Source organism: Pseudomonas anguilliseptica, assembly GCF_021375795.1.
Lineage (GTDB): Bacteria > Pseudomonadota > Gammaproteobacteria > Pseudomonadales > Pseudomonadaceae > Aquipseudomonas > Aquipseudomonas anguilliseptica_A.
Genome location: NZ_JAEIOI010000003.1, coordinates 391,411 through 504,326, shown reverse-complemented (window position 1 = coordinate 504,326; position 112,916 = coordinate 391,411). Strand labels below are relative to the sequence as shown.

General features: G+C 60.3%; 105 protein-coding genes and 2 pseudogenes (2 of these 107 only partly in view). 59 read left to right on the top strand and 48 right to left on the bottom strand.

The window, feature by feature from the left end:
* Positions 1-1,637, top strand: partial view of a DNA polymerase I gene (gene polA / locus IOD17_RS13875; RefSeq protein ID WP_233685652.1) — the 3' portion only. It extends 1,210 nt beyond the left edge of the window; 1,637 of the gene's 2,847 nt are visible here — the last part of the coding sequence; the start codon falls outside the window, past its left edge; the stop codon is at positions 1,635-1,637.
* 313 nt (positions 1,638-1,950) lie between these two features.
* Here polA and yihA read toward each other — a convergent pair whose 3' ends face one another.
* Positions 1,951-2,604 carry a ribosome biogenesis GTP-binding protein YihA/YsxC gene (gene yihA / locus IOD17_RS13870; protein ID WP_233685651.1) on the bottom strand — a complete coding sequence of 218 codons (654 nt, stop codon included), beginning with the start codon at positions 2,602-2,604 and terminating at the stop codon, positions 1,951-1,953.
* Positions 2,605-2,851: 247 nt separating this feature from the next.
* Between yihA and IOD17_RS13865 the strand changes: the two genes are divergently transcribed.
* From IOD17_RS13865 to IOD17_RS13845, 5 genes are all read left to right on the top strand, one after another.
* Entirely contained in the window at positions 2,852-3,142 is a 291-nt protein-coding gene (locus tag IOD17_RS13865; protein WP_233685650.1) for a c-type cytochrome, read from the top strand.
* Between the two features lie 46 nt (positions 3,143-3,188).
* Positions 3,189-3,794 (top strand): c-type cytochrome, encoded by a 606-nt coding sequence (locus IOD17_RS13860; protein WP_233685649.1) that lies wholly within the window; start codon positions 3,189-3,191, stop codon positions 3,792-3,794.
* 171 nt (positions 3,795-3,965) lie between these two features.
* Positions 3,966-4,595, top strand: a complete 630-nt coding sequence (locus IOD17_RS13855) for a thiol:disulfide interchange protein DsbA/DsbL (RefSeq protein ID WP_233685648.1) — start codon at positions 3,966-3,968, stop codon at positions 4,593-4,595.
* Between the two features lie 23 nt (positions 4,596-4,618).
* Complete coding sequence (locus tag IOD17_RS13850) at positions 4,619-5,482, top strand: endonuclease/exonuclease/phosphatase family protein (RefSeq protein WP_233685647.1); 864 nt, start codon at positions 4,619-4,621, stop codon at positions 5,480-5,482.
* A 71-nt stretch (positions 5,483-5,553) separates the two neighbouring features.
* A complete protein-coding gene (locus tag IOD17_RS13845; RefSeq protein WP_325175669.1) occupies positions 5,554-7,461 on the top strand; it encodes a diguanylate cyclase in 1,908 nt (635 codons plus the stop codon).
* Positions 7,462-7,504: 43 nt separating this feature from the next.
* Here IOD17_RS13845 and IOD17_RS13840 read toward each other — a convergent pair whose 3' ends face one another.
* Positions 7,505-8,923 (bottom strand): DASH family cryptochrome, encoded by a 1,419-nt coding sequence (locus IOD17_RS13840; RefSeq protein WP_233685646.1) that lies wholly within the window; start codon positions 8,921-8,923, stop codon positions 7,505-7,507.
* Positions 8,924-9,104: 181 nt separating this feature from the next.
* Between IOD17_RS13840 and IOD17_RS13835 the strand changes: the two genes are divergently transcribed.
* From IOD17_RS13835 to IOD17_RS13825, 3 genes are all read left to right on the top strand, one after another.
* The gene (locus IOD17_RS13835) at positions 9,105-9,698 is read left to right on the top strand and encodes a MarC family protein (protein WP_233685645.1); all 594 of its coding nucleotides are present in this window, start codon (positions 9,105-9,107) and stop codon (positions 9,696-9,698) included.
* Entirely contained in the window at positions 9,695-10,471 is a 777-nt protein-coding gene (locus tag IOD17_RS13830; protein ID WP_233685644.1) for an N-acetylmuramoyl-L-alanine amidase, read from the top strand. Before IOD17_RS13835 ends, IOD17_RS13830 begins: the two co-directional genes overlap by 4 nt.
* A gap of 208 nt (positions 10,472-10,679) precedes the next feature.
* Entirely contained in the window at positions 10,680-12,164 is a 1,485-nt protein-coding gene (locus IOD17_RS13825) for a nucleobase:cation symporter-2 family protein (RefSeq protein ID WP_233685643.1), read from the top strand.
* Here the strand turns inward: IOD17_RS13825 and IOD17_RS13820 are convergent.
* From IOD17_RS13820 to algB, 3 genes are all read right to left on the bottom strand, one after another.
* Positions 12,161-12,586, bottom strand: a complete 426-nt coding sequence (locus tag IOD17_RS13820; RefSeq protein ID WP_233685642.1) for a DUF1330 domain-containing protein — start codon at positions 12,584-12,586, stop codon at positions 12,161-12,163. The two genes, IOD17_RS13825 and IOD17_RS13820, sit on opposite strands and share 4 nt — an antisense overlap.
* Before the next feature lie 89 nt (positions 12,587-12,675).
* Positions 12,676-14,451, bottom strand: a complete 1,776-nt coding sequence (locus IOD17_RS13815) for a KinB sensor domain-containing domain (RefSeq protein ID WP_233685641.1) — start codon at positions 14,449-14,451, stop codon at positions 12,676-12,678.
* Positions 14,448-15,800, bottom strand: coding sequence for a sigma-54-dependent response regulator transcription factor AlgB (gene algB / locus IOD17_RS13810; RefSeq protein ID WP_233685640.1), 1,353 nt, complete (start codon positions 15,798-15,800; stop codon positions 14,448-14,450). The genes IOD17_RS13815 and algB overlap by 4 nt, the downstream gene beginning before the upstream one ends.
* Positions 15,801-16,043: 243 nt before the next feature.
* On the opposite strand from algB, the gene IOD17_RS13805 reads away from it, so the two are divergent.
* From IOD17_RS13805 to IOD17_RS13785, 5 genes are all read left to right on the top strand, one after another.
* Positions 16,044-16,880, top strand: coding sequence for a BON domain-containing protein (locus IOD17_RS13805; RefSeq protein ID WP_233685639.1), 837 nt, complete (start codon positions 16,044-16,046; stop codon positions 16,878-16,880).
* A 73-nt stretch (positions 16,881-16,953) separates the two neighbouring features.
* Positions 16,954-17,388 carry a ferritin-like domain-containing protein gene (locus IOD17_RS13800; protein ID WP_233685638.1) on the top strand — a complete coding sequence of 145 codons (435 nt, stop codon included), beginning with the start codon at positions 16,954-16,956 and terminating at the stop codon, positions 17,386-17,388.
* A 75-nt stretch (positions 17,389-17,463) separates the two neighbouring features.
* The gene (locus IOD17_RS13795; RefSeq protein WP_233685637.1) at positions 17,464-17,628 is read left to right on the top strand and encodes a DUF1328 domain-containing protein; all 165 of its coding nucleotides are present in this window, start codon (positions 17,464-17,466) and stop codon (positions 17,626-17,628) included.
* Positions 17,629-17,781: 153 nt separating this feature from the next.
* Complete coding sequence (locus tag IOD17_RS13790) at positions 17,782-18,240, top strand: inhibitor of vertebrate lysozyme family protein (RefSeq protein ID WP_233685636.1); 459 nt, start codon at positions 17,782-17,784, stop codon at positions 18,238-18,240.
* A 224-nt stretch (positions 18,241-18,464) separates the two neighbouring features.
* Positions 18,465-19,694, top strand: coding sequence for a nucleoside recognition domain-containing protein (locus IOD17_RS13785; protein ID WP_233685635.1), 1,230 nt, complete (start codon positions 18,465-18,467; stop codon positions 19,692-19,694).
* A 121-nt stretch (positions 19,695-19,815) separates the two neighbouring features.
* On the opposite strand, the gene IOD17_RS13780 is transcribed toward IOD17_RS13785, so the two are convergent.
* The gene (locus IOD17_RS13780) at positions 19,816-20,829 is read right to left on the bottom strand and encodes a DUF5924 family protein (RefSeq protein WP_233685634.1); all 1,014 of its coding nucleotides are present in this window, start codon (positions 20,827-20,829) and stop codon (positions 19,816-19,818) included.
* Positions 20,830-20,840: 11 nt separating this feature from the next.
* Positions 20,841-21,188: a VOC family protein gene (locus IOD17_RS13775; RefSeq protein WP_233685633.1), complete on the bottom strand. Its 348-nt coding sequence runs from the start codon at positions 21,186-21,188 to the stop codon at positions 20,841-20,843.
* A 205-nt stretch (positions 21,189-21,393) separates the two neighbouring features.
* On the opposite strand from IOD17_RS13775, the gene IOD17_RS13770 reads away from it, so the two are divergent.
* On the top strand, positions 21,394-22,344 hold the full coding sequence (locus IOD17_RS13770) for an SDR family oxidoreductase (protein ID WP_233685632.1): 951 nt from the start codon (positions 21,394-21,396) through the stop codon (positions 22,342-22,344).
* Positions 22,345-22,348: 4 nt separating this feature from the next.
* Here the strand turns inward: IOD17_RS13770 and IOD17_RS13765 are convergent, their stop codons facing one another.
* A complete protein-coding gene (locus IOD17_RS13765; RefSeq protein WP_233685631.1) occupies positions 22,349-23,374 on the bottom strand; it encodes an AraC family transcriptional regulator in 1,026 nt (341 codons plus the stop codon).
* Positions 23,375-23,480: 106 nt separating this feature from the next.
* Here IOD17_RS13765 and IOD17_RS13760 point away from each other — a divergent pair, with 106 nt between their 5' ends.
* Entirely contained in the window at positions 23,481-24,452 is a 972-nt protein-coding gene (locus IOD17_RS13760) for a TAXI family TRAP transporter solute-binding subunit (RefSeq protein ID WP_233685630.1), read from the top strand.
* A gap of 12 nt (positions 24,453-24,464) precedes the next feature.
* Here the strand turns inward: IOD17_RS13760 and IOD17_RS13755 are convergent, their stop codons facing one another.
* From IOD17_RS13755 to IOD17_RS13740, 4 genes are all read right to left on the bottom strand, one after another.
* The gene (locus IOD17_RS13755) at positions 24,465-25,052 is read right to left on the bottom strand and encodes a hypothetical protein (protein WP_233685629.1); all 588 of its coding nucleotides are present in this window, start codon (positions 25,050-25,052) and stop codon (positions 24,465-24,467) included.
* Complete coding sequence (locus IOD17_RS13750) at positions 25,049-26,299, bottom strand: peptidyl-prolyl cis-trans isomerase (protein ID WP_233685628.1); 1,251 nt, start codon at positions 26,297-26,299, stop codon at positions 25,049-25,051. Before IOD17_RS13750 ends, IOD17_RS13755 begins: the two co-directional genes overlap by 4 nt.
* Before the next feature lies 1 nt (position 26,300).
* The gene (locus tag IOD17_RS13745; protein WP_233685627.1) at positions 26,301-27,290 is read right to left on the bottom strand and encodes a hypothetical protein; all 990 of its coding nucleotides are present in this window, start codon (positions 27,288-27,290) and stop codon (positions 26,301-26,303) included.
* Positions 27,291-27,442: 152 nt separating this feature from the next.
* On the bottom strand, positions 27,443-29,089 hold the full coding sequence (locus tag IOD17_RS13740; protein ID WP_233685626.1) for a Na/Pi cotransporter family protein: 1,647 nt from the start codon (positions 29,087-29,089) through the stop codon (positions 27,443-27,445).
* Positions 29,090-29,281: 192 nt separating this feature from the next.
* Here IOD17_RS13740 and recC point away from each other — a divergent pair, with 192 nt between their 5' ends.
* The 4 genes from recC (at position 29,282) to IOD17_RS13720 (ending at position 38,796) form a co-directional block, all read left to right on the top strand.
* A complete protein-coding gene (recC, locus tag IOD17_RS13735) occupies positions 29,282-32,536 on the top strand; it encodes an exodeoxyribonuclease V subunit gamma (RefSeq protein WP_233685625.1) in 3,255 nt (1,084 codons plus the stop codon).
* Complete coding sequence (gene recB, locus IOD17_RS13730; RefSeq protein ID WP_233685624.1) at positions 32,533-36,093, top strand: exodeoxyribonuclease V subunit beta; 3,561 nt, start codon at positions 32,533-32,535, stop codon at positions 36,091-36,093. Before recC ends, recB begins: the two co-directional genes overlap by 4 nt.
* The gene (recD, locus tag IOD17_RS13725) at positions 36,090-37,952 is read left to right on the top strand and encodes an exodeoxyribonuclease V subunit alpha (RefSeq protein WP_233685623.1); all 1,863 of its coding nucleotides are present in this window, start codon (positions 36,090-36,092) and stop codon (positions 37,950-37,952) included. Before recB ends, recD begins: the two co-directional genes overlap by 4 nt.
* A gap of 79 nt (positions 37,953-38,031) precedes the next feature.
* Positions 38,032-38,796 carry a substrate-binding periplasmic protein gene (locus tag IOD17_RS13720; protein WP_233685622.1) on the top strand — a complete coding sequence of 255 codons (765 nt, stop codon included), beginning with the start codon at positions 38,032-38,034 and terminating at the stop codon, positions 38,794-38,796.
* Here the strand turns inward: IOD17_RS13720 and IOD17_RS13715 are convergent.
* From IOD17_RS13715 to prlC, 3 genes are read right to left on the bottom strand one after another with little or no spacing between them, the layout of a single operon-like run.
* Positions 38,786-39,562, bottom strand: a complete 777-nt coding sequence (locus IOD17_RS13715; RefSeq protein WP_233685621.1) for a DUF1835 domain-containing protein — start codon at positions 39,560-39,562, stop codon at positions 38,786-38,788. The two genes, IOD17_RS13720 and IOD17_RS13715, sit on opposite strands and share 11 nt — an antisense overlap.
* A 58-nt stretch (positions 39,563-39,620) precedes the next feature.
* The gene (locus IOD17_RS13710; protein WP_233685620.1) at positions 39,621-39,887 is read right to left on the bottom strand and encodes a YheV family putative zinc ribbon protein; all 267 of its coding nucleotides are present in this window, start codon (positions 39,885-39,887) and stop codon (positions 39,621-39,623) included.
* Positions 39,884-41,962, bottom strand: coding sequence for an oligopeptidase A (gene prlC / locus IOD17_RS13705; protein WP_233685619.1), 2,079 nt, complete (start codon positions 41,960-41,962; stop codon positions 39,884-39,886). The genes IOD17_RS13710 and prlC overlap by 4 nt, the downstream gene beginning before the upstream one ends.
* Before the next feature lie 95 nt (positions 41,963-42,057).
* Here prlC and IOD17_RS13700 point away from each other — a divergent pair, with 95 nt between their 5' ends.
* Both IOD17_RS13700 and IOD17_RS13695 read left to right on the top strand, forming a co-directional pair.
* The gene (locus IOD17_RS13700; RefSeq protein WP_233685618.1) at positions 42,058-42,600 is read left to right on the top strand and encodes a gamma carbonic anhydrase family protein; all 543 of its coding nucleotides are present in this window, start codon (positions 42,058-42,060) and stop codon (positions 42,598-42,600) included.
* A gap of 14 nt (positions 42,601-42,614) precedes the next feature.
* A complete protein-coding gene (locus IOD17_RS13695; protein ID WP_233685803.1) occupies positions 42,615-43,262 on the top strand; it encodes an HAD family hydrolase in 648 nt (215 codons plus the stop codon).
* Between the two features lie 39 nt (positions 43,263-43,301).
* On the opposite strand, the gene IOD17_RS13690 is transcribed toward IOD17_RS13695, so the two are convergent.
* Complete coding sequence (locus IOD17_RS13690; RefSeq protein WP_233685617.1) at positions 43,302-43,532, bottom strand: DUF1161 domain-containing protein; 231 nt, start codon at positions 43,530-43,532, stop codon at positions 43,302-43,304.
* A gap of 64 nt (positions 43,533-43,596) precedes the next feature.
* A complete protein-coding gene (locus tag IOD17_RS13685) occupies positions 43,597-44,649 on the bottom strand; it encodes an aminopeptidase (protein ID WP_233685616.1) in 1,053 nt (350 codons plus the stop codon).
* 375 nt (positions 44,650-45,024) lie between these two features.
* On the opposite strand from IOD17_RS13685, the gene IOD17_RS13680 reads away from it, so the two are divergent.
* Positions 45,025-45,444 carry a hypothetical protein gene (locus IOD17_RS13680; RefSeq protein ID WP_233685615.1) on the top strand — a complete coding sequence of 140 codons (420 nt, stop codon included), beginning with the start codon at positions 45,025-45,027 and terminating at the stop codon, positions 45,442-45,444.
* A 9-nt stretch (positions 45,445-45,453) separates the two neighbouring features.
* Here the strand turns inward: IOD17_RS13680 and IOD17_RS13675 are convergent, their stop codons facing one another.
* From IOD17_RS13675 to IOD17_RS13665, 3 genes are all read right to left on the bottom strand, one after another.
* Positions 45,454-46,452, bottom strand: a complete 999-nt coding sequence (locus IOD17_RS13675; RefSeq protein ID WP_233685614.1) for an LLM class flavin-dependent oxidoreductase — start codon at positions 46,450-46,452, stop codon at positions 45,454-45,456.
* A 152-nt stretch (positions 46,453-46,604) separates the two neighbouring features.
* Complete coding sequence (locus IOD17_RS13670; RefSeq protein WP_233685613.1) at positions 46,605-46,820, bottom strand: dodecin; 216 nt, start codon at positions 46,818-46,820, stop codon at positions 46,605-46,607.
* A 65-nt stretch (positions 46,821-46,885) separates the two neighbouring features.
* Positions 46,886-47,773: a LysR family transcriptional regulator gene (locus IOD17_RS13665; protein ID WP_233685612.1), complete on the bottom strand. Its 888-nt coding sequence runs from the start codon at positions 47,771-47,773 to the stop codon at positions 46,886-46,888.
* A gap of 135 nt (positions 47,774-47,908) precedes the next feature.
* Between IOD17_RS13665 and trpB the strand changes: the two genes are divergently transcribed.
* From trpB to IOD17_RS13650, 3 genes are all read left to right on the top strand, one after another.
* Positions 47,909-49,123 (top strand): tryptophan synthase subunit beta, encoded by a 1,215-nt coding sequence (trpB, locus tag IOD17_RS13660; RefSeq protein ID WP_233685611.1) that lies wholly within the window; start codon positions 47,909-47,911, stop codon positions 49,121-49,123.
* Positions 49,123-49,932, top strand: coding sequence for a tryptophan synthase subunit alpha (trpA, locus tag IOD17_RS13655; protein WP_233685610.1), 810 nt, complete (start codon positions 49,123-49,125; stop codon positions 49,930-49,932). Before trpB ends, trpA begins: the two co-directional genes overlap by 1 nt.
* A 117-nt stretch (positions 49,933-50,049) precedes the next feature.
* Positions 50,050-50,682: a TetR/AcrR family transcriptional regulator gene (locus IOD17_RS13650; RefSeq protein WP_233685609.1), complete on the top strand. Its 633-nt coding sequence runs from the start codon at positions 50,050-50,052 to the stop codon at positions 50,680-50,682.
* Between the two features lie 67 nt (positions 50,683-50,749).
* On the opposite strand, the gene argA is transcribed toward IOD17_RS13650, so the two are convergent.
* The 4 genes from argA to IOD17_RS13630 form a co-directional block, all read right to left on the bottom strand.
* The gene (gene argA / locus IOD17_RS13645; protein WP_233685608.1) at positions 50,750-52,048 is read right to left on the bottom strand and encodes an amino-acid N-acetyltransferase; all 1,299 of its coding nucleotides are present in this window, start codon (positions 52,046-52,048) and stop codon (positions 50,750-50,752) included.
* Positions 52,049-52,325: 277 nt separating this feature from the next.
* Positions 52,326-53,471, bottom strand: coding sequence for an acetylornithine deacetylase (gene argE, locus IOD17_RS13640; protein WP_233685607.1), 1,146 nt, complete (start codon positions 53,469-53,471; stop codon positions 52,326-52,328).
* A gap of 99 nt (positions 53,472-53,570) precedes the next feature.
* Positions 53,571-54,836: an inorganic phosphate transporter gene (locus IOD17_RS13635; protein WP_233685606.1), complete on the bottom strand. Its 1,266-nt coding sequence runs from the start codon at positions 54,834-54,836 to the stop codon at positions 53,571-53,573.
* Positions 54,837-54,875: 39 nt separating this feature from the next.
* A complete protein-coding gene (locus tag IOD17_RS13630; protein WP_233685605.1) occupies positions 54,876-55,553 on the bottom strand; it encodes a TIGR00153 family protein in 678 nt (225 codons plus the stop codon).
* Positions 55,554-55,664: 111 nt separating this feature from the next.
* Between IOD17_RS13630 and IOD17_RS13625 the strand changes: the two genes are divergently transcribed.
* Positions 55,665-57,029, top strand: a complete 1,365-nt coding sequence (locus IOD17_RS13625; RefSeq protein WP_233685604.1) for an inorganic triphosphatase — start codon at positions 55,665-55,667, stop codon at positions 57,027-57,029.
* Positions 57,030-57,092: 63 nt separating this feature from the next.
* Here IOD17_RS13625 and IOD17_RS13620 read toward each other — a convergent pair whose 3' ends face one another.
* Positions 57,093-58,151 (bottom strand): extracellular solute-binding protein, encoded by a 1,059-nt coding sequence (locus IOD17_RS13620; protein ID WP_233685603.1) that lies wholly within the window; start codon positions 58,149-58,151, stop codon positions 57,093-57,095.
* A gap of 165 nt (positions 58,152-58,316) precedes the next feature.
* A complete protein-coding gene (locus IOD17_RS13615; RefSeq protein WP_233685602.1) occupies positions 58,317-59,693 on the bottom strand; it encodes a glutamine synthetase family protein in 1,377 nt (458 codons plus the stop codon).
* 276 nt (positions 59,694-59,969) lie between these two features.
* On the opposite strand from IOD17_RS13615, the gene IOD17_RS13610 reads away from it, so the two are divergent.
* The 9 genes from IOD17_RS13610 (at position 59,970) to IOD17_RS13570 (ending at position 70,078) form a co-directional block, all read left to right on the top strand.
* Entirely contained in the window at positions 59,970-60,722 is a 753-nt protein-coding gene (locus IOD17_RS13610; protein ID WP_233685601.1) for a gamma-glutamyl-gamma-aminobutyrate hydrolase family protein, read from the top strand.
* 43 nt (positions 60,723-60,765) lie between these two features.
* Positions 60,766-62,124, top strand: a complete 1,359-nt coding sequence (locus IOD17_RS13605) for a glutamine synthetase family protein (protein ID WP_233685600.1) — start codon at positions 60,766-60,768, stop codon at positions 62,122-62,124.
* Positions 62,125-62,240: 116 nt separating this feature from the next.
* The gene (locus IOD17_RS13600; RefSeq protein ID WP_233685599.1) at positions 62,241-63,614 is read left to right on the top strand and encodes an aspartate aminotransferase family protein; all 1,374 of its coding nucleotides are present in this window, start codon (positions 62,241-62,243) and stop codon (positions 63,612-63,614) included.
* A 156-nt stretch (positions 63,615-63,770) separates the two neighbouring features.
* Positions 63,771-64,865 (top strand): polyamine ABC transporter substrate-binding protein, encoded by a 1,095-nt coding sequence (locus tag IOD17_RS13595; RefSeq protein WP_233685598.1) that lies wholly within the window; start codon positions 63,771-63,773, stop codon positions 64,863-64,865.
* A 67-nt stretch (positions 64,866-64,932) separates the two neighbouring features.
* Complete coding sequence (locus IOD17_RS13590) at positions 64,933-66,024, top strand: polyamine ABC transporter substrate-binding protein (RefSeq protein ID WP_233685597.1); 1,092 nt, start codon at positions 64,933-64,935, stop codon at positions 66,022-66,024.
* A 54-nt stretch (positions 66,025-66,078) separates the two neighbouring features.
* Complete coding sequence (gene potA, locus IOD17_RS13585; RefSeq protein ID WP_233685596.1) at positions 66,079-67,233, top strand: polyamine ABC transporter ATP-binding protein; 1,155 nt, start codon at positions 66,079-66,081, stop codon at positions 67,231-67,233.
* A 26-nt stretch (positions 67,234-67,259) separates the two neighbouring features.
* The gene (locus IOD17_RS13580; protein WP_233685802.1) at positions 67,260-68,141 is read left to right on the top strand and encodes an ABC transporter permease subunit; all 882 of its coding nucleotides are present in this window, start codon (positions 67,260-67,262) and stop codon (positions 68,139-68,141) included.
* The gene (locus tag IOD17_RS13575) at positions 68,138-68,995 is read left to right on the top strand and encodes an ABC transporter permease subunit (RefSeq protein ID WP_233685595.1); all 858 of its coding nucleotides are present in this window, start codon (positions 68,138-68,140) and stop codon (positions 68,993-68,995) included. The genes IOD17_RS13580 and IOD17_RS13575 overlap by 4 nt, the downstream gene beginning before the upstream one ends.
* 144 nt (positions 68,996-69,139) lie before the next feature.
* Positions 69,140-70,078, top strand: a complete 939-nt coding sequence (locus tag IOD17_RS13570) for a sensor domain-containing diguanylate cyclase (RefSeq protein ID WP_233685594.1) — start codon at positions 69,140-69,142, stop codon at positions 70,076-70,078.
* Between the two features lie 2 nt (positions 70,079-70,080).
* Here the strand turns inward: IOD17_RS13570 and IOD17_RS13565 are convergent, their stop codons facing one another.
* The 9 genes from IOD17_RS13565 to IOD17_RS13525 all read right to left on the bottom strand — a co-directional run bounded on the left by IOD17_RS13565 (position 70,081) and on the right by IOD17_RS13525 (position 77,519).
* Positions 70,081-70,509 (bottom strand): hypothetical protein, encoded by a 429-nt coding sequence (locus tag IOD17_RS13565; RefSeq protein WP_233685593.1) that lies wholly within the window; start codon positions 70,507-70,509, stop codon positions 70,081-70,083.
* Positions 70,510-70,563: 54 nt separating this feature from the next.
* Positions 70,564-70,950, bottom strand: a complete 387-nt coding sequence (locus IOD17_RS13560) for a hypothetical protein (RefSeq protein ID WP_233685592.1) — start codon at positions 70,948-70,950, stop codon at positions 70,564-70,566.
* A 157-nt stretch (positions 70,951-71,107) separates the two neighbouring features.
* Positions 71,108-73,306: an OsmC domain/YcaO domain-containing protein gene (locus tag IOD17_RS13555; RefSeq protein ID WP_233685591.1), complete on the bottom strand. Its 2,199-nt coding sequence runs from the start codon at positions 73,304-73,306 to the stop codon at positions 71,108-71,110.
* A gap of 193 nt (positions 73,307-73,499) precedes the next feature.
* Complete coding sequence (locus IOD17_RS13550) at positions 73,500-73,949, bottom strand: DUF2846 domain-containing protein (RefSeq protein WP_233685590.1); 450 nt, start codon at positions 73,947-73,949, stop codon at positions 73,500-73,502.
* A gap of 93 nt (positions 73,950-74,042) precedes the next feature.
* A complete protein-coding gene (locus tag IOD17_RS13545) occupies positions 74,043-74,366 on the bottom strand; it encodes a hypothetical protein (protein WP_233685589.1) in 324 nt (107 codons plus the stop codon).
* A gap of 98 nt (positions 74,367-74,464) precedes the next feature.
* Positions 74,465-75,268, bottom strand: a complete 804-nt coding sequence (locus tag IOD17_RS13540) for a DUF1413 domain-containing protein (RefSeq protein ID WP_233685588.1) — start codon at positions 75,266-75,268, stop codon at positions 74,465-74,467.
* A 120-nt stretch (positions 75,269-75,388) separates the two neighbouring features.
* Positions 75,389-75,937 carry a hypothetical protein gene (locus tag IOD17_RS13535; protein ID WP_233685587.1) on the bottom strand — a complete coding sequence of 183 codons (549 nt, stop codon included), beginning with the start codon at positions 75,935-75,937 and terminating at the stop codon, positions 75,389-75,391.
* 109 nt (positions 75,938-76,046) lie between these two features.
* Positions 76,047-76,397, bottom strand: coding sequence for a hypothetical protein (locus IOD17_RS13530; protein ID WP_233685586.1), 351 nt, complete (start codon positions 76,395-76,397; stop codon positions 76,047-76,049).
* A gap of 156 nt (positions 76,398-76,553) precedes the next feature.
* Complete coding sequence (locus IOD17_RS13525) at positions 76,554-77,519, bottom strand: LysR family transcriptional regulator (protein WP_233685585.1); 966 nt, start codon at positions 77,517-77,519, stop codon at positions 76,554-76,556.
* A 159-nt stretch (positions 77,520-77,678) separates the two neighbouring features.
* Here IOD17_RS13525 and IOD17_RS13520 point away from each other — a divergent pair, with 159 nt between their 5' ends.
* From IOD17_RS13520 to IOD17_RS13505, 4 genes are all read left to right on the top strand, one after another.
* Positions 77,679-78,842 (top strand): MFS transporter, encoded by a 1,164-nt coding sequence (locus IOD17_RS13520; RefSeq protein WP_233685584.1) that lies wholly within the window; start codon positions 77,679-77,681, stop codon positions 78,840-78,842.
* Positions 78,843-78,926: 84 nt separating this feature from the next.
* Positions 78,927-79,496, top strand: a complete 570-nt coding sequence (locus IOD17_RS13515; RefSeq protein WP_233685583.1) for a hypothetical protein — start codon at positions 78,927-78,929, stop codon at positions 79,494-79,496.
* Complete coding sequence (locus IOD17_RS13510; protein ID WP_233685582.1) at positions 79,489-79,890, top strand: hypothetical protein; 402 nt, start codon at positions 79,489-79,491, stop codon at positions 79,888-79,890. The genes IOD17_RS13515 and IOD17_RS13510 overlap by 8 nt, the downstream gene beginning before the upstream one ends.
* Entirely contained in the window at positions 79,883-80,476 is a 594-nt protein-coding gene (locus IOD17_RS13505; protein ID WP_233685581.1) for an SCO family protein, read from the top strand. The genes IOD17_RS13510 and IOD17_RS13505 overlap by 8 nt, the downstream gene beginning before the upstream one ends.
* 99 nt (positions 80,477-80,575) lie before the next feature.
* On the opposite strand, the gene IOD17_RS13500 is transcribed toward IOD17_RS13505, so the two are convergent.
* Entirely contained in the window at positions 80,576-82,060 is a 1,485-nt protein-coding gene (locus IOD17_RS13500; protein ID WP_233685580.1) for a M20 family peptidase, read from the bottom strand.
* 16 nt (positions 82,061-82,076) lie between these two features.
* Positions 82,077-84,452, bottom strand: a complete 2,376-nt coding sequence (locus IOD17_RS13495) for a penicillin acylase family protein (protein ID WP_233685579.1) — start codon at positions 84,450-84,452, stop codon at positions 82,077-82,079.
* Between the two features lie 115 nt (positions 84,453-84,567).
* Here IOD17_RS13495 and IOD17_RS13490 point away from each other — a divergent pair, with 115 nt between their 5' ends.
* Both IOD17_RS13490 and IOD17_RS13485 read left to right on the top strand, forming a co-directional pair.
* The gene (locus tag IOD17_RS13490; protein WP_233685578.1) at positions 84,568-85,620 is read left to right on the top strand and encodes an AraC family transcriptional regulator; all 1,053 of its coding nucleotides are present in this window, start codon (positions 84,568-84,570) and stop codon (positions 85,618-85,620) included.
* 34 nt (positions 85,621-85,654) lie between these two features.
* Positions 85,655-86,440 carry a substrate-binding periplasmic protein gene (locus IOD17_RS13485; protein WP_233685577.1) on the top strand — a complete coding sequence of 262 codons (786 nt, stop codon included), beginning with the start codon at positions 85,655-85,657 and terminating at the stop codon, positions 86,438-86,440.
* Here IOD17_RS13485 and IOD17_RS13480 read toward each other — a convergent pair whose 3' ends face one another.
* Positions 86,441-87,049 carry a DUF6436 domain-containing protein gene (locus tag IOD17_RS13480; RefSeq protein ID WP_233685576.1) on the bottom strand — a complete coding sequence of 203 codons (609 nt, stop codon included), beginning with the start codon at positions 87,047-87,049 and terminating at the stop codon, positions 86,441-86,443.
* Between the two features lie 84 nt (positions 87,050-87,133).
* Here IOD17_RS13480 and IOD17_RS13475 point away from each other — a divergent pair, with 84 nt between their 5' ends.
* Complete coding sequence (locus tag IOD17_RS13475) at positions 87,134-88,066, top strand: alpha/beta hydrolase (protein ID WP_233685575.1); 933 nt, start codon at positions 87,134-87,136, stop codon at positions 88,064-88,066.
* On the opposite strand, the gene IOD17_RS13470 is transcribed toward IOD17_RS13475, so the two are convergent.
* Entirely contained in the window at positions 88,067-88,834 is a 768-nt protein-coding gene (locus IOD17_RS13470) for a hypothetical protein (protein ID WP_233685574.1), read from the bottom strand.
* An 83-nt stretch (positions 88,835-88,917) separates the two neighbouring features.
* Between IOD17_RS13470 and IOD17_RS13465 the strand changes: the two genes are divergently transcribed.
* Positions 88,918-89,541 carry a 2OG-Fe(II) oxygenase gene (locus IOD17_RS13465; RefSeq protein WP_233685573.1) on the top strand — a complete coding sequence of 208 codons (624 nt, stop codon included), beginning with the start codon at positions 88,918-88,920 and terminating at the stop codon, positions 89,539-89,541.
* A gap of 6 nt (positions 89,542-89,547) precedes the next feature.
* Here the strand turns inward: IOD17_RS13465 and IOD17_RS13460 are convergent, their stop codons facing one another.
* Positions 89,548-90,105: a DUF6160 family protein gene (locus tag IOD17_RS13460; protein WP_325175668.1), complete on the bottom strand. Its 558-nt coding sequence runs from the start codon at positions 90,103-90,105 to the stop codon at positions 89,548-89,550.
* Between the two features lie 221 nt (positions 90,106-90,326).
* On the opposite strand from IOD17_RS13460, the gene IOD17_RS13455 reads away from it, so the two are divergent.
* A complete protein-coding gene (locus IOD17_RS13455; protein WP_233685572.1) occupies positions 90,327-90,815 on the top strand; it encodes a DUF523 domain-containing protein in 489 nt (162 codons plus the stop codon).
* A gap of 175 nt (positions 90,816-90,990) precedes the next feature.
* Here IOD17_RS13455 and serA read toward each other — a convergent pair whose 3' ends face one another.
* Positions 90,991-92,220: a phosphoglycerate dehydrogenase gene (serA, locus tag IOD17_RS13450; protein WP_233685571.1), complete on the bottom strand. Its 1,230-nt coding sequence runs from the start codon at positions 92,218-92,220 to the stop codon at positions 90,991-90,993.
* A 185-nt stretch (positions 92,221-92,405) separates the two neighbouring features.
* On the opposite strand from serA, the gene IOD17_RS13445 reads away from it, so the two are divergent.
* From IOD17_RS13445 to IOD17_RS13425, 5 genes are all read left to right on the top strand, one after another.
* On the top strand, positions 92,406-93,800 hold the full coding sequence (locus IOD17_RS13445; protein ID WP_233685570.1) for an FAD-binding oxidoreductase: 1,395 nt from the start codon (positions 92,406-92,408) through the stop codon (positions 93,798-93,800).
* 160 nt (positions 93,801-93,960) lie between these two features.
* Positions 93,961-94,626, top strand: coding sequence for a fumarylacetoacetate hydrolase family protein (locus IOD17_RS13440; protein ID WP_233685569.1), 666 nt, complete (start codon positions 93,961-93,963; stop codon positions 94,624-94,626).
* 112 nt (positions 94,627-94,738) lie between these two features.
* Positions 94,739-95,659, top strand: coding sequence for an SdiA-regulated domain-containing protein (locus IOD17_RS13435; RefSeq protein ID WP_233685568.1), 921 nt, complete (start codon positions 94,739-94,741; stop codon positions 95,657-95,659).
* A gap of 83 nt (positions 95,660-95,742) precedes the next feature.
* The gene (locus IOD17_RS13430; RefSeq protein ID WP_233685567.1) at positions 95,743-96,090 is read left to right on the top strand and encodes a NirD/YgiW/YdeI family stress tolerance protein; all 348 of its coding nucleotides are present in this window, start codon (positions 95,743-95,745) and stop codon (positions 96,088-96,090) included.
* Between the two features lie 89 nt (positions 96,091-96,179).
* On the top strand, positions 96,180-97,112 hold the full coding sequence (locus IOD17_RS13425; protein WP_233685566.1) for an SdiA-regulated domain-containing protein: 933 nt from the start codon (positions 96,180-96,182) through the stop codon (positions 97,110-97,112).
* Here IOD17_RS13425 and IOD17_RS13420 read toward each other — a convergent pair.
* Complete coding sequence (locus IOD17_RS13420; protein WP_233685565.1) at positions 97,081-98,472, bottom strand: NorM family multidrug efflux MATE transporter; 1,392 nt, start codon at positions 98,470-98,472, stop codon at positions 97,081-97,083. The two genes, IOD17_RS13425 and IOD17_RS13420, sit on opposite strands and share 32 nt — an antisense overlap.
* A 138-nt stretch (positions 98,473-98,610) precedes the next feature.
* Here IOD17_RS13420 and IOD17_RS13415 point away from each other — a divergent pair, with 138 nt between their 5' ends.
* Together IOD17_RS13415 and IOD17_RS13410 are read left to right on the top strand one after the other, a co-directional pair.
* The gene (locus tag IOD17_RS13415; protein ID WP_233685564.1) at positions 98,611-99,540 is read left to right on the top strand and encodes a LysR substrate-binding domain-containing protein; all 930 of its coding nucleotides are present in this window, start codon (positions 98,611-98,613) and stop codon (positions 99,538-99,540) included.
* Between the two features lie 340 nt (positions 99,541-99,880).
* Positions 99,881-100,669, top strand: coding sequence for a gamma-glutamyl-gamma-aminobutyrate hydrolase family protein (locus IOD17_RS13410; protein ID WP_233685563.1), 789 nt, complete (start codon positions 99,881-99,883; stop codon positions 100,667-100,669).
* 200 nt (positions 100,670-100,869) lie between these two features.
* Here the strand turns inward: IOD17_RS13410 and IOD17_RS13405 are convergent.
* Positions 100,870-101,736: pseudogene (locus tag IOD17_RS13405) on the bottom strand (YifB family Mg chelatase-like AAA ATPase); the annotation flags it as partial.
* Between the two features lie 36 nt (positions 101,737-101,772).
* Here IOD17_RS13405 and IOD17_RS13400 point away from each other — a divergent pair.
* The 3 genes from IOD17_RS13400 (at position 101,773) to mobV (ending at position 105,001) form a co-directional block, all read left to right on the top strand.
* A complete protein-coding gene (locus tag IOD17_RS13400; RefSeq protein WP_233685562.1) occupies positions 101,773-103,440 on the top strand; it encodes a recombinase family protein in 1,668 nt (555 codons plus the stop codon).
* 149 nt (positions 103,441-103,589) lie between these two features.
* Positions 103,590-104,012: a hypothetical protein gene (locus IOD17_RS13395; protein ID WP_233685561.1), complete on the top strand. Its 423-nt coding sequence runs from the start codon at positions 103,590-103,592 to the stop codon at positions 104,010-104,012.
* 2 nt (positions 104,013-104,014) lie between these two features.
* Entirely contained in the window at positions 104,015-105,001 is a 987-nt protein-coding gene (mobV, locus tag IOD17_RS13390) for a MobV family relaxase (protein WP_233685560.1), read from the top strand.
* Positions 105,002-105,008: 7 nt separating this feature from the next.
* Here mobV and IOD17_RS13385 read toward each other — a convergent pair whose 3' ends face one another.
* On the bottom strand, positions 105,009-106,385 hold the full coding sequence (locus IOD17_RS13385) for a replication endonuclease (protein ID WP_233685559.1): 1,377 nt from the start codon (positions 106,383-106,385) through the stop codon (positions 105,009-105,011).
* Between the two features lie 335 nt (positions 106,386-106,720).
* Here IOD17_RS13385 and IOD17_RS13380 point away from each other — a divergent pair, with 335 nt between their 5' ends.
* Positions 106,721-107,287, top strand: coding sequence for a recombinase family protein (locus IOD17_RS13380; protein WP_233685558.1), 567 nt, complete (start codon positions 106,721-106,723; stop codon positions 107,285-107,287).
* Positions 107,288-107,298: 11 nt separating this feature from the next.
* Here IOD17_RS13380 and IOD17_RS13375 read toward each other — a convergent pair whose 3' ends face one another.
* The 4 genes and pseudogenes from IOD17_RS13375 to IOD17_RS13360 form a co-directional block, all read right to left on the bottom strand.
* Complete coding sequence (locus IOD17_RS13375; RefSeq protein WP_233685557.1) at positions 107,299-108,219, bottom strand: DNA-methyltransferase; 921 nt, start codon at positions 108,217-108,219, stop codon at positions 107,299-107,301.
* Positions 108,220-109,134: a HindIII family type II restriction endonuclease gene (locus tag IOD17_RS13370; RefSeq protein WP_233685556.1), complete on the bottom strand. Its 915-nt coding sequence runs from the start codon at positions 109,132-109,134 to the stop codon at positions 108,220-108,222.
* 154 nt (positions 109,135-109,288) lie between these two features.
* Positions 109,289-109,936, bottom strand: a pseudogene (locus IOD17_RS13365) (magnesium chelatase domain-containing protein); the annotation flags it as partial.
* Positions 109,937-109,975: 39 nt separating this feature from the next.
* Complete coding sequence (locus tag IOD17_RS13360) at positions 109,976-110,245, bottom strand: accessory factor UbiK family protein (RefSeq protein WP_233685555.1); 270 nt, start codon at positions 110,243-110,245, stop codon at positions 109,976-109,978.
* A gap of 428 nt (positions 110,246-110,673) precedes the next feature.
* Between IOD17_RS13360 and glnK the strand changes: the two genes are divergently transcribed.
* The 3 genes from glnK to IOD17_RS13345 form a co-directional block, all read left to right on the top strand.
* Positions 110,674-111,012: a P-II family nitrogen regulator gene (gene glnK / locus IOD17_RS13355; protein ID WP_021700071.1), complete on the top strand. Its 339-nt coding sequence runs from the start codon at positions 110,674-110,676 to the stop codon at positions 111,010-111,012.
* Between the two features lie 33 nt (positions 111,013-111,045).
* Positions 111,046-112,362 carry an ammonium transporter gene (locus IOD17_RS13350; RefSeq protein WP_233685554.1) on the top strand — a complete coding sequence of 439 codons (1,317 nt, stop codon included), beginning with the start codon at positions 111,046-111,048 and terminating at the stop codon, positions 112,360-112,362.
* Positions 112,363-112,441: 79 nt separating this feature from the next.
* A protein-coding gene (locus IOD17_RS13345; RefSeq protein WP_233685553.1) for an ammonium transporter crosses the window boundary here: on the top strand, positions 112,442-112,916 show its beginning. Its footprint extends 776 nt past the window's final position; 475 of the gene's 1,251 nt are visible here — the first part of the coding sequence; it begins with the start codon at positions 112,442-112,444; its stop codon lies beyond the right edge, outside the window.

The window sequence follows — 112,916 nt, the reverse complement described above, 5'->3', positions numbered from 1 at the left end:
ATAGCTACATGGGCGTGCCGACCCAGCTTGACCGCGATGCGGTGCTCAAGGCGCTGAAACCGATTCTGGAAGACCCGAATAAGGCCAAGGTCGGTCAGCACGCCAAATACGATATGAATATCCTCGCCAATGCCTCGACGCCGATTGCGGTGCAGGGCGTGGCGTTCGACACCATGCTCGAATCCTACGTGCTGGACTCCACCGCCACCCGTCACGACATGGACAGCCTGGCGCTCAAGTACCTGGATCACAGCAACATCCGCTTCGAGGACATCGCCGGTAAAGGCGCCAAGCAGTTGACCTTCGACCAGATTGACCTGGCCCAGGCCGCGCCTTATGCCGCTGAAGATGCTGACGTAACCCTGCGTTTACACCAGCACCTGTGGGCCAAGCTCGACGCTGAGCCGAGCCTGGCCAAGGTGCTGCATGAGATCGAGATGCCGCTGGTGCCAGTACTGGCGCGCATCGAACGCCAGGGCGCGCTGGTGGATGCCAACTTGCTGGGTCTGCAAAGCAATGAGCTGGGTGAAAAGCTGGTGGCGCTGGAGCGCCAGGCCTTCGAGATTGCTGGTGAGGAGTTCAACCTGGCTTCACCCAAGCAGCTGGGCGTGATTCTTTACGAGAAACTTGGCCTGCCGGTCATCAGCAAAACCGCCAAGGGCCAGGCCTCCACCGCCGAAGCGGTGCTCGCCGAACTGGCCGAGCAGGATTTCGAGCTGCCCAAGGTGCTCATGCAGTATCGCTCCTTGAGCAAGCTGAAAAGCACCTACACCGACCGCCTGCCAGAGCAGATCAACCCACGCACCGGGCGCATCCACACCAGCTATCACCAGGCGGTGGCCGCCACCGGACGCTTGTCGTCCACCGACCCGAACCTGCAGAACATCCCGATCCGCACCGCTGAAGGTCGACGTATTCGCCAGGCCTTTGTCGCGCCCAAGGGTTACAAACTGCTGGCGGCGGACTATTCGCAAATCGAGCTGCGCATCATGGCCCACCTGGCCAAGGATGAAAGCCTGCTGGAAGCCTTCCGCCATGGTCGTGATGTACACAAGGCCACTGCGGCCGAGGTGTTCGGTGTGCCTTTGGAAGAGGTCACCAGTGATCAGCGCCGCAGCGCCAAGGCGATCAACTTCGGCCTGATCTATGGCATGAGCGCTTTTGGCCTGGCCAAGCAGATCGGCTGCGATCGCAAGCAGGCGCAGGCCTATATCGATGTGTATTTCGCCCGTTACCCCGGTGTGCTGGCCTATATGGAGCGTACCCGCGAACAGGCGTCCGAGCAGGGCTTTGTCGAGACGCTGTTCGGCCGTCGGCTGTACCTGCCGGATATCCATGCGAAGAACCAGGCGCTGCGCAAAGGCGCCGAGCGCACTGCGATCAACGCGCCGATGCAGGGCACGGCAGCGGACATCATCAAGCGTGCCATGGTCCGGGTCGACAACTGGCTGAATGAGTCCGGCCTGGATGCCAAGGTCATCCTGCAGGTACACGATGAACTGGTGCTGGAAGTGCGTGAGGATCTGGTCGCGCAGGTCAGTGAGCAGATCAAGCCGCTGATGGGCGATGCTGCCGCGCTGGATGTGCCGCTGCTGGTGGAGGTTGGCGTGGGTGATAACTGGGATGAGGCGCACTGACGCCGGCGTGGTGCGGCTAAGCGCCTGCTATGGCGGGCGTTTTAGGTTTTTGGGTATCGATATTGCCGTTTTTATAGCTAATCGATTCAAAAGCTCGGCTGAACTTTATTCTTGCCCGGCCAGTCAGAGTTCACGAATGGCCCGCAAAGCCCTTCGATGCTCCTTGTTGTGTTAAGTGTTGGCAGATTCTGGACCCCGCCCTAGCGGTTCAGACGTTAAACCCCGAACTTCCCTCCCCCATAAGAAGTTTCGGGGTTTTTTTTGTGCTCAACCCACCTATGGTGACCACCCTTCGGATCGCTACAGGACTGGATCAGGTCTCGGTGTCTTCGTCATCCGGCAGGGCAAACTCACCCAGCTGCATCCATTCGGCCAGTACTTCCTGAGCTTCTTCGACGCCAATGCGTTTGGGCGCGGAGAACAGCTGGATACTGACGCGATCACCCCAGCGCTTGCGAATGTCCTGCTGCACCTTGAGCAGAGCATTCTTTGCTGCGCCAAAAGCCAGCTTGTCGGCCTTGGTCAGCAGGATGTGCATGGGCATTTCGCTGGCCACGGACCAGTCGAGCATAAGTATGTCGAACTCAGTCAGCGGTTTGCGGATGTCCATCATCAGCATCAGGCCGCGCAGGCATTCGCGGCTGCCGAGGTAGGCCTCCAGGTGCTTCTGCCAGTGCAATTTCAGCGGGATTGGCACCTTGGCGTAGCCATAACCCGGCAGGTCGACCAGGCGGCGCTCTTCATCCAGCTTGAAGAAGTTGAGCAGCTGGGTGCGCCCTGGCGTCTTCGAGGTACGTGCCAGGCTGGCGTGGGTCAGGGTATTCAGGGCGCTGGATTTACCGGCGTTGGAGCGGCCGGCAAAGGCCACTTCATGGCCGAAATCCTCCGGGCATTGGTCGACCTTGGCTGCGCTGATAAGGAACGTAGCCTGTTGGCACAGACCGATAATGGGGTTCTTGGCTTGCATCTGGGTATCCGTGAGGGCGGGCATAGAAGGCATTGCAGGCGCGATGCCCTTGCGACATTTGCGCGCAGCCTGCCTGTCGGCGCGTAGCGCGGCAAGCTGCGTCGTTTCCGTTTCAATGACGCCAGTATATAATGGCGCAGATTTTGTGTGCGCTTTCTCCCTGCTGTTGGATAAGTGTTCACGGGAACGATTTAGATCATCTGCCCATAGAAAGCAGTACGTTCCCCTCCCTGATGAGGTTGATCTGATGAAAAAATTGCTGATTGCAGCCAGTGCATTGATGCTGTCGTTGAGTGCTCAGGCTGCACAGGATCCGGAAGCCGTCTACGCTCGCGCGTGTGGTGTGTGCCATAACGGGCAGATTCCGACCGCTCCCAAGCGTGGTGACAAGGTTGCCTGGGAACCGCGTCTGGCCAAGGGCAACGATGCCCTGGTACAGAGTGTCACCAATGGTCTGAATGCCATGCCACCCCGCGGGTTGTGTATGGACTGCACCGCCGAGGATTACCAAGCCGTCATCAAGTTGATGACCAAGTAAGTCCGGCGCATAAACTCTTTCTCTTAGCCGTAAATTGGATTAGCTGATGAACAAAGTACTCGTGAGTCTGCTGTTGACCCTGGGCCTCACTGGCTTCGCACATGCTGCAGGCAATGCTGAAGCTGGCCAGGGTAAGGTGGTTGTGTGTGGTGCGTGCCATGGTGCCGATGGCAACAGTGCTGCACCGAACTTCCCGAAACTGGCTGGGCAAGGCGAGCGCTATTTGCTCAAGCAGCTGAAAGACATCAAATCCGGTGCCCGTCCAATCGTGGAAATGACCGGTTTGCTGGATAACCTCAGCGACCAGGACCTGCAGGACATCGCCGCTTACTTTGCCAGCCAGCAGATGAGTGTTGGCGCCGCTGACCCGAAACTGGTTGTACGTGGTGGCGAGCTGTTCCGTGGCGGCAAACTGGCTGAAGGCATGCCGGCCTGCACCGGCTGCCATTCGCCGAATGGCGCTGGCCTGGACGCTGCCGGTTACCCGCAACTGGGTGGCCAGCACGCAACCTACATCGCCAAGCAGCTGACTGACTTCCGCGAAGGCAACCGCACCAACGATGGTGACAGCATGATCATGCGTTCCATCGCGGCCAAGCTGAGCAACAAGGATATCGAAGCAGTTTCCAGCTTTATCCAGGGTCTGCACTGATCCACGCTGGGCGACATGCAGTAATGAAAAAGGGTGGCTCAGGCCGCCCTTTTTCGTTCTGTGCATCGCTACCTCGGGGCAACAGCCCCTACAATGTGCGGAACCCCAGATTGCCTCGCGGGTCGAACCTCGGTTCGTCATCACGCACCGTCCATAGCCAAGGAGTAACGCATGCGTAACCTGATCCTCAGTGCCACTCTCGTCGCCACCAGCCTGTTTGGCCTGAGCGCCCATGCCGAGCCGATTGAAGCGGGCAAACAGTATGTAGAACTGAACAACCCGGTGGCCGTGTCCAAGCCGGGCAAGATCGAAGTGGTCGAACTGTTCTGGTACGGCTGTGGCCACTGCTACAAGTTCGAAGCCACCATTAACCCGTGGATCGACACCCTGCCGGAAGATGTCAACTTCGTGCGCATCCCGGCCATGTTTGGCGGTATGTGGAACGTGCATGGCCAGATGTTCATCACCCTTGAAGCGATGAAGGCCGAGCACAAGGTGCATGCGGCGATCTTCGATGCCATCCACGTGCAGGGCAAGAAGCTGGCCACCCCGGAAGAAATGGCCGACTTCCTCGCTGGTGAAGGCGTCGACAAGGACGCTTTCCTCAAGACCTACAACTCCTTCGGCGTGAAGAGCCAGCTGGAAAAGGCCAAGAAACTGGCCATGGCCTACCAGATCACTGGTGTACCGGTGATGATCGTCAACGGCAAATACCGTTTCGACATCAGCAGCTCGGGCGGCCCGCAGCAAGCCCTGCAAGTGGCTGATCACCTGATTGCCAAAGAACGCGCCGCGCAGTAATCGGCGTGCGCGGATAACGCGTCATGCTCAGGCGCTGGCCGGCCAGGCGGGCGATTGATCTGTGTGATCCACAGGTCAATTCCCGTTGTGCGCCGGCTGCAGACTGGCCCATCAGTGGCAGCCTGCGGCTGCTCAGTTTCAATATCCAGGTGGGCATCAGCACTCAGCGTTATCACCATTACCTGACGCGCAGCTGGCAGCATCTGTTGCCGCATGCCGGGCGCAGCGGCAATCTGCAACGGATTGGCGAGCTGCTCGGTGATTTCGATCTGGTGGCTTTGCAGGAAGTCGATGGCGGCAGCCTGCGTTCCGGCTACGTCAATCAGGTCGAGCACCTGGCCCATCTCGCTGCCTTTCCCTACTGGTACCAGCAACTCAACCGTAACCTCGGCCGTTTGGCCCAGCACAGCAATGGCCTACTCAGTCGCTTGCGCCCCAGCCTGCTGGAAGATCACCCGTTGCCCGGCCCGCCAGGGCGAGGTGCAATGTTGCTGCGCCTTGGTGAGGGGCCTGACGCGATTGCCGTGGTGATGATGCACCTGGCCCTGGGCGCGCGCGCCCGCACTCGGCAGTTAGCCTATATCCGCGAGCTGCTCAGCGATTACCGGCATCGGGTGCTGATGGGCGATATGAACACCCATGCCAACGACCTGCTGGAGCATTCGCCCCTGCGCGACCTGGGCTTGTGGGCGCCGCAGGTCGAGGCCACCTTTCCCAGCTGGCAGCCGCAGCGCTGCCTGGATCACATCCTGCTCAGCGCAGAACTGTCCCTGGAGCGCTGTGAGGTGTTGCCATTGCCGATCTCCGATCATCTGCCAGTGGCGGTGCAAATTCGTTTGCCCACTTCACTCTGTGGGCCTGCACCACCTATGCTGGTTGAGCTGTAGGTGATGGGCAGGTTATCGCCCGCTTGCAGTGTGATGACCCGGCAACAGACCTCGAACACTGGATGGCGATGATGACCGACGATGCCCAGCGCTGGAAAAGCAAGTACCTGGAAAGCCTGGAACAGCAGGAAAAACTTGAACGCCGCTGGGAGGCACGTCTGGACTTGCTGCGTCGCGGCCTGGTGCGCAGCTCGCTGGCAGCGGAAGGCAGCGACAAGTCGGTCGATCAATGCATGCAGGAGCTGCGCGATACCCTGCGCCGCGATGACATCGACAGCGGCCTTGCTGCACTGATCCCACGCCTGGAAAAGGCCGTACTGGATTCGGAAAAACGCCGCCAGGACCGCATCGAACAGAACATTTCCGGCGTCACCAACCTGACCAGCCAACTGTTGGCCCTGGAGCCGCCGCGTGAAGTGCGCAAGGCCCTCAAACAATTCGCCAAACGCATCGAGGAACGTGCCAGCCAGCCGCGCGAATTGCCGGCATTGCTTAGCGAACTGAGCAGTCTGCAGCAGCAGGCGCTGGCAGCCTTTGATCGCGACGCCGCGACGGCCCGCCCCGGTTTGTTGCAACGTCTGTTTGGTGCCAAGGAAGCCGACGCCGCGTCAACCGTGGCCGAGCAGCCCTCGGATGCTCCCGCTCCGCTGCCAACCGCCGCAGCCGCCGAGCCTGCACAAATGTCTGCATCTGAAGCGCTGGCCAGCCCGGCAGCCGCGCCTGCTGTACCGGCACTTGTGGAGCCTGCTGAGGCTCTGGTCATGGAGGCAGCTGCCGCAGAGCCTGTATCGCCATCGCCATCGCCATCGCCATCGCCATCGCCATCGCCATCGCTAGCGGCTCCTGTCACCCCGCCCGCCGTTGCCGAAACGCCCACTGCGCCGCTTGCCGAGGGTGACCCTGCCTATGCCTTGCCGGAGATTCCCGAACCCGGCTACAGCGCGGTAGCGCCGCATATCGGCGAAAGCCTGACCAGCCTGCTCGACGAACTGGAACTGCCGGAGCGCCATAAGCCTCAGGGTGAGGCCCTGCGCCAACGGGTACTGGGTGGCTTGAACTGGTATGAGCTGGTGGCCGTACTGGATGATCTGGCGGTGCTGATTCTGGCCGTGACCGACAGTGGCCAGCGCGAATTTGCCAGCTACCTGAAACAGCTCAACGAGCGCCTGGCGTCGTTTCTCGGCACCCTCACCGAAGCCCATGAGGGCTACAGCGAATCGGTGGAAAGTGCGCGTACCTTCAATCAGGAGCTGCGTGAGCAGGTCAGCGGCCTGCAAGCCAGCGTGCAGGAAGCGGTGGATCTGCACAGCCTCAAGCAATCACTGGAAGCGCGCCTGGATGGTTTGCTCAACACCGTCAGTGAGCATCAGAAGCACCGCGATGGCCGCGAAGAAGAGGTGGCGCAGCGCCTGCAAAGCCTGACCCAGAAAGTCGCTGAGATGGAGCAAGAGGCGCAGAGTTTCCGTGATCACCTGGAAGAGCAGCGGCAGAAAGCGTTGATCGACCCGCTGACCGGCTTGCCCAATCGTGCCGGTTGGGGCGAGCGCCTGGAGTTGGAGATGGCGCGCTGGAAGCGTTACGGCGGCGAACTGGCGCTGGCTGTGCTGGATATCGACCACTTCAAGCGGATCAACGATGGTTATGGCCACCTGGCCGGCGACAAGGTGCTGAAAATCATTGCCGGTGAACTGGCCAAGCGCCTGCGCAAGACCGACTTCATTGCCCGCTTTGGCGGTGAGGAATTTGTGTTGCTGATCCCATCAACCCCGCTGGAGGGCGGGCGGCAGCTGTTGCAGACCCTGCTTGATGGCGTTGAGCAGTGTCCTTTTCACTTCCGGGGCGAGCGGGTGACCATCACCCTGTCTGCCGGGCTGACGAGTTTTGCCAGTGGTGAAAGCAGCGAGAAGGTCTTCGAACGCGCCGACCAGGCCTTGTACCGGGCCAAGAGCGGCGGACGCAACCGCGTCGAGCTGGGTTGATCTGGCCCCGCGCGTGGCATGGCAGGGCGCGCTGCTGGCGGGTTCAGGCGACTGCGTGCAGGTAGGGTTTCCAGCTCTCCGGAATAGTGCCCAGCTGTGGGTAGCCGAGGCTGCGCAGGTGGCCGCCGGCGAGCAGAAAGGGCGTGTGCCGCAGCGCCTGCGGTACATCACGCAGCTCCGGTAGCCAGAGGTTCACATAGTGCGCGTCCGGGTCGTATTCACGGGCTTGGCGCAGGGCATTGAACACGCGGTTATGCCGTGGATCGTTGCCCACTCCGGCGAGGTAGGCCCAGTTGCCCCAGTTGCTGGCCGGGTCGTAGTCGATCAGGTGTTCCTCGAACCAGGCCGCACCATGGCGCCAGTCCTGTTGCAGGTCATTGATCAGGTAGCTGGCCACCACCTGGCGGCCACGGTTGGACATAAAACCGGTGGCGGCCAGCTCGCGCATATTTGCGTCGATCAGCGGCATGCCGGTGCGCCCGCGCGACCAGTCCTGAAAACGCTGGTCCAGCTGTTGCGGTGCCCGTGCGGTGGCCTTCAGCCCGCCAGCCTTGAACAGCGCGCTGCCATGCCGCGCCAGGGTCCAGCGGAAGAAATCGCGCCAGAGCATCTCGATCCACAGCCAGTGGGTCGAGTCATTGCGCTTGTACTGCGCTTCATGGCGGCGCAGTTCGGCGATAACCCGGCGTGCCGAGAGGCTGCCATTGGCCAGCCAGGGCGAGAACTTCGAGGAGTACTCGCTGCCGACCATGCCGTTGCGGGTGTCCTTGTACTGCCGCACGCCCTGGGTTTTCCACAGGTAGTCACGCAGGCGGCCGAGGGCTGCCGGCTCGCCACCGGAGAAGGGAAAGGCGCTGGCGGCAACACTCAGCGGCTCACCCAGGCCCAGCTGCGACAGCGTGGGCAGCGGCTGCATCAGCGCCAGCGCGCCATCGGGTAGAAGTGGCAGGCGATCCGGCGCATGACGTGGCTGGAATACCTGCAGGCGCTCTTCGATCAGACTGCGAAAGCGGCTGAAGACATGCGGCAGCTGCTCAAGGGCGAAGGGCAGCTCTTCGCTGCGCAGCAGGTTATTGGCAGGTGCCTGTTGCACCGGCACCTGGCCCAGGTGTTTTGCGACACGAGCCACCAAGGCGCGTTCATCCGGAGCAATCTCCTCCAGGGTCAGCACCTGATCCAGGTTGAACTGCGCGACCAGCTGGGGGATGGCTTGTTCCGCGCTGCCAATTACCAGCAGCAGGTGTGAGCCGCGTTGGCGCAGTTCGCCCTCCAGCGCCACCAGGCTTTCCAGCAAGAAGCGCGCACGGTGTACACCCATGCGGCGCATGCCAAACTCGTTGAGTTGCAGCTGCTCAGGATCCAGCACATACACCGGCAGCAGGCATTCAGCGCTCAGGCCGGCTTGCAGCGCGGGATGGTCGTCAAGGCGTAGATCCTGTTTGAACCAGAGCAAGGCGCGCATGGTGCTGATCTCCTAATCAATACAAAGCCTGTACATAATTTCCTTATTTGTACAGTTTTTAGTCTAGCAGCGTCCGCCATGGCTTGCCCAGGCAATAGACCAGCGTGGCGCTTCCACCTGATCAAAGGCGTTTTCTGCTGGCATAAGCACTAAACTCTGCCGATCTGTAGAGGAGTGCTTCATGGAAATTTTCGGCATCGCCGCGTTGATCTTTCTGGTCACCGACCCGTTCGGCAACATCGCCATCTTTATCGCTGCACTGAAGAACGTGCCGGCCAACCGCCGCCTCTGGGTGGCTGGGCGCGAGCTGTTGTTCGCCCTGGCCCTGTTGCTGCTGTTCCTTACCTTTGGCGACAAGGTGCTCAGCGCTCTGGGCCTGTCGCGTGAAGCCACGGCGATTGCCGGGGGGATCATCCTGTTTGTGATCGCCATGCGCCTGATCTTCCCCAGCCCGCAAGGCGTATTGGGGGATGTGCCGGATGGCGAACCGATGCTGGTGCCGCTGGCCACTCCGGCGGTGGCCGGGCCATCGGCCCTGGCGGTGCTGATGACCCTGCGCAATACCCACGAAGGACCGCTGTGGGAGCTCTACGCCGCCGTGTTGCTGGCCTGGGCGGCGACCGCCTTTATTCTCTTGCAGGCGTCGTTTCTGCAGCGTTTCCTTGGCCCTCGCGGGTTGACCGCAGTGGAACGACTGATGGGCATGCTGTTGATCATGCTCAGCGTCGACATGCTGCTGGATAACCTGCAAAGCGTGTTGCACATCGCCCCATGAGAACGATCTTTCTGAGTGCTCTGTTGTTGCTGCTGGCCGGCTGCGGTCACGGTTTGCGCATTGATGACAGTCATATCGCCGCTGGGCAGAACAGCCGTGTGCAATACATCGTGCTGCATTACACCTCGGCTGACCTGAACCGCTCGCTGCAACTGCTGACCGAGACCGAGGTGAGCAGTCACTACCTGATTGGTGAGGCGCCACCGACCATCTACCGCCTGGTCGATGAAAATCGCCGTGCCTGGCACGCCGGCGACAGTCAGTGGCAAGGGCGTACCTGGCTCAATGGCACCACGATTGGCATCGAACTGGTTAACCAGGGCTTCTATGACACCCCCGCAGGCCGCTACTGGCAGCCGTTTGCCCCGGCGCAGATTGAGGCGCTGATCGCGCTGCTCAAGGACATCATGCAACGCCACCAGCTGTCGCCCGGCAGCATCCTGGCGCACAGTGATATTGCCCCGCAGCGCAAGGTCGACCCCGGTCCGCTGTTCCCCTGGAAGCGCCTGGCCGAGGCCGGCCTGATGCCGTGGCCGGATGACAGTGCCGTGGCACATCAGCAGGCGCTGTTCAGTGCCAGCCTGCCAAGCGTGCAGTGGTTCCAGGAGCAGTTGATGCGACAGGGCTACGCCGTGCCACTGCATGGCGAGCTGGATCAGGCCACGCGCAATGTCATCGCGGCTTTTCAGATGAAATACCGCCCGGCACGCTATGACGGCGAACCAGATGCCCAGACGGCGGCGCTGCTGGTGGTACTGGCCGCAATGCTCTAAACCGAGGCCTGCAGCGTTGGTAATAAACAACCGCCGAAACAGCGTATGTTTCGGCGGTTTTTTATGTGCGCATGTTCTTTTCTAGACTGTGTATTCGAGAATCGTTCTGGCGATGCTCTTTTGTCTGAAAATGTATACAAAGTTGTAGCCAAGACGATTTATGTTTGTCTACATTGCTCGCACAAGAACAAACAGCGAGTACCCCAGCATGACGACTTCACCTGTTACGCCGTCTTCCGCACAGCGCCCGGAAGACGAAAACCTTGGTATCGGTGCCAACCTCGCCTATGGCCTGCAGCATGTATTGACCATGTATGGCGGCATCGTTGCGGTGCCCCTGATCATTGGTCAGGCCGCCGGTCTGTCACCCGCGGATATCGGCTTGCTGATTGCCGCCTCGCTGTTTGCCGGCGGCCTGGCGACCTTGCTGCAAACCCTCGGGTTGCCGTTCTTCGGCTCACAGCTACCGCTGGTACAAGGTGTGTCCTTTGCCGGGGTGGCGACCATGATTGCGATCCTCGGCAGTGACGGTGCCGGCGGTCTCCCTGCGGTGTTCGGCGCGGTGATCGCGGCCTCGATTATCGGGCTGTTGATCACCCCGGTATTCTCTCGCATCACCAAATTCTTCCCGCCACTGGTCAATGGCATCGTCATCACCGTCATCGGCCTGACGCTGATGCCAGTGGCGGCGCGCTGGGCCATGGGCGGTAATAGTGCCGCAGCGGATTTCGGCAGCATGGCCAATATCGGCCTGGCCGCGTTGACCCTGGTCACCGTGCTGCTGCTGAGCAAGTTGGGCAGTTCGAGCATCTCGCGCCTGTCGATCCTGCTGGCCATGGTCATTGGCACCCTGGTAGCCGTGGCCCTGGGCATGGCGGATTTCTCCAAGGTGACTGAAGGGCCGATGGTGACAATGCCCAGCCCGTTCCATTTCGGCATGCCGACCTTCCACGTGGCGGCCATCATCTCGATGCTGATCGTGATCATCGTCACCCTGGTGGAAACTTCGGCGGACATCCTCGCGGTGGGTGACATCATCGAAACCAAGGTCGACTCCAAGCGCCTGGGCAATGGTCTGCGTGCGGACATGATCTCCAGCGTGTTTGCACCGATCTTCGGCTCCTTCACCCAGAGCGCCTTTGCCCAGAACGTCGGCCTGGTGGCCGTGACCGGGGTGAAGAGCCGCTATGTGGTGGCCTCGGCCGGTCTGATTCTGGTGACCCTCGGCCTGTTGCCGGTGATGGGCCGTCTGGTCGCCGCCGTGCCTACGGCAGTGCTCGGTGGTGCTGGTGTGGTGCTGTTCGGCACCGTGGCGGCGAGCGGCATTCGCACCCTGTCCAAGGTGGATTACCGCAACAACATGAACCTGATCATCGTCGCCACCTCCATTGGCTTCGGCATGATCCCGATTGCCGCGCCGACCTTCTATCACCACTTCCCGGCCTGGTTCGAAACCATCTTCCACTCCGGCATCAGCTCGGCGGCGATCATGGCGATTCTGCTCAACCTGGCCTTCAACCACTTCAAGGCCGGCAACTCGGACCAGCAGTCGGTATTCGTCGCCGGCCACGAACGCACCCTGCGTTACCAGGACATTGCCGCACTGAATGATGGTGACTACTTCAAGGGCGGCAAGCTGTTCGACGTCGAAGGCAAGGAAGTGCCCTTGATCAAGGACGCTGCCGGGCACTAGCCCGGCTGAGCTGGCGCCGGGTGTTCGGTGTTGGCGATCAGCCGCGAGTCAGCCAGAGCGGCCGTGCGGTGCTCGGTCGCCGCACGGTACTCCGGGTCGGCGAGCATGCTGAGAAAAGCCGCCTTGGACGGGTAACGCACCAGCAGCAGTTCATCCCATTGCTCGTCAGCGGGCGCGATCAGCGCCGCTTGCGCGCGGGCCATGATCTGCACCTCGCCGCCCACCCCACGAACTTTGCGCAGCGCCGTCTGGCTGTAGCGCGCATAGGCTTCGCGGCCACTGCACGGTGTGTGGCCGCTGCCGCTGGCATAGCTGGCCTGGGCCTGAAAGCGCAGCAGGTTGAGCATCAGCAGCGGTGTGTCATCCGCCACCTTGGCGGTGAATGCAGCCAGTTGCTCAGGACTGGGGTTGATGCTGGGCATGGCGGTGCTCCTCATGTGTGGAGCGCCCAGTCTCGACATGCGCCGGCGTACAGGCAATCGCCATCAGCCAGGCTGATACCCAGAAATGCCTACACCGGCAGTGTCACGTAGAACTGCGCACCTTGCCCTGCCCGTGAGTGCACGCCGATCTGCCCGCCATGCAGCTGGACGATCTCCTTGCATAGGGCCAGACCAAGGCCGGCGCCGCCTTTCTTGCGGCTGACCTGGACGAAGGGCTCGAAGATCCGCGTCTGCTGGCGATATGCAATACCCTCGCCGTTGTCTGCCACGCTGAGCACCACCCGATCATCCTGCTGCCGTGCATGCAGGCGGATCTGCCCGCCGGGGTGGCTGTGGCGCAAGGCGTTGCCGATCAGGTTGTCGAGCACCCGTTCGATCTGCAGCGCATCGATCTGCAGGTCCGGCAGCTCGCCGTGCACCTCGCAAGCCAGGCTGATCTGCAATTCAGCCGCCTGGGCACTGAAGCGCTGCTGGGTTTGCAGCAGCAGCGGTTCGAGGGCGCAGTTGGACAGTTCCAGGGTTTGCAGGCCGTTCTGGTAGCGCGAGAAATTCAGCAGATCGTTGATCAGCCGCAGCAGGCGCTGCATCTCCTCATCCACGGTGCTGAGCAGGTCGGCCTCGCGGGATTCGGTGGCGAACTGCACGCGCTCCTGCAACAGCGAGAACGCCATCAGCATGCCGGTCACCGGGGTGCGCAGCTCGTGTGAGGCACGTAGCACGAACTCACTGCGCAGCCGTTCGAAGGCGCGCTGCTCGGTCACGTCGCGCAACACCATCACCGCGCACATCAGCCGCCCTTCACTGTGGCTGACACCCGACAGGCTGTAGGCGAGCAGGCGACTCTCACCGTCGACCTGCACCTGCACATCGTCCAGCAGCTCATCCAGATTTTCGCCCTGCAACACCTTGTGCAGCTGCTCAGCCAGGTCGGCGCGTTGCAGTGCCACATCCAGGGTCTGGCCCAGTTGTGCCGTGCTCCAGCCCAGTTGCCGTTGTGCCACCGGGTTGAAATGCTCGACCCGGCCGGCGCAGTCGAAGATCAGCAGGCCGTCATCGATGCCATCGAGCACCGCTTGCAGGCGTTGTTGCTCGGCTTGCAGGGCGGCCACATCGCTGCTTTTGAATTCGCGCAGGGCCTCGGCCATCAGGCCGAAGCGCTGGCTCAGAGCGGACAGCTCCGCCACCGGGGTCAGCGGCAGGGTCACCTGAAAATCGCCCTGACCGATCTGGTCGGCGGCCCGCGCCAGTGCCTCGATCGGCCGGCCGAAGCGCTGGGCGATGCTGTGCGCGGTGACAAAACCGATTACCAGCACGGCCAGGCCGATCAGCCCGAGCAAGCCGGCGATCAGCCAGGCGCGTTCGCGGGCGCGGGCTTCTTCCTGTTCCACGGCGCTGACGTAACGCATCTGCACGGCGTTGATGCGGTCGCGCAGGGCCTCGATGGCGCGCCCGAAACTGTCATTGCTGAGCAGCCCGCGGCGTACGGTCAGCGGTTTGGCCAGCAGGTCATCGAAGTTGCCATAGGCCCGCTCGACTTCGGCAATCGCCTGGCGGTCGCTGTCATCGGTGGCGCTTTGTGCGGCGCGTTGCAGCCAGACCTTGAACTGCTGATCGGAGGCTTTAAGTGCCTCGCGGTCGAGGTCTTCAGCGAGCAGCAGAATCACCTGCTTGCCCAGCTCCTGGCGCAGGCCGAGGCTGGCCTCGATGATCTGCAGGTTGCGGTTCATCGCCTGGCCTTGTACCTGGGTCAGTTGCAGCACGCTGAACATGCCCAGCAACAGCCCGACCAGGGCCACGGTGAGCAGCGCACTGCTGCTGAGAAACAGCCGGCTGCGCAGCTTCACAGGCTGAGCTGCTTGCGTTTGCGGTACAGGGTCGAGGCGTCGATACCGAGGGTTTTTGCCGCCTGATCGAGGCTTTCGCTGTTGGCCATCACGGCGCTGATATGGGCTTTTTCCAGGTCTTGCAGGCTCAGCTGATCGCCGATCTGCGGGGCACTGGGGCTGGCCTGCGGGCTCAGGCCGAGGTGGCTGACCTGCACCCGTTCTTCGCTGCAGATGATGCTGGCGCGCTCGATCACGTTGCGCAGCTCGCGGATATTGCCCGGCCAGGCGTAGCTGAGCAGCGCCTCGCGGGCTTCGTCGCTGAAGGTGCGCGCCGGGCGGGCGTAGTCGACGACAAAGCGCGCGAGAAAGCGCTCGGCCAGCTCGAGGATATCCTCGCGGCGTTCGCGCAGCGGCGGCAGGGTCAGGGTGATGACGTTGAGGCGATACAGCAGGTCTTCGCGGAAACGCCCCTGCTGCACCATCTCATCGAGATTGAGGTTGGTGGCCGCGAGAATCCGTACATCGGCCTGACGGGTCACCGGGTCGCCGATGCGCTCGTATTGTTTGTCCTGGATAAAGCGCAGCAGTTTGGGTTGCAGAGCCAGCGGGAAATCGCCGATCTCGTCGAGGAACAGGCTGCCGCCATCGGCCTGATTGACCCGCCCCAGGGTGCTTTCGCTGGCGCCGGTAAAGGCCCCGCGGTTATGCCCGAACAGCTCGCTTTCCATCAGCTCGGCGCTGAGCGACGGGCAGTTGATGGTGACGCAGGATTTCTTCGCACGTTTGCTCCAGCGATGAATGGCTTGCGCCAACTCACCCTTACCGGTGCCGGACTCGCCGAGAATCAGGATGTTGGCGTCGGTGTCGGCCACCTGTTTGGCCGTTTGCAGCACGGCCATCAGTGCCGGGCTCTGCGAGTCGAGGTCGTCGCCGGGCTTGCGCGCACAGCCTTCCAGACGCTCCAGACGTTCGGCCAGCTGGCGCGCTTCCAGCTGTTTGGCGGCGGCCAGGCGCAGCTGCTCGGGGCTGCACGGCTTGACCAGATAATCTGCTGCGCCGGCCTGGATGGCATCCACGGCGGTGTCCACAGCCGAGTGCGCGGTGACTATTACTACACGCATCCAGGGCGCCTGCAGGCGCATTTGCGCCAGTACTTCCAGGCCGTCATCCGCACCCAGGCGCAGGTCGAGAAAGCACAGGTCGAACACCTGACGCAGCAGCAGTGCATCGGCCTGGGCAGCGCTGTTGGCCGTGCTGACCTGATAACCCTGATCTTCCAGGCAATAGCGGAAGGTGCGCAGGATCGCCGGCTCGTCATCGACCAGCAGGATGCGTCCCAGGCTGTGTTCCTCGTTGCGTGTGTGCATGTTCTTCTCCTTGAGCCATTCGCGGTAGCCGTGCTGAGGGTTAGTCCACGATGCGTCGTGCAAGTTGCACGGCGGTTCACCGCGGATCATGCAAGCTGCATGTTCAAGGCGTTTCTGTTTATTAGTTAAGTTATTGATATATATGTATTTATTCTGATTTAAAAAGCTGGCATGGCGCTTGCGATCTAGCAGTAACGGCGGCGACAAACGGCTGCCTGATCGTTATCCATTGGAGGAACTGCCATGCATCAATTGAAAACTCTGGCCCTGGCCACTGCGACCGCTGGCCTGATCGGCCTGGCCCCTTTTGCGGCCTATGCAGCGCAAAGCGATACCAGCCGTGAGCTGAGCGAGGCACGCCAGGAAGGCTCGATCTGGACCGCCTTCGCCCTTAATCGCCACCTCAATCCCTTCACCATCGACGTGGACGTGGAAAACGGCAGCGCCAAGCTCACCGGCAAGGTGGAAACCGATGTCGAGCGTGACCTGGCCGAGCAAATCGCCCTGGGCATCGACGGCGTGAAAGAGGTCGACAACCAGCTGACCCTCGACCCGGCCTTTGAAGCCAAGGCCAGCAGCGAGCCAAGCCTGTCGCAGCGTTTTGACGATGCCACCCTGGCCGCCACGGTGAAATCCAAGCTGCTGTGGAACAGCAATACCGAAGGCCTGGATATCAAGGTCAGCGCCGCCAATGGCACGGTCAGCCTGACTGGCAGCGCGCAGAGCGCCGAGGCCAAGGAGCTGGCCGGGCGTCTGGCGGCCAACACCGATGGCGTGCGCGAGGTGAACAACCTGCTCAGCGTCAGTGCGGTCGACAGCACGGCGGCCAAGGTACAGAACGCCGCTGATGACACCGCTGCGGCGATCAGCGATGCGTGGATCACCAGCAAGGTGAAATCCAGCTTTATCTACAGCCGCAACCTCGACGGCCTGAATATCTCGGTCGACACCCAGAAGGGCATGGTCAGTCTCAGCGGCAGCGTGCTGAGCAACGCCGAGAAGCAGTTGGCGATTGAGACCGCACGCAACATCCGTGGCGTACGCGGCGTTGATGCCGATGCCCTGCGCGTCGCCAGCTAACGGCCTGTTGATCCATCCGGGCAGCGGCGGCCCTGTTATCCGGGTCGCCGCTACAACGCAGAGGAGATTCACCATGACCCACACCACTGAGCAACTCAACGAACTGATCGAAATCACCCGTGACGGCCAGCGCTTCTACCAGCATGCCCACGACGAGGTGAAGGACGTGCGCTTGCAGGCGCTGTTTCGCGACATGTCGCAGAGCAAGGGCGAGCTGATTCGCGCGCTGTCGGTGAAAGTGGCCGCCAACCAGGCCAAGCCCGCCAGCGGTGGCACCCTCGTTGGCAAGCTGCGTCAGGTCTACGCCGACACCAAGGCGACCCTGGTCAGCGACACCGAAGCCACCTATGTGGCGCAGCTGGAAGAGGCCGAAGACCGCATCCTGCATGCCTTCGAGGATGCTCTGGAGTGCGCCGAACCGGACGTGCAGGTCCTGCTGAACGCAGAAATGCCCAATGTGCGGGCCAACCATGAGCGCATGCGCGCCCTTAAACAGTCCATGCAGTAAATCTGTTCCGCTGTGGCCTGCGCCACAGCGGGTCAAACCGCGCCACGGCGCACAATCTGAGTAAGGAGATTCGCCATGTTGAGTTGGGCCATTACCTTTCTGATTATCGCCATCATCGCTGCAGTCCTGGGCTTCGGTGGTATCGCCGGCACCGCCACGGGTATCGCGAAAATTCTGTTCGTGGTGTTCCTGGTGATGTTTATCGTCTCGTTCGTCATGGGCCGTCGCCCACGTGGATAGCCGCTCGTTGAAAAACTACCTGCGTTGGCAATACCGCGTTAAAGCGCCCTAGAAATGCTCATTTACAGCCGTAAACTCCGCTTTCTAGGTCGCTTCCGCCATGTCTTGCCTGCCTCGCCTACGTTTTTTCAACGACCTTCTAGAGGAGCAACCATGACCATCAAGACGCTGCTTGCCGCCCTGTTGCTGGGCGGCAGTGCGGCGGCCTTGGCCGCGAACACTGACGGCCAATTCCGCCTCAACGAACTGCTCACCAGCGACCCGGCCTACCAACAAAGCTGGCAGGAACTGGTAGAAGAGGAAAGCCGTTTGCCGGAGTGGGTGATCAACCTCAACGGCATTGCCAGCCCCATGCAGGGGGTGGATGACGACGGTGACAAGTACCTGGTCGGTCAGCTGTGCGAAGCGCACAACTGCTTCAATCAGCGCCTCTACGTGGCCTTCAGCTGGGACAAGGACGACGCCTACGCCCTCTATGTGCAACTGCCCGATGGCCTACCGACGGACAGAGCACCCAGCCAGCACGCCACCCTGCGCTGGCTCGGCGAGCCGGACGAAGCGACTCAGCAACTGCTGCAGGAGCAGCTGAGAAGTGACCCGAACTGGTACTAGTGCCGCGCACGAATGCTCTGTTGTGGCAGGGGCTTGAGCCGCGATGTTTTCAGCGTCTTTAAGACAAATCGCGGCTAAAGCGGATCGCCGCCCGGCCCCTCCTACATAGCCTCAACATATCGTGATGGCCCCATGCTTTGCGTGAGGGCCGCGAACAGACTCTCTCCACCGTCTTGGTATAAGCCGCGCTATCATCCCGCCCATGGATCTGGGGGAGAGACGGCATGCTCAATTGGCTGTGGCTGGGTTTTTTCGTGGTGGCGGCCATTGCCGGCCTGTCGCGCTGGTTGCTCGGTGACGACCCGGCGGTGTTCGCTGCCATGGTCGAAAGCCTGTTTGCCATGGCCAAGTTGTCGGTCGAGGTGATGGTGCTGCTGTTCGGCACCCTGACCCTCTGGCTCGGGCTGCTGCGCATTGCCGAGAAAGCCGGCCTGGTCGATGCCCTGGCGCGCATGCTCGGCCCGCTGTTTGCGCGGCTGATGCCGGAAGTGCCGCGCGGCCACCCCGCCCTCGGCCTGATCACCATGAACTTCGCCGCCAATGGCCTGGGCCTGGATAACGCCGCCACGCCGATTGGCCTGAAAGCCATGCGCGCGCTGCAAACCCTCAACCCCAGCAGCACCACGGCGACTAATGCGCAGATTCTGTTTCTGGTGCTTAACGCCTCGTCACTGACCCTGCTGCCGGTGACCATCTTTATGTACCGCGCCCAGCAGGGTGCGCCGGACCCGACTCTGGTGTTTCTGCCGATTCTGCTGGCCACCAGCGCCTCGACCCTGGTCGGCTTGCTGTCGGTGGCGCTGATGCAGCGCCTGCGCCTGTGGGACCCGGTGGTGCTGGCCTACCTGATTCCCGGTGCGCTGCTGCTCGGCAGCTTTATGGCCGTGCTGGCGACGATGTCGGCCACGGCGCTGGCGGCGCTGTCGTCGCTGGCCGGCAACCTAACCCTGTTCGGCATCGTCCTACTGTTTCTGCTGCTCGGCGCGCTGAAGAAGGTGGCGGTGTACGAGGAGTTTGTCGAAGGCGCGAAAGAAGGCTTCGACGTGGCCAAAAGCCTGCTGCCCTACCTGGTAGCGATGCTTTGCGCAATTGGCGTATTGCGAGCGTCGGGTGCGCTGGAATTCGGTCTGGATGGCATTCGCTGGCTGATTGAAGCGCTGGGCTGGGATACGCGTTTTGTCGAGGCGCTGCCCACCGCGCTGGTCAAGCCGTTCTCCGGCAGCGCGGCGCGCGCCATGCTGATCGAAACCATGCAGACCCACGGCGTCGACAGCTTCCCGGCGCTGATTGCGGCGACCATCCAGGGCAGCACGGAAACCACCTTCTATGTGCTGGCGGTGTACTTCGGCGCGGTGGGCATCCAGCGCGTGCGGCATGCCGTGGGCTGCGCCCTACTGGCTGAGCTGGCCGGGGTGGTAGCGGCCATCTTCGTCTGCTACTGGTTCTTCGGTTAAGCGTTCGGTAACGACCAGCTGCGCAATAAATCGTAGGTTGGCGTTGAGCGCAGCGAAGCCCAACAGGGTGTGGACGCAATGTTGGGCTTCGTCGCTGTGCTCCTCAACACCAACTTACCCGTTACTCCACCACCTTAAAGCGCAGCACGCCGATCATCTGCCCGGCTTCGGTCAGCACTTGCACCTGCCAGCGGCCGACGGCGTCGGCGGGGAAGTTCTTCTTGTGGGTCCAGGCGCGATAGCCTTCCTTGCGCCCGCCGTGGATATCCAGGGCGATGCGTTCGACTTCGCCGCCATCGCGGCGCCAGACGTGATAAATCCGCTCGTTCAGCCCGCGCGGCGCATTGATCGCGGTGTAGGCGAACAGGCCCTGGCTGCGCAGTTGCGCCACGCTCAATTCCTTGATGCTCTCGCCCGGCGCGCGCTTCTGGTTATCGAATTCACTGGTCACCGCCACCTCAGTCAACCACAACGTCGCCGGTGGCACCCAGGTGCGCGCCAGCCAGCCGCCGGCACCTATCGCTAAAGTCATACCGACCAGCAACAGGCCGCGCCACCAACGCTGCACGGTGATGATCGCGAACAGCGAGGGAAACGACAGCAATACCGCTGCCGCCAGGGCCAGCTGGTAGCTCTGCGGCGTGGTCAGCTTGAAGATGATCGGCAGCGCCGTGAGCAGCACCGCGAACAGCGCCAGGGTGTGATAGGCGAGAAACAGCCAGCGCTTGGGTGCCAGCCACTTGTAGTACAGCGGATCAATGATCGAAATCAGCGCCGCGCAAGCCAGCAGACCGCTAAACAGCAGTTGGCCACTGTTCCAGGTGGTGGTGATAAAGAAGAACGGCAGAACAAAGAACAGGCTCTCCTGGTGGATCATTTGCGTGGCATAGCGCAGCAGCGGCGGTGGCAGCTCGAAGCCGAACCACTGGGCGATGCGTTCGCGCAGGATGTTTTCCAGAATCAGCCACAACCAGCTGACCAGCATCACCAGCGCCAACACCCGCGCCAGCTCGGCCTGACGCTCGACCAGCAGAAAGCTCGCCAGGCCCGAGGCAAAACCGAAGATCGCCACCATTCCCGGATTGCGTTGAATCAGGGCGATCAGTTTGAACAGCTGTTGTTTCACCGCTTGCATGGGACGCTCGCTTACTCCGACCACACGGCCAGGCGATTGCCACTCGGGTCGCGAAACTCGAAACGCCGCCCGCCGGGGAAGCTGAAAATCGCTTGGGTGATCTGCCCACCGGCGGCGGCCACCTGGGCACACACGGCCTCCAGGTCCGCGGCATAGATCACCACCAGCGGCCCAGCCCCTGCCGCGCTGTCGGTGGTAAAGCCGCCCGTCATGCGCCCATCGGTAAAGCTGCTGTAGTGCGGGCCGTAGTCGGTAAAGCGCCAGCCGAAAACCTGTTGATAGAACTGCTTGAGCAGCGCCAGGTCGACGGCGGCGAACTCGATGTAGTCGATACGCAGGTTCTGTTCGGCTTGGCTCATGGCGGCATACCTGGGAAATGGCGGGGCGCAGAGCATAACTCGCCCAGCCGGCCAGGGCACACGCATCTGTCGCCTTTGGCCACGCTGTTTGGCCAGCCTTGCCACTGCCGCGCCATCGTCCGCCGGATAGCCTGCAATGGGTAAACACATTCGCTGAAAACGCAGCGCCCGTGCCATGGGGCCGCGCTGCGTTATGGAGAGCTACATGCGCGTCTTGATCACAGGTGCAGCCGGTTATATCGGCCAGCAGCTGCTTAACCAACTGGCCATTCAACACCCGCAGTGGCAGTTGATTGCCGCCGATATTCGCCCGCAGAACCGCGCGGGGATGAAGCTGAATATCGAACCGGTGCTGCTCGATATCAGCCAGCCCGCGGCTGTTGACGACTGCGTGGCCACCTGGCGGCCACAGGCGATTGTTCACCTGGCCTCGGTGGTCACCCCGCCGCCGGGTATGAGCGAGGAACAGCTGCATGCCATTGATGTTGGCGGCACCCAATCGCTGATCCAGGCGGCTGCGGCCCATGGCGTCGAACAGTTGATCGTTACCAGCTCCGGCGCTGCCTATGGCTATGACCCGCGCAATGCCGAGTGGCTTGATGAAGACCAGCCGCTACGCGGCCACGCGCAGTTCGCCTACGCCAAACACAAGCGTGAAGTGGAGCTGCTGCTGGCCGAAGCTCGCGCGCAGCACCCGCACCTCAAGCAACTGGTGCTGCGCCCCGGCACCATCCTTGGCAAACAGGTGAACAACCAGATCACCGAGCTGTTCAAAAAGCCCGCAGTGCTGGGTATTCGCGGCAACGACAGCCGCTTTGTGTTTATCTGGGATCAGGATGTGGTCGACATCATCTGCCGTGGCCTGCGCCAGCAAAGCGCCGGCATCTTCAACCTGGCCGGCGATGGCGCGCTGTCACTCAAGGAAATCGCCGAACTGCTGGGCAAACCTTACCGCCCCTTGCCGGCCTGGCTGATTCGCACTGCGTTGCGCGTACTCAAACCCCTGGGTCTCAGCCCCTACGGCCCGGAGCAGGTGGATTTTCTGCGCTATCGCCCAGTACTGAGCAACCGCCGGCTCAAGCAGGACTTCGGCTTTAGCCCGCGCTATAGCTCGCGCGAGGCGTTTCTGGCGTTTTTACGGGCGCAGGGGATTTAGGCTGTCATTGCGCCTTCTGCTGTGCGCGGTATTCACCCGGCGTAAATCCGGTCCATTGACGAAACGCGCGGAAGAATACGCTGGGTTCCGAGTAACCGAGCAGCAGGGCAATTTCAGCGGCGGGAAGGTCACCGTTTTTCAGGTGCTGTTCGGCTAGCTGCTGGCGAGTGTCACTGAGCAGTTGCTGGTAGTTGCAGCCCTCATCGGCCAGGCGCCGCTGCAGTGTGCGTTCACTGAGGTGCAGGCGCCGCGCCAGTTCGCCGCGATCCGGCTCTCCGCGCGCCAATTGCTCGCCCAGCAGGGCCACCACCCGCGCACTCAGGCCTTCGCTGGGCAGGCGTGCGAGCAGGGCTTCGGCATGCTGGCGCAGCAGATTCTGCAACGGTGGGTTGGCCTGGATCAGTGGCGCACTGGCCAGCGAGCTGGGCAGTACGATGCCGTAATCGCTGGCGGCAAACTGCAGGGGGCAGGCGAAGGTGTGGATGTAGCTGTCGAGTAGCGCCGGCTGCTCATGGACGAACTGCGCACGCAGCAGCCGCCAGTTGTCCAGCAGTGGATGGAGCATCTGCACCCAGCAGGCCATCAGCGCCAGGACGCGGGTGCGGGTGGCCGGCAGCTCGGGATGCAGCGGGCGATACAGCAGCTGCAACTCGTCGCCCTGCTCACGCAGTTGCACCTCGCCGCCCTCGCCGACAAGACGTTGATAACGCAGCCCGGCGGCCAGCGCGTCGCCCAGGGTCGGGCTACTCTGCAACAGGTAACCGAGCACGCTGAACGGGCCGGGAGCAAGGTTGCAGCCCAGGGCCAGGCCTGGCTCGCTATGTTCGATGCGACTGAGGTGTTGCCACAGTCGCTCCTGCGTGGCGAAGGGTACGCGCGCGTCGGGGTCACTGAGCTGGCTGTCGCTCAGCCCGCAGGTGCTCATCAGTTGAGTGCGATCAATACCCAGGCGGCTCGCAGCATGCAACACGGCGAGGGTGATGCTGGCGCTGACCGAGGTGTGTTGTGAATCAAGTGTGTGTTTGGCCATGGCCTGATTCTGCCCAAAGCTGTGGTCTGGCGGTAGGGTTAAGACGTCTAGGGGCTCTGCGGCTGTCGATGGTGCTGGCGCGTTCAACCCGAGGAGGAGTGGTCCGATGAACTGCAAGACAGTGACGTGGGCGTTGTGGGCAATTACCTGGAGCCTGTTTTCGACTGCCAGCGTACAGGCTGAGGATCGTTTCGCGCGCATTGCCACTGGCGGGCAGACCGGCGTGTACTACGTGGCGGGGCAGTCGATCTGCCGCTTTCTCAATCGTGGGGCGGTCGAGCATGGCATTACCTGTGCGGCTCCGGCCAGCGGTGGTGGTGTGGCCAACGTCAAAGGTATGCGCAGCGGCGAGTTCAATTTCGCCATCATGCAAGCGGATCACCAGTACAAAGCCCTGCATGGGCTGGCCCCGTTTGCCCAGGATGGTGCCATGGCCGACCTGCGGGCCGTATTCTCGTTGCAGAGCGAGGTGTTTACCGTGCTGGCGCGGCGCGATGCCGCGATTGCCGAGTTCGACGACCTCAAGGGTAAGCGCGTGAACATCGGCAACCCCGGTTCTGGTCAGCGCGACACCCTGGAAGAAATCATGCAGGCCAAGGGCTGGTCGCGCTCAATCTTCGCCCTGACCGCCGAGCTTAAGGCCGCCGACCAGGCTGCGGCACTGGGTGAGGGCAATATCGACGCCATGACCTATTTTGTTGGCCATCCCAACGGCGCCATTCAGGAGGCCACCACCACCCTTGATGCCGTACTGGTACCAATAGGCGAAGCGCAAATCGAACGTTTGCTGGCTGCAAAGCCTTACTACAACCGTGCTGAAATTCCCGGCGGCATCTACCGTGGCAATCCCGCCGCCACCGCCTCCATCGGCGGCAAAGCGGTACTGTCGACCTCGGCCGCGACCAGTGCAGACGTGGTCTATCAACTGGTCAAGGCGGTTTTCGATAACCTCGACCGCTTCAAACGCCTGCATCCCGCCTTTGCTGAGTTAAACGAGGCCGAGATGATTCAGGCCGGCCTCAGCGCCCCGTTGCACGAAGGGGCTCTGCGCTACTACCGCGAGCGGGGGTGGTTGTAAGGGGCTGATTTTTCAGGGGGCTGCTGAGGTTGGTAACAACTCCGGCCTTTCCCGCTGCAGTTTGCTCTGCAGCATTTCCAGTTGCTCCAGCGCGGCGCGGGCTTCATCGAGTTCGCTTTGGCTGCGTTCGCCGGATTGCGCAGCTTGTTCGATGCGGTCGCGGATGGCGGGGATCTGCTGCACGCCGCTGGCGTAGGCCATGATCTGGTCGCGGGTTTGCTGGTCTTCGAAGGCGCTGTACTGCGCCGGGTCGGCCAGCTGGGCGGCGGATGCGGGTTGCCGCGGTTTGAGCTGGCCCAGAGCCGGGCTGCGCGGGTCGCCTTGGTCGGCCATAAGCTGGATCAGCATTTGCGCTTCCTGGGCATTCAGTTGCGGTTCGCTGGGCGGTTCTTCCACTGGTTGTTCTGCAGGCGTTGGGATTGCAGCGGGCTGCTGTATCGGCAGCGCGGCGGGCAGCTCTGGTAAGCGAATGGCGGCGCTGGGAGGTGTTGTCGCGTGGGGCGCAACGGCTGGCGAGGTGTCGGCCTGGGGCATGCGCACGACGACGATGGTCACCGCCGTGATCACCCCGAGCAGGCCGATGCCGAGCCAGGCCTTCATAGTCCTTCCACCTTGGCGTTGGTCAGCAGGGCGTCGACGCGGGCCTGGAAGGCCTGGGTCAGTTGCTCCTTGGCCACGGCCTGGTTGACCTCATAACGCACGCTGGGATCGCTAAGCGGCAGTTGCTTATCCTCACGGCTGCGCACCTGGACGATCTCAAAGGCGCCGTCGATCAGCATCGGTTGGGAGATGCTGCCGGCCTTCTGCAACAGGGCGGTTTTGCGCAGAAAATCCAGCTGCGCATCCTGCGGGCGAATCAGGCCGAGGTCGCCGGGCGGCGTGTGGCTTTTGCTGTCCGCCAGGGAGTAGCGGTGTACAGCGTCATCGAAGCTCAGGCCTTTTTGCAGTTCGGCATACACCCGGTCGGCACTGGCTTGGTCTGCCAGGCGGATATGACTGGCTTGCACCTGGGCGACATTCTGGTAGAGCTGGCGGTTGCGCTGGTAGTAAGCCTCGGCATCTGCATCACTGACCTGGCGGGCGCGCTCGCGCAGGCTGGCGGTTTCGTGGTGGAAATCGCTGTGCAGGCCGAGCTGGTGCAGGTATTTGTGGCGAACGAGTTTGTCGCGCACCAACTGGCGGATGCCGGCCTGTTCGTCCGCACTGAATCCCTTCTCTCCGAGCTGATACCAGAGGTAGTCGCGCAGCGCCTGCTGACGCACCTGTTCGGCCAGGTACACCAGGTTGCCCTGCTGCAGCTCCACCCGGCCTTGTACGTTATCGCCCTGATACAACTCCAGCAGGTTCAGGCGTTGTTCGGCCTGGCCGGGGAACTGCCAGCTGATCAGCTGTACTTGTGCGGCATCGGCCTGCTGTTGGGGGCTCAGTTGCAGGCTATCGAGCACCACGCCCTGGGTTGGCGCGGTCAGCACCTGGCGCAGCCGTGCGCTGCTCAGCGCCTGTGGTTGGCGCAGAAAGGGCCGGACATCGTGATCGAACTGGCGGCCGTAGACCTGCTCGATCAGGTTGGCGGCTTCGCGTTCGACCAAGGCATCCAGATCGCTGCTGTATTTGGCGCTCAGTTCGGCTTCCACCTCGCGGGCCAGCAGGTGGTTTTCCGCAAGGCCCGTGCGCAGCAGGCGCAGGTCGGTGTTGAATTTGACCCGGGTCATGGCCTGCTCCAGCAGGCCGATGCTTTTACCGGGCAGGCGTTCACCGTTGATGCGCATGTCCTGGCTGCCCAGGGCTGACAGGCAGATGCCGGTCAGCCCCAGTACCAGCAAACTGCGCTGGATAAGCCCGCGCACCTTAGCGGCCACCCTGGCCGTAGAAGGTGTTGGCACCCTTGGTCAGCACGCTGACGGTGAGGGCGATGGACTCCGGAATCAGCTCCTTGGCCACTCGCAAGCGGGTGGCATAGCTGGTGTCATACAGCGGTTCAGGGCGTTGATAGGCGACCTGCGCAGTCTGGGTGAGCAGATCGCGGATCGGTTTCTGCGGGTCGTAACTGCCCACCCGGTTGGCCACGGCGGCAATATTGTTCAGGCCTTCCTTGAAGTAGTGATCGTCCACCCAGCCTTCCCAGCCGGAGTGGCCGTTGCCCGAGGTGACCCAGGCGTGGTGCGGCTGCGCCACATCGCCGGTGGTGTGCAGTGCGTAGCCGATGGTTTGCAGCGAGGGGGCGTTCTTGTACTGATCGAACCAGTATTTGGCCAGGTTATCGATGGGCTGGAAGGCCGCCGTCTGGAAGTCGCCATAGTGTGTTTGCCAGTTGGAGTAGGTGCCCTGGCGGTAATGCGCTTCGGTGGTATCGAAGTCGCTCTTCTTCAGCTCGCGGTTGTACAGGTACACCATGGCGTACCAGTCAACGTCACCGCTCCAGCTGCCATCCACCTTGCGGTAGCGGTAGTCGTAGCCACCGTGGTCGTTGCCGTGGGCGTCGCCCTGGCGGGCCATGTTGATGAAGTGCCAGTACGAGGTGTAGTTGACCAGCGAAGCGGCGGCGCCATACACCGGCGCATGCTCGTAGCCGACCCACCAGCCACCCAGGCGGGTGTCCTGGAAATCATCAACGTCGTAGGCCGCCTGGCCGAGGATTTCTCCCGCACGGGCTTCGCTGCCGGCTGCGCCGACGTAGAACTGATAGGCACGTTTCATCTCGGGCGTGGCATGGGCCGAGTTGAGGAAGGCCAGGGCGTCCTTGACGATATTCTTGTGCGTGGGTTGCGACCAGGCGCTGGCGTGACTGGCGCTGAAGGCCAGGCCTAGACCAACGACCAGGGAGGTGAGGTTTTTCATAGGGAAGGCGCTCTTTTGTTGTTGGAGTTGAGCAGTATTAGCGGTCATTGATGGCAGAACTGTTGCAATGCCGCACGCCAACTTAAAGCGGATGCGCCTTGTTGTCTCAACCCAACCAAGGCTTGGTGGTATAGACCAATTTGCTTGAGATGTTACTCCGCGCCGTTGTCCTCATGGTGCAAGGCGCCTGTCTCGCTGCTTTCCAGCACCACATAGGCGCTGGCGCAGAACAGTGAGTTGAGACGTTTCATATCAGCGATCAGCTCCATATGCAGGGCGCTGGTTTCGATGCTCTGCACCACCTGATGGTGCAGACGGCTGACGTGGGCGTGGGCCAGGCGACGCTCCTGGGCGCGGAAGCGGCGTTTCTCGCGCAGCAGCTGACGCGCGCTTTCCTTGTCGGCGGAGAGAAATACCGACAGGCCCAAACGCAGATTGGCCAGCAACTGGCCATGCAGGGCGGTGAGTTCCTCAAGGCCGCTGTCGGAGAAGGAGTGGCGCTGCACAGTCTTCTGATCCTGCACTTTGCCGAGCATGCGTTCGATGATGTCGCCGGCCTGCTCCAGGTTGACCGCCAGTTCGATGATCTCTGCCCAGCGCCGGCTGTCGTGCTCACTCAACACCTCGCGCGGTACCTGCGCCAGGTAGAGTTTGACCGCGCTGTAGAGTGCATCGACATCGTCATCCAGGCGGCGCAGTTCCTTGCCCAAGGCGGTTTGCCCACCGCGCAAAACTTCCAGCAGGTGGCTGAGCATGGTTTCGATCAGGTCGCCGATGCGCAGGGTTTCGCGCACCGCATTGGCCAGCGCCAGGCTGGGGGTGGCCAGCGCGGTGGGGTCGAGATGGCGTGGGCGAGCGACGCCGTTTTCATCCGGGCGATCCGGCAGCAGCCAATTACAGAAGCGCGCCATCAGCCCGACCGTGGGCAGCATCAGCAGGCAGCGCAGGCTGTTGTAGAGCAGGTGGAAGCCGATCACCAGCTCTTCGGGGCGCCAGTTCAGGCTGTCCAGCCAGTTGGCCAGCGGATCGAGAAACGGCATCACCAGCAGCAGGCCGATCAGTTTGTACAGCAGGCTGCCCAAAGCCACACGCCGTCCGGCTGGGGTTTGCAGGCTGCTGGTGAGAAAGGCCAGCACGCCGCTGCCGATATTCGCGCCAATCACCAGGCCGATGGCCACCGGCAGGCTGATCAGGCCGGCACCGGTCAGGGTGGCGGTGAGCAGCACAGCCGCCAGGCTGGAATAGGAAATCAGCGCGAACAGCGCGCCGACCAGCGCATCCAGCAGCAGGTCGCCGGTCAGTGAGGCGAACAGCACGCGGATGCCCTGCTCCTGGGTGATCGGCGTAGCAGCGGCGACGATCAGCTCAAGCGCCAGCAGCATCAGCCCCAGGCCGATGGCCACGCGGCCAAGCTGACCGGCGCGGGTCTGCTTGCGCGAGAGAAAGAACACCACGCCGAGAAAGATCAGCAGCGGGCTTAACCAGCTCAGATCGAGGGTCAACACGCGGGCCATCAGCGCCGTGCCGACGTCCGCCCCGAGCATGATCGCCAGCGCCGGAGTCAGCGCCATCAGCCCCTGAGCGACAAACGAAGTGACTAGCAGCGCGGTGGCGTTGCTGCTCTGCACCAGCGCGGTCACGCCGATGCCGGCAGCAAAGGCCAGTGGGCGCTTGCTGACGTTATGGCTAAGCACCTTGCGCAAGTGCGAGCCATACACCCGCAGGATGCCGGTACGGACGATATGGGTGCCCCAGATCAGCAAGGCGACGGCAGACAGAAGATTCAGCAGGGTGAGCATGGTGCTGCTCCCTGGCGCGCCCGCCCGGTTGCAGCGTGACGCGTGGTTTTTACTTGTTATAAAGGCTAAAGCCCTATGTTTAGCTTTAGCTGTGGTTGGCGCTGCGCGCCAGCGAACGACACAGGCTGTCGCGTAATCCCGTCAAGCTGCGTGAGCTGATAACCTTGCTCGCTATTGAATGGATGCCCTCCGATGCTGACGCTTTATCACGCCCCCGATCTGGAAACCCTTGGCGAGCTGGCCACCACCCTGCTCGCCACGCCGATGCGTGATCCCTTTGCGCCGGCGCTGGTGGTGGTGCCGAGCCAGGGTATGGGGCGCTGGCTGACGCTGGAGCTGGCGCGCAAGCAGGGCATTGCCATGCAGCTGGAGGTGCAGCTCCCGGCCAAGTTCGTCTGGGACGTCTCGCGCCTGTGCCTGGGGCAACTGCCGGAACAATCGGCGTTCAGCCCCAGCAGTTTGAGCTGGCGCCTGTATGACTGGCTGTGCGAGCCGGCCCACCTGAGTGAGGCGCCGCGCCTGGCGCATTATCTGGACGGTGGCGATGAGCGCCGCAGGCTGTCATTGGCCGTGAAGATCGCCGACGTATTCGACCAATACCTGCTGTATCGCGACGACTGGCTCGCCGCCTGGGAACGCAACGAGCTGCTCGATCTCGGCCAGGATGAAGGCTGGCAGGCGCTGCTCTGGCGCGAACTGACCAAAGACGGCCACCCACACCGCGCGCGTCTGCTGGAAGAGCTGCTCACCCGCCTGTATGACGCCACACCCATCGCCGGGCTGCCCGAGCGCGTGCTGGTGTTTGGCATCAGTTCGCTGCCGCCGCACCATATGCGGGTATTGGAAGGCCTGGCGCGGCACACTCAGGTGATTGTTTTCGCCCTCAACCCGTGCCGCGAAGCCTGGGGCGAGATTCGCGATATTCGAGAGTTGGCCAGGCAGCCTGAACTCAGTCCGGACGATTGGTATCTGGATGTCGGCCACCCGTTATTGGCGAGCCTGGGCAAGCAGGGTCGCGACTTTTTCGACAGTCTGTTCAGCCTGGCCTCCAGCGAGGGCAGTCAGGAAATCGGCCTGTATTCCGAGGATGACGACCTGCACGACGCCAGCCTGTTGCAGGCCTTGCAGAACGACATCCTGCGCCTGCGCACACGCACTGCTGATGAGCGTCTGCTGCTGCGCGAAGACGACCGCTCGCTGGAGCTGCACGTCGCCCACTCGCCGCTGCGCGAAGTGGAAATCCTGCATGACCAGCTACTCGCCCGCTTTGCCGTCGAGCACGCGCTGACCCCGGATCAAGTGGTGGTGCTGACCCCGGACATTGAGCGTTACGCACCCTATATCGAAGCGGTGTTTGCCCCGCGCGAAGGCGTGCCGCGGATTCCCTTCAGCCTGGCCGACCGCAGCCTGCGTGCGGAAATCCCGCTGATCGAAGCCTTCCTCAATCTGCTGGCGCTGCCAGACAGCCGCTTTGCCGCCGAGGAAATCCTCGCCTGGCTGGAACAGCCGGCCATCGCCCGCCGCGTCGGCATCGAGGCAGAGGATTTACCGCTGCTGCGCGACTGGCTGCGCGACGCCGGCGTGCGCTGGGGCCGCGATGCAACGCACCGCGAGCAACTGGGCCTGCCGGCGGATGCGGCGTTTACCTGGCGGCAAGGGCTGGATCGCCTGCTGCTGGGCTTTGCCGCGCCGCCACAGTTGGCCGGTCTGGCTGCGCCACTGTTGGGTAGCTACTGGCCGCTGGATGCGCTGGAAGGCGGCCGCGCACAACTGCTCGGTCGCCTGGCCGGTTTTGTCGAGCGCTTGGCCACGCTGGCGCAGAGCCTGCAACGGCCGCGCGCCCTGGACGAATGGGCCGAATCCCTGCAAGGGCTGATCGATCAGCTGTTCGATGAGCGCGAGGCCGGTGACACCCTGTTGCTGCTGTCCAAGGCTTGCGCCGCGCTCAAGGAGCAGGGTGACGCCTCGGGGGTCGAGCGGCCGATTGAGCTGGCGCTGATCCGCCAGCAACTCACCGCCGCCCTGGAGCAGGGCAGCGCTGCATCGGGCTTTCTTACCGGCGCGGTGACCTTCTGCACCATGGTGCCGATGCGCAGTCTGCCGTTTCAGCTGGTCTGCCTGCTGGGGCTGGATGATGGCGCCTTGCCGCGCCGCACCCCGGCAGCGGGCTTTGACCTGATCAGCCAGAAACCCCGCCGTGGCGATCGCGCGCGACGTCTGGATGACCGCTACCTGCTGCTGGAAACCCTGCTTTCGGCCCGTGGCGGCCTATATCTGAGTTACGTCGGCCGCGACCCGCGCAGCAACGCCGAGCTGCCGCCGTCGGTACTGGTCAGCGAGCTGCTGGATGTGGTCGACCTCACGGCGATAGATGGCAATGGCCCGGCCAGCGCAAGGATTACTCACCACCATCCATTGCAGCCCTTCGCCCCCGGCAACTTTGCTGGCAACCGCCATGCCGGCTTTGCCGCGCCCTGGTTCCACGCTGCGCAGCGCTTGAGTCAGGCGGTGCAAGCCCCCGCGCCCTTTGCCAGCCCGTTGGATACGCCGGATGAAGATTTACTCACTATCGAACCCAACCAGCTGATCCACTGCTTTAAACACCCGGCGCGCTACCTGCTGGAACAGCGCCTCGGCCTGCGCCTGGCACAGAGCGAAGAAACCCTGGCCGGCGACGAGCCGTTCAGCGTCGAGTGGACCAGCCAGCATGGCCTGCGCCAGTTGGCCTTGCAGGCCATCGAGAACGGTTGGAGCGAGCGCCAGGAGCGCGCCGTTGCGGCGGCTTCCGGCTGGTTACCGGTGGGCGAGCTGGGCCAAGCGCACTGGGGACAGATTCGCGGGCCGATCCGCGCCTTCGCCCCAACCCTGTTCGATGAACGCCCGGAGGATGCGCCGCAACCGCTGTTGGTCGATATCGAGCTGGCCGGTGTACGCATCCACGGCTGGCTGGATGGCGTGACCCGCGCCGGCCTGTTCGACTACCGCCTGCGTGATCTCGGCGCCTGGGAGCTGGCGCCATTCTGGCTGCGCCATCTGCTGCTCAACTGCGCGGCCACGCCCGAGATCAGCCGCGACAGCCGTCTGCTCTCGCCGAAAAGCGAATGGCGTCTGGGCCCGCTGGCCAATGCCCGCGAGCTGCTGGTGCCCTGGCTGGAAGCCTACAAAAGCGCGCTGTGCGAACCCCTGCCGCTGTTCGCCAAATGCAGTTATGGCTTCGCCCGCAAGTGGCGAAACCCCGGCCGTAAAGGGCCCATCGACGCCGCCCAGAGCGAGGCGCTGCTGATGTGGCAAGGCAACGATTTTATGGATGGCGAAGGCCAGAACTCGTGGAATGCTCTGGCCTTCCGCGACCGTGAGCCGCTGGGCGAGCGCTTTGAGGCCCTCGCCGAACAACTCTACGGCCCGGCCCTGGATGCCCTGCAAGGCAGCGACGAGGATGAAGCATGAGCAGCGCCAGCCTGAACCTGCTGCACGACAGCTTCACCGGCCGCTCGCTGATCGAAGCCAGCGCCGGCACCGGCAAAACCTGGACCCTGACCGCGTTGTACGCGCGCCTGTTGCTGGAGAAGCAGCTCAGTGTCAGCCAGATTCTGGTGGTGACCTTTACCACAGCTGCCACCGCCGAACTGCGCGAGCGCATTCGCAAGCGCCTGGCCGAGTTGCTGGCGGTGTATGAACAGGGGCCGGGCGACGACGCCTTGCTTAATGAATTGCATGCCCAGTACCCGGATGCCGCCAGCCACCGACGTCTGCTGCTGGCGGTGCACGGTTTTGACGAGGCGGCGATCTTCACCATCCACGGCTTCTGTCAGCGGGCCTTGCAGGACGCCGCGTTTGAAGCGGGTGGCGATTTCGACAACGAACTGACCCACGACGATCGCGAAATTATCGACGCCCTGCTCGCCGACCTCTGGCGGCATGAGCTGGCCAGTGCCGAGCCGGAGTGGGCGGCGTTTCTGGTGCAGCAGAAGATCACCCCGCAGGTTCTGCGTCAGCGCCTGCGCAATCACCTGGGCAAACCGTACCTGCGCATCGAGCCGCAACCGGGCACGCGCAGTGAGATGAGCGCCCTACGCGCCGCCTGGCAGCAGGCGCAGCGTCTTTGGCAGGGCGAAAGCGCGGCCTGGTTGCAGCAACTGAAAGCCTTCGATGGCTTTAAGAGCAATATGTGCAACCCAGCCAAGCTGGGCGTCTGGCAGGCTGAGTTGGACGGTTATTTCAGCGACGCCGCCGCGCTGTTCAGCAAGACCGAAGCGCATCGCCGTCTGGCCCGCGAAGGCTTAAACAAGGCCAGCAAGAAGGGCTGCGAAGCCCCGGCCAATCCACTGGCCGCTGCCTTGCAGGAACTCTGCGATGCCCTCGATGCCGCGCAACCCGAGGCCGAGCAACGCCTGATCGACTTGCAGGTACGCCTGATTCATCAGCTCAACGAGCAACTGCCCGCGCGCAAGGCGGCGCAACGCTTGCTGGCCTTCGATGACCTGCTCAACAAGCTGCAGCAAGCCTTGCAGAGCGAGGGCGGCGAGCACCTGGTCAGCACCCTGCGCACGCAGTATCCGGTGGCGCTGATCGACGAGTTTCAGGACACCGATCCGGTGCAGTACCGGGTGTTTCATCGCATTTATCAAGACGCCGGCGATCTGTGTTTTGTCGGCGATCCGAAGCAGGCCATTTATGCCTTCCGTGGCGCGGATCTGGCGACCTACCTCAAGGCGCGCAGCGAAGCTGCGCGCCAGTACAGCCTGGCCACCAACCACCGTTCCACGCCCGAGCTGATTGCCGCGCTGAATCAGCTGTTCGATCGGCCCATGCCCTTTGCAGAGCAAGGCTTGGCTTACCAGCAGGTCGGGGCCAGCAGCAAGGCGCGGGCACAGTTGGTATTGCCGCATGTTGAGGATGAAACCGACGCACCGCTGGCGCTGGTCTGGCTGGATAACGACTACCTGGGCAAGGGCGAAGCGGGCGCACTGGTGGCACGGGATACGGCGCGGCGCATTGCGGCGGTGCTTAACGCCAGCAGCCGTGGCGAGGCCTTTTTTGAAAATAAAGAGGGCGAGCAAGACGGCACGCGCACCCCACTCAAAGGCGGGGATATCGCCGTGCTGGTCGCCAGTCACCGTCAGGCCGGCGAAGTGGCTGCCGAGCTGGCCGCCCGTGGCGTGCCCAGCGTGCGCCGTGGCAAGGAGAACGTCTGGCACAGCGAGGAAGCTGATGAGCTGTCCGCCGTGCTCGCCGCCTATGCCGAGCCGGGCCGCGAGGGCGCGTTGCGTTATGCCCTGGCCAGCCGTTTGCTGGGCCGTAGCGCCGCCGATCTGGCCGCCTGTAGCGAGGATGCCCAAGCCTGGGACCGCGAGCGCGAAGCCGCCGAGCGCTACCACCAACTCTGGCAACAACAGGGCTTTATGCGCGCCTTCCGCGCCTGGCTGGATGAGCAGCACGTGGCCCAGCGGCTGCTGGCCCTGGTCGATGGCGAGCGCCGCCTGACCAACCTGCTGCACCTGGCCGAACTGCTGCAAACCGAAAGCCTGCAACGCCCCGGTCTGGAGCAATTGCTCGCCTGGTTCAACGCCCAACGCAGCGCCGAGGCCCATGGCGAAGACGCCTTGCTGCGCTTGGAAAGCGATGCCGAGCGAGTGCAGATCGTCACCATCCACACCTCCAAGGGCCTGGAATATCCGCTGGTGTTCTGCCCCTACTTGTGGGACGGCGCACTGCTGCGCCAGCATGAAGACATCAGCTGCCACGCTGACGACGGCACGCCGCTGCTGGACCTGGGCAGCGAGCAGTTCGACGTGCACCGCGAGCGCGCCCGCCACGAACGCTTCGCCGAAAAACTGCGCCTGACCTATGTGGCCCTGACCCGTGCGCGGGATCGCCTGTGGTTACACTGGGGGCCGGTGGACTGCAAACCGAAAAAGGACGGCACCCTCGGCGACAGCGGCCTGCACAGCAGCGCCCTGGCCTGGCTACTGCACGGCCGCGCGTTATCGGGTGAAGATGCCCTGAGCGAGCTGGCCGGCCATCTGCAAAGCCTGAGTCCGCAAGGGCTGCGGGCCGAAATCGAAAAGCTGATCGCCAGCAGCAAGGGCCAGATGGTTATCCAGCCGCTGCGTGAAAGCGAAGCCAGTGCCGCCGGCGAGCAACGCGCTCCGGCCCCGCAGCAACTCGCCACCTTGCAACGCAGCCTGCACAGCGCCTGGCGCATCGGCAGCTTCTCCGGGTTGGCCGCCGGTATGCATATGGAAGCCCCGGACCGCGATGGCCTGGTGCTACCCGATGCCAGCGATCCGGGCACGGGCTTCTTCGCCTTCCCCCGTGGCGCGCGGGCCGGTACCTGCCTGCACGCCATCCTCGAAGACTGGGCGCGCCGCAAAGGCGCGCTGATTGAGCTGATTGAGCCGGGGCTAAGCGGCCACGGCATCAGCAGCGACTGGCAGGCCGTGGCGCTTGATCATCTGCAACAGGTGATCGACGCTGATCTGGATGGCCAGGGTCTGACCCTCGCCGGTCTGAATCCGACGCGCCGCTTGCCCGAACTGGGCTTTACCTTTCCCCTGGCCGGACTAGATGTGCAACGCCTGCGCGCGATTCTTTGCGACCCGGCCCATGGCCTGGCGGCACCGATGCGCGAGGCAGCGGCGCGGCTGGAATTCGACAGCCTCAAGGGCTTTCTCAAGGGTTTTATCGACCTGACTTTCGAGCACGATGGGCGCTGGTACATCGCCGATTACAAGTCCAACTGGCTCGGGCCGGACACCAGCTACTACGGCGGCGAACGCCTGCTGCAAGCCCTGGCCGCCGAGCATTACTACCTGCAATACCTGATCTACCTGGTCGCGCTGAGACGCTTCCTGCGGCAGCGTCTGGACGATTTCAAGAATGAGCAGCTGGGCGGCGCGTATTACCTGTTTCTGCGCGGCATGCCGAGCGCCGGGGTGTATTTCTCACGGCCCAGCGATGGGCTTTTGGATGCATTGGATAATCTGTTTGCGGAGGGCGCGTGATGCTTAACGATCTGCCCCTCGGCCCGCTGGAACGCGCCCTGGTCGACAGCCTGCAGCGCCTTGATCCGCAGGCGTCGCCGATGGTGTTGGTCTCGGCGGCATTGCTGTGCATGGCCTTGGACAAGGGTGATGTGTGTTTGCCGTTGGCGCGTCTGGCCGGGCAGCGGCCCTGGCCCGACCACGGCTTCAGTTTGCCGCCGCTGGCCGAGTGGCAGGCGCAGCTGGAAGCATCGTCCCTGGTGGGTGGCGACGGTGATTTCACCCCGCTGATTCTCGAGCATGGCCGCCTCTACCTGGCGCGGTATCAGGCCTATGAGCGCCAGTTGGCCGAGCAGTTGTTGCAACGCGCCGCCGATTTGCCCGAGGTGGATGAAGCCCTGCTCAGTGAAAGCCTGACCCGGCTATTTGCGTTCAACTCTTTATCACAGGCGGGGCAACAACAACCCGACTGGCAGCGTCTGGCCGCTGCGCAAGCGGTGCGGCGCAAACTGGCGGTGATCTCCGGCGGCCCCGGCACCGGCAAAACCACCACTGTGGTGCGTCTACTGGCTGCGCTGCTGGAGCAGCCTGGCTGCGAACATCCGGGCGGCGCTCCGCTGGCCATCGGCCTGGCCGCACCCACCGGTAAAGCGGCGGCGCGCATGGCTGAAGCGATCCGCAATGCCAAGGCCGAGCTGCCGGTCAGCGAGGCGATCAAGGCCGCGTTGCCGGATGAGGCGCGCACTCTGCACCGCCTGCTTGGCAGCCGCGGCGACAGTCCCCAGGTACGCCATCACGCGGGCAACCCGCTGGCCCTGGATGTGCTGGTGGTGGACGAGGCCTCGATGGTCGATCTGGCGCTGATGGCCAAACTGCTCGATGCCCTGCCGCCCACTGCGCGACTGATCCTGCTCGGCGACAAAGACCAGCTCTGCGCTGTGGAAGCCGGCGCAGTGTTTGCCGAACTCTGCGAGGGCCGTGGCTTTGATGCTCAGGCGGCGAACGAGCTGCAACGCATCACCGGCCAGCAGGTGCCGGTCAGCCAACCCAGCTCGCAACTCGGCGACGCCGTGGTGCTGCTGACCCACAGCCACCGTTTTGCCGGCGACAGCGGCATCGGTGAACTGGCGCGGCGCATTAACGGCGGCGATGTCAGCGGCACGCTGAACCTGCTCAAGGAGGACCGCTCCGACCTGGCCTGGAATGCCGCGCCGACGCCCAATGATCTGCTGGAGCGTCTGGATCAAGGCTATGAACCCTATATCAGCGCCGCCAAAAGCGCCGACCCTGCAGCGGCTTTCGCCGCGTTCAACATCTTCCGCGCACTCTGCGCCCAGCGCGAAGGGGCCTGGGGCGTGGCCGGCATCAACGAAGCCCTGGAGGCGCGAATCAAGCGCCGCAGCCAGGTGCCTAGCCGCGAACGCTGGTATGTCGGGCGGCCGATCATGGTGCGGCAGAACGACTACGCCCTGGGTCTGTTCAACGGCGATATCGGCATCTGCCTGCACACTGAGTACGGCCTGCGAGTGTTCTTTGAGGGTGAAGAAGGCTATCGTCCCTTCGCCCCGGCCCGTCTGCCCAGCCACGACAGCGCTTTCGCCATGACCGTGCATAAAAGCCAGGGCTCGGAATTCAGCGAAGTGCTGCTGGTGCTGCCCGAACTGCCCAGCCCCTTGCTCAGCCGTAGCCTGTTCTACACCGGCATCACCCGCGCCAAACACAAGGTGGAAATCTGGGCATTGCCCGCCCGCCTCGGTGAAGCCGTGGCCACCCGCGCCGAGCGCGCGGCGGGCTTGGCTGAGCGGTTGGCCAACGCACCTGCGGTTGTCCATGCCGAGGCTCCCCATGCGACCAATGGTCAGTTAGGGTTATTTGACTAGTTATGCGTATCCTGCCGCCTACACTGGAATTCAGGGTCATGGCTGTTTTGCATTGCGCGCCCGCGCTAAGGTCAGGTTGATGCCTGCACGCATACTTACTTCTCTTTTCCTGAGCCTGCTGCTTTGCACCAGCACGCTGGCGGAGCCTGTGCGGCTGGTCACTGGCGATGATTACGCCCCTTTTACCGGCAAGGCGCTGCCAGCTGGTGGCATGTTGACCCAGGTGGTGCGTGGGGCCTTTCAGTACGCCCAGCTCCCCAGCAGCCTGGATTGGCAGCCCTGGAACCGTGGTTACCTGAAGACCCTGCGCGGCGATTACGACGCCACCTTTCCCTATGTGCGCACCCCGCAGCGTGAAGAGGCGTTTCTCTACTCGGAGCCGCTGTTTACGGCAGAACAGCATATTTTCAGCCGTGCGGGTGAAGTGATTGAGCTGACCGATGTGCCTAGCATGCAGGGGCGGCGGTTGTGCTACCCGCTGGGCTGGCAACCGCCGCCGGTGATTCAACAGTTGCTCGATGACGGGCAACTGGTTCGGCATTCCCCGACGGGGCTGAATGAATGCGCGCTCTTATTGCTGATGGAGCGCGATGATTTCTTTATCTCCGATCGTCGCCTGGGGGAAACCGCGTTGCGCCTGACGGGCGTGCCGGTCGAACAGTTTCGCCGTTCTGAGAGTGCGATCAGCAGCAGTACCCTGCATTTGATCGTGCCGCGTAGCCATCCGCAGGCGGCGGTGATCATCGCGCAGTTCAATCAGGGCCTGGCGCAACTGCGCGCCAACGGTGACTACCAGCGCCTGCTGGAGCGTTACCTGCAACAGGTTGAGCAGGCTACGCCCTGAGCCGGCGTACCTGTTGTTCGCTGTAGGCAGTGGTCAGCGGCTGGGCCAGTTGCAGCTGCCCGGCCAATGCCAGCTCACGGGCGCGCCAGTGCAGGAAGGCGTCGGTGGGGAAGAAACCTTTGCTTTGCGCCATCACCTCGGCCATGACCCGTGCCAATGGCTGCCATTGCTCGCTGCAGTACTGCAGCAAGGGATCATCGACCAGCGCATGTTCATGGTGTTTGAAACGCCCGGCATGCCAGATACGGATGGCGGCGTTGTGCTGCTGCGCCTGTTGCCAGTGCGCCGCCAGTTCGCTACGCCGTGATGCGCCGAGCAGTTGCCGTTGTGCATAGAGTTCCTGCAGTTGCTGCGGCTGGCACAGCGAGACGGCGCGGCGTGGCGGCAGCTGCGGGTTGCCGCAGGCGACTTCCCACAACTCTATGGTTGAGCCGGCCAGAGCCTGTGCCACGCGGGCCAGCAGCAACTGCTCGGAACAGCTGTCGCCGTGCCAGACCGTCACGCCACGCTGGCCGCTGCTCAGGGTGCTTAGCCAGTGGGCATCGGCTTGCAGTTCCGCGTCGAAATCCGGCACGGGTTGCATCGATTGTGGCCAGACGCCCTGCCAGTAAGCGCTGCGGGCGGCGCACGGCGGGCTATCGATATCCTGCAACGGGCCTACGGCGAGGTCGTCACGCATGACCCGCAAGGTGCAGTCCGCTGTGTCTTCTCCCAGAACGAAACGCACCCCTTCAACGGCTGCATCACCGCAGACCAGATGCCACATGCCCCCTCCTTGGTCGATCGCGCGAATTATCCTGCGAGACGTTAACAATGACTCCCGGTCATTTTTTCAGCTTGGGGTTGGGGAAGAACTGCACTGCTTGCACCTTGGGGTCGGCCGCCTTGGGTTTTAGTGCGCTGGTATTGACCCGCGTGGGCAGTTCACGCGGCACCGAGTTGCCGCGCTCATCCAGGGTGTCGGCGTAACCGCAGCCGATGCATTCGCGGTGTGGCACGCCGTCCACGTTCCACATCTGGATCTTGTCCATTTCGCTGCACGCCGGGCAGACCGCTCCGGCGATAAAGCGTTTGGCAGTGGTCTCTGTCATGCGGCCTCCTGGCTCAAGCCGAGGTGGCGCAGCAGGGCGTCGATGGACGGTTCGCGGCCACGGAAATCGACGAACAGCACCATCGGTGCCTGCGAGCCGCCGCGCGCCAGGATCGCCTCGCGGAAGGCTTGCCCGGTGGCGCTGTTGAACACGCCTTCTTCCTCGAATTTGGAGAAGGCATCGGCGCTCAGCACTTCGGCCCACTTGTAGCTGTAGTAACCGGCCGCGTAACCGCCGGCGAAAATGTGCGCGAAGCTGTTGGGGAAGCGGTTGTAGGCCGGCGGACGCAACACCGAGACTTCCTCGCGGATGCCTTCGAGCACGTCCAGCACGCTGCGGCCATCGCCGTGGGTGGCGTGCAGTTCGAAGTCGAACAGGCTGAACTCGATCTGCCGCACCATCATCAGCCCGGACTGGAAGTTCTTCGCCGCCAGCATCTTGTCCAGCAGGTCCTGCGGCAGCGGCTCGCCGGTCTCAAAATGGCCGGAGATCAGCGCCAGGCCCTCGGGCTCCCAGCACCAGTTCTCCATAAACTGGCTCGGCAGTTCGACGGCGTCCCAGGCCACGCCGTTGATCCCGGACGCGCCGGCATGTTCGACGCGGGTCAGCAGGTGATGCAGGCCGTGGCCGAACTCGTGGAACAGGGTGGTGACTTCATCGTGGGTCAGCAGCGCCGGCTTGTTGCCGACGGCAGGGGTGAAGTTGCACACCAGATTGGCCACCGGGCTGATCAGCGTGCCATCGGCGCTGCGGCGTTTGTCGCGCGCACCGTCCATCCAGGCGCCGCCGCGCTTGTTGGCGCGGGCGTAGAGGTCGAAGAAGAAGCGCCCGACGTGCTGGCCGTTCTCGGTGATTTCAAACAGGCGCACATCCGGGTGCCAGGTGTCGAAGCCAGTCAATTCCTTGATCTGGATGCCGTAGAGTTTCTCGACGATGGCGAACAGGCCGGTCAGCACCTTGTCGATGGGGAAGTAGGCACGCAGGATTTCCTGGGAAATGCTGTAGCGCTGCTCGCGCAGTTTCTCGCTGTAGTAGCCGACGTCCCAGCTTTGCAGCTCGTTGCAGCCCTGCTCACTGGCGAAGGCTTGCAACTCACGCAGATCCTGCTCGGCGAAGGGTTTGCCGCGCATGCCGAGGTCACGCAAGAAGCTCAGCACCTGCTCGTTGCTCTCGGCCATCTTGCTGGCCAGGCTCAGTTCGGCGTAATTGCCGAAGCCCAGCAGCTTGGCCAGTTCCTGGCGCAGGGCGAGGATTTCATTCATCACCGGGCCGTTGTCGTTCTTGCCGGCATTTGGCCCCTGGTCGGATGCGCGGGTGCAGTAGGCGGCATACACCTCTTCGCGCAGCGCGCGGTCGTTGGCGTAGGTCATCACCGCGAAATAGCTGGGGAACTCCAGGCTGATCAACCAGCCATCCAGACCCTTGGCCTCGGCGGCTTGCTTCATCTGCGCCTTGGCCGAATCGGTCAGGCCATCCAGCGTAGCTTCGTCGCTGACGTGCTTGGTCCAGGCCTGGGTGGCATCCAGCAGCTGGTTGGAGAACTTGCTGGCCAGCTCGGAGAGCTTCATCTGGATCTCGCCGTAGCGCGTTTGCTGCTCGGCCGGCAGGTCGATACCGGACAGGCGGAAATCGCGCAGGGCGTGTTCGAGAATGGTCTTCTGCGCCACATCGAAACCCGCGGCTGCGGGGCTTGCAGCCAGCTTCTGATAGGCCTGGAACAGCGGCTGGTTCTGGCCTATTTCGGTCCAGTACTCAGATAGCTTGGGCAGGCAGGCTTCGTAGGCGGCACGCAGCTCGGCGCTGTTGCACACGGCGTTCAGGTGGCTCACCGGGCTCCAGGCCTGGCCGAGGCGCGCGCCCAGTTCATCCAGGGCCAGCACCAGGCCGTCCCAGCTTGGGTCGGCGGCCTGTTGTTCCAGCAGGTGGCTCATGGCGGCGCGGTTGTCGGCCAGAATCTGCTCGATGGCCGGCTCGACATGCTCGGGTTTGATCAGGCTGTAGGATGGCAGATCGAAGTCTTGAAGAAGCGGGTTGCTGGCGGACACGGCAGGCACCTTTCTGATACGCGAAGTCATAAGCAGGTTATGGGGTCGCAGGCGACGTTTCACAACCGCAATGCCCTGCATGTTAATTACAATCGGGGCAAACCGCAGCCTAAGAGGTTTCTATCGTGGCGATTCGTACATACCAAGGCATCACGCCCAGCTTGGGCGCACGGGTGTTTATCGACAGCAGCTCCGTGGTCATCGGTGATGTGCAACTGGGCGAAGACAGCTCGGTATGGCCATTCGCCCTGATCCGTGGCGACATGCACCGTATCCGCATTGGCGCGCGCAGCAGCGTGCAGGACGGTAGTGTGCTGCATATCACCCACGCCGGGCCGTTCAATCCGGATGGTTTTCCGCTGATCATTGGCGACGACGTGACAATCGGCCACAAGGTGACCTTGCACGGTTGCACCCTGGGCAACCGCATTCTGGTTGGCATGGGCAGCATTGTGATGGACGGCGCGGTGGTGCAGGACGAGGTGGTGATCGGCGCGGGCTCGCTGGTACCTCCGGGCAAGGTGCTGGAAAGCGGTTACCTGTACGTCGGCAGCCCAGTGAAACAGAGCCGTGCCCTGACTGATAAAGAGCGTAATTTCTTCACCTACAGCGCTGCCAACTACGTGCGGTTGAAAGACCAACACCTGCTGGAAGGCTATGCCGGCTGATGAGCGAACCTGTTATGCATTACCAGAACATCCTGTTTGACCTCGATGGCACCCTGACCGATCCGCGCGAAGGCATTACCCGCTCGGTGCAGCATGCGCTGGCCAGGCTGGGCATCGACGAGCCTGACTTGCAGGCACTTGAGCACTTTATCGGCCCGCCGCTGCTGCAGTGTTTTATGCAGACCTATCAGTTTGACGAGGCCACAGCCTGGCAGGCGGTGAACCATTACCGTGAGCGCTTCCGCGAGGTCGGGTTGTATGAAAACCAACTGTTCGACGGTGTGAACGAGCTGTTGCAGTTGCTGCAGAACCAGCAGCGCACGCTATACATCGCCACCAGCAAACCGACGGTGTTTGCCGAGCAGATTGCTAAGCACTTTGGTTTCGCGAAGCACTTCAAAGTGATTTACGGCAGCGAACTGGACGGCACGCGTACCGACAAGGTTGAGCTGATTGCCCACCTGCTGGCGCAGGAACAATTACCGGTGCAGAGCACGCTGATGATTGGCGATCGCAAGCACGATCTGATCGGCGCGCGGCGCAATGGCCTGGATGCAGCTGCGGTGGGCTATGGCTTTGGCAGCCTGGCTGAATTACAGGCCGAGGCGCCGACCTATCACTTCCATAGCCTGGCCGAGCTACACCAGGCGTTTGTGCGCTAGGTGTCGGGCTGCCTGGACCAGGCAGCCCGCTGGCAGGGATCAGCCGTTTTTCTGGTAGATGATCTTCTTGGTGCCGCCGTCGCAGCTGCCGACCACCATGTTGGGGTCTTGGGCGTCTGCGTTGGGCACGATTTCCAGGGTGTAGCTGGCAACGCCGGCGGCCTGGATTTTCACTTCAATCTCCGCGCGCAGCTCTTCGCAGGGCTTGGGTGCAGCCAATACGCTGGTGCTGAGTAGGCCGAGCAGCACAGCCAGGGTGAATTTGTTCATTGCATCGCTCCTTTTGCGTGAACAGAAATAACGAAAGTTGGACTGGGGTTCGGTTACGTAAGTTCTAAGTGCCTGCCGATAATCCGGTCAGCGCCTGCTGCCGTTCGGCGGCAGGCAGTCTGCCCAATGCCTCGACCTGCTGGTAGAAGCGTGGCCAGTCGCGACCAGCCTGTTCGAACAGTGCGGCGAAGGCCGGCACCCATTGATCATAGAGGCCAAATGGCAGCAGCTTGGCGTTATTCATCGGCGCGTTGATCCAGTCATCGTAACGGCCGCGGCCGCCCCACTCACGTTCGCGCAACGTGCGGTATTCAGCACGCAAACGGGCGAACTCGGCCTGCTTGCCGTTGCGCATCTGCGCCGCTGGCAGGTCACTGGCGTAGAGCTGTTGCAGGCGCGCGCGGCTGGCCAGCACCAGGGCGGCAAATTGTTCGCGCTGCTGCTCGCCTTGTATGTCGCTGGGCGGCAGGCCCTGCTGGGCGCGCCATTGGCGCAGGCCCTCGCGCTCGACAAAACTGGCAAAGGATTCGTTGAACGCAGTGTCATCGGCCACATACAGCTGCTGGTGCGCCAGCTCATGAAAAATCACCGCGATCAGACGCTCATCACTCCAGCGCAGCATGGTGTTGAGAATCGGGTCATCGAACCAGCCCAAGGTGGAATAGGCCTCGACCCCACCCAGGTAAGTATCCAGGCCTTGTTGTTTCAGCAAGGCTGCCGCGCCGCGTGCCCGGCCCTGGCTGTAGAAGCCGCGATAGGCCACGCAGCCGGCGATGGGGAAGCAGTGCAGCTCCGGCGACAGGGAAAACTCCGGGGTGGCAAACACATTCCACACCACGAATGGCCGCTGGATATCGGCATACAGGCGATAGCTGCCGTTGTCGGGCAGGGCTAACTGAGCGCTGGCGAAGTCCCGTGCCTGCTGAGCGAGTGTCAGGCGTTGTTTGAGCTCGGGGCCGGCCGTCGGGTTCTCCAGCAACTCGGTAATCGGCTCGCGTGCCTGCAGTAATTGCAGTTGGCCGCCGGCCAGGTGGCTGTAGTAGTCCAGGGTGCTGCAACCGTTCAGCAGCAGCGCCGCGGCCAGTGGAACCCAGCGGCAGAGCATGGCGTCGAACATGGGGCTGGTACCTGTGACAATTCAGGCTGCCACGCTAGCGCATCGGCGCTGCTGTCTCCAGCACGGGATCGGCGTAGGTTAGGGTCTGTTGACGTTTCGTCGCGAACCGCGTTGCCGTGAAAAATCTCGCCAGGCTAGGCGGAGGACGCAGGTAATGGTGTTCCCTTACCAAGTCCTCCAACACCGCTTGGCGAGATTTTTCGCGCAACCCGAAGGGCCGAGCCTGTTTTAGCGCGATACTGCGTTTCTCGACACTCATTTGGAACAACCAAACTTCGTGTCTCGTGCCTTGCCTCGCGCTAAAACAGGCTTCGGCGCGGCCGCGAACGAAACGTCAACAGACCCTCGGGTTGTTCTGATTTATGGAGGTGCCCCATGCGTTACCTGGCTTTATGCAGTGCTGTGCTGGCGCTCGCTGCCTGTGCTTCACCCGTGCCGCCGCCTGACCCAAACCAGGCCTGGGTTGAGCTGCGCAGCAATGCCGGCACCCTGCTGATGGCCGATCGCCTCGACGGTCAGCGTCTGAACGATGGCCGCTATTTTCAGGTGCCGGTGGGTGCTCATGAATTGCAGGCACGTTTGCAATTTGAAGTGAACAGCGGCGGTGGTCAGGACGGCATCAGCGAGCCACGGCAGATGACTTGCGATATTCGTGTGCGCTATGCCGATTTTGCTGCCGGGCAGCGCTACCGTCTGGAAGCCCGCCCGTTACAGATGAAAGCCCAGGCCTGGCTCTACGATGAGCAGCGCAATGTGCTGGCGCGCGGCCAGGTGTTGCGCTGCGGTACGTTCTGACCGGCCTGGTTAGTCGCGTAATTGTGCCAGCAGCTCGAAGGCATGCAGGCGGTCGGCGAAGTCATACAGGTCGCAGGTGAAGATCAGTTCATCGGCGCCAGTCTGTTCCAGCAGCAGCTCCAGACGCGTGCGCACCTTGTCCGGCCCGCCGATCATTGCCATGCCGAGGAAGCTGCTCACGGCCTCTTTCTCATGCGGTAACCACAGCCCCTGCATACTGGCCACCGGCGGTTTCTGCACCAGGCTCTGGCCGCGAATCAGCGCGAGGATGCGCTGGTAGGCCGAGGTGGCCAGGTATTCAGCCTGTTCATCCGTGTCGGCAGCGATCAGCGGTACGCCGAGCATCACATAGGGCTTGTCGAGCACTGCCGAGGGCTTGAAGTGGTTGCGGTAGACGCGAATCGCTTCATGCATATAGCGCGGCGCGAAGTGCGAGGCGAAGGCGTAGGGCAGGCCCTTTTCGCCCGCCAGCTGGGCACTGAACAGGCTGGAGCCGAGCAGCCAGATCGGTACATTGGTGTCGCTGCCAGGCATGGCGATTACCCGCTGATCCGGCGTGCGCGGCCCGAGGTAGCGCTGCAGCTCTGCAACATCCGCCGGAAAGTCGTCGGCGCTGCCAATCCGGTCGCGGCGCAGCGCCTGGGCGGTGAAGTGATCCGCCCCTGGCGCACGGCCCAGACCCAATTCAATGCGCCCAGGATAGAGCGTGGCCAGGGTGCCGAACTGCTCGGCAATCACCAGCGGTGCGTGATTGGGCAGCATCACCCCGCCGGAACCCAGGCGAATCTTCGACGTGCCGGCGGCCAGATACCCCAGTAGCACGGCAGTGGCTGAACTGGCGATGCCGTCCATATTGTGGTGTTCGGCCACCCAGAAACGCTCGAAGCCCAGGCGCTCGACATGCTGCGCCAGCGCCAGGGAGTTGTGCAGGGCCTGGGCAGCGTTGCCGTCATCGCGAATCGGGGCGAGGTCCAGGGTGGAGAATTTGCTCTGTGCAAGTGCGCTCATCGGGCCGCCTGTGGGTTATCCGTGTGTTGGGGCGCCACAAAGCGCCAATACCTGAGTTAGATAGTGGGGCTTGTTCTGCGGATTCCAAGGGGCACGTTGCGTCGGGCGGGAAGGCCGGCGGCCATGTTCAGGCATGACCGCAGCATTGGGGCTCAGCTATCGCTCAGGCGGAAGCCGATCTTCAAGGTGACCTGATAGTGACCGACCTTGCCATCCACGATATGCCCACGGGTCTCCACCACCTCGAACCAGTCGAGGTTGCGTACCGACTTGGCGCATTCGGCCAGGGCATTTTCGATGGCATCCTCGATGCTGACTTTCGAGGAGCCGACGATTTCGATTTTCTTGTAGGTGTGATGGTCGGACATGGGCGTTCTCCACAGGTTGATGATTCAACGCTAGTCGAGTTGCCACGGTTTTGCCCGGCGTCGATTCAGCCTTGCAACTCGTGACGTAGCCATGCGGCCAGCAGTTGTGCGCGTTTATCCAGGCGCCGTGCCGGCACCCACAGGGCCAGGCGTGCCGAGGTTTCGACAAAGCCCCAGGGCGCGACCAGGCGACCGCCGGCCAGGTCGTCGGTCACCAGTTGCTGCGGTGCGATGGCGACGCCCAGGCCGGCTGCTGCGGCTTCCAGCAGGTAATACAGATGCTCGAAACCCTGGCCGAGCTTCAGTGCGCTGGCATCCAGCCCGTTGCTGGCGGCCCAGCTTGGCCAGGCCTGCGGGCGCGAGCTGGTATGCAGCAAGGGTTCACCGAGCAGCGCAGCAGCGGGAGCCTGATGCAATGCGGCGAACTGCGCATAACGTGGGCTAAGCACCGGGCCGATGCGCTCGGCGGCCAGCTCGAACACCTGCATATCCGCTGGCCACGGCGGTTCGGCGAACCACAGGGTGGCATCCACTCCGCTGCGCCGTGGGTCCAGCTCGCCTTCACTGGCGGACAGCTGCAGGCGCAGTTCCGGCAACTCGCGGTTGAGTCGGTCCAGACGCGGGATAAACCAGCGCGCCAGCAGGCTACCCGGGCAGGCCAGGACAAACGGCGCGTCGGCCTGCCCTTGTTGCAGCTCGGCACAGGTGCTGCGCAGGCGGTTGAACAGTTCGGCGCTGACATCGCGCAGGCGAATGCCGGCATCTGTGAGTTTAAGGCCGCGACCTTCCTTGCTGAACAGCGCTACACCCAGGTGCTCTTCCAAGCTGCGCACCTGGCGGCTGACCGCGCCATGAGTGACATACAGTTCGTTAGCCGCCTGGCTGATGCTGTTCAAGCGCGCCGCTGCTTCAAAGGCGCGCAAGGCGTTAAGCGGTGGAAGGTCGTGGCTCATCTGTGAGTTTTCCTGACAGGTTGCGGCGATCTTATCGCTTTTGCCGCGCGCGCCACAGCTTTATCCTGTGCCCATTGCCGTAGAAGCAGGCATCACTGCCCGCGTATCGCGCCCGAATTTTCTGAGGAGAACGCCATGACTTCCTTCCGCGCTGGCCCTGACGCCAACGGCCTGTTCGGCTCGTTCGGTGGCCAATATGTTGCCGAAACCCTGATGCCGCTGATCCACGATCTGGCCGAAGAGTATGAAAAGGCCAAGCTCGACCCCGAGTTCCAGAAAGAGCTGGCCTACTTCCAGCGTGATTTCGTCGGTCGTCCGAGCCCGCTGTATTTCGCCGAGCGCCTGACCGAGATGTGCGGCGGCGCGAAGATCTACTTCAAGCGTGAAGAGCTCAATCACACCGGCGCGCACAAGATCAACAACTGCATCGGCCAGGCCCTGCTGGCCAAGCGCATGGGCAAGAAACGCATCATCGCCGAGACCGGCGCCGGCATGCACGGCGTGGCCACCGCCACCGTGGCCGCGCGTTTCGGCATGGAGTGCGTGATCTTTATGGGCACCACCGACATCGATCGCCAGCAGGCCAACGTGTTCCGCATGAAGCTGCTGGGCGCCACCGTGATTCCGGTGGTCGCCGGTACTGGCACGCTCAAGGATGCGATGAACGAAGCGCTGCGCGACTGGGTGACCAACGTGCACAACACCTTCTACATGATCGGCACCGTGGCCGGCCCACACCCGTACCCGGCGATGGTGCGCGACTTCCAGGCGGTGATTGGCAAGGAAACCCGCGAGCAGATCCTCGCCCAGGAAGGCCGTCTGCCCGACAGCCTGGTGGCCTGCATCGGTGGTGGCTCGAACGCCATCGGCCTGTTCCACCCGTTCCTCGATGATAAAGACGTACAGATCGTCGGCGTCGAAGCCGCCGGTTACGGCATCGAAACTGGCAAGCACGCGGCCAGCCTGAATGGCGGCGTACCGGGTGTGCTGCACGGTAACCGCACCTTCCTGCTGCAGAACGACGATGGCCAGATCATCGACGCCCACTCGATTTCTGCCGGCCTGGATTACCCCGGCATTGGCCCTGAACACGCCTGGTTGCACGACGTTGGCCGGGTTGAATACACCTCGGTGACCGACGACGAAGCCCTGGCTGCGTTCCACACCTGCTGCCGCCAGGAAGGGATCATTCCTGCCCTGGAAAGCGCTCACGCCCTGGCCGAAGCCTTCAAACGTGCGCCCACTCTGCCCAAGGAGCACCTGATGGTGATCAACCTGTCCGGGCGTGGCGACAAGGACATGCAGACCGTTATGCACCACATGGAAAACACTGTGCAGGAGAACCACTGATGAGCCGCCTGCAAACCCGCTTTGCCGAGCTGAAACAGCAGAACCGCGCCGCTCTGGTGACCTTCGTCACTGCCGGCGACCCGAATTACGACGCCTCCCTGGCGATTCTCAAGGGCCTGCCGGCTGCCGGCGCCGATGTGATCGAGCTGGGTATGCCCTTTACCGATCCGATGGCCGATGGCCCGGCGATTCAACTGGCGAATATCCGCGCGCTGGAAGGCGGTCAGGACCTGGCGAAAACCCTGCAGATGGTCCGCGCATTCCGCGAAGGCGAGCAGGTTACGCCGCTGGTGCTGATGGGCTACTTCAACCCGATCCACAAGTACGGCGTGGCGCGTTTTATTGCCGAAGCCAAGGAAGCCGGTGTCGATGGTCTGATCGTCGTCGATCTGCCGCCTGAGCATAACGCGGACCTGTGCGACCCGGCTCAAGCCGCAGGTTTGGACTTTATCCGCCTGACCACCCCGACCACCGACGACAAGCGCCTACCCAAGGTGCTCAACGGCAGCTCCGGCTTCGTTTACTACGTCTCGGTCGCCGGTGTGACCGGTGCCGGTTCGGCTACCCTGGATCACGTCGAACAGGCCGTCACCCGTCTGCGTCGTCACACCGATCTGCCGCTGTGCATCGGCTTCGGCATCCGCACCCCGGAGCATGCGGCGACCATCGCCCGTCTGGCCGAGGGCGTGGTGGTTGGTTCGGCGCTGATTGATCAGATTGCCAATGCCAAGACTGCCGAGCAGGCGGTGGATGGCGTGCTCAGCCTGTGTGCGGCGCTGGCTGAAGGTGTACGCAGCGCGCGTGGATAACACGGGCTTGCATTTATTGTCAGTAAAACCCTTCCCGGATTTTATCCGGGCTACGGGTTCGGTGTAGGGTAGGCGGCGAAATGTCATCCGCCCTATTTCCTTGCTCCGAGTCTCGCCATGTCACGTCCGCCTGTTGCTCGCAAACCCCGCGCCAGTAGCCAGAGCCGCATCGCCGGTATTCTTGCTGCTGCCCGCGAGTTGTTGGCCGAGCAGGGCGTGGCGGGCCTGTCGATCTACAGCGTGGCTGAGCGCGCGCAGATTCCACCGTCTTCGGTGTATCACTTCTTCGCCAGCGTGCCGGCCTTGCTGGAAGGGCTGACGGCGGATATCCACAGCGCGTTTCGCGCCTGCCTGCAGGAACCGATTGAACATGCGCAGCTGCGTGACTGGCGTGACCTGTCTCGGCTGATCGAGCAGCGCATGCTGGCGATCTACGCCGCTGATGCCGCCGCGCGTCAGCTGATTCTGGCGCAGCACGGTCTGGCCGAAGTGACCCAGGCGGATCGTCAGCACGACATCGAACTGGGTCACTTGATGCAGCAGCTGTTCGACCGCCACTTCCCCTTGCCGCAACTGCCGGAGGATGTCGATGTGTTCGCTCTGGCCATGGAGCTGGGCGACCGCGTGTATGCCCGTTCGGTGCAACTGCACGGCGCAATTACCCCACGCATGGCCGAGGAAGGTATGCGCGTGTTCGATGCCTATCTGAGTTTGTACCTGCCGCCCCATCTGCCGAAACGCAACCTGTAGGAGCGGTCTTGGCCGCGATGGCGGACACCGCTGATCGCGGGCAAGCCCGCTCCTACAACCGCTGGATTCACAGCGCCTTTTCAAACACCTGCGAGTTGCGCTGGTAGTTGTACAGCGAGGCGCGCGCAGCCGGCAGGCGGTCAACGCTGCTGGGCTCGAAGCCGCGTTCGCGGAACCAGTGGGCAGTGCGCGTGGTAAGCACGAACAAGGTTTTCAGACCCTGGGCGCGGGCGCGTTCTTCGATGCGTTCGAGCAGCTCGTCGCCACGGCCACCGTGACGGTAGGCCGGGTTGACCGCCAGGCAGGCCAGTTCGCCGAAATCCGAGTCGGCAATCTGGTACAGCGCGGCGCAGGCGATGATCAACCCTTCGCGCTCGACGATGCTGAACTGTTCGATTTCGCGCTCCAGAACCTCGCGTGAGCGGCGCACCAGAATGCCCTGGTCTTCCAGCGGGGTGATCAGTTCGATTAGCCCGCCGACATCCTCAATGGTCGCCTCGCGTAGCGATTCGAACTGCTCCTGGGCCACCAGGGTGCCGTTGCCGGTGCGGGTGAACAGCTCGCTGAGCAGTGCGCCATCTTCCGCATAACTGACGATATGGCTGCGCCTTACTCCGGCCTTGCAGGCCTCGGCGGCGGCATCCAGCAGCTCCGCCTGGTAGCTGCTGCCCAGGCGTTGCAGGTGCGCCGGCACTTGCTGTGGGCGCAGCTCGCGCACCAGCTTGCCAGCCTCGTCGAGCAGGCCGCATTCAGCGCCGAACAGCAGCAGCTTGTCGGCGTCGAGGTCAATGGCGGCGCGGGTGGCGACGTCCTCGCAGGCCAGGTTGAAGATCTCCCCGGTGGGTGAATAGCCCAACGGCGACAGCAGCACGATGCTGCGCTCATCCAGCTGGCGGTTGATGCCCTTGCGGTCGATGCGCCGCACTTCACCGGTGTGGTGGTAGTCAACGCCGTCGACCACGCCAATCGGCCGTGCGGTGACAAAGTTGCCGCTGGTGATGCGCAGACGCGAGCCCTGCATCGGTGAGCGAGCCATGTCCATCGACAGGCGTGCTTCGATGGCAATGCGCAGCTGGCCAACGGCGTCGATCACACATTCCAGGGTCGGACTGTCGGTGATCCGCAGGTCACGGTGAAAGCGCGGTGTCAGGCCGTTGTTGGCCAGGCGCGCTTCGATCTGCGGGCGCGAGCCATGCACCAGCACCAGGCGCACGCCGAGGCTGTGCAGCAGCACCAGGTCGTGAACGATATTGCCGAAATTCGGGTGAGCAACGCCCTCGCCCGGAAGCATCACCACAAAGGTGCAGTCACGGTGAGCATTGATATAGGGCGAAGCGTGGCGGAGCCAATTGACGTGGTCGTGCATTGCTTGAAAAACCTGTGTCGAATACGGAACGCATGGAGTGGCGCGGGCGCGCCAGACGAGGCAGCCAGGAGCGGTTTTATCGTCGCAGTTGGGGCAGCTTCACGCGTTCTCTCCTCCGGATCATCAATCTTGCATCGGAACCTATTTACGATATTGCGAGCTAGAGCCATGCAAGGCAAAAAAAGGCGAGGAAGCGGAGTGTACGAGTTGTACATGAGCATTCCGAGCCTGTTTTTAACGCAGCAGGGCCGACGCGCAGCAGATCGTAAACAGGTTCTCAGGTTTTCAGGCAGTAATGTTCGATCAGTTGCTGCAGCAGACGCACTGTAGGCTGCAAACGTGACATATCCAGGTATTCGCCGGGCTGGTGGGCGCAGTCGATATCACCGGGGCCGAGCACCAGGGTTTCGCAGCCGAGCTGCTGAAGATAAGGCGCTTCGGTGCCAAATGCCACTGCGGCGGCCGTATGCCCGGTAAGGCGTTCGGCCAGGCGCACCAGTTCGGCATCGGCGGCCTGCTCGAATGGCGGCACGCTGGGGAACAGTGGGGCGAAGTCGATTTTTACCTGATGCTGCTCGGCTAGCGGTTGCAGTTTCTGCCGAATGGCTGCGCGCAGTGCTTCCGGTTGCATGCCGGGAAGCGGGCGCAGGTCGAATTCCAGCGAGCACTGGCCACAGATGCGGTTGGGGTTGTCGCCGCCGTGGATGCAGCCGAAATTCAGGGTCGGTTGCGGCACGCTGAACTGCGGGTTGTTGAATTCGCGCTGCCACTGCGCGCGCAGGCCGCGCAGTTCCACCATCGCGTCTTGCATGGCTTCCAGGGCGCTGTGGCCCAGACGCGGATCGGAGGAGTGGCCGCTCTGCCCGAGAATATCGATGCGCTCCATCATCACGCCCTTGTGCAGGCGGATCGGCTTGAGACCGGTCGGCTCGCCGATCACTGCAGCCCGGCCCAGTGGTCGGCCGGCATCGGCCAGGGCGCGGGCGCCGGACATCGAGCTTTCTTCATCACAGGTGGCGAGGATCAGCAGCGGTTGCTGGAAGCGCTGCTCCAGCAGCGGCTGTACGGCTTCGATGATCAGGGCAAAGAAACCCTTCATGTCGCAGCTGCCGAGACCGACCCAGCGGCCATCGACTTCGGTGAGTTTCAGCGGATCGGTCTGCCACAGCGCGGCGTCGAACGGCACGGTGTCACTGTGCCCTGCCAGCACCAGGCCGCCGGGGCCGCTGCCGTAGCTGGCGAGCAGGTTGAATTTGCCGGGGGAAACTTCCTGCGTTTCGCAGGCGAAACCGAGGTCGCCGAGCCAGCTCGACAGCAGCTCGATGACTGCGCGGTTGGACTGGTCCCAGTGCGGCTGGGTGCAGCTCACGGAAGGAGCTGCGATCAGTGCCGCGAATTGGTCTTTGAAAGAAGGCAGTGGCATCGGCGGTCTCCGCAGGCGATGGCCCATCATAGAGGCATCGCAGCGGATCAGGGAACCGCCAGGCGTGCCGCCGTCAGGTCGGCACGCCTGCACCGGGGATCAGGTGAAGATGCCGCGCAGGGTCAAGAAGAAGATGATCGACAGCACCGCGCCCACAGGCAGGGTGACGATCCAGGACAGGAAGATCTTGCCGATCATGCCCAGGTTCAGCGCGCCGATGCCGCGTGCCAGGCCGACGCCGAGAATCGCGCCGACCAGGGTGTGCGTGGTGGACACCGGCAGTCCCAGGCCGGAGGCGCTGACCACGGTGGTGGCGGCAGCCAGTTCGGCGGCAAAGCCACGGCTAGGGGTCAGTTCGGTGATTTCCTTGCCGATGGTGGCGATCACCTTGTAACCGTAGGTGGCCAGGCCGACGACGATGCCGATGGCACCCAGCAGCAAAATCCAGCCCGGCACGGTGGCCTTGGCGCCCACAGCGATGTCACCGCCTGACTGGATCACCTCGACAATCGCAGCCAACGGGCCGACAGCGTTGGCCACATCGTTGGAACCGTGGGCGAAGGCCATGGCACAGGCGGTGAAGATCATCAGGATGGCAAACACCTTCTCCACGCTGGAGAAGTGGAAGGCCTTGTCGGCTTCCTCGTCGACATGCACGCGGCTAAGCAGGGCGATACCGAGCAGCATGACGGCCACGCCGATACCCACCGAAAGCAGGAAACCTTCGCCTTGGCTGAGGTTCAGCCCGACATGCTTGAGGCCCTTGGTCATGGTCATCAGGGAGATCATGAAACCGGTGATGAACATGTACATCGGCACAAAACGCTTGGCGTTCTTGAATGGATTGTCGGTGTCGATGATCAGTTTCTGCACGCTGGTGAACAGGCAGAAAGAGATGATCCCGGCCAGCATTGGAGTGACCACCCAGCTCGCGACGATTGGGCCAACGCCGCTCCAGTGCACGGCATCAACCGAAACCCCGACGGCGGCAAAGCCGATCACGGCGCCGACGATGGAGTGCGTGGTGGACACCGGCCAGCCGCGGGTGGAAGCGATCATTAGCCAGGTGCCGGCTGCCAGCAGCGCCGACATCATGCCCAGCACCATCAGCTCGGGGCTGATCAAGTTGGCATCGACGATACCGCTCTTGATGGTTTCGGTGACTTCGCCGCCGGCCAGGTAGGCTCCGCAGAATTCGAAGACCATGGCGATCAGGATCGCCTGTTTGATGGTCAGGGCCTTGGAGCCCACCGAGGTGCCCATGGCGTTGGCGACATCGTTGGCACCCACGCCCCAGGCCATGAAAAAGCCAAAGAGACAGGCAAGCAGCAGCAATACGAGGCCGTAGTCCGCGATCAGAGACATAAATAATTAATCCGTAGATTCCAGAAAGGACACTGGCGCTTAGCGCGCCAGCAGTTGTTCCAGTCGGTTGCCGACACGTTCGGCGCGGTCGGCTACGTCGCCGATCCATTCGATGATCTTGTAGAGGAACATCACATCGACAGGAGGAAGGTCCTTCTCCAGTTTGAACAGTGCACGACGCACTTCGATTTGTATTTTGTCGGTGTCGCGCTCGATCTGTTCGAGCTCCATGACCATGGATTCAACCAGTACTGCCTCGCGGCCACCAAAACCGGTTTCCAGCAGTTCGTCGAGTTCGTTCATGGCTTTCAGCGCTTGTGCGCTGGCATCCACGGTGCGTTGTACAAAGGTGCGAATCAGTGGCTGCAGGGCCTGCGGAATGGCCATTTCACGGCCGAGCATAAGCCCGGCGATGTCCTTGGCGCGGTTGGCAACTTTGTCCTGTACACTCAGCAGCTCTAGCAGATCCGAGCGCGGTACAGGCAGAAACAGGCTCTTGGGCAGGTGCAGGCGCACGCTTTTCTTGAGCTTGTCGGCCTCGTGCTCCAGGCTCGCCATTTCCTGTTGTATCTGTTCCACCTTGGCCCAGTCTTCCACCATCACGGCTTCGAAGAAGGGCACCAGATTCGCTGCGCACTCGTGAGCTTTGGCGAAATGCTTCTGCATCGGCCCAATGGGTGAGCGGCCGAACAGGCTGGCAAATGGGTTAGCTGGCATAGGGTGAACCCTGGGTTAAGAAGGCGGCAAGTATACGGATCACTCCCCGGGCTCGCCAGCGCAGGTAATTGGGCTGTCACAATTTCATAGTAGGCGTTGAATCCCACCATCATGAACAAAGAAACCGAAATCAAACTGCGGGTCAGCCGGGAAACCCTGGCGGCTCTGCGCGATCACCCGTTGCTGAAGAAACGCAACAAGAGTGGTTGGGAGCAGCGCGAACTGTTCAATCAATATTTTGATACACCTTCGCGCGATCTGGCAGCGGCCAAAGTGGCCCTGCGTCTGCGCCGTGATGGCGAGCAGGTTATCCAGACCCTGAAAACCCGTGGGCAAAGCGTCGCCGGTCTGTCCGAGCGCAACGAGTGGGACTGGTACCTGAGCAAGGCCAAGCTGGACCTGAAGAAACTCGACGACAGCTGCTGGCCGGCGGCCCTGGCTGAGTTGGACAAGAAGCAGCTGGTGCCGATCTTCACCACCGATTTTGTCCGTGAGAAGGCAGAAATCGCCTGGGGTCGTGGTAAGGCCAAGGTGGTGATCGAGGCGGCGCTGGATCTGGGCAAAGTGCTTGCCGGTGAAGGCGAAGAGGAAATCTGCGAGCTGGAGCTGGAGCTGCGTCAAGGTGAGCCGGATGCGTTGCTGGAGTTGGCTGCCGAGCTGGCGGCTGATCTGGCGCTGATGCCTTGCGATATCAGCAAGGCCGAGCGCGGCTATCGGTTGTTTGACTCGGCCAGTTACAGCCTAAGTCTGCCTGCGCCGCAACTGACCCCACAGATCAGCCTGGATGACAGCGTGGCGGCCCTGGCCTGGCACCTGCTGGGCAGCAGCCAGCGGCTGGCCGAGCAGTACCGTTTCAATGGCCACTGGCGTTTGCTGGTTGAGTGGCTGGAGCAGTTGGTCGGTTTACGTGCGCTGCTTGGCAGCCTCGGTCAGGCCGCGCCGCGTGCCAGCAGCCATGCCTTGCGTGAACTGCTGGATGCCGTGCTACTGGAATGGCGCCCGCGCGTGCTGGCGGGCCAGGGCAACGACAGTCTGCGCAAGAATGCGCCGGCACTGTTCGCGGCCGAGCTGCAGGGCAATCGTTGGGGGCTGTTCTCGCTGATGCTGTCACGCTGGTTGCTGGCGCGCAGCTGGACGGTAGAACGCAACAACCGTGGCAACCGTCAGGGCGCCGCACCGCTGGGCAACTGGCTGCCGACGCTGATTGCCGAGGAAGGCGCGGCGTTGCAGCTGCGGCGTTATCAGCAGCAGCCAGAAGACCTCGCCGAACAGCTCCCGCGTATCGAGCGTTTGTTGGTCTGGCTGCGTCTGGCCCGTGAGGTGCTGGAGGTGGAGGAGGTTGACCGTCTGTACGGTGAGCTGAACAAGCTGGCTGGGCTGGCCCAGCAGGCCCTCGATGCTGAAGTGCTGGCTGCGCGCAAGGCGCAGCTGCTGGCTATCGGTTCGCTGAAAGCCTGGCGTCAGCTGGTCAAGTAACGGCTGCTGCGCTGTAGGCTTGATGCAGGAGCCTGGATTGAATCCGGGCTCCTCGCCCATCACTCAACTGCCATCCCGAAAACGCGTCCACACGGCGTCGCGGGTCGCGCTGTGTTTTTCCGGCAGGGTTTCCAGCGGGTGTAGGCGGCGTTTGGTGTCGCGGTCCGGGTAGAGACCTGGCTGATTGCGCAGGGCTTCGTCGAGGAACTCGCGTGAGTCGGCATTGCCGCTGGGGTACAGGGTTTCGGCGGTGATCAGGGCGGCGACCTGAGGCTGCATCAGGTAGTCGATAAAGCGGTGGGCCAGGTCCACACGCTTGGCGCTGCTGGGAATCACCAGGTTGTCGATAAACAGAATCGAGCCTTCGTCCGGCACCACGAAACGCACCGGCTGGCCGGCATCCGCAGCGGCCAGGGCATCGCCGACCCAGGCCATGGCCACGCACAGCTTGCCCTGGTTGAGGTCTTCGATATAGCGCTCACTGTCGACGTAACGCAGGTTCGGCCGCAGGCCATCCAGCACCCGGCTGGAGCGCTCGATGCGGCTCGGCGCACTGCGCGCCAGGCTGCGGCCCTGGTAGTTGAGCAGCAGGGTCAGGGTTTCATCGGGGGCGTCAAGCACACTCATGCCACAGTTGGCCAGGCGTGAACTCTGGGTAGCGTCGAACAGCAGACTCCAGCTATTGGGCAGTGGGCCGCCAAAGGCAGCTTCGGCCTGTGGCGTATTGATGGCCAGGCCCACCGCGCCCCACAGATAAGGCACGGCATGCTGGTTGGCGGGATCAAGGGCAACCAGGGTGCTGAGCAGTTGTTTGTCCAGGTGCTTGCGATTGGGCAGCAGGGCGAAGTCCAGTGGCTGGATGCTGCCGCTCTTGATCATGGTGGGCAGGGTGTCGTGTGACGGCACGGCCACGTCGATGGCTTCACCGCTGGCGAGTACCGTCTGCAGCTCTTCGGCGGTGCTGTAGGTGTGGTACTCCACGCGAATACCGGTTTGTGCCTCGAAGTCCTTCAGCACCTGTGGGGCGATGTAGTCGTTCCAGTTGTAGACCCGGATCACCTCCTCGGCACTGGCCAGCAGCGGTGTCAGGGCAAGCAGCAGTGAGGCAAGCAGGCGAGGCATGGGGTTCTCCAGGGTATAAGTGGATGACGTGCCAACAAAAATCCGGGTCGAACGCTGCCCATGGTCGCGGTTCAGGCGATTGCCGGGCAGGGTGTGCGCAATGCGCGGGTACGGGGCCAAGGGCCATAAAAAACGCCGGCTCAGAGGCCGGCGTTGGGTGTTGCATCAAACCGTGTGCAGGTACCAGTTGTACTCGAGGTCGGAAATCGAGTTTTCGAACTCGGCCAACTCGCTCTCCTTACAGGCGACGAAGATGTCGATGTATTTCGGGTCGATATACCGCGCCAGCACTTCGTTGTCGTCCAGCTCGCGCAGGGCGTCACGCAGGTTGTTGGGCAGGCTCTGTTCGTTCTGCTCGTAGGAGTTGCCTTCCACTGGTGCGCTAGGTTCGATCTTGTTGGTCAGGCCATGGTGCACGCCCGCCAGTACGGCCGACATCAGCAGGTAAGGGTTGGCGTCAGCGCCAGCCACCCGGTGCTCGATGCGTACGGCATCGGCGGTGTCATTCGGCACGCGCAGGGCTACGGTGCGGTTGTCGATGCCCCAGCACGGCGAGTTCGGCACGTAGTACTGCGCACCGAAGCGGCGGTAGGAGTTGACGTTCGGGCAGAGGAAGGCCATCGACGCAGGCATGGTTTCCAGGACGCCGCCGATGGCATGGCGCAGCGCATCATTCTGCTCCGGGTCATCGCAGGCGAAGATGTTGTTGCCCTGCTTGTCGAGGATCGAGATGTGCACGTGCAGTCCGTTACCCGCCTGGTTGGGGTACGGCTTGGCCATGAAGGTGGTGTCCATCTCATGGTCGTAGGCAATGTTCTTGATCAGGCGCTTGAGCAGCAGCGCGTGGTCGCAGGCCTTGATCGGGTCAGCGACGTGGTGCAGGTTGACTTCGAACTGCGCCGGGGCGCTTTCCTTGACGATGGCGTCAGCCGGGATGCCCTGCTCTTTGGCCCCTTCAAGAATGTCCTGCAGGCACTCGGCGTATTCGTCGAGGTCGTCGATCAGGTACACCTGGGTCGACTGTGGGCGCTTGCCCGACAGCGGCGACAGCGGTGGTTGTGGACGGCCGTTCACGTTGGCCTGGTCGATCAGGTAGAACTCGATTTCAAAGGCGGCACAGATGGTAAGGCCCAGTTCGTCGAACTTCGCAACCACCTGGCGCAACACTTCCCGTGGGTCAGCGAAGAACGGCTCGCCTTCCATTTCATGCATGGTCATCAGCAGTTGCGCAGTAGGGCGCTTTTGCCAGGGCTCATTGCTCAGGGTGTTGGGGATGGGAAAGCAGACCCGGTCAGCGTCGCCGATATCCAGACCCAGGCCAGTGCTTTCCACCGTCGAGCCATTGATGTCCAGAGCGAATAGAGAAGCCGGGAGATTAATGCCGCGTTCGTAAACCTTATGCAGGCTCGCACGCTCGATACGCTTGCCGCGCACCACACCATTCATATCTGCGATCAGAAGGTCGACGAACAGGACCTCAGGATGTTTCTTAAGGAACGCGTTCGCTTCGTTAAGCTGAACGGCACGCGGGGGTACCGACATGATGCAACACCTTTTTTGTTAAAAATATCAATCATGCAATTGCACAGGTGTGAGTCAATCTTAAACACCATGTGCTGTCAAGAGAGGCGCATTTTGCCCCAAAAGGGGGCTTGGTGGCCAATTTTAGGGCATTACAGGGCATTGCGGCCCTGCTGAAACCCTTGTCTGCCGGGGTGCTCAGTCGGGTGTGTTCAATTTTTTACATGACTATTGTGAAAAAAAATGAACAAGGCTAAGCTCGGTCGAAACCCATAACAGCAATAAAACGGGTGTCTCATGTCGCGCCAGCCGATTATCGGCGTTAGTGCCTGCACCAAGCAGCTCGGGCACAACATCTATCACACCGCAGGTGATAAATACCTGCAGGCCATCGTTAGCGTTGTCGGCGGCATGCCGGTGATCATTCCAGCGTTGGGCGAGCAGATCGATCAGCAATACCTGCTGCAGCACATCGACGGCCTGGTCTTTCCCGGCTCTCCGTCAAACGTCGAACCTCATCATTACAGCGGCCCCGCCAGCGATGCCGGCACCCTGCACGATGCGGCCCGCGACAGTACAACCCTTCCTCTGATTAAAGCAGCAATTGCCCAGGGCATTCCGGTGCTGGGCATTTGCCGCGGCTTTCAGGAGATGAACGTGGCCTTTGGCGGTGCTCTGCACCAGAAGGTGCACGAAGTCGACGGCTACATGGATCACCGTGAGCCTGAGGACACTCCCGTACAACAGCAATATGGCCTGCGTCACGCGCTGCACGTGCAGCCAGGTGGGCTGCTCGCCGGCATCGGCTTGCCGGACGAGATTCAGGTCAATTCCATTCATGGCCAGGGCGTTCAGCGTCTGGCGCCGGGCCTTCGCGTAGAAGCACTGGCGCCTGACGGGTTGATCGAAGCTTTCTCCGTCGAAGGTGCCAAAAGCTTTGCCTTGGGGGTGCAATGGCACCCCGAATGGCAGGTACGATCCAACCCGAATTATCTCGCCATCTTCCAGGCCTTTGGTGAGGCTTGCAGGAAGAAGGCGGGGCAACGCTGAGCCGACTATATATAGGTCGGCTCTCACCAACCCTGAGGTCTCTATGAGTACCAAACTAGACCAGCTTTCGAGCTGGCTGAAAGAACGCAAAATCACCGAAGTTGAATGCCTGATCAGCGATCTTACCGGCATTGCCCGTGGCAAGATCTCGCCGACCAACAAGTTCCTCGACGAGAAGGGCATGCGCCTCCCTGAGAGTGTGCTGCTGCAGACCGTGACCGGCGACTACGTCGAGGACGACATCTATTACGACCTGCTCGACGAGGCGGACATCGACATGTTCTGCCGCCCGGACGAGAACGCTGTGTTCCTCGTGCCTTGGGCCATCGAGCCGACTGCGATGGTGATTCACGACACCTTCGACAAACAGGGCAATCCGATCGAGCTGTCGCCGCGCAACATCCTCAAGAATGTGCTCAAGCTCTACGCTGACAAAGGCTGGAAGCCAATCGTTGCGCCGGAAATGGAGTTCTACCTGACCAAACGCAACAGCGACCCGGACTTCCCGCTGGTGGCACCGATTGGTCGTTCCGGGCGTCCGGAAACCGGTCGCCAGTCGTTCTCCATCGACGCGGCCAACGAATTCGATCCGCTGTTCGAGGACATGTACGACTGGTGCGAGCTGCAAGGCCTGGACCTCGACACGCTGATTCACGAAGAAGGTCCGGCGCAGATGGAAATCAACTTCCGTCATGGCGATGCCCTGCACCTGGCCGACCAGATTCTGGTGTTCAAGCGCACCATGCGTGAAGCCGCGCTCAAGCACGACGTGGCCGCCACCTTTATGGCCAAGCCGATCACCGATCAGCCGGGCAGCGCGATGCACATTCACCAGAGCGTGGTGGACATCAAGACCGGCAAGAACCTGTTCTCCAATGCCGACGGCAGCATGAGCGAACTGTTCATGCAGCACATTGGTGGCCTGCAGAAGTACATCCCCGAGCTGCTGCCGCTGTTCGCGCCCAACGTCAACTCGTTCCGCCGCTTCCTGCCGGATACCTCGGCACCGGTGAACGTCGAGTGGGGCGAAGAGAACCGCACCGTGGGCCTGCGTGTGCCGGAAGCCACGCCGCAGAACCGCCGTGTGGAAAACCGCCTGGCTGGCGCCGATGCCAACCCGTACCTGGTGCTGGCGGCGACCCTGCTGTGCGGCTACATGGGCATGGTTGGTGACGTCAAACCGAGCGCGCCGGTCAAGGGCCGTGGCTATGAGCGTCGCAACCTGCGCCTGCCAGTGACCATCGAGAGCGCACTGGAGCGTATGGAGGCCTGCAAGGACGCCGAGAAGTACCTCGGCGAGAAGTTCATCCGTGGCTACGTGGCGGTAAAACGCGCCGAGCACGAGAACTACAAACGGGTGATCAGCTCCTGGGAGCGTGAGTTCCTGCTGCTGTCGGTGTAACAGCCAGGCTGCTGGCGCGGGTGATCCCTGCGCCAGCAGCCGCGATGAGCCTGCTTGCAGGCTCCAAGAATTTTAGCGGGCTGCAGTGCGCAGCCCGGGTAATCCAAGGTGTTGTTATGAACAGTCAAGTGACCAACCCGAAAACCCGCGAGTGGCAGGCCATGAGCCGCGAACACCACCTCGCGCCGTTCAGCGACTTCAAGCAGCTGGCGGAAAACGGGCCGCGCATTATCATCAAAGCCGACGGGGTGTACCTGTGGGACAGCGAAGGCCACAAGATTCTTGATGCCATGGCCGGGCTCTGGTGTGTTGCCGTCGGGTATGGTCGCAAGGAGCTGGCCGACGCCGCGGCAAAACAGATGCAGGAACTGCCCTACTACAACATGTTCTTCCAGACGGCCACGCCGCCGGCGCTGGAACTGGCCAAGGCGATTTCCGAGCTGACCCCAGCCGGCATGAACCATGTGTTCTTCACCGGTTCCGGCTCCGAAGGCAACGACACCATGCTGCGCATGGTGCGCCATTACTGGGCAGTCAAAGGCCAGCCGAACAAGAAGGTAATCATCAGCCGCCTCAACGGTTACCACGGCTCCACCGTCGCCGGTGCCAGCCTGGGCGGCATGACGTACATGCATGAGCAGGGCGATCTGCCTATTCCGGGCATCGTGCATATTCCGCAGCCTTACTGGTTCGGTGAGGGCGGCGACATGAGCCCGGACGAGTTCGGTATCTGGGCCGCCGATCAGCTGGAAGCGAAGATTCTCGAAGTCGGCGAGGAGAACGTCGCCGCCTTTATTGCCGAGCCGATTCAGGGCGCAGGCGGGGTGATCATCCCGCCGGACAGCTACTGGCCGCGCATCCGCGAAATCCTCGCCAAGTACGACATTCTGTTTGTCGCCGATGAAGTGATCTGCGGGTTCGGCCGCACTGGTGAATGGTTCGGCAGCGATTACTTCGGTAATACGCCGCACATGATGACCATCGCCAAGGGTTTGACCAGCGGCTACATCCCCATGGGCGGGCTGATTGTGCGCGACGATATCGTCGAGGTGCTCAACCAGGGCGGTGACTTCAACCACGGCTTCACCTATTCCGGGCACCCGGTCGCGGCGGCTGTGGCCCTGGAAAACCTGCGCATTCTGCGTGAAGAAAAAATTGTTGAGCGGGTCAAGGCAGAAACGGCACCGTACTTGCAAAAGCGTTTGCGTGAGCTGGCTGATCATCCGCTGGTCGGTGAGGTGCGCGGCGTTGGCATGTTGGGCGCCATTGAACTGGTTCAGGACAAGGCCAGCCGCAAGCGTTTCGCCGGGGATATCGGCGTCGGCATGATTTGCCGCGGCCACTGCTTTAATAATGGTCTGATCATGCGGGCCGTGGGCGACACCATGATCATTTCGCCGCCGCTGGTGATCAGCCATGCGCAGATCGACGAACTGCTGGAAAAGGCCCGTAAATGCCTCGACCTGACTGCCGCAGAGGTGCTGGTTTAAGGTTAAATAACCTTTGGTTTCAGATGCTTATGTCTGAAAGTTGTCAACGGGTGGTGACCTTGCCAGACTGCGCCAATGCGTATGTCAGGCTCACCGGAAGGTGCTGCAGATGACGCGCATCTTCCGGAAACGACTACAACAACAGGAGCTGTACGCATGAAAAAATTCGGCAAAACCCTTCTCGCGTTGTCCCTTGCTGGGGCTGTGGTAAGTGCCGCGCACGCGGATGACAAGGTCCTGCACGTTTACAACTGGTCCGACTACATCGCAGAAGACACCCTCGACAACTTCCAGAAGGAAACCGGCATCAAGGTCGTCTACGACGTCTTTGACAGCAACGAAACCCTGGAAGCCAAACTGCTGGCCGGCAGCTCCGGTTACGACATCGTGGTGCCGTCCAACCCGTTCCTGGCCAAGCAGATCAAGGCGGGCGTATTCCAGAAGCTGGACAAGTCCAAGCTGCCGAACTGGGAAAACCTAGACAAGAACCTGCTCAAGGCGCTGGACCCGAGCGACCCGGGTAACCAGTACTCGATTCCCTACATGTGGGGCACCATCGGTCTCGGCTACAACGTCGACAAGGTCAAGGCTGCTCTGGGCGACGTACCGGTCAACAGCTGGGATATCGTTTTCAAACCGGAAAACATCGCCAAGCTGAAAGACTGCGGCGTGACCTTCCTCGACTCGCCGACTGAAATTCTGCCGGCTGCGCTCAACTACCTGGGCTTCAAGCCGGACAGCACCGATGCTGGCGAGCTGAAGAAAGCCGAAGAGCTGTTCCTGTCGATTCGCAAGTCGATCTCCTACTTCCACAGCTCCAAGTACATCGGCGACCTGGCCAACGGCAACATCTGCATGGCCATCGGCTACTCGGGCGACCTGTATCAGTCCAAGTCCCGTGCTGAAGAAGCCAAGAACGGCGTGAACATCTCCTACAGCATCCCGAAAGAAGGTGCTGGCAGCTTCTTCGACATGATGGCCATTCCAGCCGATGCGAAGAACGTCGAAGCCGCTCACGTGTTCCTCAACTACCTGATGAAGCCAGAGGTCATGGCCAACATCACCAACTTTGTGCAGTTCCCCAATGGCAACGCTGCGGCGACCCCGCTGGTTGACGAAGCACTGCGTAACGACCCGGGCATCTACCCGGACGCCGCGACCATGGCCAAGATCTACACCTTCCCGGACCTGCCGGCCAACGCGCAACGCGCGATGACCCGCAGCTGGACCAAGATCAAGTCGGGTCGCTAATGCCTTAGCCGTACTGGATGGGGCGGGTTCGCCTGCCCCATCTCTCAACAACAATAAGGAAGCTCCTATGCGTCGTACCCCTCTTCTGGCGGGCCTGTTGGCCGCCGCCGTCAGCATCAGCGCCGTGCAAGCCGCCGAGCCTGTGGTCAAGGTCTACAACTGGTCTGACTATGTTGGCGAAACCACCCTGGCCGACTTCCAGAAGGCAACCGGGATCAAAGCCCTGTACGACGTGTTCGACTCCAATGAAACCCTGGAAGGCAAACTGCTGGCGGGCCGTTCTGGCTACGACATCGTGGTGCCGTCCAACCATTTCCTCGGTAAGCAGATCAAGGCGGGCGCGTTTCAGAAGCTCGACCGCAGTCAGCTGCCGAACTGGGAAAACCTTGACCCGCAGCTGCTCAAGCAGCTGGAAGTCAACGACCCGGGTAACCAGTATTCGGTGCCGTACCTGTGGGGCACCAACGGTATTGGCTACAACGTGGCCAAGATCAAGGAAGTGCTCGGCGTTGAGCAAATCGACTCCTGGGCTGTGGTCTTCGAGCCGGAAAACATGCAGAAACTCGCCAGCTGTGGTGTGAGCTTCCTCGACTCGGCCGATGAAATGATTCCGGCCGTGCTCAATTACCTGGGCCTCGACCCCAACACCCAAAATGCGGCGGATTACGCCAAGGCCGAAGCCAAACTGCTGGCGGTGCGTCCTTACGTGACCTACTTCCACAGCTCCAAGTACATCGGTGATCTGGCCAACGGCGATATCTGCGTGGCTGTTGGTTTCTCCGGCGACATCCTGCAGGCCGCCGACCGTGCCGAAGACGCGGGCAAAGGCATCGAGATCGCCTACAGCATCCCCAAGGAAGGCGCCAACCTGTGGTTCGACATGCTCGCCATCCCGGCGGATGCCAGCAATCCGAAAGAGGCCCATGCCTTTATCAACTATCTGCTCGATCCGGCGGCCATCGCCGGGGTCAGCGATTACGTCGGCTACGCCAACCCGAATATCAAGGCGGGCGAGCTGATGGATCAGGAAGTACGCAACGACGAGTCGGTGTATCCGCCACAAGCGGTGCTGGACAAGTTGTTCATCTCGGCGGAGTTGCCGGTCAAGGTGCAACGTTTGATGACCCGCAGCTGGACCAAGGTCAAGTCGGGTAAATAAATTCAAAGCGCCCGGCCAGCGGGGTCGGGCGCTACTTTTGCGGGAGTTTTGGTAATGGCAGTTGCTTCCAGTGCCTACAAAAAGGTTCTCGAAGGCGATCAGCAACCGAAAGAGGTGCTGGTCAAGATCGAGCGCGTCACCAAGAAATTCGACGAGACTGTGGCCGTCGAAGATGTCTCTCTGACCATCAACAAAGGCGAGATCTTTGCCCTGCTCGGTGGTTCCGGCTCGGGTAAATCGACCCTGCTGCGCATGCTCGCCGGTTTCGAGCGACCGACCGAGGGCCGCATTTTCCTCGATGGTCAGGACATCACCGACCTGCCGCCCTACGAGCGGCCGATCAACATGATGTTCCAGTCCTACGCCCTGTTCCCGCACATGAGCGTGGCCGAGAACATTGCCTTCGGCCTCAAGCAGGACAAGATGCCCAAGGCGGAAATCGACGCCCGCGTCGAAGAGATGCTCAAGCTGGTACACATGACCCAGTACGCCAAGCGCAAACCGCATCAGCTGTCCGGCGGCCAGCGTCAGCGTGTGGCCCTGGCCCGTTCGCTGGCCAAGCGTCCCAAGCTGCTGCTGCTCGACGAGCCGATGGGTGCTCTGGACAAGAAGCTGCGTTCGCAGATGCAGCTTGAGCTTGTCGAGATCATCGAGCGGGTCGGCGTAACCTGCGTCATGGTGACCCACGACCAGGAAGAGGCCATGACCATGGCCCAGCGCATCGCCATCATGCACCTGGGCTGGATCGCCCAGATCGGCAGCCCGGTGGACATCTACGAGACGCCGACCAGCCGTCTGGTCTGCGAATTCATCGGCAACGTCAACCTGTTCGACGGCAAGATCACCAGCGACGAAGCGGACCACGCGGTGATCAGTTGCCCGCACCTGGACAAGCCGATCTACATCGGCCACGGCGTCAGTACCCGTGCCGAAGAGAAAAAAGTCAGCTACGCCCTGCGTCCGGAAAAGCTGCTGATGGCCACCGCGCTGCCGAGCGACCATGAGCATCCGGAATACAACTGGAGCAATGGCCACGTGCACGACATCGCCTACCTCGGCGGTCACTCGGTGTACCACGTCAAACTCACCTCCGGGCAGATCGTCCAGTGCTTCATCGCCAACGCCGAGCGGCGCGGCAAGCGCCCAACTTGGGATGATCCGGTGGTGGTCTACTGGGAAGACGACAGCGGCGTGGTACTGCAATCATGAACATCGTCCGGAGTATCAGCCGTCGTCTGCCCAAGGGCCGGCACCTGGTAATCGGGGTGCCGTTCCTGTGGTTGTTCCTGTTCTTCATGCTGCCGTTCTTCATCGTCCTGAAGATCAGCTTTGCCGAAGCCGATGTGGCCATCCCGCCATACACCGACGTGTACAGCTGGGCGGAAAACAAGCTCACGCTGATCATCAACCTGGGTAACTACATCTTCCTCAGTGAAGATGCGCTGTACCTGGCGGCCTACCTGGGCTCGCTGAAGATGGCGGCGGTCAGTACCCTGCTCTGCCTGCTGATCGGCTTCCCCATGGCCTACGCCATTGCTCGCGCCGATAAGGACAAGCAGATGGTGCTGTTGCTGCTGATCATGATGCCGACCTGGACGGCGATCCTGATCCGCGTGTATGCCTGGATGGGCATCCTCAGCAACAACGGCCTGCTCAATGCCTTCCTGATGTGGCTGGGGGTGATCAGCGAACCGCTGCAGATCCTCAACACTAACCTGGCGGTGTATATCGGTATCGTCTACTCGTACCTGCCGTTCATGGTGCTGCCGCTGTTCGCCAACCTGGTCAAGCACGACCAGAGCCTGTTGGAAGCAGCTGCGGATCTGGGGTCGAGCACCTTGAACAGCTTCTGGAAGATCACCGTGCCGCTGGCCAAGAACGGCATCATCGCCGGTTGCATGCTGGTGTTTATCCCGGTGGTGGGTGAGTTCGTGATCCCTGAACTGCTCGGCGGTCCGGAGACCCTGATGATCGGCAAGGTGCTGTGGCAGGAGTTCTTCAACAACCGCGATTGGCCGGTGGCGTCTGCCCTGGCAGTGGTAATGCTGGCGATCCTGATCATCCCGATCATTCTGTTTAACCGTAACCAGGCTAAAGAGATGGAGGGCCGGGCATGAAGCGTTTCAGTTTCTCCAACTTTATGCTCTGGGTCGGTCTGGCGTTTATCTACCTGCCGATGCTGATTCTGGTCATCTACTCGTTCAACGCCTCGCGGCTGGTGACGGTGTGGGGCGGCTGGTCGGTGAAGTGGTACGTCGGCCTGCTCGACAATACCCAGCTGATGAACTCGGTGATGCGCTCGCTGGAAATCGCCTGCTACACCGCGATTGCCGCTGTTGCGCTGGGCACCATGGCGGCCTTTGTGTTGACCCGCGTGACCCGTTTCAAGGGCCGCACGCTGTTCGGTGGCCTGGTTACCGCACCACTGGTAATGCCCGAGGTGATCACTGGTCTGTCGCTGCTGTTGCTGTTCGTGGCCATGGCGCAACTGATCGGCTGGCCTGCCGAGCGTGGCATCCTGACCATCTGGATCGCCCACACCACCTTCTGTTCCGCCTATGTGGCGGTGGTGGTGTCGTCGCGCCTGCGTGAGCTGGATATGTCCATCGAAGAAGCGGCCATGGACCTGGGGGCCAAGCCGTGGAAGGTGTTCTTCCTGATCACCATCCCGATGATCGCGCCTTCGCTGGCGGCTGGCGGCATGATGTCCTTCGCCCTGTCGCTGGACGACCTGGTACTCGCCAGCTTCGTCTCCGGTCCGGGCTCGACCACCTTGCCGATGGAAGTCTTCTCTGCCGTGCGTCTGGGCGTGAAGCCGGAAATCAACGCGGTGGCCAGCCTGATCCTGCTGGCGGTGTCTTTCGCCACCTTCCTGGTGTGGTTCTTCGCCCACCGTGCCGAAGAGAAGCGCAAGAAGGCCCTGCAGCAAGCCATGGATGAAACCACGGGAGTCGCCCAGGCGCAGGCCTGAGTGGTTTTCCCGGACAATGCACAAGGGCCACATTCGTGGCCCTTGTGCTGTCTGCGCGAATACTGGCCGGTCATCTGCCCTGCGGTTGCGTCGGCTGCCGATCTTGGTTACAACCTGCGCTATACCCCGCCCGGATTGCCTGCCATGCCTGATTCGATGATTACCGATAGCGCGGTGTACAAAACCCTGCTGGAGTCGACCAAGGCCATCCCCTGGAAAATCGACTGGGCCAGCATGACCTTCGCCTATATCGGCCCGCAGATCGAAACCCTGCTGGGTTGGCCGCAAGCCAGTTGGATCAGCGCCAACGACTGGGCCGAGCGCATGCACCCCGAGGACCGCGACACGGTGGTGGGCTTTTGTGTCTCGCAGTCCCAGGCCGGCACCGACCATGAGGCCGATTACCGCGCCCTGACCCGCGACGGCCGCTACGTGTGGATTCGCGATGTGGTGCATGTCCTGCGTAATGAGGCCGGCGAGGTCGAATCGCTGATCGGCTTTATGTTCGACATCAGCGAACGCAAGCAGACCGAGCAGCAACTGCTGCAATTGCAGCAACAGCTGGAAGAACTCTCTTACCTCGATGGCCTCACCGGCGTGGCCAACCGGCGCATGTTCGACAACCGCCTGCAGGTGGAGTGGAGCAACGCCCAGCGCACGGGCCAGCCGCTGTCACTGATCCTGCTGGATATCGACTACTTCAAGGAATACAACGACCACTACGGCCATATCCAGGGCGACGATTGCCTGAAAAGCGTCGGCCAGGCCCTGAGTGGCGCTGCCGTGCGCCCGCGTGACCTGATGGCTCGCTATGGCGGTGAGGAATTTGTGCTGCTGCTGCCGGAAACCGATGCCCAGGCCGCCGCACAGGTCGCCGAGCGCTGCCGCCAGCTGATCTGCGAGCAGAACATCCAGCACGCCCATTCCCAGGTCGGCCCATTGCTGACCTTAAGCCTGGGCGTCGGCACCCTTGTCCCCGGCCCGCTTGACCAGCCCCAGGCCTTTATCGAAACGGTCGACCGCCTGCTCTACAAGGCCAAACACCAGGGCCGTAACCAGGCTGTACTGGCTACCGCGCCCTAGTACTACGCGCAGGGCACGAACTGCGCAACATGCGTGGGGGTGACATTGCGCATCAGTGGGAAGATGAACTTGCCAAAGTAGTTCGCGGAGTTGCTGGTGACCTGGATACAGGTTTCACTGGCTGGCGGGAGATGCGCCTGCAGGGTATAGGCGGGGCTGCCCCAGGATGACACTGCGAAGGTATGGTGACCCGAAGGTACTTCAAAGGTAACCGTGCGGCTTATCTTCATCTGTGAGAGCAGCACTTTATCGTTATCGCTGAAGTCGAAACCACCTTCGCCCAGCTTGGCCTTGTTCTTGGCGATCACCATGATTGTCGCTGTTCCAACCGTTTCGACGGCCTGAGTAATGGGCTCGGTTTGGCGCAGCTTGTCATTCTGGCAACCTGCCAACAGCAGCAGGCTGATGCCCAGAAGCATTTTTTTGTTCATGCATTCATCCATGAAGAGCGATAACGATAATGGCTGGTGGCCGCTATTGGCCGCCTAGCGCTTGATCCGCAACGCCAGCAGGAAGAGCAGCGTTGCACTGATCACCACAATGTCCATGATGATCGCCGCCGCCGCTTTATTGAGAAATGCCTGGCCGTACACCAGCACCAGGGTAACGAAAATCGCCTTGCTCGAGGCTGCGAGGGCGGCGCAGAAGGCGCGGTGTTTTTCGCTCAGCGCGCCATAAATCAGCATGACGCCTATCAGGCCAACCAGTGCCGACCAGCTACGAATCACCAGAGATTCCAGCGGCCCGGCAAAGGTGGCGCCAAACATCGATTCAAGCGCGGCCTGGGGTGCGAACAGGCCGTAGAACATGCTGGCGGTGAGGACGCCGGATACCAGCATCAGCCATTTGAAGTGCCTTAATACAACGTTCATACGTTCCCTCGTGCGTTGTGGTTGTGTAGAGGTGTTGCTCAGCCTAGGTCGTGCTGTCAGCCCGCGGGCCGTTTTTTAAACCAGGTAACTGCGCCATGTTGCAGCCTACGTGCAGGCTCAGTTCGACCCGGCAAGGTTGAGCCGACACTTTATCTGATCAAACCGACACCGCGCTCGCGTTGGCTCGCGCCGCGTGCAGCTTCTTGTAGCTCTCAATCAGGCGCAGGTGGCGGTCGAGTCCCTCCAGCTGCATATTGGTCGGCGTCAGACCGTAGAAGCGCACGCTGCCATCCAGCGAGCCGAGCACTGCGTCCATGCGCTCATTGCCAAACATACGGCGGAAGTTCGGTTCGAAGTCGCTCATCTCCAGCTCATCGTCCAGCTGCACTTCCAGCGCCGCGTTCAACGCCTGATAGAACAGGCCGCGCTCGACGGTGTTGTCGTTGTACTGCAGGAACATTTCCACAAGTTCTTTGGCGTCGTCGTACTTCTTAAGGGCGAGGTGGATCAGCAGCTTCAGCTCCAGAATGGTCAGCTGGCCCCACACCGTGTTGTCGTCGAACTCGACGCCGATCAGCGTGGTGATGTCGGTGTAATCGTCGACATCGCTGTTTTCCAGGTTGCGCAGCAGAGATTTCAGGCCGCGATCATTCAGGCTGTGCAGGTTGAGGATGTCCGCGCGGAACAGCAGCGCCTTGTTGGTGTTATCCCAGATCAGGTCCTCAACCGGATAAATCTCCGAATAGCCCGGTACCAGGATGCGGCAGGCAGTGGCGCCCAGGTGCTCGTACACCGCCATATAGGCTTCTTTGCCCAGCTCTTCGAGGATGCCGAACAGCGTTGCGGCTTCCTGCTCGTTCGAGTCTGCGCCCTGGCCGGAGAAGTCCCACTCGACGAATTCGTAATCGGCTTTAGCACTGAAGAAGCGCCACGACACCACACCGCTGGAGTCGATGAAATGCTCAACGAAGTTGTTCGGCTCCATCAGCGCCTGGCTTTCAAAGGTCGGTGGCGGCAGATCATTCAAACCCTCGAAGCTGCGGCCTTGCAGCAGCTCGGTCAGGCTGCGTTCCAGCGCCACCTCAAAGCTGGGGTGCGCGCCGAACGAGGCGAACACGCCGCCGGTGCGCGGGTTCATCAGGGTCACGCACATCACCGGGAATTCGCCGCCCAGCGAGGCGTCCTTCACCAATACCGGGAAGCCCTGAGCTTCCAGGCCCTGAATGCCGGCAACGATGCTCGGGTACTTGACCAGCACATCGGCTGGCACGTCCGGAAGGCACAGCTCGCCTTCGAGGATTTCGCGTTTGACTGCACGCTCGAAGATTTCCGACAGGCACTGCACCTGCGCCTCGGCCAGGGTGTTGCCGGCGCTCATGCCATTACTGAGGTAGAGGTTTTCGATCAGGTTGGACGGGAAGTACACCACCTCGCCATCGGACTGACGTACAAACGGCAGCGAGCAGATGCCGCGCAGGGTGTTGCCGGAGTTGGTGTCATACAGGTGCGAGCCGCGCAGCTCGTCGTCCGAGTTGTAAATCGCCAGGCAGTAGTCGTCGAGAATCTCAGCCGGCAGCGCATCCTTGGGCCCCGGCTTGAACCAGCGCTCGTCCGGGTAATGCACAAACGCCGCATTGGCGATCTCCTCGCCCCAGAACTGATCGTTGTAGAAGAAGTTGCAGTTCAGCCGCTCGATAAACTCGCCCAGCGCCGAGGCCAGCGCGCTCTCCTTGGTCGCGCCCTTGCCGTTGGTAAAACACATCGGCGACTGCGCATCGCGGATATGCAACGACCACACGTTGGGCACGATATTGCGCCATGAGGCGATCTCAATCTTCATGCCGAGCTTGGCCATGATGCCCGACATATTGGCGATGGTTTCTTCCAGCGGCAGGTCCTTGCCGGGAATGTAGGTGCTGGTTCCCGCCACAGGCATCAGCAAGGCCTGGGCGTCGGCATCCAGGTTGTCGACTTCTTCGATGATGAACTCGGGACCTTGCTGAACCACCTTCTTCACCGTGCAGCGGTCGATGGAGCGCAGAATGCCCAGGCGATCCTTCTCGGAGATATCCGCCGGCAATTCGACCTGGATCTTGAAGATCTGCGCGTAGCGGTTCTCCGGGTCAACGATGTTGTTCTGCGACAGGCGGATGTTGTCGGTGGGGATATTGCGCGTGTCGCAATACAGCTTCACAAAGTACGCCGCACACAGCGCCGAAGAGGCCAGGAAGTAATCAAATGGCCCCGGCGCCGAGCCATCGCCCTTGTAGCGGATGGGCTGGTCAGCCACCACCGTGAAGTCATCGAACTTGGCTTCAAGTCGGAGGTTGTCGAGAAACTTGACCTTGATTTCCATGCGGGATTACCAGAATACGGACTAAACGAATGGCGGCCATTATCCGGGTTTTCGGTGGGAAGTGGTGCGCGGTGCGGGATAGGACTGACGAGCGCGCAGTGCTGCTGGCGCTGACCACCAATTGTGTCGATTGGAGTGCAGGGCTCAGCTTGAAGGGCGGGTGTTAGGCCGCCCCAGTGAGCATTGCTGGACGTTATTTAACGCGACTGCTTATTTTCTCTCCTGTCTCAGCGTCCTCAAGCCATACATCAACTCGATTTAAACCAATATAAGCTGATTTTGCTAAGATTTTTTGTCCGGCGCGCCCCATGAATTCTAAGTCAGCAAACAAAAAATGACTTGGTAGTTTGTATTCAAGTTGTATTGTGTATTTTCCAGGTTTTAATAGTGCTTTCTGAGGGGAGTCATTTCTGTAGTAGTATGTTGAAAACGGGATGTCGCCTACTTTCTTTCCATTTATTCTTATGATGTTTAGATTTGCTTCTAAACTTAGAAGCGATCTGTTCTTTCTTTCAGCATAGGTGTCTGTTTCCAGAGTCACATATTTTGATTCATCAATAAAATCAGATTCAATGTTGCTATATGCTGGCATTTCGGCACAGCCAGACATAAGTGCTGCAATAAATATTGTTGCTTTCTTCATGCGGTTTAACGATTCCCTATGACTTATAACGTTTGGTTAAGGGGCCGGCTTTAGCCGGTCCCAGTGAGCGAAGCGAACGTTTTGAACCAATTGTTAGGCTTTATCCTGTTTCTTTCTTTTTTTGTCGTAAAGTTTGGCAATGGCATGAACTACATAAGCTCCTGCCGCAAAAATTCCTAATGCAGGTGCTATAGCTACAATTAATGGCGGGGCGACAAAAAAGGCTAAAATTCCGGCTGGGGCGAGAAAGTAAAGAGATATAGCTCCAATCGCTGCGGCAACTTTACTGGCTAGAGCTATATCTTCGACAACATCGTGGAGATCGTTTTTCTTATTGTTCGATCTAATTAATGCAAAAAGTCGCTTGAGGACGAAAAGTACAACAAGGCACACAAGTGCTAAGGCTAGGAGTTGCATTGCGATTTTCCTTGATGCCTAACGTTTGGTTAAGGGGCGGGCTTTAGCCCGTCCCAGTGAGCGAAGCGAACGGTTTGAACCAGTTGTTAGACGTGACGTTAATCTCGCAGGATTTTCTTATATTGCTGTTGATTTCCAGAGTTCTTTCCATTGGTCGTCACTCCGACAAAATCGCCGCGTTCAACTTGCGATCGAAAGCGCTTTCCGAGCGTTTGTCTTGTTGATACAGGAATTTCCGACCATTGATTCTGGCCAAATAGTTCGTTTAGATAGAAAAGGCCAGTCCCGCGTTCATTTAGAGACTTGTTTATAAATGCATCATATTCCTGGAGTTCTTCATCATTCAGACTTTGATCGCTTGGCTTTTCAACTATTTCTCTTGTTATTTCTAGGTTTGTATTTTTTTCTAAAGTCTCAATATGGCTATTCAGGCTTGATACTTGATTGTTTAGGCTGTCAATTTCATCTTGGTATTTCGATTTGATTTGTGCAAGCCGTCGATAAAGTTCTCGCGATTCCTCGACGCTAAGAAGTTTTTGGTCATCTTGCTTCTGCTTTATCTCTCTTAATTCTTTTTGCCTTTTTAAGCTGTGCTCATATACGGGCTTTGCAAATAATGGGTAGGCATAGAGGTAAGCTAGTGCTAGCGCTGCAGGAGCTAAAGCTCCATCTAGAATCTTTCCACTGACCAGTAGGTCAATATTTCCAATTGCAAAGTTATAAGGCTCGAAAAGCAAATTGATTTCGTTGAATTTTTCCGCAGGGGTTTTTAAGCCATCGGAAAATAGCACGACAAAGAAACGATAGTTCCAAGCCGACCACGCCACTATGAAGGCGCCTGTTAGTGGACTTACTGCACGGTCATAGAGATACGCTTTGATTGAGTTGAAAATGTCTTGCATGGGGCATTCCTGATCTGGGTCTGGCGTCTAACGTTTGGTTAAGGGGCCGGCTTTAGCCGGTCCCGAGTGAGCGAAGCGAACGACTTGAACCATTTGTTAGGCTTGGGCTGCACCGGCGAGTTAACGCTTAGTGACTTTGCTAGTTAAGCCTTCCTCTTCCATTTCAGGGAGTTTCTGGATTAGGTCTGATAGTAGATCCACGATTGCATATGCTTTTTGGTGAAGCGCGGCTAGTTCGGTCACGGTGAAGGAAGCAAATTTTTTCCTATGCTTGTTTCCCTCGGGAATGCCGCCAGAGAAATTTGTGCCAAAAATCTCCTCGTCATTGCTCCGTGACCAGCAGAAATGGGCGAATTTATTTCTGGTTGATCTAAGTGGTGTGATCTGATTGTTTATTGCTTGGATTTGTTTAATCTGCTCTTCGTTTACTAGCTTATAGCCATATCGATATCTATGTATTTCGCAGGCTTCTCTGATGGCCTCTTGGCGCTTTGCTCCGGACATATGATCAGTGTAGGTGCGCGCTAAGAAAGCCGGAGTTACCAATAGGCGAGAAAGCAATTCTCCAAGCAGGAACTCAATATTCGACCACTCAACTGTGAGCTTGCCGATAGCTTTGAAGTGCTCGTCGGTGAGTTCTGAATACTGCGATGAGTGGTTTAACGGCATTCTATTTCCTGGCCTAACTATAATTAGACGACATATCCATATCTGCACGCTATTGCCATCTCTGGCAATAAGTATCCAAATCTGGCTATCTCGTATCCATATCTGACCATCAGCTATTGATGATCCGTTCTTGCAGTCCAAGCTCTACTGCTGCTTTGTAACTTAGCAACCATGCCTTTTCTTCAGGCTGCCACTTACCGCCCGCCTGCTTTACCGCCAGTTGCATGTCCTTCTCATGAAAACCTACGCGCACGAATACCAACGCCGTTGCTTGTTTGGGCGTTTGGGCGCGTGTTTTCGGTGCTTTGTGTTTGCGTTCGACGATCAGTTCGACGGTGGTGTAGCTGATCTGTTGTTCGGCGTCGTGACGGTAGCGTACGGCAATCAGGTCGTCGCCGTAGCGTTCGACAAAGCGTTTGGTGCCGTTTTTACCTGGTTTGAGGCTTTTTACAACGTCCATATCGTGCCCCGTTGGCGGCAGTGTCCTGCAGGCAGTTTGCCCTCATCTGTATGGAGGCTCAAGCAGCGGGGCGTGTTGAATCGGGCGAGTGCTATTAGTGCTGACGTCGGGGCAACGCCTAGGAAGAATAGTGGGTTGTCTCTATATGGCCGTTGATTAGAGATGAGGAAACTCAACGAGTGGCGTTAATTTTTCTGCCCATGTGTGATGAGTGTTTTCCCCCAGAGACTCCAGCGCGGCGGTCATAAATTCAGTAAATACTCTGACTTTGGCGGGCAAGTAATCGCGCTTGGGGTAAATCATAAATACGCCATTGTCCGGCTGTGGCGGTCTGTAACAGGGATAAAGCGAGACCAGGGCGCCACTGTCCAAGCCGGGCTTTGCCAGAAAGTGCGGAAGCTGGGCAATGCCCAGGCCATCTGCACACATGTATGCCATGGCCTCGCCATCATCCGTGATATGTCGGCGCTCTAGCTCATAAGCAAGGTATTCGCCGTGTCGGTTCGGCAAGAATATCGGCTGCAGTTGTTGTGTTTCTTTGATGCGAAACCCAATCCAGCTGTGCGTGTGGAAATCATCCGCGTGTTGCGGTGTGCCTTGCGTGTTGAGGTAGTGCGGTGAGGCGCAGACGAGAAAGTCCATTGGGCTGAGCCTTCGGGCTATCAGGCGGCTGTCTTTCACGTAGCCGGTGCGCAGGGCGATATCAATGTCGTTGTCGATGACATCCAGGTGCAGGTCATTGATCTCAAGCTCCAGCTTGATCGCGGGATAACGCTGGCAGAACGCGTGTAACAGGGGGCGGACATAGAGGTGGCCGTAGCAGACCGCCGAGTTGATGCGCAGGGTGCCACAGGGGGAGTCATTCAGGTGCCGCAGTTCGTCCTCGCAGGAGCCGAGGTCTTGGAGCAGCTTGCGTACGGTATCGGCATAGTGTTTTCCCGCCGTGGTGGTACGCAATTGCCGCGTGCTGCGTTGAAACAGTGTGAGTTGCAGTTGAGCTTCCAGGCGGGCAATGGCTTTGCTGACGGTGGAAGGGTCGGTGTCACATACCTTCGCGGCGGCGGCGAAACTGCCGCCATCATGGGTGGCCAGGAATAGTTCTAATAAGCGCAGTTTGTCCATGGGCGAGTAGGCACATGCAGTTTGTCCGTGGGCGGAGCCTAGCATGAGCATTCGTGAATAGTATTCACGACTGATAGGGCAGGCGACCGTATGTTCATCTGGCAAGTACCGCATAAGAATTCAACAGCAGCGGCAGTCAACTCACTTTCATGAGGCGCTATGTTGAATATACGCATCGGTAACTCTCTGTTTACCTACCTGGCCATGGCATTTATTACCATGGCCGGACTTTCCTATATTAATTTTCTGCCGGGTTTGGTTAATGCGCTCGCCGGCGATATTGGCTTCTCTGATGTGGAAGCGGGGCAGATCATTGCGCTCAACGGTTATGGTGGATTGCTCGGCACTACGGCTGCAATCTTTCTGGTGAGCCGAATTCGTTGGCAGCCTGCAGTGTTTATATGTTTGGCAGTGCTGGCATTGATGGATATTGCCAGCGCCCGAATTGATACCTATGAAGCAATGCAGGGCTGGCGCTTTGTGGCCGGTTTATTTGGCGGTTTTAGCCTGGGTATTGCCTTTGCTGTACTGGCTCGTTTGAACAACCCTGACCGGGCTTTTGGCTGTTTGTTGTTTATCCAGTTCAGTGTGGGTGCGCTGGTTATTTATCTGTTGCCACTCCTTGAGAACTTCACCAATGCTCATGCCGTTTTTTATGTGATGGCCGGTTTGGCGTTGTTGAGTTTGTTGTTTGTCCTGCTAGTGGCAAACATCCCGCTCAATAACGCCTCAAGTGAGCCAGGCATCTTGTTCTCCGGTAAGTATCACCATGCCTTTCTACTGCTACTGGCAATCATGCTTTATCAAGTGGCTGCCAGTGCGATCTGGGCTTATGTCGGGCTGATTGGGCTGGCAGCGGGTCTCGCTGCTGAGCCGGTCAGTATCTACATCGCAGCCACTGGGCTGTTAGGCCTGCTCGGTGCGATGGCACCGATGATGATTGGCAAACGCCATGGCCGTTTGCCCTGGTTGCTACTCGGCGTCGCGATCTCGGCAATTGCAGCGTTGCTGCTGATCTTTGCGGCACACCCTGCTCTTTATGTGCTGGCAATGGCGATGTTGTTTATCGCCTGGCCCGCTGTGCAGTCTTACTTGTTGGCTGTGACTGCCGGGCTGGACGCCAGTGGAAAACTGGCAACAACAGCGGCCGTTGTTTCGTTTGCGGGTTTGGCGACAGGTCCACTGCTGGCGTCGGGGCTGCTTGAAAGCGGCAGTTATTTATCCATGCTGATTATTTGTGCCCTGATATTTCTATTGAGCAGCTTTGTTTTGTTTAAGCCGGTGCGCACTCAGGAGATGCGCGAGATTTCAATGGCACGATGATCCTGAGTTCCGCTTGCGTTAATTGCTCGCTTTTAGTGATTCATTTAACGCACAGACAAAATTCAACTCAATGAGGTGTTTGAAGTGATTCGTTATGCACTTAATAAAATGCTGCTGGCGTTTAAACGCCGTTATAACTACGACGTGGGTTATCAGCAGGATATTTTGCAGGCTGACCTGGGTGCGTTTCTGAAGTTTATGGGTTTGCAAACCATGTCTGCGCATGCGGGTAAATTGCCCATGGGGCCGCTGTATGCCGCAAGAGTGCGCGCGATTATCTGGGATGATTGCGGGCCCTGTACGCAGCTGGTGGTCAACATGGCCCTGGAGGCGGGGCTTGATCCCGCACTGGTACGCGCACTGATTGATCGGGATTTGCAGCACCTCCCCGCAGAGCTTGTCTTGGTGGTGCGCTTTACTGAGCAGGTGTTGGCGCACAACCCCGAAGCCGATGAACTGCGTGAGCAGATTCGCGCGCTGTGGGGTGACAAGGGACTGATTGCCATTGGTTTTGCCATCAGCTCATACCGGGTCTATCCCGCGCTGAAATACGCTCTGGGTTACGGCAAGGCCTGTAGCCGGATTCAGGTCAATGAGTCGTTCCTGACGCCTACCCGTGAGCCTGCTTTGGCTGAGGGGGCCGGGGGTGTCTAACGCGCGCAGCACAGTGCTGGCTTCGCTGCTGGGGCTGGCGGCCATGGGCAATGGCGTCTTTATGACATTGGCGCCTGAGACCTGGTACTGGCTGGTGCCCGGTGTGCCGGACCGGGGGCCTTTCAACCAGCACTTCCTGCGCGACATCGGCATGATCTACCTGCTGATCGGTATCGCGTTTATCTACGGTGCGATTTACCTGCGCCACCGCCTGCTGTTGTGGTTGCTGCCGACAGCCTGGTTGGTTGCCCACGCGCTGTTCCACATATGGGAGGTGCTGGTGGGTATCTGTGGGCCTGAATCGCTGCTTGAGGATTTTGCCGGCGTGACATTGCCCGCCTTGCTGGCGGTATGGCTGCTCTACTCAAGCGGCAGGGTGCGGGCCGATGGGTAGGCCGCTACTGGCTCTGTTGCTGCTCGGTTTGGGGCTGCTGTTGGGCGCAGTAGCCGCTTTTGTCGTCCCCCGTCCGGCTGTGCCGCAAGCGATTGAGTGGCTGAGTGCGCCCCGTAGCCTGGCGCCATTCAGGCTTGAGTCTGATCAGGGGGCGTTTACCCATCAGTCTTTGCGGGGGCGCTGGAGCATTGTGTTGTTTGGCTTTATGCACTGCCCGGATATCTGCCCGACAGGGTTGACGCAGATGGCAGGCTTAGCTGCTCGTTTAGCCGAGCTGGGCGATGGCGCTGAGATTGCCTTTGTCTTTGTCTCGGTTGATCCGCAGCGCGACTCGGTGGCTGGGGTGGGGCAGTTTGTCAGGCACTTTGACGCGTCATTTCGTGGCGTGACGGGCAGCGAGGAACAATTGCTTTGGTTTGCCAGCAGGCTGGGTATTCAGTTTGCAGTTTCACCCGAGCCGGATCGCTATACGGTCGCTCATTCGCTGACCTTCTCAATTATTGATCCACAAGGCCGTTTCGCCGGGCGCTTCCGGCCGGGATTTGCTGCGGATCATCTGGCAAGAGAGCTGAGCTTCAGATTCTGAGTGAGCAGCGGGCCTAATAGGTTCCGCTGCTCGTTGGTCTGGCGGCGCTTCTGCGCAGTGTCGCCAGGCGCTATGTGGCGGAGGTGCGCCCACTGGTAGTCAGTCCGCCAGGCTCTGCAACAGCCGATAGTAGAAGCCACTGGCATTGGCCAGCGTATCGATCGCCACGCGCTCGTTGGTGCCGTGCATGCGCGGCAGGTCTTCGCGCTCCATCAGCAGTGGGCTGAAGCGGAAGACGTTGTCGGTGAGCGGCTCGTAGTAACGCGAGTCGGTGCCGCCGACGGTGAGGTTGGGGCTGACCAGGGTGTTGCTAAAGCTCTGGCGGATGACCTCGGCGAACTGCTGATAGGCCTCGCCCCTGACATCGGATACCGCCGAGGGCTCGCGCCCACCGGGCATGACTTTGACCTGAATCTGCTCATCCGCTACGGCATTGCGCACGTGGGCGGCCACGCTGTCGATGCTGTCGCGCGGGTGGATGCGCAGGTTGAGGGTGGCGCGGGCGCTGGGCGGCAGGACGTTTTCCTTGATCCCGGCGCGCAGCAGGGTTGGCGACAGCGAGGTTTGCAGCTGCGCGGCACCGGCTGGCGAGGCGGCCAGTTGTTGTTCCACCAGCGGGCCGAACAGCCAGAGGTTGGCGAAGATCAGCCGGTAGCCGAAAGATTGCGCCGGGGTAAAGCTGGCCAGCAGGTCGCCAGTGGGGCCGTCGAAGCCGCGCTGGAAGGGTGCATCGCCGACCCGTTGCAGGGCCTGGCTCAAGCGGCCGATGGCGGTTTCAGCAAAGGCTGGCGGCTGCGAGGAGTGGCCACCCTGGGCGTTGGCGGTGAGGGTCAGGCTGACGTAGCCCTTTTCTGCGATACCAACCACGGCGACATCCTGGCTGACACCGGGGATCTGTCCGCGCACCACAAAGCCGCCTTCATCGCTGACCCAGGCCAGGCGTTTGCCCTGTTCCTGCAACTGCGCAGCGATGCGCCGGTTGCCCTGGTGCCCGCCGATTTCTTCATCGTGCCCGAAGGCCAGCAGCACATCACATTGTGGTTGGAAGCCCTGGGCGATCAGGGTTTCCACCGCTTCAAGAATCGCCACCATCGAGCCTTTGCTGTCGATGGCGCCACGGCCCCAGACAAAGCCATCGGCAATCGCCCCGGAGAACGGCGGGTGAGTCCACAGTTCTTCGGTGCCGGGTGCGACGGGCACCACGTCCTGGTGCGCCATCAGCAGAACCGCAGGCAATTGGCTGTCCTTGCCCGGCCAGCGCAGCAGGATGCTTGGGCTGCCGGTGGCGAGCGGTTCGGTGTTGGCAGTGATCTGTGGGTAGCGCTGCGCCAGCCACTCACGCAGGCCAGCGAAGGCGGCGTTGCTGGCCGCCAGTTGGCTGGCCGGTGCGCCGACCTGATGCGACAGGGTCGGCAGGCGAATGGCGGCCGCCAGGCTCTCGGCAGCGCGCTGGCCATCCAGCCCTTCAGGCAGGCTAACCGGCTCGCTGTTGAAGGCGGCCGCCGGCAGCAGCAGGGTGCGGCCGACCACCACGGCCACCAGGCCGAGCAGGATGATCAGTAAAAGCAGTAACAGACGTTTCATCGCCGTTCTCCTTGGCTTATGGGTGCAGGATCAGCTGGCTGCGGCTGTTGGCTTTGATCGCCTCGGCATCCAGGTGCATCGGCACGTACTCACCTCGAATATAGCGTTCGGCCTGGTCCTTGTAGTGCTGATCAAACAGCACGCCGCTCTGGCCCACCGGGTTGATGCCCAGGGCGCTGCCGGCATCGGCCAGGTCGATCAGGCGGCGGGTCGAGGGGCCGTACACCACCGACCAGGGCGCCGGGCCGACCGGTTGCGAGAGGTTGTTCGGCGTTTCATGGCCGCCCGGTGCGGCAAACGCACCGACATTGAACAGTTTATCCAGCGGCTTCTGCTGGCCCAGCGGGTGGCTGTGGGTGAGGGTGTGGGCGCTGCCCCAGGCCCATTTCGCGCTGTCGTCACCGAGGGTGCTGCGCAGATGGGCGAGGCTGGCCTGCCAGGCGGCCTTGACGGTGTCGGCGCGGCTTTCCACGGCATCGCTGCCGCGCTTGTCCCACCAGGGCGAGCTGGCATCGGCGGCCAGACGCGGCAAGGCGCTGTCGAGCACGCGGGTTTGCAGCAGGTTGGCGAAGAAGACTTCGCTCAGTTCATCGGCCATGGCTTCGCGCGCCAACTGGTAAACCAGCTGGTTGAACAATGTGGCGGCGGTGTTATCGATCTGATGCTGGCCATCCCAGCTCAGCAGCTGCTCGACCAGCGCCTGCTCTTCGCTGCCAGTGGCGGCAGCCCGCAAGTCAGCGGCCAGCGGCGCGAGCAGGCGTTGCGGGTAGCCGGTGCCGGGCTCCAGTTGCAGGGCCTGGCTGTTGTGCACGTCCCACTTCACGCTGTCGTCGCGCAGGCGTTCGTCCAGGCGCTGGCCGCGATCGGCCAGATTGTAGTAGCCCGGCACTTCCATGCCAGTCGGCGACACGGGCTGGTAGTTGGCGGAGAGGATATAGCCGCGCGCGGGGTTCTCTTCCTGCGGGTTGGCGCTGAACGGGTAGTAACCGTCTTTGTCCGCCTCGCCGTTGCTGCCGTCGAGGATAAAGCTCGGGTTGACCCCGGCCGGGCGGCGCGGCAGTTTCGCCGCCGCCCACCAGCCGATATCGCCCGTGGCATTGGCCCACACCACGTTCAGCCCCGGCGCTTCGATGTGCTCGGCGGCGACGCGGGCTTGCTCCAGCGTGGCGGCGCGGTTGAGCTGATAGAAGCCATCGAGGATCGGATTGTCGGTTTCCAGGAAGGCCCACCACATGGCAATCGGCGTGCTGCCGACGGTTTCACCCAGGGCGCTGTTAATGATCGGACCGTGCGGTGAGCGGCGGATGGTCAGGCGTACCGGCTCGGCATCCTTGACGCTGATCAGCTCTTCGCGGCTTTGCAGCTCGACCCACTGACCGCGATACCAGACCTGATTGGGGTTGTCCGGGTTGGTTTTCTCGGCGATCAGATCAAGGTCGTCGTTCTGGAACATGGTGATGCTCCAGGCAAAGTCGCGGTTATGCCCCAGCGAGGCCACCGGGTTAAGCGCTTGGTGATGGCCGTACAGGCTGAAACCGGGGTAACTCAGGTTGGCTTCGTACCACACCGACGGCACCGCGAAGCGGATATGCGGGTCGCCTGCCAGCAGCGGCTTGCCACTGGCGGTGCGGCTGCCGGAGATCGCCCAGGCGTTGCTGCCCTCGAACTGCGGCAGGCCGGCATCCAGCAGCGCGGCATGGCTCAGCTCGGCGATGGCGTTGAGGTCCTGCCAGTCGCCAGCGGCGAGGTTTTGCCCGACCACGCCCTGCGGGTGCCAGTCGAGGTCAAAGGCCTTGAGGTAATCGGCGCCCAGCTGATCGCGGATATGCGTCAGCACCGGCTCGGTGCGGAAGGCGGCAGCAAAGCTGTAGGCCATATAGCCGGCGACGCTGAGAGTGTCGGCGACATTGAACGGGCGTTTTTCGATGCCCAGCACATCGAACTCGATCGGTGCCGGGTGGCTGGCCTGATACTGGTTCACGCCATCCAGATAAGCCTGCAGCGCTTTGCTGGCCGGGGCATTCATGTCCATCTTCGCGGCGTAGCGGTCGGCGTGTTCGCGGATGCCCAGGGTGCGGAACAGGCGGTCGGTGTCGACCAGCTTGCTGCCGAGCACTTCGGCCAGTTCGCCACGGGCCAGGCGGCGGAGGATTTCCATCTGAAACAGACGGTCCTGGGCATGCACATAACCCAGCGCGCGGTACATATCGGCCTCGTTCTGCGCCTGGATATGCGGCACGCCGCGCTCGTCGTAATCCACCGTGACTGCGGCCTGCAGGTGGCTCAGTTGCAGCTCGCCGTCACGTTGCGGCTGCTTGCTGTCGATGTACCAGTAAGCGCCGGCGGCAGAGGCCGCGACGATCAGGGCCAGAGCAGTCAGGGTGCGTTTCATGGGGTTTTCCTTGTTATAGGTTTTATCAGCCTGACCATTGTGCGCACTGCTGGTTGCGCAGGCATTGACCAAACACGGCAATGATGAAAGTCTTTGGTCAATCCAAGAGGCCGCTATGCAACACGATCCGCACAACAGCATCGCCAGCGCGCTGACCCATTCCTCGACCCTGCGCCGCCTGCTTTATGAGGCCTTGGCCGCGCTGGGGCTGGACCCGACCGACACCTATCGCCAGGCCTATCAGGGCGTGGTGCTGGCGCCGCCGCTGCTCAATGCCCGTGAGGATCACGACAACGCGCCACGTTTCTGGCAGGCGCTGGCCGGCATCAGCGGTGATGACGATATCGGCCTGCACCTGGGCGAGCGGATGCAGCCACGGCCGATGGATGTGGTGGGTTACCTGCTGCTGGCCAGCCGCGACCTGAACCAGGCGCTGGAGAGTTTTGTGCGCTTTCAGCACATCCTTTCCGGCGGGTTTGCCGCGCGCCTGGAGCTGGAGGGCGAGCAGGCGCGGCTGATCTTCGACCTCAATTACCGTGGCGTCGGCTCGTTGCGCCAGCAGATGGAGTGCCTGGCGCTGTTGCTGCAGAAGATGCTCGCCAGCGTCAACGACGGCGGCTTTGCGCTCGACGCTGTGGAGTTTCGTCACCCAGCCCCACGCCGGCTCAGTGAGCATCGCCGGCTGTTCGGCCTGCTGCCGCGTTTTGCCCAGGCGCATGACGCGCTGATCTTCCCGCGCGCCTGGCTCAGCCGGCCCTCGCGCAGTGCCAACCCACGGCTGTTCACGGTGCTTTGGGCGCAGGCCGAGCTGGAGCTGGGGGAGCTGGAGGAGAACCAGCTGCTCAACCGCGTGCGTTACTGGCTGGAGGTCAACCTGGGTGTGCAGCTATGTGACTTGCCGCGCTGCGCCACCGCCCTGGGTTACAGCGTCAGCGGCTTACAGCGGGCGCTGGCCGAACAACAGCAGAGCTTTCGCCAACTGCACGATGAGGTGCGCCGCCAGCGTGCGCAGGCGTTGCTCGACAGCGGCCTGGCCATCCGTGAAGTGGCCCGCGCCTGCGGTTTTGCCGAGCTGTCGCCGTTTTACCGGGCGTTCCGCCGCTGGCAGGGTGCGACGCCGCAGGGCTTTCGCCGACAGTCGGTTGTTGGGATGACGGCGGCAGACTGATCTAGCCTTTCCACACAGGCCAGAGGTAGTGCTTATGTGGCGAGTGATCGTGAGTGGAGTGTGGGTGCTGCTGGGGCTGCCCTGTCTGGCCGCGCAGCCGGTGCAGATCTGCCTGGGCGACAGCAACGAGTGGCCCCCCTACACCTACTGGCAGCGGGTCGATGGCGAGGTGGATCGTAGTCGCTTGACTGGCTCGGCCAGCACCCTGGTGCTGACGGCGCTGGAGCACCTGGGTTTGCAGTATGAGGTGCACTATATGACCTGGGCGCGGGTGCAGCAGGCGTTGGCGGACTTTGCCGAGAAGGGCCGCTGCGAGCTGACCTGGGATGCCAGCTACAACGCCGAGCGTGCCGCCTATGCGCATTACAGCGCGCCGCTGTATGAAACGCGCTTGGGCCTGTTTTATTCCGCCGAGCGCTTTGTCGACGTGCCATTGCCGGCGCTGTTGCAAAACCTGCAGCCCTTCCGGGTGTGCGGAGTGATTGGCTACAACTATCAGCCCTATGGCGTGGGCGAGGCGATCAAGCGCTTCCCAAGCATCCAGCAGAATCTGGACATGCTGCAGCGTCAGCGTTGCGACTTTTTTCCCAGTGAGATCGAGCCGCTGTATGGCGGCTTGGCGCTGGGCATCTATCAGGGGCATGAGCAGTTGCGTCATCTGCCGTTGACGGCCAGCAAGGCGTTCTTCCTGTTGGTTAGCAAGGGCTCGCCGCGTGGCGATCAGTTGATCACACAGTTTGATCAGCAGTTCAGGCAGTTGCAGACCACTGGTGAGGCGCAGCAGATCTTTCAGCGCTTTTTGCCGGATGGCCTGAAATAGTCAATGACTCTGCCAGTCGCAGAAACAACCCACCGCCAGGGTATTACTGGCGTTGACCGGGCGTTCGGCAATCAGCGCCTCCAGAATCGGCTCGATAAAGCTGTTGCTGGAGGTGCACACGGCGCCTTCACTGTAGGGGCCGAAGTAGGCCAGCTGACCCTGGCGATCCCAGATCGCCACCGCCGGGCTGGCGGGAATCTGCGCACTGCCCGTCAGCTCAGGCAGTGGTTGCAGGGCACTCAGGGTGCTGGGCAGTTGGCCGCTGCTGCCAGGTTTTTGTACGGCATAAAAGCGCACGTCCTGGGGGCTGAAACGTTCGATCAGCTCGGCCAGGTGTTGCTGGTTGCCGACATTGCACGGGCAGGCGGGGTCCCAGAAGTGCACCAGACGGATCGGCCTGGGGCCGGCCAGCTCATCCGGCAAGCGCAGCTGCTCGCCGTAGAACAGCGCTGTCTGCTCACTAAAGCTGCGCAGGTAGCGCGCTTCATACCACCAGTAGGCGGCCAGCATGGCGGCGGCCCAGAGCAGAATCAGCAGGCTGGCGAGCAGGGTCTTGCGCGTGGGTCGAGTCATGATGAGTTTTCGCTGAACAGGCGCGCAGCTTGCCATGACTGGCGCGACAGCAGAATATCCGCAACCTGATGACGTCGGCCCGGATGGCCGGAACTTCCCCGCATGAATGATGGAAAGCCAATGCCTGAGCCGTTTCAGCCGGAAAACCTGCTTGCCAGTCTGCGACCCTTGGCCGCAGCCGTTGACCTGTCTGCGGGCGAGCAGGCTTACCGGCAGTTCTACGGTTTCAGCGACACTTGGGCGGCACGCAGCCGTATGGGCACGCTGCAGGTGGCGGGCTATCAGATCGCCGTACAGGCCTGGTGGCCGGAGCAGCCGCGCGCCACGCTGGTGCTGCTGCATGGCTATTACGATCACGTTGGCCTGTATCGCCATGTAATCCAGTGGGCGCTGGGTATGGGCTTTGCGGTGCTGGCTTTCGACCTGCCTGGGCACGGCCTGTCCAGCGGTGCGCGCGCCAGCATCGGCGCGTTCAGCGAGTATCAAGCGGTGTTGCAGGCGGTATTGGCTGAAGCGGCTGCGCTAGCGCTGCCGCAGCCTTGGCACCTGTGCGGGCAAAGCACCGGCGGGGCGATTCTGATCGACTACCTGCTGACCGGCAGCCCAGGCGCGGCAATCGGTGAAACCATCCTGCTGGCGCCGCTGGTGCGGCCGCGTGCGTGGGGCTGGTCGCAGTTCAGTTACCGCATCATGAAGCGCTTTGTCAGCGAGATTCCCCGGCGTTTCAGCGTCAATTCCAGCGATGCCGAGTTTATCGACTTCGTTCATCACCAGGACCCGTTGCAGCCGCGCAACCTGCCAACCGCCTGGGTGGGTGCGCTCAGCGAGTGGGTGCCGCATATCGAAGCCGCGCCACGCAGTACACGCAGTCCGTTGATCATTCAGGGGGAGGCCGATATGACGGTGGCCTGGCGCTACAACCTGCGGGTGCTGCAGGATAAGTTCGCCGCCCCGCAGATTCTGCGTCTGCCCGAGGCGCGGCACCACCTGGCCAACGAAACGCCGGCCTTGCGCCAGCGCTATTTCGAGTTTCTCAGCCAGCGGTTGAGCTAATCAGATACCGCGTGGCGCCGGAGCCAGGCTGGCGCTGCTCTGACCAACCGCCAGGCCGCTGCGGATGGCTGCTAGCGCTGCCTGGTAGTAGCTCTTGCCGCTTTCTGACTGGGCAAAGCTGACAAACTCTTCCAGCTCCGGATCACTCAGCTCGCGGTAGACGTGCAGCAGGGTGTTATCCAGATCCGCACCGATCTGCTCCATCAAGCGCTGGCGCTGGCCATTGAGCATGGCCTGGGCGCTGTCGCCACCGAGCAGGCCGGGGAGCATCTGGCTGAGGCTGTCGGCGGCGACACCGGCCAGCGCCAGGCTGACTTCCGCACCGGCTTCTTTGGCCGGCAACGCCTGGGCCAGGTGGCGAATCAGCAGGCGGCGGGTGGCGCTGGCTTCACTGCGTGGCAGGCCGTTGGCATAGCGGGCCAGTTGATCACTGCGCGTCGCGAGCAGCTCGGCATCGACAATCTTGCGCCCCAGTGGCGACTGGAAGAACTGCAACGCGCTGGCCGGGTTGCCGAGGTTATCGCGCAGGCCCTGTTGCGCACGTTGATCCACTGCTGCAGCGGCAAAACGCTGGTTGCTGTTGTTTACCAGCGCCTGATACACCGCCGGCGGCAGGCTGCTGCGGTAGCGTTCCTGGGCGGCCTGCAGGGCGTCGCTGAAGTGCATGCGCTGTTGCGGCCAGCCGGCCGCCTGATACAGCTGCAGGTAATCGTCAGCCAGGGCGGGCAGGCTAAGCAGCAGGGTCAGTACAACGGAAAGGGCGCGCATAGGGACTCCATTCAGGGGCGGCTATTTTCTGCGGCATGCTGACGCTTGTCGAGGCTCGGCAGGGCGCTGGTAGAATCGCCGGCATGACGACCGATACCCACAGCGCACTTCTGACTCGCATCGTTGACGACCTGGCCGAACAGGGTTGGTCGCTACAGCCGCAGTTTATTGCTTCCTTTCTGACCCTCGAACTGGCCGAAGAGTGCCGTAAACGTGCCGCAGAAGGTGCATTGGCGCCCGCCGGCGTCGGGCGTGGCGCGCAGCAGCAGGTGCGCGAAGGGGTGCGCGGTGACCATATTCAGTGGCTGGAGGCGGGTCAGGCCGAGGCCTGTGATCGGTACCTACAGGTATTTGATGAGCTGCGGCTGGCGCTGAATCAGGGCCTGTACCTGGGGCTGGAGGATTTCGAGGGGCACTTTGCCCTGTATCCGCCGGGGGCGTTCTATCAGAAGCATGTAGACCGTTTTCGCGACGATGATCGTCGCGCAGTGTCGGCGGTGTTCTATCTCAATGAAGATTGGCAGGCCGAGCAGGGCGGCGCGCTGCGTTTGTATCTGCCGACTGGCGAGACCCGTGATGTGTTGCCGCAGGCGGGCAGCCTGCTGCTGTTTCTATCCGCCGACATGCCCCATGAGGTCTTGCCGGCCAACCGTGATCGACTGTCGCTGACCGGCTGGTTTCGTCGCCGGGGGAATGGGCCGCTGTAACGCTACTCAGTGGCCCCAGACCTTAAAGGTGCCACGCAGATCGGTGATATCGCGCATCTCGATGCTGCCCAGGCGGCTTTCGCCCACATACATATCGGCGGCGAGGCGTACGCGAATGCGCTGCGCCGGGATGCCGCTGGCCACCAACTGTTCGTTGATGGTGGTGAGGTCGGGCAGGGTCAGTTGCAGTTGCTGCTGACCGCTGCCATTGGTCACCACATCGATCTTCAGCGTGGGCAGGTTGACGCCGAAGATCGGCAGGGTCAGGCCCAGTTGCGCGGCACCGAAGGCGAAGCTGCCGCCAGAGCCATTCGGGCAGCTGGCGGGGGTGATGCAGCCATTGTCGATTTTCACGTTGCGCAGTGATGCACTGCCGCCATCGTCATTCCAGCTGATCCGGTTGATCGTCGCCAGCACGTCGGCACGGATGCTGATGCCGGCCTGACCGCTGATCTCGCTCAGGCTCTGGTTGTCCATCGGCAGCAGGGCCGCCTGGCTTGGCAGGGTGCAGACCGCAAGGCTGGCGGCGAGTGACAGGGCAAGGGTGCGAAGTGGGCGATGCATGGAGGTGTCCTCGACTAGAGTGCCGAGAGTCTGTGCCGGGCCTGGCGCGCGCGCCATCGGGCCGCGTTGCTTCCCGCCGAAGGATAGGCCGGCACCGTGCGCGAAGTGGCTGCCCTGCGTGATGTGCTTGGCAATTTGCTGGGTGGCCCGTCCCTTTGATCGGCGGCCAGACCAGGCGGTAACCTGGCCGTGTTACGGCAAGTGACCAATGAGTGTGAGTGATGCAGAAGATTCTGGTGAGCCGCTGCCTGCTGGGCCAGCGCGTGCGTTATGACGGCGGCGCCCATGGCCCGTTCAACCTGCTGGAGCGTTGGCAGCGGGAAGGCCGCATTGTGCCGCTGTGCCCGGAAGTGGCTGGCGGCCTGCCGACGCCGCGTGCGCCGGCGGAAATTGCCGGTGGCCAAGGCGCGCAGGTACTCGATGGACTGCTACCAGTGCTGACGGTGGAGGGCGAGGATGTCACGGCGGCTTTTGTTGATGGTGCTCAGCAGGCTCTGGCCCTGGTGGCGCAGCATGGCATCCGTATCGCTGTGCTCAAGGCGCGCAGTCCCTCATGCGGTAGCCGGGAGACTTATGACGGCAGCTTCAGTGGCACCAAAGTCACCGGTGAAGGAGTGACCGCAGCGGCTTTGCGCCGCGCTGGGGTGCAGGTGTTTAGCGAAGAAGAGCTGCCGGCTGCCGAGGCCGCGCTACGCGAATTAGAAGCCTGATCCGCCTGTGGGAGGGGCTTTCGGCTTTGGCATCTTGCTTCGCACTACCTCCTGCATCCATGCAGTCGTAGCCGCGATAGCTGTTGTAGAAGTCGCCGCTAAAGCGCCTCCCACAGGGGGCTGCATTGCCATAAAAAAGGGAGGCCGAGCCTCCCTTTTTCGTACGCGGCAGCGCTTAGAACAAGACGCGGCTACGGATGGTGCCTTTAACGTGCTGCAGCTTCTCCAGCGCCAGGTCGGAGTACTCGGCATCGACGTCGATGACCACGTAGCCGACCTTGTCGTTGGTCTGCAGGAACTGGCCAGAGATGTTGATGCCGTTTTCGGCGAACACGTTGTTGATCTCGCTCATCACGCCTGGGATGTTGGCGTGGATGTGCAGCAGGCGATGCTTGCCCGGATGCGCCGGCAGGGCCACTTCCGGGAAGTTGACCGAAGACACCGAGGTGCCGTTGTCGCTGTACTTGACCAGCTTCTCGGCTACTTCCAGGCCGATGTTGGCCTGCGCTTCGGCGGTGGAACCACCGATGTGCGGGGTGAGGATCACGCGATCCAGGCCGCGCAGCGGGCTTTCGAACTCTTCGTCGTTGGACTTCGGCTCGACCGGGAACACGTCGATGGCGGCGCCGATCAGGTGCTCGTCCTTGATCGCGGCGGCCAGGTGCTCCAGTTCAACCACGGTGCCGCGTGCGGCGTTGATCAGGATGCCGCCTTTTTTCATCGCGCGGATTTCCTTTTCACCGATCATCCACTGGGTGGACGGCAGCTCAGGTACGTGCAGCGACACGATGTCGCACATGCCCAGCAGGTCATGCAGCTTGGCGATCTGGGTGGCGTTGCCCAGCGGCAGCTTGGTCACGGTGTCGTAGAAGAACACCTGCATGCCCATGGCTTCGGCGAGTACCGAGAGCTGGGTGCCGATCGAGCCATAACCGACGATACCCAGCTTCTTGCCGCGGATTTCGAAGGAGTTGGCCGCCGATTTGATCCAGCCACCACGGTGGCAGGAGGCATTCTTCTCGGGGATGCCGCGCAGCAGCAGGATGGCCTGGGCCAGTACCAGCTCGGCTACCGAGCGGGTGTTCGAATACGGTGCGTTGAATACGGCGATACCGCGCTCGCGTGCGGCTTCGAGGTCAACCTGGTTGGTGCCGATGCAGAAGCAGCCCACAGCCACCAGGCGCTTGGCGCAGTCAAAGACTTCGGCGGTCAGCTGGGTGCGCGAACGGATACCGATAAAGTGCGCGTCGGCGATCTTTTCTTTCAGTTCGTCGTCGGAGAGTGCGCCCTTGAGGTACTCGATGTTGGTGTAACCAGCGGCCTTCAGGGTGTCCACTGCATTCTGGTGGACGCCTTCAAGAAGAAGGAACTTGATCTTGCTCTTGTCGAGAGAGGTCTTGCTCATCGGAGTACCTGTTGTCCCACAAATAGTGTCAGGGAAGAGGCCGAGCGCCGCCGGCCGCAGCCCGCAGATCGGCGCGGGGGCACGATTCACGGGGTGCGTATGCTAGCATACGAGCCCCGCGAAACACCTACCCTGGCAGATGAAGCGTGCTCAGGGTGACCATGAATCGTTTGAGAGTTCCGTAGATGACCAACCCTGCGCTGATCGAAGAGCTGAAGACCCTGGTTGAGCCCGGCAAAGTGCTCACCGATGCCGATTCCCTCAACGCCTACGGCAAGGACTGGACCAAGCACTTCGCCCCAGCGCCGCTGGCGATTGCCTTCCCCAAGAGCATCGAGCAGGTCCAGGCCATCGTCCGCTGGGCCAATCAGCACAAGGTGGCGCTGGTGCCGTCGGGCGGCCGCACCGGCTTGTCCGCTGGCGCCGTGGCGGCCAATGGTGAAGTGGTCGTGGCCTTCGACTACATGAACCAGATTCTCGACTTCAACGAATTCGACCGCACCGCCGTGTGTCAGCCGGGCGTGGTGACCAAGCAGCTGCAGATGTTCGCCGAGGACAAAGGGCTGTACTACCCGGTGGACTTCGCTTCTGCTGGCTCCAGCCAGATTGGCGGCAATATCGGCACCAATGCCGGCGGCATCAAGGTGATTCGCTACGGCATGACCCGCAACTGGGTGGCTGGTTTGAAGGTCGTCACCGGCACTGGCGAGCTGCTGGAGCTGAACAAGGACCTGATCAAGAACGCCACCGGCTACGACATGCGTCAGCTGTTTATCGGCGCCGAAGGCACCCTCGGTTTTGTCGTCGAGGCCACCATGCGTCTGGATCGTGCACCGAAGAACCTCACCGCCATGGTCCTCGGTACCCCGGACTTCGACTCGATCATGCCGGTGCTGCACGCTTTCCAGAACAAGCTGGATTTGACTGCTTTCGAATTCTTCTCGGACAAGGCCCTGGCCAAGATCATGGCCCGTGGCGACGTGCCGCCGGCCTTCGAAACCGATTGCCCGTTCTACGCCCTGCTGGAATTCGAAGCCACCACCGAGGAAGTCGCCGAAGCGGCTCTGGCCACCTTCGAACATTGCGTCGAGCAGGGCTGGGTGCTGGACGGCGTGATGAGCCAGAGCGAGCAGCAGCTGCAAAACCTGTGGAAGCTGCGCGAGTACATCTCCGAGACCATCAGCCACTGGACGCCGTACAAGAACGATATTTCGGTCACCGTCTCCAAGGTGCCGGCCTTCCTGCATGACATCGACCGCATCGTCGGCGAACACTACCCGGACTTTGAAATCGTCTGGTTCGGCCATATTGGCGACGGCAACCTGCACCTGAATATCCTCAAGCCCGAGAACCTGTCCAAGGACGAGTTCTTCGCCAAGTGCGCCACCGTCAACAAGTGGGTGTTCGAGACCGTGCAGAAGTACAACGGCTCGATCAGCGCCGAGCACGGCGTGGGCATGACCAAACGCGATTACCTGACCTATAGCCGCTCGGAAGCGGAGATTGGCTATATGAAGGCGATCAAGAGCGTGTTCGACCCGAATGGCATCATGAACCCGGGCAAGATCTTTTCGCTCTGATGGCGTGGCGGCTGTTGCCTGCGCCTTTGGTCGAAACGACATCCCGTGAAGGCTCGTCCACCATGGGCGATCAACGATTCAGAGCGTAGGGTGGGGTTACCGCTCTACGCCGTCTGCTCGCACAACGAGCGGCGTTATGCATTCCCATCAGGAGTTGCTTATGAGCTACCAGCATCAGTATGTCGATGGCGCCCATATCCACTTTCCCATGGGCAAGGTGGTGTGCATTGGCCGTAACTACGCCGAGCATGCCAAGGAGCTGAACAATCCGGTGCCGACCGAGCCGCTGCTGTTTATCAAGACCGGCAGCTGTGTGGTACCGCTGGATGACGGCTTCACCCTGGTCGAGGGTAAGGGCGATGTGCATTACGAAGCGGAAATCGCCGTGCTGATCGGCAAGCCGCTGTCGCGCACGCCGAACGCTGAAGAAGTACGTGATGCCATTTCCGGCTTCGCGCCGGCGTTGGACCTGACCCTGCGCGACCTGCAGGCCACGCTCAAGGCCAAGGGCTATCCCTGGGAAACCGCCAAGTCCTTCGACGGTGCCTGTGTGCTGGCGCCTTTTGTACCGGGCGATGCAGTCGAAGACCTCAGCGATATCGGCATCCGCTTGGCGATCAACGGTGAGGTGCGTCAGGACGGCAATAGTCGCGACATGCTTAACCCTATCCTGCCGATGATTCAGCACATCTGCGGCCACTTCAGCCTGCAACCGGGTGATGTGATTCTCACTGGTACGCCGGTGGGCGTTGGCCCTCTGCACAAGGGTGATGAGCTGGTGCTGGAGCTGGTCGGGCATAGTCGCTTCACCAGCCGCGCCCTTTAATCCGCAGCCTACTTTGGAGAGGCACCTGGAGGTGCCTCTGGTCTGGCGGCTTAACAGAAACTTAAGCGTTGCTCTCTAGTCTGATAGCCATCGTTCTTATGGGTTGTGTGCGATGTCGATCTGGATTGCCCGGCTGGTGCGTCTGCGCTGGCTGATCGTGCTGCTGTGCCTGTCGTTGATCGTTGTTCTGGTGGCGAGCTATCGCCACTGGGATGACCGTCTGTCCTTCTGGTTTCAACAGCAACAGGCAGGAGTTGCCGAGCAGCAGGCGAGCATCTGGTTGCCAGGCTACAAGGCGGTGCTGCAAGGCAAACCGCTGCAGGGTCTGGAAGAGGGCGAGGTGTCCGGGCTGACCTACAGCGCCGAGAGCGACACGCTGTTTACCGTAACTGGAAAATACCCGCAGCTGATCGAGCTGACCCTGGATGGTCAGGTGTTGCGGCGTATCGATCTGCATGGTTTTGCCAACCCGGAAGGGGTGGAGATGCTCTCCGATGGTCGCCTGGCGATTATCGATGAGCGCCGCCGTACCTTGACCACCTTCAAACTGGGCGCGTTGACCCGCAGCCTGGAGTTTGCCGAGTTGGCATCCTTCGATTTGGGTTTTGCCGATGCCGGTAACAAGGGCTTTGAGGGTATCGCCTGGGACTCTCGCCATGAGCGCGTGCTGTTGGGTAAGGAGCGTGGCCCGCTGGGCCTGTTCAGCCTGCCGTTTCCCGGTGAGGATGGCGCGGCTGGAACCCTTGAGCCGCTGAGTTCCGGGCATCTGTTTCTGCGTGATATTTCCTCGCTGACCTATGACGCCCGCACCGGCCATGCCCTGGTGCTCTCCGATGAGTCGCGGCTGTTGCTGGAAGTTGATGAGCAGGGTGAGCCGGTCAGCTTTATCAGCCTGGCGCGTGGCATGAATGGCCTGCATCAGGGCATCGGTCAGGCTGAAGGGGTGACCATGGACTCAGCCGGCAATATCTATATCGTCAGTGAGCCCAACCTGTTCTATGTGTTGCGAAAGGAGCCGGTGGTGGCGGATTAAGCTTGGCTTAAGCGCCGATTAAGCCTGGCTTCAGCTAGGCCCATTAGGCTAACCCCATCAACTTACTGATAGAGGGTTACCCCATGAAACGTCTGACTATTGCTCTGTTGCTGGCGCCACTGTTTTCCACCGCTGCCATGGCCACCGGTTACACCGGCCCTGGCGCCACCCTTCAGGTCACCACAGTAGCGGCAGCGCTGGACGCTGCCGATGACACCCCGGTGGTGCTGCAGGGGCAGATCGTCAAGCGTCTGCAGGATGAGCTGTATGAGTTCAAAGACGCCAGCGGCACCATCAACGTCGAGATCGATGATGAGCATTGGCCAGCCCAGGCCATTTCCGAAACCGCCACGGTGAAGATCACGGGCGAAGTTGATCGCGACCTGATGAGCCGCGAGATCGATGTCGAGTACCTCGAACTGGTCAACTGATTGTCCTGACTGGTTTATCGCGCCAGCCCACAGCATGTCTGCGGGCTGGCTTTTTCGTGTTGTTATGTAGTCGCCGAGAGTTAGTCGATATGCGTATTCACCTGACCCTGAAGCACCTGCTGCTCTCCATCCTGTTGCTTGTGTTGTTGTTGCTGGGGCTGCTGGCTCAGGAATACCGCCTGTTTGGGCGTGCCTGGTTCAACGTGCAGCAGTGGCAGCATGCAGCCAAATGGCAGGAGGGCTCCATCTGGCTCTCCGACTACCAGGTTGAAATTGAGGCCAAACCGATTGCCGGTCTGGATGATGATGTTTCGGCCCTGACCTTCGACCCGGATCGCAACAGCCTGTTTACCGTCACCAACGACAGGCCACAGCTGATCGAGTTGTCGCTGGAGGGTGAGATTCTCCGACGCATCGAGCTAAAAGGCTTTGGCGATGCCGAAGCGGTCGAGTACATCAGCCCCGGCCTCTATGTGATCACCGATGAGCGGCGTCAGCGACTGATCAAGGTGCGGGTGGATGATACGACCACTGCCCTGCATGCCGATCAGGCCCAGCAACTGTCCCTGAGCATTGGTCTGAATGGCAACAAGGGCTTTGAAGGGTTGGCCTATGACTCGGCGGGTCAGCGCCTGTTTGTTGCCAAGGAACGCGACCCGCTGCGCATCTACGAGATTCATGGCTTCCCCCAGCGCGATCCACAGCAGCCGTTTGCCGTGCACGTAGTGGATGACCATCAACGTGACGCCGGGCTGTTCGTGCGCGACCTGTCCAGCCTGCAGTTCGATGAGCGCACCGGCCACCTGCTGGCACTTTCCGATGAGTCACGCCTGGTGCTGGAACTGAATGTCGATGGGCAGCCGATCAGCAGCCTGTCGCTGCTCGGTGGACGCAACGGGCTCAAACGCAGCGTCCCGCAGGGCGAAGGCATCGCCATGGATGATCAGGGCACGCTGTATCTGGTCAGTGAGCCGAACCTGTTTTACCGCTTCAGGAAGCCTGAGACAGAGGCTGCCGACTGATTGTCGAGGGGCGCAGCAGGCGCGCGGTCTTCCATTCAAAGCCCAGGGTCAGACCGATAGCAGCGCAGGCCAGGCCGCCAGCGAGTCCCCACCATACGCCTGCTGCGCCCCAGCCCAGTGGGAAGGTCAGCGTCCAGGCCAGCGGCGCACCAACGGCCCAGTAGCAGCCGAGGCCGACCCAGAAGGTGGTCTTGGCGTCCTTGAGACCGCGAATTGCACCCATGGCGATGGTCTGGATGCCATCAAAGAACTCGAACCAGGCGGCAATCGCCAGTAACGCCACCGCCAGGCTGACCACCTCGGCATAGGCGCTGTCGCTGTGGTCGAGGAACAGCCCTACCACCCAGTGCGGTGCCAGCCAGAACAAGCAGGCGAAACCCAGCATGCACAGCGCGCCCAGGCTCAGTCCCAGACGCCCGGCCTGGCGTGCCTGCAGTAGCCGGCCGGCACCAAAGTGCTGGCCGATACGGAAGGTCACTGCGTAGGAAATCCCTACCGGCACCATAAAGGCCACGTACACCGACATGATCGCGATCTGGTGCGCCGCCAGCTGGGTGCTGCCCAGCGCGCCCATGCACAGTGCGGCAAAGGCAAACAGCCCGGACTCCACCGCATAGGTGCCGCCAATCGGCAGGCCCAGACGCAGCAGCTCTTTCAGCTCGACCCACACCGGCCGCAACAAGCCGCGCCACAGCGGATAAGGGCTGTAGGCGCTGTGGTGCAGCACATGCCAGGCCAGTAACAATGCCATGATATTCATCACCACGGCGGTGACCAGGCCGATCCCGGCCAGGCCCAGTGGCGGCAGGCCGAACCAGCCCTTGATCAAGGCATAGTTGAGGATGAAGTTGGCCAGCGCCCCGCCAATGCTGATGGCCATCACCGGACCTGGACGGCCGATGGCGCTGGTAAAGCCACGCAGCGCCATAAAACTCATATGACCGGGCAGGGCAAACACCAAGGTGGAGAGAAACTGCATGCCGCCGCTGACGTTTTCCGGCTTCTGGCCGAAGTACAGCAACGCTGGGCCGAGATTCCACAACGCCAGGCCGGCCAGCAATGCCAGGCCCCAGCCGAGCCACAAGCCGTTCTGCGTCAGCCGGGTTACGCCGGCCGCATCCTGTGCACCATGACGGATCGCCACCAGGTTGCCGACCGAGGCAATCACCCCAACACAGAAGATCGAGACAAACGAATAGCTGGCCGCGCCCAGCCCGCCGGCAGCCAAGGTCGCGGGGCCGAGCAGGCCCATCATCACGGTGTCGGTAAACACCATCAGTACATGTGCCAGTTGCGCAGCAATCAACGGCCCGGCGAGTTTCAGAATGGCGTGCAGTTCGCTGCGAAGGGATTGCGGCATGATGAGTTCTACTCAGTTATAAGGCTTGCCCGGTTAATCCGTACAGGCAGAGAATGCGCCTATTCTCATGAGCCACTCGTAGCAGCACAAAAGGATAATAGCGATGACATACATGACTATTACTCATGGATTGCAGGCGTGAGTTCGCGTTTGCCGCCGCTCTATGCCCTGCGCGCCTTCGAGGCGGCGGCGCGGCACAGCTCCTTTACCCGCGCCGCCGAAGAGTTGGCGATTACCCAGAGCGCGGTCAGTCGACACGTGCGCACCCTGGAAGAGCACTTCGCCTGCCGTCTGTTCGAACGCCGCGGCCGCAGCTTGCAGCTCAGTGAAACCGCGCGCCTGCTGCTGCCGGGCTTGCGCGATGGTTTTGAGGCGCTGGAACGGGCCTGCAACACCCTGCGTGTTGACGACACAGTGCTGCGCCTGAAAGCGCCCTCGACCCTGACCATGCGCTGGTTGCTCGCGCGCCTGTCACGTTATCGCCTGAGCAGCGCCAGCGAGGTGCAGCTGACCAGCGCCTGGATGGATGTGGACAAAGTGGACTTCTTGCACGAGCCATTTGACTGCGCGGTATTGCTCAGCCAGGGCGATTTTCCTGAGGAATGGGAAAGCACCGAGCTGTTTGCCGAGTGGCTGATTCCGGTCTGCGCGCCTGAAGCCTTGAGCGAACAACCTTGGGATCTGCCGCGTCTGCAAGCCGCCGAGCTGCTGCATCCCACCCCGGACCGCCGCGACTGGCGGCAATGGCTGCAGGCCATGGGCCTGGCCGATCAGGTGCCGCTCAAGGGCGGCCAGGTGTTCGATACTCTGGAGTTGGGCATGGTGGCGGCGGCGCGTGGCTACGGGGTGTCGATTGGTGATTTGGTGATGGTCGCCGAGGATGTCGCTCAGGGCCGACTCGGCCTGCCCTGGCCCAGCGCGGTACCCAGCGGTTGTAGCTACTACCTGGTATGGCCCAAGGCGCGCCGTGGTCAGGAACGCTTTCGTCGTTTGCGCGATTATCTGGTGGCGGATGTGGCGGCGATGCAGTTGCCTGCGGTTGAGCGGGTGGACAGTCGGGTGCGTTAGCACGACAGCGCATAAGGCGTAAAAAATATTGGACTATCGTTTGCCAGCTTTCTCAGATTAATGCTTTTAAAACAGTGGCTTGCTTCGTTTGTTCGGCTTAGTTGTCTGCTGCTTGTGGTCTGATTTCTTAACAATATAAGCGTATTTGTTTGACATATTTTACGGCTTTGGCAGACTGGCTCCAGGGTTGCGACTGCCAGATGAGTGTTTCTCGCGCATCTGATGCCGCTGCGGCGGCCAGCTAGACAGGCGCAATCAGCCGTAAAACAGAAGGTGCGCGACAACCGTCAGCCCTTCTGCACAACAACGGCAGCCAATCCCGGCTGCCCCAAGGTGATGTATGTCCAACAACAATACGAAACAGCGCCCAGGCGCGCGTAAACCGGTTGTCCTGATGTCCATGGGCGCGCAAGAGCGCAAAGGGCATGCCTATCAAGTCATGACCCACAAATACATAACCCCCCTGGTCGAACTGTCGGGCTGTGTGCCGCTACTGGCACCCAGTTGCTGCGGTGCCGACGACATCGACCAGTACCTGTCGATGGTCGATGGCGTGTACCTGACTGGGGCCGGCAGCAACATCGACCCTGCGCTCTATGGGCAGAAAAACCTGACTCCAACCAAGGGCCAGGATAAGGATCGCGATCTGTTCGATATCCCGCTGATTCGCGCGGCGCTGGCCCGCGGCCTGCCTTTGTTCGCCATCTGCCGCGGCATGCAGGAAATCAACGTGGCCCTGGGCGGCAATATCCACCAGAAGGTCTATGAAGTGCCGGGTATGAATGACCATCGCGAAGACACCAGCGCGCCGGTGGACGTGCAGTATGCCGACAGCCACAGCGTGCGTGCGGTGCCGGGTAGCTGGTTTGCCGAGTTGATGGGCGAGGCCGATTTCCCGGTCAATTCGCTGCACGGTCAGGCCCTGGACAAGCTGGGTGAAGGCATCGAGGCGCTGGCCCATGCCGAGGATGGTCTGGTTGAAGCGATTCATCTGCCGGGCGCCGAGCAGTTCACCCTGGCCGTGCAATGGCATCCGGAGTGGCAGGCGGCGCAGAACCCGCATTCGGTGAAGATCTTCAAGGCATTCGGTGATGCCTGCCGTGAGCAGGTAGCCCGCCGCGACCAGTAAGCGCCTGTCTACGATCTGCTGCGCGTCGGCCCTGCTGCGTTAGAAACAGGCTCAAAATGCTCATGTACAGCTTGTACACTCCGCTTTTTCGCCTGTTTCTGCCTTGCATGTCTCTAGCTCGCGAGATCGTAAAAAGACGCTACGCGTTACAACTCCCTATAAAAGAAGCCCCGCATGCGGGGCTTCTTTATGACTGCAATTCAGGTAGCGCCGATGCTGGGGCGGTACTGCAAGGCTTCAGCCAGATGGCTGCGTTTGATATGCATCGCTTTGTCCAAGTCCGCCAGGGTACGCGCCACTTTCAGCACCCGGTGTGCCGCCCGTAAGCTCAGGCCCAGGCGCTCGCAGGCATTTTCCAGCCATGCGCGGTCTTCGTCTTGCAGGCTGCAATGCTGCTGCACGCCATTGAGATCCAGATGGGCATTGGCGCAGCCTTGGCGATCCAATTGTGCATGGCGCGCCTGTATCACCAGGGTGGCCAGTTCAGCGCTGCTGGGGCCGGCGTCGGCGTTGGCATCCAGCCGGGTGGTTTCCCGTGGCACGCTGAGGTGCAGGTCGATGCGGTCGAGCAGCGGGCCGGAAAGCTTGCCGCGGTAGCGTTGGATCTGTTCAGTGGAACAGCGGCAGCGTCCGGAAGGATCACCGAGATGTCCACAGGGACAGGGGTTCATCGCTGCCACCAGTTGAAAGCGTGCGGGGAAGCGCACCTTGTCGCGTGCCCGAGCAATCACGATCTGCCCGCTTTCCAGGGGCTCACGCAGCACCTCCAACACCTTTCGATCAAACTCGGGGAGTTCATCGAGGAACAAAATTCCGTGATGGGCCAGGGTGATTTCGCCCGGTTGTGGGCGACTGCCGCCGCCGACCAGTGCCGGGCCGGATGCGCTGTGATGAGGCGTTCTAAAGGGCCTCTGCGGCCAGGCGCTTAGCGGCGTGTGGCTGGCCACGGAGTGGATGGCTGCCACTTCCAGCGCTTCCTGCTCATTCAGCGGCGGCAGTAGGCCGGGCAGACGGCTGGCCAGCAGGGTTTTGCCGGTGCCGGGCGGCCCGGTAAACAACAGGTTATGATACATTACACCCAGAACAGACTAAGGACAAAAGCTATGACCGACCAGAGGCCAAAAGCCTACAGCTACGTGAGATTTAGCAGCCCGGAACAGGCCAAGGGGGATAGCTTTCGACGTCAACAAGAAGCCGCAATACGTTATTGCGAAGCGCAGGGGCTAGAGTTAGTCAGTACGAAGGATTATCAGTTTTTTGATAGAGGCCGTAGTGCTTACAAGGGAAAGCATTTAGATGATACAGGGCAATTGGCTAGGTTTCTCTCTTACGTTAACGATGGGACTATCCCTCCTGGATCGTTTCTTATAATTGAGTCGCTAGACAGATTAAGTCGAGAAACAGTGAAGGATGCATTGCCTAGGTTCTTGGACTTATTGAATAAAGGCATAAATATATATACTTCTGCCGATGGCAAAGTTTACACGCAAGACTATAACGAGCTTGACTTAATAATAAGCATTGTTCATATGAGCAGGGCTCATAGTGAATCAAGTCTGAAAGGAATGCGTGTATCAAAAGCATGGAAAAAAAAGCAGTCAGATGCTCGCGAGTACAAAAAGCCTCTAGGTGCGGCATGCCCATATTGGATTAAATATGAGGATGGTATTTATAAGGTAATTGAGGAAAGGGTTAGAGTAATAGAGAAAATATTCTATCTTGCATCTGCTGGCTATGGGCAAAGGCTCATAGCCAAAATGTTGAATAAAGAAAATATCCCAACGTTTGGTTCGGAAAATAGAAATAAAAGTGGTAACTGGGGTAGCAGTTCTACCAGTAAAATTTTATCAAATAGAGCTTTGCTAGGGGAGTATCAGCCTACAAATTTGGTGGATGGTATACGCTCGCCTTCTGGTGAACCTATACCGGATTTTTTCCCTATCGTCATTTCTGAGTCAATGTTTTATGAAGCTCAGTCCGCCAGGGAGGAACGGAAGGCATATAAATCTACAAGGCAAACTAAAGATTTTAATGTTTGGCAAGGAGTTGCGAAGTGCGCGATTTGTGGCCAGTCGATGCATTTAGTAAATAAGGGGAAAAAACCTAAAGGTGGTAAATATTTGCGGTGCTATGGGGCTGCTAAGGGTACATGCGAAAATAAACAGATCAGGTTAGACCGTTCAGAAGCTGCATTCAAAGAAATACTAGCAAAAGTTGATAGTTTGAGTTTGGTTCAAGATGCACAAGGAAAGCTGAAGAGTGAATTGAGCGTTGTAAATGCAAAGATGTCAGATGTGTCTGGGAAGCTAAGCGAGTTGTCAGATCAAATATTGTCGTTTGGATCCAAAATACCTGGAACGCTAGTTACCATTATTGGTAAGTTAGAAGATGAGTTGGATGAGTTGAAGTCTGCAAGGCATAGATTAATGGCAGACTTGCAAAGAGAGAAGATCATAAACAAGGATGAGTTTTTTGAGCGACTTGATCTGGCGAGCTATGATGGGCGGGCAAGGGCAAACAGCTTGATCAAAAATCTTGGTATCAAAGTCAATATTACGGCTGATGCAAGATATTCTGAAAGATACGTTGTGGTAGCAGAGGGTGAAGAGAATTTTTTGGTCGATCACGACGGCGATGATTTTAAATTTTACTCGTACAATAGAAACAATCTTGATCTTGTAATAAATCAAGGAGACGGGGGAATCGGTAGTGTTCTGAGCGGCGCGATTCTTGACATGGCTGAGCTGTATAACCCTGATGAAAGTGCTTGAATACGCAGTCCAGCGGCACGCTGGCCCACAATATCGACTTGTCGATATGTGTAGTGGGTTATACATCTGTATGATGTTTTAAAAACATTGCGCATCTTCCGGATCATCAGCATAATACTGTATATAAACACAGTCGACGGAGAAGCGATATGAACACCGAAATATCCCAATTAAGCGCAGCTGAAACTAAACTGCTCATGCAGGTTGCTTTAGAAATGCGTCTTAGCGAGTTAAAAGACTTTATAAACGCCAGTATTCAGTATGGCCCCCCAATTTCCCTGGGCGGGCGGCTGCACCGCATTGATCAGGATCTCATCTTTCCCGTCTGCTGGCAGGCACTAATGGAGTTCGTATCGTGGGGTGCAGGGATCGTAGTTCATGACCAGGATGACCAGTCTTGCAGCCTGTTAGTCGACTCTGCCCACGCTGAACGCCTGCTGCGGCTTGTAGAAAAGCACCTGCACAGTGATTCAGGCCAAGGTGAAAAACAAGCCATACTGAATTGCCCGAATCGTCTCCCCCCAATCAAGCCACCGAAAAAGCCCGAGGACTCGGTAGAGCTGGGGAGATAGGCATGTACGCAATCCTTCGTGCAGAAAAGCACAAATCTGTCTCAGCAGTAGCGCGCTCAGCCCGGCACACATTTCGCGAGCGACCTACCCTCAACGCTGACGGCGCCAACGCCTTTAAGAATCGTTTTTTGGGCAGCCGAGACACTAAAGATTTGCTTAGCAGACTCTCGGCCAGGCTTCCTGAATCTCGCCGTAGGGATGCGGTTTTGTGCATCGAGTACCTGATAACAGCCTCCCCCGAAGCCTTCATCAAGCATGGCGGACATCTAGATGACCTCGGCTCAGGTTATTTTGCAGATGCACTTGCTTGGCTTCGGGCTCGGCATGGTCAAGACAATGTGCTCGCAGCTGCTGTGCACCTTGACGAAACAACGCCGCATCTTGTGGCTTACGTTGTTCCGCTGACCCAGGACGCGCGCCTTTCAGCGCGGGATTTTTTAGGTGGGCCGAAGGCCATGAGAGCGATGCAGGACAGTTTTTTTTCGGCTTGTGGCCAGCCTCATGGCTTACTACGCGGCGTCCGTGGTTCAAAAGCCCATCACACCGAAATTTCAAAATTCTATACGGGTCTTCAAGGGCCTGAGCACTCTGTGAAATTGACCCGGCTGGACTATGCAGCAAAAGCACTGGGACATGAAACCGAGGCTTGGAAGCAAGCTCAAGCACAGGTAAAACAAATTGCTCAGCAAGCAACCGCAGGTGCGCGACAACGCAAAGCATTGCACTCACGGACAAAAGCGTTGGCAAATATCGAAGCGCAATCACAGCAAGCGGCCAGTCACTTACAACGGCACGCTCTGGAGCAAGCAGAACAAGACCTGTCTTTAGGGCGGCGCGAGCAGGCACTAGCAAGACGCCAACATGACCTGGACATGGCAGTTGCTCAGGCTGAAGCAGCTGAGCGACTGCTTGAGCTATATGAGCAACGAAGCAATAGCACGCCAGAGCTCAACCGAAAGAAAATTTACTCACCAATCCCTACCCGGTGAGTTCAACTCAAGCCGGCCAGGGTAAATTAGGGGGGGCGCGAATTGATTGACAGTAAAACTGATCAGCAAAGGAGTATTCCCCTGCTCGGGTGGGCAGCGAACGCCGCTCTCTAGAACTATTGCATATAACTGCCGAAAGCCGTATTGAATTACCAGTGAAGCCATGCCTTGAGCTCCCTCTAACTACAACGCCTACAGTTCGTTTAACGTGCTCTCCGTAGCGATTCAGTCTTGATTCTTTCACCAACCTGTACTTTTTTACCCCTCCTGATATTAAAGCGCCAACGGCCTTAAACCATTTTGCTCGTCTATCCTCACTACCACCTGAAAGCCCTAGTTCATTCGCTACCTGCCCAACCTCGCCTCTTTTTGAAAGTTCTCTAATAACTGAAGCACTACCGTTCATTCCGATGAACTCATACTGGTGTTTTCCATAAGTGCTTATGACTGCCTTTTGCCGTAGAGCACCTATGAGCTTTTGCCGATCTGTATCTCTCCCCGCATATGAGTTCTTGAAGACATATGCGACAGCCTTGCCATAAGATTCGCACCAGTCCCCTTCAGCCCTTCTTACCTGTAAAATCTTGGCTTCATACTTTTCAAAGTGCATTCCTGCTTCAACTGAATGCACCCTATGTAGGTCTCGTATCTTTTCAGTAATACACGGTAGAAGGTCAGGGCGTATTAATAGAAGAATATGAAAATGGGGGCATCCGTCTTCATGAACTTCTACGCAGCGAAGGCCATAAAAATCAATTCCTCTAGTCCCCACCTTAGAAAGTCGCTCAAGGATAGAGCCAAGGGCGGCGCTTAATTCTAAATAACCATCTTGGAAGGTTTTTCCCAGGTAGGCTGAACTAGATGAGTGATATCTCCCATCCAGGCCCAGGGTCACGAAAACAGATAGGAATCCGTCAGCAAATGCTTTTTGCGAGGCAGCCTTGGCCATCAGGTAAGACTGATTTGCCGCACGCTCCAGATTTCTCTGGAGGTTTTTTAAGGCTTTAGAGCCGCGAGATTGTTGACGCTCAATATAAAGCTCGAACGTTTCATTGGAACAAAAAGGCTGTGAGGCCCCCACCAATAAGCTTCTAACGGCGATACTTTCGCGTGCACGAGATGATATTTTAGTAAGCTGCTGATACCAAAAATCAACGCTCTTAAGTCTTTCGCACTTAGAAATTAGCGTTGCACCCTTTATCGCTCGGAGGCAAACCCCGAAGTCAAAGTTACTATTGGCATAATCTGCCAGCTCTCGGGCCTGCACGTTGACCTGGTGCATCTCGTGCGTAGATGCAATTTTACCTGCGAGCTCCTTGAGCTCAGAGCTGCGATAGGTAGAGAGCTGAAATATAGATAGATTTTCTGTGCAAAACGAATACATGGAGAGCTTTCATAAATTTCTCCATGTGGTTGATATTGATAAAACGATACAGCTCCGATGTAGATATTCTCACTTATGCGAGTCATCGCATCCAATCACATTTGGCAATATGATGTCGCCGGCGTAATAGATTTTGACTATAAAAAAGCTATTTTTAATAGTTGTTCGAAATTGACCGAGATTTTCTGCCAAACCTGCGTTTTGTAATAGGTATCGTAAAATGACCGTTAAACGATACTGTTTAATATGCCGCTTTTTGGTATCAAATAACTAGCTGATGTTGATATATGATACCTTTAATGATACCATTTAGTTAAATGATACCTGAGGTGAGCATGTCCAGAACATTTGCGTACTGTCGAGTCAGTACAACTACACAGACAACGGATAACCAAGTAAATGAGATAAGGTCTTCTGGTTTCAGCATTGAACCTCAACGAGTGGTTGAGGAAACCATCAGTGGTTCTGTAGAGGCCAATAAACGTCCTGGGTGGCGTAAGCTGCTCGATAAGCTGGAGTCGGGCGACGTTTTGGTAGTTACGAAGCTAGATAGGCTGGGAAGGAACGCAATGGATGTGCGCTCGACAGTTGATTCATTGAATGCAATGGGCGTTCGCGTTCACTGTCTAGCGCTTGGTGGTGCAGATTTAACTTCGGCAGCAGGGAAAATGACTTTGCAGGTAATTGCTGCTGTAGCTGAGTTTGAGCGTGATTTGTTGGTGGAGAGAACGCATGCAGGGCTAATTCGGGCAAAAAGCGAAGGTAAAACCTTAGGCCGACCCGCCGCCATTAAAACAACGGCGGCAGTTAGCGAGTTGAAAGCACAACGTTATACGCAGTCGCAGGTAGCACAAAAGCTATCTATTGGAATTGCCACTGTTAAGCGTCACTGGAACAAGTAAACCTCTTCGGGCTATAGGTCGAACAATGACCGCTGATTTTTATTAATATCTAATCTTGCTTCTGCAATTTTTGCATAATCAGGCGATGCTTCAAAGCCTATATACTTTCTGCCTAGCCGTTGTGCGGCTACTAGCGTCGAACCGCTACCAGAGAATGGGTCTAATACAATCTGGCCCTCTTGTGTGGTAAGTTCGATAAGGCTTTGCATTAAGCGAACAGGTTTTTGTGTTGGGTGTAAACCTGTTTCTCCTGCTTCAAAACCACATGTCAATACATTGTCAGGTGTCGGTTCATACTTGAGGAAGGCTTCTTCATTGAATGCTCCAACTCCGTGTGTCAGTACGTTGTCAGCAATTGTTGTGCCTATTTTGTAGGGCTTTGTAAACCATAATACAGGCTCAAATGTGGGGCGCATATTTCCCACGCGCCAACCTTCCCATTTTACTGCGTTTGCGTGATCTTCTCTTCTTTGGTAAACAATACTTAATCTCTGGGCTCTATGGGGTGCTTTTTGCCGCATCCAAGAAAACATATCCTTGAACGAAAAGCCTGCATCCTCCATAGCTGCAATACACCTGTGAGCATATCTGCGGCCTGCAAATATAAAAACAGAACCACCAGGTTTCAGTGTGCGCAACCAATCAGGTGCCCATGTTGAGCACCATTCATAATATTGTCGTGGGATGGCTCTGTCAGCTTCAGACCAACCATTAATTGGCTTTCCTCTTTTCTTAAATATAGCTCCAGCTTTCTGTTGCCCTGGACTAGAACCCAAATAAGCTGAATTTGTATTGTCGTGGAGAACGTCCCAATCTTCCGCGCCTATGCCATAAGGAATATCGCTGAGTATTAGGTCTACAAAGTTATCTGGAAGCCGCTTGATGCCAGCAATGCTATCGCCAACAAATAATTTGTTAAATAGGTCTTCCATTTAACGAATTTCCAAGAGGCCGTTGTCTGAAACTTGAGAAATAACCTTTATTCGGCTCTCAATTTTGTGCATGTTTATTAGTTCTTTAATTGCATCTTGGTGGGATAGCTGCATGATTTTTTCACGCTCCCTTGCAAGAAACATTAGGGCTTCTTCTTTTGCTGCTGCGATAGATTCAACAGCCGCTTGTTTTTCAATCCGCCACAGCTCACTAATTTTGTCGGAGAAACCAAGCATGGTTCTGTTAATTGCCAGCCAATACTGTGAGGCATCTTTTGATGGATTCAGTGCAGGAACTGTCTGGAAAACATGATGGATAAGTTCTTCTGCGCGAGCGGGAGATTCTAATTGGCTAAATGAGACCAGCATTGCAAGATGTGAATATGTGAAAATACATACATTACGTGAGCTTGCTTGCTCATAAATTTGGCTTGATTTAGTTGGAAGTTGATAGATTGGGCACACGACCATAGCGTATGGCTTGCCCCGTTTCCATCCATCCATGGCTTGAATTTTAAAGTCTTTTTGGTTTTTGGCCGTTCGGCTCAGGCGAAAAGCCTTGGCATCTGCAACAAAGCTAAATCCATTGGCTACAACTTCAACATCCGCCGCATCGGCTCTTTCTTTTAAAACAATGCTATTCATCCCGAGTGCTTTGTATGTTTCTGAAAGAAGGGCATCGGTATATTTCGAGTACTGTTTTTCTTCAGTCGTGTCATGGCCATATGACTCAGGAATATCACCGCTGAGGCGTAAATGGTCTATTAGGGCCTCACTTCCCTGCGTGGTGATTTCTTGAGCTAGCTCACGCTCAAGTCTCTCTGACTTATTGCCAAAGCTGCCTTCACAGATTTTGTGAATCTCTTCTACCCAATACTCTCTGCGTTTGATAGCCGCCTCAGTGATCACATGCATTACTTTTCCTACCTATCCATTGGCCCAAATGGTGTCCGTCTACCTTCCGTTCGGAGTGACGTCAAAGACCTCAAGTGTACAGGTAAGGCGCTAGATCTCAGAGATATTGAGTGCCGATTGGGATGGTTAATCTGTATGGTGTATTGACACACAACATAAGCAGGTTATGTGATCCGGCTGCGGCCACCAGCAGCGCGCGTTTGGCGGCGATCTGGCCCTGCACTTCGGCGAGGTCAGGGTAGGGCAGGGTCTGGCGCAGCAGGCCCTGAGCCTGATACGGCGCAAGCGGCGTCTGGTTATTGAGGTGGGCGGCGACTTCCAGCAGGTGTTCGACAGCTATCACTGTCAGCCCGGAGGCCAGGCTGGCTTCCTCGGCATTGGCCTTGGGCACCAGTAAAGTGCGTCCGGCAGCGCGGGCGGCCAGGGCTGCGGGTAAGACGCCCTGTACTGGACGAATCGCCCCGGACAGCGCCAGTTCACCCAGGCATTCCAGCTGCTCCAGCGCGCTGGCCGGCACCTGGCCGCTGGCGGCGAGAATGCCCAGGGCAATTGCCAGGTCAAATCGCCCACCATCCTTAGGCAGATCAGCCGGGGCCAGATTCAAGGTAATGCGTCTGGGGGGAAATTCGAACGTGCAATTGAGGATGGCGCTGCGCACGCGATCCTTGCTTTCCTTGACTGCAGTTTCCGGCAGGCCGACCAGTGCCAGTGAGGGCAGGCCATTGGCCAAGTGGGCTTCGACGGTGACGGCGGGCGCTTCAACCCCCACCTGGGCGCGGCTGTGGACTATGGCCAGAGACATCGATCACTCCTTGATCGGTGGATGCATCCGCTGTTGGGCTTACTCGCTGGTTGTGGTGGCGTCTGCGTGACGTGCTTCCATTTCCGCAACCTTGGCTTCCAGCGCTTCCAGGCGTGCGCGAGTGCGGGCCAGCACGACCATCTGGCTGTCGAACTCGTCGCGGCTGACCAGGTCGAGTTTGCTGAAGGCGCTTTGCAGCAGCACCTTGAATTGCGCTTCGAATTCGCTGCGTGGCAGCGGCGCGTCACCGTTGAACAGGCGCGAGGCGTGGGTGGTCAGGGCGTCGAGCAGAGCTTTGGGTGGCAGCATAGTGAGGTTCCATTTGCAGGTGGCGGCAGTGTAGCACGCGCCGTCTGTGGGCCTGGCGGGTGCAACTGACGCAGGTTGTGGTCGTGACTGCACGGTTTTCGCGCGCCCTGCGCCGAGTGCGTGCACTGTTGTTGTGCGTGGCGTGTCAGCAGAGTTCTGCCTGATACCCGCATTTACCGAGTAACTGCATGAAATAAATCGGTTTTCGTCAATCTGGCAAGGTTTCTGCTTTGTCTCTCGTGACGCATGCACCGATGCAGTTCCGGTGCGTTAGATGAAGCGGGGAAGTGCTTCGTCGGGAGCGGTTGGTGAGCATCGGTGCTGCTGGATCAGGGCGGCGATGCATTACAAAAGCCAGGCACTGCGCTTAGACTTGGCCCGGGTTCGAAATTCCTGGGGCATGTCCACCATACACGGGAGAGAGTTACATGAAGCTAGTCACTGCCATCATCAAGCCGTTCAAGCTGGACGACGTCCGTGAGTCACTGTCGGAGATCGGCGTGCAGGGCATCACTGTTACTGAAGTCAAAGGCTTCGGTCGCCAGAAGGGCCATACCGAGCTGTACCGCGGCGCTGAATACGTGGTCGATTTCTTGCCAAAAGTGAAAATCGACGTGGCCATCGCTGACGATCAACTCGATCGCGTGATCGAGGCCATCACCAAAGCTGCCAATACCGGCAAGATCGGCGACGGCAAGATTTTCGTTGTAAACCTGGAACAGGCCATCCGCATCCGTACCGGCGAAACCGGCACCGACGCAGTTTAAGCCTCCGAACCCCCACGCCCCAGGAGTTAAACCATGACTCTGCGAAAAATCGCAGGGCTAGGAGCCCTTTTGTCTCTTGTTTTCCCAGGCCTGGCCTTGGCGGACGAGGCTGTGTTGAACAGCGGTGACACAGCATGGATGCTGACTGCCACTGCGCTGGTGCTGTTCATGACCATCCCTGGTCTGGCGCTGTTCTATGCCGGCATGGTGCGTTCGAAGAACGTGCTGTCGGTGATGATGCAGTGCTTTGCCATCACCGGTCTGATCAGCATCCTCTGGGTGGTCTACGGCTACAGCCTGGCTTTCGACACCACCGGCATGGAGAAGGGCGTCACCAACCTCAACTCCTTTGTTGGCGGTCTGAACAAGGCCTTCCTCAGTGGTCTGACGCCCGATAGCCTGGTTGGTGCCTTCCCGGAAAGCGTGTTCATCGTCTTCCAGATGACCTTCGCCATCATCACCCCGGCTCTGATCGTCGGTGCTTTCGCCGAGCGCATGAAGTTCTCCGCGATGCTGATCTTCATGGCGGTCTGGTTCACCCTGGTCTACGCCCCGATGTGCCATATGGTCTGGTCCGGCGACGGCGCTTTCCTGTGGGATGAGGGTGTGCTGGACTTCGCAGGCGGCACCGTGGTGCACATCAACGCCGGTATCGCCGGTCTGGTGGCCTGCCTGGTGCTGGGCAAGCGTAAGGGTTACCCCACCACTGCCATGGCTCCGCACAATCTGGGTTACACCCTGATCGGTGCGGCCATGCTGTGGATCGGTTGGTTCGGCTTCAACGCCGGCTCGGCTATCGCCGCCAACGGCACTGCCGGCATGGCCATGCTGGTCACTCAGATTGCTACCGCTGCCGCTGCTTTGGGCTGGATGTTCGCCGAGTGGGTCACTCACGGTAAGCCGAGCGCCCTGGGCATCGCTTCCGGCGTGGTCGCGGGTCTGGTGGCCATTACCCCGGCTGCCGGCACCGCTGGCCCGATGGGCGCTCTGGTGATCGGTCTGGCCTCTGGCGTGATCTGCTTCTTCTGCGCCACCAGCCTCAAGCGCAAGCTGGGCTACGACGACTCCCTGGACGCCTTCGGCGTGCATGGTATCGGCGGCATCGTCGGCGCCATCCTCACCGGCGTATTCGCTGCTCCAGTACTGGGCGGTTTCGGTGCGGTGGAAGACATCGGCGGCCAGGTCTGGATCCAGATCGTCGGTGTGCTGGTCACTGTGGTCTACACCGGCATCGTCACCTTCGTGATCCTCAAGGTACTGGATCTGGTGATAGGCCTGCGGGTCAGTGAAGAAGCCGAATCGGTCGGCCTTGACCTCTCTGAGCACAACGAGCGCGGCTACAACCTGTAAGCACACGGAGTGCGCCCGGAGCCAACCCGGGCGCCTTAACCGAACAGCGCTATAAAAGCGCGACGGCAAGAGGTGAATCATGGACAACACAGCATTGACTGCATTGCAGTACGGTTTTGACACATTCTACTTTCTGGTTTGCGGCGCGCTGGTGATGTGGATGGCGGCAGGTTTCGCCATGCTCGAATCCGGCCTGGTGCGCGCCAAGAACACCACTGAAATTCTCACCAAGAACATTGCCCTGTACGCAGTGGCGAGCATCATGTACCTGGTGATCGGCTACCACATCATGTACTCCAGCCCGGAGGGCGGCATCCTGCCAAGCCTGGGTTTCCTGATTGGTGACGAAAACAGCGTTGAGTCGGTTCTCGCCGGCGGTGACGACGCGCCTTACTACTCGGCCCGTTCGGACTTCTTCTTCCAGGTGGTGTTCGCCGCAACCTGCATGTCGATTGTTTCCGGTGCCGTGGCTGAACGCATGAAGCTGTTCGCCTTCCTGGCGTTCGCCGTGGTCATGACCGGCTTCATCTACCCGGTACAGGGCTTCTGGAAAT

Bases quoted from the DNA above. Each gene is read 5' to 3' on its own strand.
- trpB (WP_233685611.1), top strand. From the start codon at position 47,909: ATGACTTCCTTCCGCGCTGGCCCTGACGCCAACGGCCTGTTCGGCTCG.
- IOD17_RS13540 (WP_233685588.1), bottom strand. From the start codon at position 75,268: ATGCAAGACATTTTCAACTCAATCAAAGCGTATCTCTATGACCGTGCA.
- IOD17_RS13455 (WP_233685572.1), top strand. From the start codon at position 90,327: ATGCAGAAGATTCTGGTGAGCCGCTGCCTGCTGGGCCAGCGCGTGCGT.
- IOD17_RS13350 (WP_233685554.1), top strand. From the start codon at position 111,046: ATGACTCTGCGAAAAATCGCAGGGCTAGGAGCCCTTTTGTCTCTTGTT.
- IOD17_RS13820 (WP_233685642.1), bottom strand. From the start codon at position 12,586: ATGCCCAGCATCAACCCCAGTCCTGAGCAACTGGCTGCATTCACCGCC.
- IOD17_RS13670 (WP_233685613.1), bottom strand. From the start codon at position 46,820: ATGTCCGACCATCACACCTACAAGAAAATCGAAATCGTCGGCTCCTCG.
- yihA (WP_233685651.1), bottom strand. From the start codon at position 2,604: ATGCAAGCCAAGAACCCCATTATCGGTCTGTGCCAACAGGCTACGTTC.
- IOD17_RS13385 (WP_233685559.1), bottom strand. From the start codon at position 106,385: ATGTATTCGTTTTGCACAGAAAATCTATCTATATTTCAGCTCTCTACC.
- IOD17_RS13480 (WP_233685576.1), bottom strand. From the start codon at position 87,049: ATGGCAAGCTGCGCGCCTGTTCAGCGAAAACTCATCATGACTCGACCC.
- argE (WP_233685607.1), bottom strand. From the start codon at position 53,471: ATGCCACTGCCTTCTTTCAAAGACCAATTCGCGGCACTGATCGCAGCT.
- IOD17_RS13855 (WP_233685648.1), top strand. From the start codon at position 3,966: ATGCGTAACCTGATCCTCAGTGCCACTCTCGTCGCCACCAGCCTGTTT.
- IOD17_RS13745 (WP_233685627.1), bottom strand. From the start codon at position 27,290: ATGAAAAACCTCACCTCCCTGGTCGTTGGTCTAGGCCTGGCCTTCAGC.
- recB (WP_233685624.1), top strand. From the start codon at position 32,533: ATGAGCAGCGCCAGCCTGAACCTGCTGCACGACAGCTTCACCGGCCGC.
- IOD17_RS13675 (WP_233685614.1), bottom strand. From the start codon at position 46,452: ATGAGCGCACTTGCACAGAGCAAATTCTCCACCCTGGACCTCGCCCCG.
- IOD17_RS13800 (WP_233685638.1), top strand. From the start codon at position 16,954: ATGACCCACACCACTGAGCAACTCAACGAACTGATCGAAATCACCCGT.
- IOD17_RS13865 (WP_233685650.1), top strand. From the start codon at position 2,852: ATGAAAAAATTGCTGATTGCAGCCAGTGCATTGATGCTGTCGTTGAGT.
- IOD17_RS13690 (WP_233685617.1), bottom strand. From the start codon at position 43,532: ATGAACAAATTCACCCTGGCTGTGCTGCTCGGCCTACTCAGCACCAGC.
- prlC (WP_233685619.1), bottom strand. From the start codon at position 41,962: ATGACTTCGCGTATCAGAAAGGTGCCTGCCGTGTCCGCCAGCAACCCG.
- IOD17_RS13430 (WP_233685567.1), top strand. From the start codon at position 95,743: ATGAAACGTCTGACTATTGCTCTGTTGCTGGCGCCACTGTTTTCCACC.
- IOD17_RS13740 (WP_233685626.1), bottom strand. From the start codon at position 29,089: ATGCTCACCCTGCTGAATCTTCTGTCTGCCGTCGCCTTGCTGATCTGG.
- IOD17_RS13360 (WP_233685555.1), bottom strand. From the start codon at position 110,245: ATGCTGCCACCCAAAGCTCTGCTCGACGCCCTGACCACCCACGCCTCG.
- IOD17_RS13650 (WP_233685609.1), top strand. From the start codon at position 50,050: ATGTCACGTCCGCCTGTTGCTCGCAAACCCCGCGCCAGTAGCCAGAGC.
- IOD17_RS13555 (WP_233685591.1), bottom strand. From the start codon at position 73,306: ATGGAAATCAAGGTCAAGTTTCTCGACAACCTCCGACTTGAAGCCAAG.
- IOD17_RS13420 (WP_233685565.1), bottom strand. From the start codon at position 98,472: ATGCCGCAATCCCTTCGCAGCGAACTGCACGCCATTCTGAAACTCGCC.
- IOD17_RS13610 (WP_233685601.1), top strand. From the start codon at position 59,970: ATGTCGCGCCAGCCGATTATCGGCGTTAGTGCCTGCACCAAGCAGCTC.
- IOD17_RS13565 (WP_233685593.1), bottom strand. From the start codon at position 70,509: ATGAACAAAAAAATGCTTCTGGGCATCAGCCTGCTGCTGTTGGCAGGT.
- IOD17_RS13755 (WP_233685629.1), bottom strand. From the start codon at position 25,052: ATGAAGGCCTGGCTCGGCATCGGCCTGCTCGGGGTGATCACGGCGGTG.
- IOD17_RS13830 (WP_233685644.1), top strand. From the start codon at position 9,695: ATGAGAACGATCTTTCTGAGTGCTCTGTTGTTGCTGCTGGCCGGCTGC.
- IOD17_RS13460 (WP_325175668.1), bottom strand. From the start codon at position 90,105: ATGCATCGCCCACTTCGCACCCTTGCCCTGTCACTCGCCGCCAGCCTT.
- IOD17_RS13775 (WP_233685633.1), bottom strand. From the start codon at position 21,188: ATGAGCCAAGCCGAACAGAACCTGCGTATCGACTACATCGAGTTCGCC.
- IOD17_RS13505 (WP_233685581.1), top strand. From the start codon at position 79,883: ATGGGTAGGCCGCTACTGGCTCTGTTGCTGCTCGGTTTGGGGCTGCTG.
- IOD17_RS13850 (WP_233685647.1), top strand. From the start codon at position 4,619: ATGCTCAGGCGCTGGCCGGCCAGGCGGGCGATTGATCTGTGTGATCCA.
- recC (WP_233685625.1), top strand. From the start codon at position 29,282: ATGCTGACGCTTTATCACGCCCCCGATCTGGAAACCCTTGGCGAGCTG.
- IOD17_RS13470 (WP_233685574.1), bottom strand. From the start codon at position 88,834: ATGCGCGCCCTTTCCGTTGTACTGACCCTGCTGCTTAGCCTGCCCGCC.
- IOD17_RS13765 (WP_233685631.1), bottom strand. From the start codon at position 23,374: ATGGCCAAACACACACTTGATTCACAACACACCTCGGTCAGCGCCAGC.
- IOD17_RS13600 (WP_233685599.1), top strand. From the start codon at position 62,241: ATGAACAGTCAAGTGACCAACCCGAAAACCCGCGAGTGGCAGGCCATG.
- IOD17_RS13575 (WP_233685595.1), top strand. From the start codon at position 68,138: ATGAAGCGTTTCAGTTTCTCCAACTTTATGCTCTGGGTCGGTCTGGCG.
- IOD17_RS13500 (WP_233685580.1), bottom strand. From the start codon at position 82,060: ATGAAACGTCTGTTACTGCTTTTACTGATCATCCTGCTCGGCCTGGTG.
- glnK (WP_021700071.1), top strand. From the start codon at position 110,674: ATGAAGCTAGTCACTGCCATCATCAAGCCGTTCAAGCTGGACGACGTC.
- IOD17_RS13795 (WP_233685637.1), top strand. From the start codon at position 17,464: ATGTTGAGTTGGGCCATTACCTTTCTGATTATCGCCATCATCGCTGCA.
- IOD17_RS13535 (WP_233685587.1), bottom strand. From the start codon at position 75,937: ATGCCGTTAAACCACTCATCGCAGTATTCAGAACTCACCGACGAGCAC.
- IOD17_RS13550 (WP_233685590.1), bottom strand. From the start codon at position 73,949: ATGAAGAAAGCAACAATATTTATTGCAGCACTTATGTCTGGCTGTGCC.
- trpA (WP_233685610.1), top strand. From the start codon at position 49,123: ATGAGCCGCCTGCAAACCCGCTTTGCCGAGCTGAAACAGCAGAACCGC.
- mobV (WP_233685560.1), top strand. From the start codon at position 104,015: ATGTACGCAATCCTTCGTGCAGAAAAGCACAAATCTGTCTCAGCAGTA.
- IOD17_RS13525 (WP_233685585.1), bottom strand. From the start codon at position 77,519: ATGGACAAACTGCGCTTATTAGAACTATTCCTGGCCACCCATGATGGC.
- IOD17_RS13595 (WP_233685598.1), top strand. From the start codon at position 63,771: ATGAAAAAATTCGGCAAAACCCTTCTCGCGTTGTCCCTTGCTGGGGCT.
- IOD17_RS13665 (WP_233685612.1), bottom strand. From the start codon at position 47,773: ATGAGCCACGACCTTCCACCGCTTAACGCCTTGCGCGCCTTTGAAGCA.
- potA (WP_233685596.1), top strand. From the start codon at position 66,079: ATGGCAGTTGCTTCCAGTGCCTACAAAAAGGTTCTCGAAGGCGATCAG.
- IOD17_RS13760 (WP_233685630.1), top strand. From the start codon at position 23,481: ATGAACTGCAAGACAGTGACGTGGGCGTTGTGGGCAATTACCTGGAGC.
- IOD17_RS13490 (WP_233685578.1), top strand. From the start codon at position 84,568: ATGCAACACGATCCGCACAACAGCATCGCCAGCGCGCTGACCCATTCC.
- serA (WP_233685571.1), bottom strand. From the start codon at position 92,220: ATGAGCAAGACCTCTCTCGACAAGAGCAAGATCAAGTTCCTTCTTCTT.
- IOD17_RS13845 (WP_325175669.1), top strand. From the start codon at position 5,554: ATGACCGACGATGCCCAGCGCTGGAAAAGCAAGTACCTGGAAAGCCTG.
- IOD17_RS13860 (WP_233685649.1), top strand. From the start codon at position 3,189: ATGAACAAAGTACTCGTGAGTCTGCTGTTGACCCTGGGCCTCACTGGC.
- IOD17_RS13395 (WP_233685561.1), top strand. From the start codon at position 103,590: ATGAACACCGAAATATCCCAATTAAGCGCAGCTGAAACTAAACTGCTC.
- IOD17_RS13435 (WP_233685568.1), top strand. From the start codon at position 94,739: ATGTCGATCTGGATTGCCCGGCTGGTGCGTCTGCGCTGGCTGATCGTG.
- IOD17_RS13495 (WP_233685579.1), bottom strand. From the start codon at position 84,452: ATGAAACGCACCCTGACTGCTCTGGCCCTGATCGTCGCGGCCTCTGCC.
- IOD17_RS13375 (WP_233685557.1), bottom strand. From the start codon at position 108,219: ATGGAAGACCTATTTAACAAATTATTTGTTGGCGATAGCATTGCTGGC.
- argA (WP_233685608.1), bottom strand. From the start codon at position 52,048: ATGCACGACCACGTCAATTGGCTCCGCCACGCTTCGCCCTATATCAAT.
- IOD17_RS13475 (WP_233685575.1), top strand. From the start codon at position 87,134: ATGCCTGAGCCGTTTCAGCCGGAAAACCTGCTTGCCAGTCTGCGACCC.
- IOD17_RS13570 (WP_233685594.1), top strand. From the start codon at position 69,140: ATGCCTGATTCGATGATTACCGATAGCGCGGTGTACAAAACCCTGCTG.
- IOD17_RS13440 (WP_233685569.1), top strand. From the start codon at position 93,961: ATGAGCTACCAGCATCAGTATGTCGATGGCGCCCATATCCACTTTCCC.
- IOD17_RS13780 (WP_233685634.1), bottom strand. From the start codon at position 20,829: ATGCAAGCGGTGAAACAACAGCTGTTCAAACTGATCGCCCTGATTCAA.
- IOD17_RS13520 (WP_233685584.1), top strand. From the start codon at position 77,679: ATGTTGAATATACGCATCGGTAACTCTCTGTTTACCTACCTGGCCATG.
- IOD17_RS13530 (WP_233685586.1), bottom strand. From the start codon at position 76,397: ATGGACGTTGTAAAAAGCCTCAAACCAGGTAAAAACGGCACCAAACGC.
- IOD17_RS13720 (WP_233685622.1), top strand. From the start codon at position 38,032: ATGCCTGCACGCATACTTACTTCTCTTTTCCTGAGCCTGCTGCTTTGC.
- algB (WP_233685640.1), bottom strand. From the start codon at position 15,800: ATGCACACACGCAACGAGGAACACAGCCTGGGACGCATCCTGCTGGTC.
- IOD17_RS13630 (WP_233685605.1), bottom strand. From the start codon at position 55,553: ATGCCAGCTAACCCATTTGCCAGCCTGTTCGGCCGCTCACCCATTGGG.
- IOD17_RS13485 (WP_233685577.1), top strand. From the start codon at position 85,655: ATGTGGCGAGTGATCGTGAGTGGAGTGTGGGTGCTGCTGGGGCTGCCC.
- IOD17_RS13465 (WP_233685573.1), top strand. From the start codon at position 88,918: ATGACGACCGATACCCACAGCGCACTTCTGACTCGCATCGTTGACGAC.
- IOD17_RS13380 (WP_233685558.1), top strand. From the start codon at position 106,721: ATGTCCAGAACATTTGCGTACTGTCGAGTCAGTACAACTACACAGACA.
- IOD17_RS13410 (WP_233685563.1), top strand. From the start codon at position 99,881: ATGTCCAACAACAATACGAAACAGCGCCCAGGCGCGCGTAAACCGGTT.
- IOD17_RS13695 (WP_233685803.1), top strand. From the start codon at position 42,615: ATGCATTACCAGAACATCCTGTTTGACCTCGATGGCACCCTGACCGAT.
- IOD17_RS13770 (WP_233685632.1), top strand. From the start codon at position 21,394: ATGCGCGTCTTGATCACAGGTGCAGCCGGTTATATCGGCCAGCAGCTG.
- IOD17_RS13545 (WP_233685589.1), bottom strand. From the start codon at position 74,366: ATGCAACTCCTAGCCTTAGCACTTGTGTGCCTTGTTGTACTTTTCGTC.
- IOD17_RS13425 (WP_233685566.1), top strand. From the start codon at position 96,180: ATGCGTATTCACCTGACCCTGAAGCACCTGCTGCTCTCCATCCTGTTG.
- IOD17_RS13445 (WP_233685570.1), top strand. From the start codon at position 92,406: ATGACCAACCCTGCGCTGATCGAAGAGCTGAAGACCCTGGTTGAGCCC.
- IOD17_RS13615 (WP_233685602.1), bottom strand. From the start codon at position 59,693: ATGTCGGTACCCCCGCGTGCCGTTCAGCTTAACGAAGCGAACGCGTTC.
- IOD17_RS13835 (WP_233685645.1), top strand. From the start codon at position 9,105: ATGGAAATTTTCGGCATCGCCGCGTTGATCTTTCTGGTCACCGACCCG.
- IOD17_RS13560 (WP_233685592.1), bottom strand. From the start codon at position 70,950: ATGAACGTTGTATTAAGGCACTTCAAATGGCTGATGCTGGTATCCGGC.
- IOD17_RS13715 (WP_233685621.1), bottom strand. From the start codon at position 39,562: ATGTGGCATCTGGTCTGCGGTGATGCAGCCGTTGAAGGGGTGCGTTTC.
- IOD17_RS13685 (WP_233685616.1), bottom strand. From the start codon at position 44,649: ATGTTCGACGCCATGCTCTGCCGCTGGGTTCCACTGGCCGCGGCGCTG.
- IOD17_RS13370 (WP_233685556.1), bottom strand. From the start codon at position 109,134: ATGCATGTGATCACTGAGGCGGCTATCAAACGCAGAGAGTATTGGGTA.
- IOD17_RS13710 (WP_233685620.1), bottom strand. From the start codon at position 39,887: ATGACAGAGACCACTGCCAAACGCTTTATCGCCGGAGCGGTCTGCCCG.
- IOD17_RS13785 (WP_233685635.1), top strand. From the start codon at position 18,465: ATGCTCAATTGGCTGTGGCTGGGTTTTTTCGTGGTGGCGGCCATTGCC.
- IOD17_RS13620 (WP_233685603.1), bottom strand. From the start codon at position 58,151: ATGCCTCGCCTGCTTGCCTCACTGCTGCTTGCCCTGACACCGCTGCTG.
- IOD17_RS13635 (WP_233685606.1), bottom strand. From the start codon at position 54,836: ATGTCTCTGATCGCGGACTACGGCCTCGTATTGCTGCTGCTTGCCTGT.
- IOD17_RS13680 (WP_233685615.1), top strand. From the start codon at position 45,025: ATGCGTTACCTGGCTTTATGCAGTGCTGTGCTGGCGCTCGCTGCCTGT.
- IOD17_RS13840 (WP_233685646.1), bottom strand. From the start codon at position 8,923: ATGCGCGCCTTGCTCTGGTTCAAACAGGATCTACGCCTTGACGACCAT.
- IOD17_RS13400 (WP_233685562.1), top strand. From the start codon at position 101,773: ATGACCGACCAGAGGCCAAAAGCCTACAGCTACGTGAGATTTAGCAGC.
- IOD17_RS13825 (WP_233685643.1), top strand. From the start codon at position 10,680: ATGACGACTTCACCTGTTACGCCGTCTTCCGCACAGCGCCCGGAAGAC.
- IOD17_RS13625 (WP_233685604.1), top strand. From the start codon at position 55,665: ATGAACAAAGAAACCGAAATCAAACTGCGGGTCAGCCGGGAAACCCTG.
- IOD17_RS13805 (WP_233685639.1), top strand. From the start codon at position 16,044: ATGCATCAATTGAAAACTCTGGCCCTGGCCACTGCGACCGCTGGCCTG.
- IOD17_RS13790 (WP_233685636.1), top strand. From the start codon at position 17,782: ATGACCATCAAGACGCTGCTTGCCGCCCTGTTGCTGGGCGGCAGTGCG.
- IOD17_RS13590 (WP_233685597.1), top strand. From the start codon at position 64,933: ATGCGTCGTACCCCTCTTCTGGCGGGCCTGTTGGCCGCCGCCGTCAGC.
- IOD17_RS13605 (WP_233685600.1), top strand. From the start codon at position 60,766: ATGAGTACCAAACTAGACCAGCTTTCGAGCTGGCTGAAAGAACGCAAA.